This window comes from Pseudomonas caspiana, assembly GCF_002158995.1.
Lineage (GTDB): Bacteria > Pseudomonadota > Gammaproteobacteria > Pseudomonadales > Pseudomonadaceae > Aquipseudomonas > Aquipseudomonas caspiana.
In genome coordinates, this window is record NZ_LOHF01000006.1 from 126,063 (window position 1) to 223,040 (window position 96,978).

Consider the following 96,978-nt stretch of genomic DNA (forward strand, 5'->3'; position numbering starts at 1 on the left):
GAAGGAAAATCCCGGAGCCCGCACCTGTATTTTCAAACCAAATCAATCAACTGCTCACGCTGCGCGCCGGTCAGCATCGGGCCGAACCCGGCGCCAGCATTCTCCAGCATGTATTTCGGGTTACCGGTGCCGGGAATAACGCAGGTCACTGCCGGATGCGCCAGCAGGAACTTCAGAGCCAGTTGTGCCCAACTGGTCACACCCACTTGCGCTGCCCAGCCGGGCAACGGTCTGCCCTGCAGCCGCCCCAGCAAACCACCGCCGCCAAACGGCCGGTTACAGATCACCGCCACACCTTTCTCCCGGCACAACGGCAGGATTCGTTTCTCGACGGAGCGATCATCCAGCGCGTAATTGATCTGCAGAAAGTCCATCTGCTCTGCCTTGAGCACGGCCTCTACATCTTCATACGCCGACGACGTGTAATGGGTGATGCCGACATAACGGATGCGCCCTTCTTCCTTCCATTTGCGCAACGTCGGCAAGTGGGTTTTCCAGTCCAGCAGGTTGTGAATCTGCATCAGATCAATGCGGTCGGTCTGCAACAGTTTGAAAGACTCTTCCATCTGCTGAATGCCTTCCTGACGGCCTCGGGTCCAGACCTTGGTAGCCAGAAATGCGGGTGAACGCGGTTTATGAATCGACAGCAGCTCACCGGTGGTCTGCTCGGCGCGGCCATACATGGGCGAGCTGTCGACCAGCGTGCCGCCTTTTTCAAACAGCGCATCAAGCACCGCAGACAGATTCTTGTACGCCGGACTAGAGGTCGCGACATCAAAACCACGGTAAGTACCCAATCCCACCATGGGTAGTGGCTCGTTGCTCGACGGGATGGCTCGGGTCAGCATGGTGTTTGCTCCTGTGTCCAGGGTCGAAGGTGAAGTGGGCGACGGGATCGTCGGCGGACTGGACTGCGCAGCGGCCGAATCGAACGTGAATACCGCCGAAGCACCGGCGGCCAGGGTGAGTATTTTTCTGCGCGTAAAAACCGCAGGATGCGTCATGGAATTCCCCCTTTATTTGCGGGTGCCTGACTTTGTCGGGACACAGGTTGAACGACCGGTGACGGCGGCACGTCAGACTTGTATCGACTCACTGACAGGTACAAGACAATGGACAAGATGATCACCGTAGATCAACTGGCTACCACAGACCTTAGAACAATCAACGAAATCTGGCTGAGTGGATCCACCGAACTGTGTTTATGGCGCGCCGAACAGGTGTTCACCCACGACATGCTCAGCGAAGGTACTCACGACCAGAACAGCAGTCGCTTGCTGGTGAAAGTGGAGGACATAGAAGACCAGGCAACCGTGGTCGGCATTGAGGGCAAGGTTCGGGAGTTGCTGAAGGGAATGAGCATGGAAGGCGCGTTTTATCCGGCTGAACGCGCGGATACGCATGGGTGAAACTACCGGATTTTCCAATTTAAACGCTATTCCCTGTGGGAGCTGGGCTTGCCCGCGATTGGGTTTGCAGAGTATCGCGGGCAAGCCCAGCTCCCACACAGGATTGCATTTCAGATCAAGTATCTTTGTCGCAACTGAGCTCAAAGGGAATTGAACTCCGAACAAGCTCAACGCCCTTCGACGCCCAACTGTTTCCACATCTTCTTGGTAATCCGCTGCCGATTGGTATAGCCCTTCCACGGATCAGCCTTGAGCTTGCGCAAGCGCTCTTGCACGTTCCCAACGTTCCACTGCTGGGCGGACTTCAGGCCTTCCAGCTCCTCGCGGGACACAGGCACCGACACAGGTAATCCCGGTCTGGCACGTACCGAATACGCGGTTACGGTGCTGGCGCCACGGCTGTTACGCAGATAATCGATGAAGATTTTCCCGACCCGGTTTTTCGGCCCCATGGTTGCGGTGAAACGCTCGGGCAGTTGCTTGGCAATGAACTCGGCGATGGCTTTGGCGAAACCTTTCACTGTTTCCCAGTCCGCCTGACGCTGTAACGGCACGATGATGTGCATCCCCTTGCCGCCACTGGTTTTGATAAACGCCTGCAAACCCAACTCATCCAGCACCGCCAGGGTCATTTGCGTGGCTTCGATCATGCTGCGCCATGGCAGAGCGTCATCCGGGTCAAGATCGAGTACAAAGTGGTCAGGGGTTTCGATGCGATCACTGGTCGCGCCCCAGGTGTGCAATTCGATGGTGCCCATTTGCGCTGCGCCTACCAGCGCTTGCACGGTGTCGATCTCCATCAGGCGTGCATGCCCCGGGTCCAGCTCCGGTTCAAGTTGCTTGATGTTGGGAATGGCAAGCTTTTCCGAGTGTTTCTGAAAGAACTGCTCCCCAGCGACACCCTCCGGACAGCGTAACAAGGACACGGGCCGATCTTTCAGATACGGCAGGATCCAGTCGGCGATCTCTTCATAGTAATGCGCGAGCTCGGCTTTCTGGGTGCCGCTCTCGGTATCGATCACCCGCTCTGGATGGCTGATATTCACGTCGGCAATCACTACTCGACCTCTGCTCGCAACGGCGGGCTTCTCGGGCTTCTCGGGCTTTTCTGACTTGGCTCGAGATGCTTTCTTGAGATTTTTAGCCGCTTGCGGATATTCATGAACGACCTGACTGGCAGGCTTATCACTGCGCAGCGCGATAAAGGCACCCTGCCGAATGATCCCTTCTCGCGTCCATTCAGCGAACTCCGCTTCGCAGACCAGTTCAGGCTCAATCCAGTGAACGCCACGCCCTTGAGCGCTGGTGAGTTTTTTCGCCAGGGGTGAAGAATCACGCTCCAGTTTTTTCAGGCGTTCGCTGATTTGTTTAAGTGTCCGCTCGGAGAAGCCGGTACCGACTCGACCTGCATACACCAGCCCCGAATCCTCATCGTCGCCGTTTACCGCCAGCAACAATGCACCAAACCCGCTACGTGAGCCTTGTGGCTGGGTAAAGCCGACGATGACGAACTCCTGACGTAAGCGGCACTTGAGCTTGATCCAGTCCGGATTGCGTTTGCTCAGATAGAGACTGCCGGCCCGTTTGCCAATTACGCCTTCCAGGCCCATAGCGCTGGCGCTTTCGACAATATCCTTGTGACGGGACATGAACGCATCCGAGAAGCGCAACAGCTTGCTACGGCTTTTGCCAAGCAGCTTTTTCAGCGCAGCGCGGCGCTCCTCCACCGGGGTTTCCCGCAGATCCTGCCCTTCAATGAACGGTGCATCGAAAAGGAAATACACCACGTCTTTACTGCGGCCGACCTCAAAAGCATTTTGCAGAGCCTGAAAATCAGGAAGGCCTTCGTCGTTGAGCATGACCATTTCGCCGTCGAGCCAACTGTCTTTGGGCCCCAAGGATTGCAGCGCCTTGGCCTGTAACGGCAGACGGTCGGTCCAGTCATTGCCGTTGCGGCTGAACAACCGCACCTCACCGTCGAGAATCCGGGTCATGATCCGGTAGCCATCGAATTTGATTTCGTACAGCCACTCCCCGTTGGGGGGCGCATCTACCAATGTGGCGAGTTGCGGGGCGAGCGTTTCAGGGACCACGCTTACGGCCTTGCTGGTTTTTGCAGCTTTTGTCTTTGCGAGTTTGGTATTGGCAGATTTGGCTTTAGGCGCCGCGGTTTTAGCCGGGGCCGCTTTTTTCCCCGTCGCCGGTTTGCCCACCAACTTGCCGCTGATCACGCTTTGCGGCTGATCGGCAACGATGTCGTATTCAGCGCCAGGCCTGGCAATCTCATCTTTCTCCTTGATCAGCAGCCATTGTTCCTTGTCGCCACTGCCTTTCAGCCGGGTGCGCACCAGCGCCCATTCACCGGTGAGTTTTTCCCCAACCAGTGTGAACTTGAGCTTGCCATCTTTATACGTTTGCTGCGGATCGCCATGCGGCTGCCAGATACCGCGATCCCAGACGATGACATCACCCGCGCCATACTGACCTTCGGGAATGCTGCCTTCAAAACTGCCATAACCCAGCGGGTGATCCTCGACATGGACCGCCAGACGCTTATGGGTCGGATCAAGGCTTGGCCCTTTGGGCACTGCCCAGCTTTTCAGAGTGCCATCCAGCTCCAGTCGAAAATCGTAATGCAGGTTGCGCGCATCGTGCTTGTGGATCACGAAACTCAGGGCGTGCGCGGCCTTACCTTTCCTGGCCTTGACCGGTGCCTCCGCAGGCTCACTGGTGATATCAAAATTACGTTTGCGGGCATATTCGCTGGGCTGCTTGGCCATGGTTGATCCTCTGCGACGTCAGGCAATACCCCTCAAGATGCCTTGGTGGTTTTCTTGCGCGGTGGTGTTCGGCGTTTGGCCGGCGCTTTTTCTGCAGGCTCGGCTTTTTTGGCGGTCGGTTTTGCCGGTTTTTTGCTGACCGAACCTTTACCCGCCAGGCTACGTTTAAGCAGCTCAGTGAGGTCGATGACGTCGGCGCTTTTACGATCAGTGTCCTCCGGCTCGGTTTCGACACTTTCGAGCTTGCCTTCCCGGGCCTTGGTTTCCACCAGTCCCATGATTTGATCCTGGAAGGTGTCGCGGTAATCCTCCGGCGTCCAGTCGGCGCTCATGTCTTCCACCAGACGCTTGGCCATGGCCAGTTCGCTTTTATTGAGCTTCACATCGGTGACCGCATCGGTCAGTTCCAGCGTATCCAGGCCACGCACTTCCGACGGCCAGCGCAGCAACACCAGGACCATCGCCGACTCCAGCGGCATTACCGCAGCCAGGTGCTGGCGGGTATGCAGGACGACATTGGCGAGCGCGACTTTCTTGGTTTGCACGAGGGTTTCGCGCAACAAGGCGTACACCTTCTCGCCGCGCTTGTCAGGGGCCAGGTAGTAAGGCGTTTCAATGTTTTGCAGCGGGATCTGATCGCCCGCAACGAAACCGAAAATTTCGATGGTCTGGGTCGACTTGGGGTGAGCGGCGCGGATTTCTTCTTCGCTGAGGACTACATAGCGGCCCTTCTCGTATTGCACACCCTTGACGATGTTTTCCTTGGTCATCTCTTTGCCGGTGACCTTGTTGATGCGCTTGTAACCCACTGGATCCATGCTGCGCTTGTCCAGCCAGTCGAAATCCACCCCCTGCGAAGAGGTCGCCGAAACCAGCGCGACGGGGATATGCACCAGCCCGAAACTGATCGCGCCCTTCCAGATTGCCCTTGCCATCGCCTGATTCCCTTTATGAGGTGTTTAAAAGTGACCGGGGCGATGCGACAAAAGTTTCGAGGGGAGTGACGGGGTGTTGTGGAGTATGAAAAAACCCGCCTTGGCGGGTTTATTCAACGCAGTCAGCAAATGACCTTATGCAATGCGAGGGACAAACGCTCCGGGATCGACGTGGAACCGCGCTGCAAGTCTGGCCACCATCTCGATGGTCAAACGACGCTGCCCGCTGAGAATGCGTGACACCACGCTCTTATCGCCAATTTCCGGAAGGTCTGCACCGGTTAACTGGTTTTGCAGCATCAATGCCTTGAGCAGGTCCACTTCCGTCAACCCGGCTATACGCGCATTGAATGCCGAGAACTGCGGTGCATTGCTTTCGTAACGCTCAACGGTGTCACAGAGAATCTCGAGTAAATTGCTTTCGACAGACGTCAGTTCCTGGCCGTCGGTGAGTTCATCGATGACAGTCAACGCCTGCTGATAGTCCTCTGGCGAGTCGATGTGATGCAGGAAATGCGCCCCTAGACGATCCATGTCCAGACGAAGTGTTTCCATACGCTGCGCCAATTCGCGAATGGCAGTCTTATCTACGGTTCGTTCGGCTACTGCAGGACTCATGGTCGGATCCCCGTTTTGTGCTTTTGGTACCACTTGTTTGCCTTGGTGTATTCGGCGTGGGTGTAGATGTGTTTTACGAAAACCAGTTGCTTGCTGAATTCAATAGCGGCAACCAACCGTAAATTGTTGCCGCCAATGTCGATCACATACCAGCCGTTTCTATGCGTGAAGCGATCCAGCGTGTTGAAAGTGCTTTTGAGCTCATTGGAGGTGTCGGCCGTTGACCGACTCAGCAAGCGATAGGTGGCATCAAGGTTCGCAGCATCATTGGGATACCTCCTTGAAGCGTCATCAAATGCGATCTTCTTGAAAACCCTCATCCATCATCCCTGCTGAATTTTTGGCAACCTTAGAAGCGCGTTGCCAATTTGTCAACCTCATCAATCTTCGACCTGCCTCATCAGACGCAGCTGCCTGCGAATAGACGTCATATTCGATAACGATATAAAAATATGGATATCCGTTCTTTTGAGGAATAAATCCGACCCTTTATAACTAGCCACCTACTGCTGGCTGAGCAACAGCCAACCAACACATCAGCGCCGCTTGCGGCTCAAGGGTTTTGTCATGGATGTTTTCTGGTTCCTTCCGACTCACGGCGACGGCCATTTTCTGGGCACCACCAAAGGTGCTCGCCCAGTCACCTTGAACTACCTCAAACAGGTGGCTCAAGCGGCAGACGATCTGGGCTACCACGGCGTACTGATCCCGACCGGTCGTTCATGTGAAGACTCCTGGGTAATTGCCTCTGCGCTGGTGCCGTTGACCGAAAAACTGAAGTATCTGGTGGCGATTCGTCCGGGCATCATTTCACCTACCGTTTCGGCGCGCATGGCGGCAACTCTGGATCGTCTGTCTGGCGGCCGGTTGTTGATCAACGTGGTAACCGGCGGTGACCCTGATGAAAACCGCGGCGACGGCAGTTTCCTCGATCACAGCGAACGTTACGAAGTCAGCGATGAATTCCTGCAGATCTGGCGTCGTGTTCTGCAAGGCGAAGCCGTGGATTTCGAAGGCAAGCACTTGCGCGTGCAGAACGCCAAAGCGCTGTATCCGCCGATTCAGAAACCTTATCCGCCGCTGTACTTCGGGGGCTCGTCCGAAGCCGCTCATGAACTGGCTGCCGATCAGGTGGACGTCTATTTGACCTGGGGCGAACCTCCGGCTGCCGTCGCAGAAAAACTTGCCGATGTCCGCGAACGCGCAGCACGCAAAGGCCGCACCGTGAAATTCGGTATCCGCCTGCACGTCATTGTCCGCGAAACCAGTGAAGAGGCCTGGAAAGCAGCCAGCACGCTGATCGAGCACATCAGCGACGAAACGATTGCGGCCGCCCAGAAATCCTTCTCGCGCTTTGATTCCGAAGGCCAGCGCCGCATGGCGGCCTTGCACGACGGCCGCCGGGACAATCTGGAAATCGCGCCAAATCTGTGGGCAGGCGTGGGCCTGGTTCGGGGTGGCGCCGGTACCGCATTGGTGGGTAACCCGCAGGAAGTCGCCGCGCGAATCAAGGAATACGCCGATCTGGGGATCGAGAGCTTCATCTTCTCCGGCTATCCGCATCTGGAAGAAGCCTATCGCTTCGCCGAACTGGTCTTCCCGTTGCTGCCTGAGCCGTATCGCAGCCTGGCAGGGCGTGGCATCACCAACCTGACCGGACCGTTCGGGGAAATGATTGCCAACGATTTGCCGCCGCAGAAGTAGGAGTCAGTTTTCGGTAGGCGCCAACGTGTTAGAGGCACGGAGATTCTGAGCAATCAGGCCCGATGCCTCGCCAACAAGTTGGCTCCTGCAGGTAATTGTCGACTCCAATAAAAAAGAAGTGAGCCCCATGCAGCTACTGACCCTACCGCCGAACCCCGCGCTGGCGACTTCAATCCGCGCTACAGCTCAGGTGTTCGAAGACCCAAAATCCAAAGCCTTGCTGGCCCACCTCAAGCAGGTGGCGCCCAGCGACGCCAGCGTATTGATCATTGGCGAAACCGGCACCGGCAAAGAGTTGGTTGCGCGGCATATTCATAACCTCAGCGAACGTCGTAACCAGCCGTTCGTTGCGGTCAATTGCGGTGCATTTGCAGAGTCGCTGGTGGAAGCCGAGCTGTTCGGCCACGAGAAAGGCGCCTTTACCGGAGCCTTGAACGCCAAGGCTGGCTGGTTCGAAGAGGCCAATGGCGGCACGCTGTTCCTCGATGAAATCGGCGATCTGCCCATGCCGATACAGGTCAAGCTGTTGCGTGTGCTGCAAGAACGGGAGGTCGTGCGGCTGGGCTCACGCAAGAGCATTCCCATCAACGTCAGGGTGCTCGCAGCGACTAACGTGCAACTGGAAAAAGCGATCAATGCCGGGCATTTCCGCGAGGATCTGTATTACCGCCTGGATGTGGTCAACCTCGAACTGCAACCGTTGCGCGAACGTCCCGGCGATATTCTTCCACTCGTCAGACACTTTATCGACGTGTACAGCCTGCGTCTGGGATACGGACCAATCCGCATTACCGCCGAAGCGGAGCGGAAACTGCAAAGCTACAGTTGGCCAGGCAATATTCGCGAGCTGGAAAACGTCATTCACCACACGCTGTTGATCTGCCGTGACGGGCTGATTCAACGTGATGACCTGCGATTGTCGAACCTGCGCATCGAGCGCCAGGACGATCAACCTGCAAACGACGAATCTGTCGACGCGTTACTGGAGCGGGCTTTCCATAAGCTGTTCGAAGAACAGGCTGGCGCGTTGCACGAAAAAGTCGAAGATGCGTTGCTGCGGGCGGCTTACCGTTTCAGTCACTGCAACCAGGTCCATACCGCTGCCCTGCTGGGCCTTACACGCAACGTCACTCGTACCCGACTGATCAAGATTGGCGAACTGGCGGTTAACAAACGACGGGCTGGAGAAAATTTGCAGGGCGACCGGGTAATGCAGGTTTCAGTCTGAACAGTGCTCTGCCTCTCAGCCCCTGGCCGGTATGTACCGAGTGACCTGCCAGGTATTGAACGTCACTGCGCTGACATGATGCCGTCGCAGCAGCGCGATGAAATCCTGCTCACTCGATTCGGCATTGAGTAACGCTTCTTCACTGGCTCGCCTTGATTGCCAAAGGGTCTGGCCGAGCACTCTGCAGCCATCATTACTGGCCTGGACCGTGGCGCTGATAAAACCGGGATAAGTGCAGGTGTAGCGCTCCACTTGCTCGGTCAAGGCAACGACCAGACTGGCCTGCTGGGCGGGATTTACGGTGAATTCAATAAGCTGATTAAAGCGAGGATTCTCTTCTGCTAACTGCATGACAGCCTCCCGTTAAAAAATATAACCACCTGATTTTTAGTGATTTTCTATAGGAGCTCACGAGCACCGCGAGGCAGCGATAATGGTGTATCAGGCAAGACGCCATCGCGGCCTCGCGGTGCTCGTGCGCTCCTACAGGTTTCTTGTCTACTGAGCGACAGTGGCCCCTACAGGGTGTTGCCAACCAAGGCCTCGAAGGGTAAAACCTCTACTTAACTAGAGGTCAAGCATCCACTTATGACAATCAGCAAAAAATCCGGACCTGCCAGCAAACAACTGACCGTCGGCCAATTGGCGGCCCGCAGCGGTGTCGCGGTCACTGCCCTGCACTTTTATGAAACCAAGGGGTTGATCAGCAGCCAGCGCAATGCGGGCAATCAGCGTCGTTACCCCAGAGAAATGCTGCGTCGAGTGGCCTTGATCAAAGTCGCACAACGTCTGGGCATCCCGCTGGCGAGCATTCATGCCGCCCTGCAAACTCTGCCGGAAAAGCGTACGCCGACGGCGGCGGACTGGAATAAATTGTCGGCTCAGTGGAAAGACGAACTCGACGACCGCATCGCCCGCCTGACAGACCTGCGCGATCAGCTCACCGGCTGCATCGGCTGCGGCTGCCTCTCGATGCAAGCCTGTCCGCTGCGCAACTGGGGGGATAAATTGGGCGAACAGGGCAATGGGCCGGTTTTGCTGGATCAGGATTGAAGAGTTTCAGCGCCTGTATCGTCCCAGACCTGAGGACGCCCCAACAGGCGTTACTTCGTTGGAGCGAGGCTTGGTCTGGGCCGTATCCGGACGATATAGGCGTAAGGTCTCAAGCCAAATGAGTTCCGACCAACCGCCCCGCCAACGCCTTGGCCTGCAGCGCTACATCAGTCACGGCTGTACTCTCCCACCACAAACCGCGTAATGGCGGGCCCATGGCGAACAGCCGGTCAGAGACCTGCCCTTGCGCATCCAGTACTGCCCCGCCATGGTCTGCGGCAATACCCAGCGCCAGCGGGCCAGGTTGAATCAGACCTCGGGCCAGCAGTTGTCGAGGCAGAGGCCGGTCCACGCGTCGCCAATCGTATTCAATACCCGTGGAATTGATCAGCGCATCCCCCACAACCGTTGATGACTCAACCTGACCACGGTGTCGTACACGAATCTGCAATTGACCCGATGGCAAAACCTCAAACCCTTGCAGTGAAGCGGCCTGAACTGTGACGCGCCCTTCATCTATAAGCTGCGCAAGCAGGGCAGCGCTCAGCGGCGGTGAACGATGGTGATGACTTTCCCACCACGGCCGTACATGACGCACAAACTGACGGCGCTGCACATCCGAGGCCTGACTCCATAACCGGCCGATGTTAGCCCGCACGGTATCCAGCGGTGCCTGCCAGTCGATTCCGCTTTCAATCGCCTGCGCGCATTGCTCACGCACTTTGCGCAGCAACTGCCGTGGACTACGAATAGTGTGATCTTCGGCGAGAAAGTCTGCCCAGACAGGCGGCTGACGACGCACATGAGGCAGCAATCCATGCCGGGAAAAAATATCGATGGGACCGCGATGTCCCGACTGCTGCAACGACACAACAGCATCGACCATGGTCAGTCCGGAACCAATGATCAGCACCCGCGCCTGCGGATCAAGCTGGCGCATCGCGCTTACATCCCACGGATCCACCGCAGCAGCATTGAGTCCATTCGAGTGCCGTTGCGGCGTCCGCGACGCGGCGTACATCCCCGTGGCCAAAACCGCAAAACGCCCTTGCAGGGACTGACCATCGGCCAGGCTAAGCGTCACGCCCTGCCCGCTCGTCTGCAGGTCGATCACTTCGCCACGCACATGCTCGACACTTGAGCCGTAACTCGCGCCAGTCAATCGAGCTTCTGCCAGCCGCTGCTGCACGTACAAACCAAAGATACCCCGCGGCGGAAACAACTCAGCCACCGGCACATCCTGCTCAAAGGATTCAGGCCAGCCACCGTCGGCGATGAATTGCGTCAGCCATTGGGTCAAATCGTCGGCGTTGTCCGGGTCGACACTCATGCGCGCCGCGTTGCCATTAAGCGTATGCCCCAACTCCGTGGCGCTGTAGGCCTCGCCCCGCCCCAGCTCACTGCGCGTTTCAATAATCGAAACACGCCGTTTACCCGGCAAGCGCAGCAGTTGGACCGCAAGCATGCTGCCGCTAAGGCCACCGCCGACGATCAGAACGTCAGCGGGTTGTTTGTCAGTGGAACTCATAGATCAGGGTCGCTCTTCGAAGTCTCAAGCCGGGGTCGATACCCACAACCGTGTCCAATGCACAGCCCGTGCCCGCTGCCGATTGTCCCTGTTCAGGCGAGATCACCCCCGCACTGTTGTTGGAGAAGATGCTGGAGCCGATATAACTGTTGATTCACTGTTTATCAGGCAACACCTCAAAGCACCACGTTACGGACAAATCGTACCCGGACCGGCCCCTCATTGCGGTAGCTGTGGGCTTGATTGCTGGCAAACATGAAAAACTCCCCCGGCCCGACCGCCTGACTGCGCTCGACCAGACTCACCGTAAGCTGCCCTTCGACCACGTAGACCTGTTCACTCCAGCCATCCGGGTCGGCTTCGGACTGATACGCTTCCCCCGGCTCCAGGCAGAACTCCCAGAGTTCGACTTCACGTCTGGCGGTGGCTTTGGCTAAAAGAACGGCACGGCTGCCCGGTATCGAACCTGCCCAGGCCACTTCGTTGATGCGACTGGGGTCACGGTGCTCGGGTGCCTGGATCAGATCGCTGAACGCTACATCCAGTGCTTCGGCAACGCGATCAAGCGTTGCAAGACTGACGTTTTTCTCGCCCGCCTCGATGGCCACCAACATGCGCCGACTGACTCCGGATTTTTCCGCCAGCGCGGTCTGGCTCATATCCTGCCCGTTGCGCAGTCGTCGCACGTTTTGACTGACGTGCTGCAAGACGGGCGCGCGTTGCGAATTGTCGTTGCTCAATATTTTATTCTCTCGAAACCGTTGCGCAGTATACTGCCCAGCTTTAAAGCCCAGGTCTATGTGTCACGCAAGCCCTTCAAAGCAGTGAGAAGCATGAAGTCTACCTCTATAACGCCCCGTATCAGCAAAGCGGAAATCGTACTGATCCTGATCACCCTGCTGTGGGGTGGCACATTTCTGATCGTACAACACGCCATGACCGTCAGCGGTCCGATGTTTTTTGTCGGGCTGCGTTTTGCTGCAGCCGCAATCATCGTCGCGCTGTGCTCATTGAGCGTTTTGCGCGGTATGACCTTGCTGGAAATTAAAGCCGGGGTCGCTATCGGAGCAGCAATCATGCTCGGCTATGGCTTGCAGACCATCGGGCTGCAGACTATTCCCAGCAGCCAGTCGGCATTCATTACCGCGCTTTATGTGCCTTTCGTACCGTTGTTGCAATGGCTGGTGCTGGGACGCCGCCCGGGGTTGATGCCCAGCGTGGGGATCTGTCTGGCCTTTACCGGGTTGATTCTGCTGGCCGGTCCCACGGGCGCGACCCTGCAATTCAGCCCCGGTGAAATAGCGACGATCATCTGTGCAATCGCAGTGGCCGCTGAAATCATCATGATCGGTGCCTACGGTGGCAAGGTCGATGTACGCCGGGTCACCGTGGTGCAACTGGCAACCGCCTCGTTGCTGTCGTTCCTGATGATAGTGCCGACGGGCGAAACCTTACCGGACTTTTCCTGGATGCTGGTCACCAGCGCTGTAGGACTGGGGGCCATGAGCGCGGTGATTCAAGTGGCCATGAACTGGGCACAGAAAACCGTTTCTCCCACCCGTGCCACGGTGATCTATGCCGGTGAGCCGGTTTGGGCTGGAATCTTCGGCCGTCTTGCGGGTGAACGCCTGCCAGGCGTTGCTTTGATTGGTGCAGCCCTGATCGTCGCGGCGGTGATCGTCAGTGAAATGAAGCGCCGTACTAAACCCGCTGAAGAACAACCTGAGACCGATCAAGCGTTTAAAGAAACAGATTGAACACGCGATAAATCCGACTATAAATAAAGCGAACTCAGCTTCTGCCTACAAGGTCTGTAGGATTCTGCGACACCTTGGCGTTTGGTGATACACAGCCCAGCACGTATGATCCTTGACATTTCCCTGCAGATTAGAAGCCTATGTCTCTGATAGTTCTACTGCTTCTGCCTTTCATTGGCAGCTGTCTGGCGGCAATTTTGCCGCACAACGCTCGTAATACTGAATCCATTCTCGCTGGCCTTGTGGCCGTTACCGGTGCGATTCAGGTTGCCTTGTGGTATCCACAAATCGTCGACGGCGGCGTGATCCGCGAAGAATATTTCTGGTTACCCAGCCTGGGGCTGAACTTCGTCCTGCGCATGGACGGTTTCGCCTGGATGTTCTCCATGCTGGTGCTGGGCATCGGCACGCTGGTTTCGTTATACGCCCGTTACTACATGTCTCCGGACGATCCGGTACCGCGCTTTTTCGCTTTTTTCCTGGCGTTCATGGGCGCCATGCTGGGTCTGGTGATTTCCGGCAACCTGATTCAGATCGTATTTTTCTGGGAACTGACCAGCCTTTTCTCGTTCCTGTTGATTGGTTATTGGCACCACCGGGCGGATGCCCGACGCGGCGCTTATATGGCCTTGATGGTCACCGGCGCAGGCGGCCTGGCTTTGCTGGTAGGCGTCATGCTGCTCGGCCATGTCGTGGGCAGTTATGACCTGGACCGAGTGCTGGCGTCCGGCGATGCCATTCGCGCCCATGCGCTGTACCCGGTGCTGCTGACGCTGATCCTGATCGGCGCATTGAGCAAAAGTGCGCAGTTCCCGTTCCACTTCTGGCTACCCCACGCGATGGCCGCCCCGACGCCGGTGTCGGCGTATCTGCACTCGGCAACCATGGTCAAGGCCGGGGTGTTCCTGCTGGCACGTTTCTGGCCTGCATTGTCAGGCAGCGAACAATGGTTCTGGATCGTCAGCGGCGCAGGCGCCTGCACTCTGATCATCGGTGCCTACGCAGCGATTTTTCAGAATGACCTCAAGGGCCTGCTGGCCTATTCGACCATCAGCCATCTGGGTTTGATTACCCTGTTGCTGGGCCTGAACAGCCCATTGGCGGCGGTCGCTGCGGTCTTCCACATTCTTAACCACGCGACCTTCAAGGCCTCGCTCTTCATGGCTGCGGGGATCATCGACCATGAAAGCGGCACGCGGGACATCCGCAAGTTAAGCGGACTGATCACACTGATTCCTTACACGGCGACGCTAGCGATGGTCGCCAGCGCCTCCATGGCGGGCGTTCCGCTGCTGAACGGCTTCCTGTCCAAAGAAATGTTTTTTGCCGAAACGGTTTTCGTCAGCTCTTCAGCCTGGGTGGAGATGGCCTTGCCGGTGATCGCAACTATCGCCGGGGCATTCAGTGTTGCCTATTCGTTGCGCTTCACCGTAGATGTGTTCTTCGGCCCGAAAGCCACAGACCTGCCCCACACGCCTCATGAACCACCGCGCTGGATGCGTGCGCCGGTAGAGTTTCTGGTGATTGCCTGTGTAATCGTCGGAATATTCCCTGCGCAATCCGTCGCGCCCTTGCTGGCCGCCGCCGCGCACCCCGTCGTAGGCGGCACGTTGCCGGAATACAGCCTGGCCATCTGGCATGGCTGGAACGCGCCAATGATCATGAGCCTGATTGCGATGGCTGGCGGCGTTCTGCTCTATCTGCTGCTGCGCAAGTCGTTCAAACAGAACCGCTTCACCGGCCCGCCGCTGGTACAGCGCATGAATGGCAAACGCTTCTTCGAGCGTTCAATGGTGATCATGACCCGCTGGGCGCGGCGTTTCGAAAGCCGTATCAGCACCCGCCGTCTGCAACCGCAGTTGTTCCTGGTGGTATTGGCAGCACTGATCGGCGGTTTCATCCCGATGTACTTCAGCGGTTTGACTTGGGGTGACCGACCGAAAATCCCGGGCTCGGGAGTCTTCGTTACGCTGTGGCTGATCGCGATTGCCTGCGCATTGGGCGCGGCATGGCAGGGTAAATATCACCGTCTCGCTGCCGTCATCATGGTCAGCGTTTGCGGACTGATGACTTGTGTCACCTTCGTCTGGTTCTCTGCGCCGGATCTGGCCCTGACCCAATTGGTGGTCGAGGTGGTTACCTCGGTGCTGATCCTGTTGGGCCTGCGCTGGCTGCCACGACGCAACGAGAACGTCGCACCTTCGGTCAGCAGCCGAATTCGTGCACGCACCCGCCGCATTCGCGACCTGATCCTTTCAGTCCTGGTCGGCGGCGGTATGGCGCTGCTGTCTTACGCGATGCTGACTCGCGCGACCCCCAACACCATTTCTTCGTTCTACCTCAGCCGCGCGATTCCCGAAGGCGGTGGCAGCAACGTAGTGAACGTGATGCTGGTGGATTTCCGGGGCTTCGATACCTTCGGCGAAATCACCGTCCTGGCGGCTGTGGCGCTGACCGTGTTTGCCCTGCTGCGCCGCTTCCGTCCGCCCAAGGAAAGCATTCCGCTACCCGCTCAGCAACGCTTGCTGGCGCCGGATGTGGCAACCGATCTGGTCAACCCGCGCAGCGCCAGCGATACCGCACTGGGCTTCATGATGGTTCCAGCAGTGCTGGTACGTTTGCTTCTGCCGATTGCGGTGCTGGTGTCGATGTACCTGTTCATGCGTGGGCATAACCAGCCCGGCGGTGGTTTTGTTGCCGGACTGGTGATGTCCGTGGCGTTCATCCTGCAATACATGGTTGCCGGCACGCAGTGGGTCGAGGCACAGATGAGCCTGCGGCCTTTGCGCTGGATGGGTACCGGGTTGTTGTTCGCGATTGGCACCGGTCTGGGATCAATGTTCTTCGGTTACCCGTTCATGACCACCCATACCGCGCATCTGGATCTGCCGCTACTGGGCGATTTCCACGTCGCCAGCGCGTTGTTTTTCGATGTCGGGGTCTATGCGGTTGTCGTGGGATCGACACTGCTGATTCTGACGGCACTGGCGCACCAATCGGTCCGTAGCCACCGCCCTACTTCGCTGCCTAAACCGGTACCGAACCCCATCGCAGATATTGTCGCCGCACAACAAGGAGCCTCCTGATGGAAGAAGTTATCGCGATTGCCATTGGCGTACTGGCCGCCTCAGGCGTCTGGCTGATCCTGCGGCCGCGGACCTTTCAGGTGGTCATGGGGCTTTGCCTGCTGTCCTATGGCGTCAATCTGTTCATCTTCAGCATGGGCAGCCTGTTTATCGGCCGTGAGCCGATCATCAAGGACGGCGTTCCCCAAGACCTGCTGCACTACACCGACCCGCTGCCACAGGCGCTGGTCCTCACGGCCATCGTAATCAGCTTTGCCATGACCGCACTGTTTCTGGTGCTGCTGCTGGCATCCAGAGGGTTGACCGGCACCGACCACGTTGACGGCCGGGAGCCCAAAGAATGACGTTGATGAATCAACTGATCGTTGCCCCCATTCTGCTGCCACTGCTGACTGCCGCAATCATGCTCTGGCTCGGCGAGAAGCATCGTCCGCTGAAGGCGCGCATCAATCTGTTTTCGAGCATGCTGGGCCTGGCGATCTCTGTAACCTTGTTCATGTGGGTACAGAAAACCGGAACCACAGGCTCAATCGGCGTGTATCTGCCCGGCAACTGGGAAGTGCCGTTCGGCATTGTTCTGGTAGTCGATCACCTGTCGGCAATGATGCTGGTGCTGACGGGAATCGTCGGGGTTTGCGCCTTGCTCTTCGCCCTGGCGCGCTGGGATCGCGCGGGCGCCAGCTTCCATGCCTTGTTTCAGATTCAACTGATGGGTCTGTATGGCGCGTTCCTGACCGCTGACCTGTTCAACCTGTTCGTTTTCTTCGAAGTCATGCTGGCTGCATCCTACGGCTTGATGCTGCATGGCTCGGGCCGCGCCCGTGTCTCTGCGGGCCTGCATTACATCGCGATCAATCTTTTGGCGTCCTCGCTGTTCCTGATTGGCGCAGCCTTGATCTATGGCGTTACCGGCACGCTGAACATGGCCGATCTGGCCATCAAGATCCCGCAAGTGCCGGAAGCCGATCTGGGTCTGCTGCACGCCGGCGCGGCGATTCTTGCGGTGGCGTTTCTGACCAAGGCTGGCATGTGGCCGCTGAACTTCTGGCTAGTCCCTGCCTACTCTTCCGCCAGCGCGCCAGTAGCGGCCATTTTCGCGATCATGACCAAGGTCGGTATTTACACGCTGTTGCGACTCTGGACCCTGCTGTTTTCGGTCCAGGCTGGCCCGTCGGCGTTTTTTGGCGGCGACTGGCTGATCTATGGCGGTATGGCGACGATCCTGACCGCTGCGGTGGCGATCATCGCCGCACAACGACTGGAGCGCATGGCCGCCCTGAGCATTCTGGTCTCGGCCGGCATCCTGCTGTCGGCCATCGGCTTCGCCCAGCCGAGTCTGACGGCAGGCGCTCTGTTCTACATGGTCAGCTCCACCTTGGCCCTTAGCGCGATGTTCCTGCTCGCAGAGCTCATCGAACGCTCGCGCTCAGCCAACGAGCTACCGTTAGAGGACGATGCCGACCAGTTACCGCGTACCGTGGAGTCGTTAAACCCACCGCCAGGCACCAACCTGGATGACCAGCAAAAAGCGGTGGTCGGCCAGGTGATTCCGATGACCGTGGCCTTCATCGGTTTGAGTTTCATTGCTTGCGCGTTGCTGATCATCGGCATGCCTCCGCTTTCAGGCTTCATCGGCAAACTGACACTGCTCAGTGCGCTACTTAACCCACTCGGCCTGGATGTCGCACAGGACGAAACGATTTCGAGCCAGGGCTGGTTGCTGGTGGGTTTGCTGATTTTCTCTGGCCTTGCTTCGCTGCTGGCTTTTTCGCGGATTGGCATCCAGCGTTTCTGGACCCCACAGGAGCGCCCTTCACCGTTACTGCGCCACTATGAATGCCTGCCCATCGTGATTCTGCTGGGCTTGTGCATCATGCTGACGTTCCAGGCCGAACCGCTGCTGCGCTATACCCGTGACACGGCGGCCGCGCTGCACGAACCCAAACAGTACATCCAATCGGTAATGGCCACCCGGCCGCTGCCCGGGCCAGTTAGCGACACAGCAATATCGGCGGTGCAACCATGAAGCGCTATTTCCCTGCTCCGTGGTTTTCCCTGGCACTGGCCGTACTGTGGCTGGTGTTGAACCTCTCCGTCAGCCCCGGCAATTTGATTCTCGCAGCCGTACTAGGCTTCCTCGCCCCCTTGCTGATGTCTCCACTTCGCCCTTTGCCTGTGAGCATCAAGCGCCCAGGCGTTATCTTCAAGCTGTTCTTTTTGGTGGGTCGCGATGTGATCGTCTCGAATCTCCAGGTGGGCTGGACGGTCTGGAACGCCCGTCGGCGACCACCACGCTCTGCCTTCGTAAAAGTCCCGCTGGACTTGAACGATGCCAATGGCCTGGCGGCGCTGGCAATGATCACCACGGTGGTTCCGGGTACGGTCTGGTCCGAGCTGGCGCTGGATCGTAGCGTGCTGCTCATGCATGTTTTCGACCTGGAAGATGAGGCGCAGTTTATCGAGCACTTCAAAACCACCTATGAGCGCCCGTTGATGGAGATTTTCCAATGAGTGCCTTGCTCGGCAATGCCATTCTGGCAAGCCTGTTCATCTTCGCTTTGGCCATGGTCCTGACCCTGATTCGCCTGTTCAAGGGCCCATCAGCTCAGGATCGGGTACTGGCCCTGGACTACCTGTACATCACCGCCATGCTGATGATGCTGGTACTGGGCATCCGTTATGCCAGTGATACTTATTTTGAAGCGGCGTTGTTGATTGCGCTGTTTGGCTTTGTCGGTTCGTTTGCCCTGGCCAAATTTCTGCTGCGTGGAGAGGTGATCGAATGAACTCGACAGTGGTGTTGCCCTTCTGGGTCGAAATCCTCACGGCGGTGTTACTGGTTGCCAGTAGTTTGTTCGCCCTGACCGGCGCAGTCGGCATGCTGCGCCTGAAAGACTTTTTTCAACGCATGCACCCGCCCGCGCTGGCCTCGACACTGGGTGCGTGGTGCGTTGCGCTAGCCTCGATTGTGTACTTTTCTGCACTCAAATCAGAACCGGTCATCCATGCCTGGCTGATCCCCGTGCTACTGGCGATTACCGTACCAGTCACCACCCTGCTGCTGGCCCGCACGGGGCTGTTTCGCAAACGCATGGCAGGCGACGATGTACCGCCGGAAGTCAGCAGTGGTGGTCGACAAGGTGATTCCAGCGGCAGCTGAATGGCTGCCTGCCGGGCTTACTCGCTGGCCTTGAAGGTCAGCTCGCCTTTGCGCCATTTCGCCGCTTTAGTGGTCGCAGTCTTCAGTGTTTTGGTCAGTCCGCCTTGAAGTTGCTCATGCGCTGCAAAAACCATCATGATGCCCTGACCTTCCTTGAACACGATGCCGTGCCCTTCAGGGATATCGACATAGGCATATTCGCCCAGGCCGTAAACAGTCAGTTTGATTTCGCGAAATTTGATTTCAAACTTGCCGCCTTCACGGCTGGGCAATACCGCTGCGCGAAAATGATCGCCGACCTTTAGCTCAAGCCGAGGCTTGTCGTCGACCACCAGTGCCGTTTCAGTGTCGATTTCAGCAATGTAAATGCCTTCAGCTGACTGCTCACAGACATAAACAAAACGGGACTGGAACTGTTTTACCAACTTCGCCCGCAGATCACCAAGCACGAACAGCGCGTGTGTCTCCAGATTACTTACTGCCAAAGTTAAAACCCCCAACTTGAAAATGATCCCGCCCGAACACGATCGGACGGTCAGAAAAGCTACCGCTACCTTTTTTTGTAGCGCATCAGACGGGCAGTTCCCTTGCGCCCTCATGTGACAATTGCAGCCACATCGCATTGCCAACCCTGAGCCAGGGGTGCTTGTGCGGAGAACGTCGACGATACCGAAAGCGCTGTCAGCGCAGGCATTCGGGTGATTCTACCGGGTGCTGACGCCTGTCGACTATATCCGTTTTGTACATATCAGCAGATGCAGTCCATTCAGACGAGATGAGCAGCATCGTGTATAGCCCTGCAAGCCGGATTCCTACACTCATTTTCGCAATGACTCACAGAACACTCCTCACTCTCGCGACTAAAGGCCGCCGGCGATGGTCAACAACTGCCATACTCGCGCACATCAACAAGTCTGACGGGCTTAGATGTGCTCCGTCAGAAGCGACTCGTCATCCATGGGAAGGTAATAAGTGACTGAATTTGATATCGGCGAGTTTTTCATCTGGGGTGAATCCAGAGAAGTAGAAGGCGAGTTCCAGGCTGTCATCGTGATGCGCTCCAAGCAGGCTGCGAATGTTATCTCCTACCATCAGGTGGAAAAAGACCGCTGGTTCAAAACTGCGGATCTCGCGGCCACTGCTGCCCAGGAGTCAGCCAAAGAGCTGAAAGATGCCGTCGATGCAGGCGCGCTGAACGCTTGACGCTATTGCTTCGAACTCTTGGGTCACAGATGCGCTCAGATGCATGACGCAGCTTCAAGCGTGCAACCGACAGATCGGGTCAAGCCCGCCGAGGAGATGATATGGATTTGGAAACACCGACCCTGGCCACCTTGTTTGAACAACTGGGACTGGATTCAGATCAAGAGAGCATCGACGCATTTATCGATGAACATGGCCCGCTGCCTGATGACGTCAAGGTATCCGAGGCAGAGTTCTGGACACCTCAGCAAGGTAAATACCTCAAAGAGACTTTGCTGCTTGACGACGACTGGGCTCCGGTAGTTGACGAGTTGAATGCGCTGCTTCACGCAGCCAAGTAACCTCCCTCCCAATAAAATGGCTCCGGTTATCCGGAGCCATTTTCTGTTGATACTAAACAACCTTCAGCAGGACTAGCGGCGCATCTCTTGATTCGGCCAACGAATCCGCCCACCGCTTTGAGGTGCATGAACAAACAGGGCGTCGTTGAATTTGTGACGGCTGTCGATCAATGCATCCCAGTGCGCGGATCGATGGATGTACCGATGACGCAGCATTTGCTCCTCTTGTGCGTCGAGTGCATAGTCCGCACCCCGCGCATAAGCAATCAGTTTGTGCGCAACACCTTGCAGCTCCGGCAGGATCAGGAAGTCCAGAGAGACCGGCACGGGATTGAAGGGAACACCTTCATCGCACGCCAGCGCATGCATGACGCGCAAATGAACCCTGGAAAGATGGCCGAACACCTGGCGCTGCAGGCACACAGCGGCCATCACCGCTTTGCCGCCCCCCCTGTTGTAAGCGCTTTTGGTCAGGCGCTCCTTGCTGGTTATTGACAGTGAGGCCTCGGTATCGCGCGGATCAATCAATGCCGCCCGATCCATACCTGTCATTTGCGCAAAGGATTGCTGCCAGGCTTCGGTTGACTCCTTCGGAGTGTCGCTCCCCACGAAACTCCAGACTGGTCGGGTCAACAGCACCTTTTCGATCATTTGTGGATGATAGCCACCGCCAATATCCGAATGCGCACCAGGCAGCACAATCTCCGTGGGCCAATGCGGCAGGACGCTGTTGAGCGCAAAGTTGCGGCGTTCCTCGTCGCGGGCGACGAGGTGCAGAACCTGTTCGGCGCACCCAGGGGGCAGGTAGAGGTTCACTTTGTCATTGTGAGCATCCCCGAGGTTGCCCATATCCCGGAGACTTCCGACGGCGGCGACGGTGTCGAACAAGCCAATCACTTTGATTTTGACGCTACCGTTAGCCCAGGAAAAGCCGGGACTCAAGGGAACGCTACGCCGATTGAGCATGGGTTCCAGCGCACCTTTTTCTTGCTTGAGCACCTCGTTGGTAAAATGCCGGGCTGCAGCAGCACCACGGCTGAAACCGAAAACATCCAGCTCCAGAGCACTGATAAAACAGCCGGGGTTGTGCTGGGAGAACGCCGCCAGGAGCGCGCCAAGCTTTTCGATAGCACGCGAGACCTTGGCGATAACACCGGTTCTGCCACGACCAAAACTTTGTCCCGGCCAAACAGAGTCACGCCCTCCCGATAAAGTGCCTATCCCGCTAACATAAATCGACCAGTAAACCTTGAGGCCATTTCCCTGATTGCTGGCGACCGGGCGATTGCAATAAAGCCCCGCCAACTTGGCGATATTACTTAAATCATTACTGTAGCTACTGTTCGGATCGCTATGCCGTCCACCACATTCAGCAATATGTTTATTTTCGCTGATTTCTGCCATGGCCCGGCAATCAGCTCCAATCTGGCTATTGTTTCGGTTATTCCCTGTGCCATCGAAGAACACGCCAACGCGTACGGTTACACCCAGTGTTGCGGCACCCGACGCCCCCTGCGCAATCAATACATCCTTTGTAAGTTTCATCACATATCCGCCTATTGGCGCAGCTGATAATCAAGCTGCATTTAAATCAATTAAAAATCCTTGATCTAAACAGCTTGCTCAGCAATAGGATTTCGTCAACTAAGACACATCAGTTTCAGAAAACTCCTACAACCTTGAACGGCGAAAAACAACAAAATCTTACAACAATACTGAATTAGAAAGAGTAGACGCGGCTTATAAAAAGCCTGGGGCTTTAAATTATCGCTTTGAGTCATATCAAGTCATGCACCACACATGACTTGATATCCGGGAATCAGGGGCGGTCGCCTTGCGGCTTATACCCCATTCGCAGACCACCCCAATGGCGCCCTCTAACCATGATCGGGACGGACAAATCGTGCATCAGTTCACCGGTGTCACGGGTATAGGTCTGTAACAAGACTGCCTGCTGATGACTGCCACAGCGGATGCCGGTGCGATCATCAAACTTTCGCTTGCTGCGACTTTTCACTGTGTCCACCGAAACATCTCCCGTCAGTGGATGGCTGAAGGCCTTGTTATGAGTAGGTACATAACCCTGAGGCGTGCAGGCGATGACAAATACCAGACCATCATGTCGCGACAGGATGGGCTCTTGAATCGCAGGCAGGACCTGATCCGTATAACGATCAAAGCGCGTCTGAAATTTGGCTGGCAAAGTATTGGGAATGGGCTGGTAACTGCGATCGAACAAATCATCCAGGGTAATTCGATTTTCGCTTATATCCGCCTCGAACCGGGCCGCGATCTGACTTGCACCCTCACGGGCCAGGTCATAAACACGCTGGTGGTAATCATCCAGACCGACCTCTGCCAGCCGCTCACTGATAGTTTCGGCCTGCCCCTCCATTTGCACTGCTGCGTCAGCCAGCTTGCGGGTCTGCTCATCACTGATCGCCAGATCACTGCGCATCTGCTGCACAGCAACAAAAAGTCCGGACAACTGTTCTTGATTGGTTTCAGCCCCCTTGGCGATCTCACCCACTTGGGATTCAACACCGGCAGCGAGTCGAGCGATGTTTTCGAGATGTTGTCCTGTGAGCTCGACTTGATCGACTCCGCTGTCCAGATCCGACGACAACTGACGAATCTGCTCAACCACCTGTGCGGTACGCTGCTGGATGTCGGCCACCATCTGCCCGACCTCCTCTGTCGCGCTGGCAGTACGCCCGGCCAGGCCACGCACCTCATCGGCGACTACTGCGAAGCCTCGTCCATGTTCGCCCGCCCTGGCGGCCTCGATGGCGGCGTTAAGTGCGAGCAAATTGGTCTGACTGGCAATCGACTGGATAACCAGCGTTACACGCTGGATTTCCTCACTACGCTGGCTTAGCGCTTCGATCATTTGACGGCTGCCTACCGCTCGCTCGCTGAGCGAGTGCATGAGCGTGATGGAGTCGCCAAGTACCCCAATCCCTGCGTCGCTACTCTGCCGGGCCTCTATGGAAGCTGTAAGCGCCAATTGGCTAAGCTGGGCAGTTTGCTGCTCGGTCGCAATCATGACATCGGCGCTGGAGACGATTTTCTCGGCGGCACCGAGCTGTGACTGCAACTTGCCGGCCAGTTGTTTCACGGAAAATGCCACGCCGGCAGCCGATAAAGCGTTATGGCTGGTTGAGCGAGACAAGTCGCGAGTCAGGCGATTGATTTCGGTCCCCTCATCCTTTGCAGCAACAGGCTGGGAACGGCTAAAGAAAAGACGTGGGAGCCAGACGAAAAACAGTGCAAGAGTTAACGCGAGGTACAACGGAACCTCGATAAAGCTCATCGCGATAAACAACCCCCCTAACGCGAGGCTTTGCAACGCAGGTATCAGCCAGGCAGTGAACTTACTGCTCCTTGCTTTCCCCGACGGGCTTTCAGGTGTTGTATTGACCACAGCTCCATTTGCGACCATTTGCGTTACCCCGTCATGCTTATCATTATTTTGATTGCATTAGACGCCAGATAACGGCTTTTCGCCATGACTCGTTAGTTGTAATGATTTAACAACACGTAGCCCCACACGCTATCGACAAGCGGCGAATAGCTTTAAGTGGTACCACAGGCGATGGCGCGGATCGATTCATGCGCAGCGAGGCGGGTTGAGGATAGGATGAGGAAGGGTTACAGCTATGGAGGTCGCTGCGGGAAACGATCAGCTAACGACCAACAGGTAGCGAGGTCCCGGAGACCCCGCCCACCCTGCGTAATCAGGCCTGACGCTGATGCTTGTCGATCTGCTCGTGGCGCTCTTGCGCCTCAATGCAGTACTTGGTGGTCGGACTGATCAGCAATCGCTTGAGGCCGATAGGCTCACCGCTGTCGTCACACCAGCCGAAGCTGTCATCGGCAATGCGTGACAAAGCCATTTCCAACTGCGGAAGCATACGTTGATCGCGATCGATCACATTGACCAGCCAGTGACGCTCTTCTTCAACAGAAGCAGCATCGGCAGGATCGGCAGGCGTATCCAGGCTTTCGATAGCAATGCGACTCTGCTCGATGCGCTCGTGGATTTCAACCTTCATACCCTGCAACAGCTCGACGAAGAAAGCATGCTGTTCGGCATTCATGTAGTCATCGGCCGGCATGGCCAGCAACTTTTCCTTTGTCATTGATTTCTCTATAAAAAAAACGTGCATTAAGGCGAATTAAGGAGCGGCTCTGCGTTGCCGTAAAAGCGCCATAGTCTCCAAGCGCCACCTGGCACTCAATTTACGAGGGGCGGCAGTCTAAGGCCGCCTTCGGCCGTCGGCAACTCATTTGCTAAACAAGCGCCGAATAGCCGACAAATAAACGCTCGCCATTTGCGCGCATCATTAAATCCGGCCAAGCAAAAAGGGCCCGAATTGGCCCTTTAGCGTCGATTGGACAACGTCATACCCGGCTCGTGCGAGCGCGGTGTACTAATGAAGACCACCTTCCTGATGATTCTCCGAATATAAGCGCCAATGGCCACTAAGGTAAAGCCATTCGCCATTAAACGGAGGTCAGCCTGCGCTACAACGTCACCACCCGCCCTTCACGGGCGCTTAAGCGGGCAGCATCCAGCACCCGCGCTGAAGCGATCGCATCATGCGGGTCGACCGGGTTCGGCCCATCACCAGCCAGAGTGACCTGCAACCGGCTGTAAAACTCCAGCCAGCAGCCACGCTCGGTAGGCACCGGCTCACGATGCTCACCCTGCACAAGGCTGCCCCATCGCTGCTCATTCTCAACACCCCAACGCTCGCCTTCCGATTTGGGAGTCAAGCCAGCCAACGCAGCCTCTTCCTGACAATCCAGCCCTTCGACGGTGTAACAGCCTCTGGACCCGCTGACCCGGAAGCGTGGCCCCGGGGCATTTTGCAGACAGCTACCCCACAAGTGCGAGACCACCCCGCTTGCATGAGTGAGCGACATGAAAAATTGATGATCGAAAGGCTGCTCGGGATCAGAGAATTCCAGCTCCGCGTAGACCCTCGCCACTGGCCCGAACAATACTAGCGCCTGATCAACCAGATGACTGCCCAGATCACGCAGCATGCCGCCGCCCGCGGCCTTACCCACTGATTTTGGGGAATAGCGTTCAACGCGGGATTCAAAGCGGGAAATTTCACCCAGCACTCCGCCGCCAATCAATTTGCGCACGGTGAGAAAATCCGAATCCCAGCGGCGGTTCTGGTAAACGCTGAGCATCACACCTTTACGCTCTGCCAGTTCAACCAAAGCCTGAGCCTGGGCTGCGTCGGCAGCAAAGGGTTTGTCGCTGACCACGGCGACTCCTGACTCGATGACCTCTCGAATCAGCGCCGGCCTGGAAGCCATGGGCGTGGAGATCGCCACTGCGTCTACGCCCGCCGCGATCAGATCAGCCAGGCTGTCAAACGCTTGCGCACCAGGGTGATCCTTGACAAGTTCTTCCCGACGCTCTGGCGAGCGAGTCACCACGCCCACAAAGGTCGCATCTGGCAGGCTGGCTATCAACGGCGCGTGAAAAAAGCGCCCACCTTTACCGTAGCCGACTAAGCCAATACGCATGAGGTTCTCCTTTTGATCCAGTAAGACCACCTTAATCGAATGAGACTCATGGTCAACCCGGACTAATACCTACACGAAAACCGAACGCGTTGAATTGATGGACTCTACGAACTGCAATTGCAGCAGCAACAACGTCTCACCAAGCAGTTGGCTCCTACAGGAACACACAGCCGCATACCTGAATGCAAAAAGGCCGCTCAGTGAGCGGCCTTTTTTTAGCGCACGATCAAACCATCAGAAGCGTTCGATCTTGGCCTTGCTTTCCAGCTGTGCACGATAAGCAGCGAAATCCTGCTGTCCGGCACGCGACGCCAGGAAGCGACGGTACTGAGACTTCTCGGCATCCGTCGCCGGTGTAGCTTCGTTTACACCATTGAGGCGCACGATCACGAAGCTTCCGTCAGCCAGCGAAAGGCTGGTGAACTCCGGCTTGTCCTTGCCTTCAGGCTTGGGCATACGGAACAGCGCTTGCAGCACGGTCGGATCAACACCTTCCTGACCACGAGTGACTGCTTCCATCACTTTCCAGCTGTGACCATCCTGCTTGGCAGCCACGGGCGTCTTGCCGTCACGCAGGCCAGCCAACAGCGCTTCGCCCTTCGCCTTGACTGCTTCAGCAGCATGATCCCTTACCAGCTTGGCGCGGATCGCTGTCGCAACAGCCTCAAGAGGCAGTTGCTCTGGCATGCGGTGCTCTTTGGAGCGAACCACCAGAACGGTTTCAGGATCCAGTTCCAGCGCGTTGCTGTTGGAGCCCTCTTCCAGCACTTCCGGACTGAACGCGGCTTGAATAACCGCACGGTTCGCCGTCAGCCCCTCGCCGCCTTCACGACCGAATGGCGCAGTCGTCTGCACTTTCAGACCCAGCTCCTGAGCTGGCTGGGCCAGATCGGATGCTTCGAACGCCGAATCTTCGAGTTGTTTGGTAGCCTCGACGAAACGCTGCTCGACCTGCTGCGACTTCAGTTCATTGGTCAACTTATCCTTCAGGCTGGCAAAACTCGGCACCGAGGGTGCTTCTACACCTAGCAGCTTGATCAAGTGCCAACCAAAATCGCTGCGCACCGGTGCCGATACCTGATCTTTGTTGAGCGCATACAGCGCCTCTTCAAAGGCTGGATCGTAAACACCTTTGCCTGCATAACCCAGATCGCCACCCTTGGATGCCGACCCCGGATCCTGAGAGAACTCTTTGGCCAGCGCGGCAAAATCTTCGCCCTTGGCAAGACGCTGTTGAATTTCTTCAATCTTCGCCTTGGCCTGCTCATCGGTCATCTTGTCGTTCACATCGATGAGGATGTGCGCGCCACGACGCTGTTCGGCGAGATTGGCGATTTCCTTCTGGTAAGCCGCCTGCAAATCGGCGTCCTTGACCTGCACCTTGTCGAAGAAGTCAGACTTCTTCAGCTCGATGTAATCAAGTACCACTTGCTCTGGGCTCATGAACTCTTTGGCGTGCTCGTCGTAGTGCGCCTTGACTTCATCGTCGGTCACTTTGACCGCAGAGGTATCAGCAGTCAGCGTCAGCGAAGCAAAATCGCGGGTCTGTTTTTCCAGACGGGCAAATGCATCTACCTGAGCGTCAGTGACAAATGCACTACCGGCCACACCAGCACGCACCTGACCGATCAACATTTCCTGAGCCAGCATCTGGCGGAACTGCATCCGGGTGAAGCCTAATTGACGGATAACCTGATCAAAGCGGTCGGCGTTGAATTTGCCGTCAACCTGGAACTCAGGCGTCTGCAAAATCTGCTGATCCAGCGCAGCTTCCGAGAAGGAGAACTTCGCCTTGTCTGCACCTTGAAGCAACAACTTGCGATCAACCAGACCTTTCAATGCCGAGTCGTGCAGCATTTTTTCGTCCAGCAAGGCAGGATCGAAATCCTTGCCCAGCTGCTGCACCAACTGGCGACGTTGCATGTCGATCGCCTGGCTCAGTTCGGTCTTGGTGATCTCGTCACCATTGACCTTCGCAGCGTCCTGAGCGGTGCTGGTTGCGGTAAAAATCGCATCGAATCCGGTCAACGCCATCAATGCGATGATGATTCCGATGATGGTCTTGGCAATCCAGCCTTGTGAATTGTCCCTGATGTTCTGCAGCATGCGTCCCCCAAAACGGTTGTACTGACTAACCAACCGCGGAGCGTGGGTAGAAAGCGGATAGAAGAAAGGCGCATCCGAGGATGCGCCTTCTCGTAACTGGCGAAGCGGACGGGGCTGAAACCCACGACCCGGGTGTGTCAGGCCGGATTCAGACCAGCCGCACTACCGCTTCGCTGCCGATACAGAGTGAATCCTGATCGGTTGGGCAAAGGCTTTGAGAACTTAGTTGACAGCTTCTTTCAGGGCTTTACCGGCTTTGAAACCTGGTTTTTTAGCAGCAGCGATTTCCAGCGTCTTACCCGTTTGAGGGTTGCGACCGATGCGTGCAGGACGATCGGTAACGGAGAAGGTACCGAAACCAACCAGTACAACGGAGTCGCCGGCCTTCAGAGCGCCAGTGACGGATTCGATTACTGCGTCCAGCGCACGGCCAGCAGCAGCTTTCGGGATATCAGCGGATGCGGCGATAGCATCAATCAGTTCCGACTTGTTCACTCTAAGTCCCCTTATCTCTATTGAGTATGTTTCTAAGTTTTTTTGGTGTAGCAAAAACGAGCGCTGAATGGCCTACAGACGCTTAGAAGAGCCGCTTTATAACAAGGGCTCTAAAAAGCTGTCAAGGAAGGCCGTCCAGACTAATGCGTGCTAATTCTTTCCTTAGAGTCAGACTCGCGCTTTTCATCCTTCGCAACCATCTCGGGAGCCACATCCGGCAAGGGCTCCGGCGCGTATTGCAGCGCAATTTGCAGGACTTCGTCAATCCATTTAACCGGCTTGATCTGCAAGTCTTGCTTGATGTTGTCCGGAATCTCTTTCAGATCACGCACGTTTTCCTCTGGAATGATCACCGTTTTGATACCACCACGGTGCGCAGCCAGCAGTTTTTCTTTCAGACCACCAATCGCCAGAACCTGCCCGCGAAGGGTAATTTCACCGGTCATTGCCACATCAGCACGGACCGGAATCTGTGTCAGGGCTGAAACAAGGGCCGTGCACATCCCTACGCCCGCGCTAGGGCCATCTTTAGGGGTGGCCCCTTCGGGCATGTGGATGTGCGTGTCACGCTTCTCGTGGAAGTCCAGAGGGATTCCCAGGCTTTTCGCACGGCTGCGTACAACCGTCAGCGCAGCGGTGATGGATTCGACCATCACATCGCCCAGCGAACCGGTTTTGATCAACTGCCCTTTACCTGGCACGACCGCCGCTTCGATAGTGAGCAACTCACCACCTACCTGGGTCCACGCCAGACCGGTCACCTGACCAATTTGATCCTGCTGTTCAGCCAGGCCGTAGCGGAATTTGCGCACACCCAGGAAATGCTCAAGCATGTCGGCAGTGACGCGGACTGCAAAACGCTTCTCCTGCGCGTGCTCTTTGACCGCCTTGCGGCAAACCTTGGCGATCTGTCGCTCAAGGCTACGCACGCCCGCTTCACGGGTGTAATAACGCACGATGTCGCGAATCGCTTCCTCGTCGAACTCCACTTCGCCTTTCTTCAAGCCGTTGGCCTGCAGCTGTTTTGGCGAGAGATATTTAACGGCGATGTTGATTTTTTCGTCTTCGGTGTAACCAGGCAGGCGAATGACTTCCATACGGTCCAGCAACGCCGCAGGGATGTTCATCGAGTTGGCGGTACACAGGAACATTACGTCAGAAAGGTCGTAATCGACTTCCAGGTAATGGTCGTTGAAGTTGTGGTTTTGCTCCGGATCCAGCACTTCAAGCAATGCCGACGCCGGATCGCCACGCATATCACTGCCCATCTTGTCGATTTCATCGAGCAAGAACAGCGGATTGCGGACACCCACCTTTGTCATCTTTTGAATCAATCTTCCTGGCATCGAGCCGATGTAAGTCCGGCGGTGACCACGAATTTCAGCTTCATCACGCACACCACCCAAGGCCATGCGGACAAATTTACGGTTCGTCGCGCTGGCGATCGACTCGGCAAGGGAGGTTTTACCCACGCCTGGCGGTCCAACAAGGCAAAGAACCGGGCCGCGAATTTTCTTCACGCGCTTTTGCACGGCGAGATATTCGAGAATGCGTTCTTTAACTTCATCCAGGCCATAGTGGTCGGCATCAAGAATGTCTTCAGCGCGAGCCAGATCCAGACGAACCTTGCTCTGCGCTTTCCACGGCACCTGAACCAGCCAGTCGATGTAGGAACGAACGACGGTCGCTTCAGCAGACATCGGCGACATCTGTTTCAGCTTGTTCAGCTCAGCGGTGGCCTTGGCCAGAGCGTCTTTAGGCAGACCAGCAGCATCGATGCGCTTTTTCAGCTCTTCGATTTCGTTGTGGCCTTCTTCGCTGTCGCCGAGCTCTTTCTGAATAGCCTTCATCTGCTCATTCAGGTAGTACTCGCGCTGACTGCGCTCCATCTGCTTTTTGACGCGACCGCGAATACGCTTCTCAACCTGCAACAGGTCGATTTCTGCATCCAGCAACGCGAGCACATGCTCAACACGGGCTGGAAGATCAATAATTTCGAGGATTTCCTGCTTCTGCTCGATTTTCAGCGCCATGTGCGCGGCCATGGTGTCGACCAGACGACCAGGCTCATCGATGCTGTTGAGAGAAGACAGGACTTCAGCAGGGACTTTCTTGCCCAGCTGGACGTATTGCTCGAACTGAGCCAGAAGGCTGCGAACGAACACTTCAGACTCACGATCAGGCGCATCGACCTCATCGATCAGGGTAACTTCGGCCCGGCAATGGCCATCAACTTCGATAAAGCGATCAACCGAACCGCGCTGCTCGCCTTCGACCAGCACTTTAACGGTGCCATCAGGCAGCTTGAGCAATTGCAATACGGTTGCAATGGTGCCGACGTTATAAAGAGCCTCTTCACCAGGATCATCGTCAGCAGGATTTCTTTGTGCAAGCAGCAGGATCTGCTTGTCGCCTGTCATCGCAGCTTCAAGGGCCTCGATAGACTTCTCGCGCCCCACGAACAGCGGGATAACCATGTGCGGATAAACCACAACATCGCGCAATGGCAAGAGAGGCAATTCAATGGTCGTTTTCATGATTTCGCCTCTACGGCGGCCATGTGGCCGTGGACTGGAATGAGCTTGAGTCCAAGATGGGGGTAGACACCTCAAAAAACAAGCCTTTAGGCATGAAATGCAAAAGGGGCCCGAAGGCCCCTCTCTATTTGTGCAGCATTTTATTCATGCAGCAGTGACACTCACGCATCGGGGGCAGCCTTGGCAGGCGGCTCGCTGTTTTCATAAATCAACAGCGGCTTGGACGTGCCTTCGATTACGCTTTCGTCGATCACCACTTTGCTCACATCAGTCTGCGATGGAATCTCGTACATGGTGTCGAGCAGAACGCCTTCGAGGATGGAGCGTAAGCCACGCGCACCGGTTTTGCGCTCAAGCGCACGACGAGCGACAGACTTCAGAGCGTCGGTACGGAACTCGAGGTCCACACCCTCCATTTCGAACAGCTTGGCGTACTGCTTGGTCAGCGCGTTTTTCGGCTCGGTGAGAATCTGCATCAAAGCAGCCTCATCCAGCTCGTCCAGCGTTGCCAGAACCGGCAGACGACCCACGAATTCGGGGATCAGACCGAACTTGACCAGATCGTCAGGCTCGACTTCACGCAGGGATTCGCCAACCTTCTTGCCTTCTTCCTTGCTGCGCACTTCCGCGTTAAAGCCGATGCCGCCTTTGGTGGAACGGTTTTGAATAACCTTTTCCAGACCGGAGAACGCACCACCGCAGATGAACAGGATGTTACGGGTATCAACCTGAAGGAACTCCTGCTGCGGATGCTTGCGACCACCTTGAGGCGGAACGGAAGCGACCGTGCCTTCGATCAGCTTGAGCAGGGCCTGCTGCACGCCCTCACCGGAAACATCACGGGTGATCGACGGGTTGTCAGACTTGCGCGAAATCTTATCGATTTCATCGATATAGACGATACCCATCTGGGCTTTCTCTACATCGTAGTCGCACTTCTGCAGCAGCTTCTGAATGATGTTCTCGACATCCTCACCCACGTAACCTGCCTCGGTGAGGGTGGTTGCGTCGGCGATGGTGAACGGAACGTTCAGCAAGCGGGCCAGTGTTTCAGCAAGCAGGGTTTTACCCGAGCCTGTCGGGCCGATCAGCAAAATGTTGCTTTTGCCAAGTTCGACGTCGTCATTCTTTTTGTCACGCTGGTTCAGACGTTTGTAGTGGTTGTACACCGCTACGGCCAAAACCTTTTTCGCACGCTCTTGACCAATCACATACTGATCAAGGATGCCGCTGATTTCTTTAGGCGAAGGCAATTTATGCGCGCTGCTTTCGGCCTGTGCTTCCTGCACCTCCTCACGGATGATGTCATTGCACAGGTCGACGCACTCGTCGCAAATAAAGACCGAGGGGCCGGCAATCAACTTACGTACTTCATGCTGGCTTTTGCCACAGAAGGAGCAATAGAGCAGCTTGCCGTTGTCCTCGCCGTTGCGGGTGTCAGTCATTCGTTCGATCCAAATCCGATAGGCTTGCAACACAAGATGAAGGCTATTGCGGGCTTTTTCAAGCCCGCAAGTGATCAGAGCAACCGACCAACCTTATTTGAGCTGCTTATTTAAGCGGGACGCTGACTGATGACTTCGTCGATCAAGCCGTACTCACGCGCGGCTTCTGCGCTCATGAAGTTATCGCGATTGGTGTCACGCTCGATCTCTTCCAGAGTGTGCCCGCTGTGCTTGGCCATCAGCGTGTTGAGACGCTCACGAATGAAAAGGATTTCCTTGGCATGGATTTCGATATCCGAAGCCTGCCCCTGGAAACCGCCCAATGGCTGGTGAATCATCACGCGCGAATTCGGCAGGCAGAAACGCTTGCCCGGAGCACCAGCGGTCAGCAGGAATGCGCCCATGCTGCACGCTTGACCAATACAGGTAGTCGAAACGTTCGGCTTGATGAACTGCATGGTGTCGTAGATCGACATGCCCGCTGTTACCGAACCGCCCGGCGAGTTGATGTAAAGATGGATATCCTTGTCCGGGTTTTCCGCTTCAAGGAACAGCAGTTGCGCGCAGATCAGGTTGGCCATGTAGTCCTCTACCGGACCGACCAGAAAGATCACTCGCTCCTTGAGAAGGCGCGAATAGATGTCATAGGCGCGTTCGCCACGGGCGGACTGCTCGATAACCATCGGGACCAGGCCGCCGGCGGCCTGGATGTCAGAGTGCTGCTGAATATAAGAATTGCGGGACATGTCTCGCATTCACTCCCAAATAGTCATTTCTTGAATACGCACAAGCCAGCGCGAAGGCTGGCTTGTAGGTGTTTTCTAGCGAAAAAACAAATCAGTCGGCTTGTGGAGCTTCCACCGGCTTGACTGCTTCTTCGTAGGAGACCGACTTCTCGGTCACGCTAGCCTTCTGCAAAACAGTATCCACAACTTGCTCTTCAAGCACAACCGAACGCACTTCGTTCATTTGCTGGTCGTTCTTGTAGTACCAGGCAACGACTTGCTCAGGCTCTTGATAAGCAGAAGCCATTTCCTGAATCATCTCGCGAACGCGGGCGTCATCAGGCTTGAGGTCGAACTGCTTGACCACTTCAGCAACGATCAGACCCAGCTCAACGCGACGCTTGGCTTGCTCTTCGAACAGCTCGGCCGGCAGTTGATCAGGCTTGATGTTGCCACCAAACTGCTGAACAGCTTGAACGCGCAGACGATTTACTTCGTTTTCCAGCAAGGCTTTTGGCACTTCGATCGGGTTGGCGGCCAGCAAGCCGTCCATTACCTGATTCTTGACCTTGGACTTGATGGCCTGACGCAGTTCACGCTCCATGTTCTTGCGAACTTCGGTGCGGAAACCTTCGATACCGGTTTCCTTGATACCGAACTGCTTGAAGAACTCTTCGTTCAGCTCAGGCAGCTTAGGCTCCGAAACCGTGTTGACGGTAACGGTGAACTCGGCAGATTTACCCGCCAGTTCGAGGTTCTGATAGTCTTCCGGGAAAGTCAGGTTAAGAACGCGCTCTTCGCCAGCCTTGGCGCCAACCAAGCCGTCTTCGAAGCCAGGGATCATGCGGCCGGAACCCAATACCAGCTGGGTGCCAGTGGCGGAGCCGCCAGCGAATGCTTCGCCGTCAACCTTGCCAACAAAATCAATGTTCAGCTGGTCTTCGTTCTGGGCAGCACGGTCGGCCACTTCGAAACGAACGTTCTGCTTGCGCAGGATTTCCAGCATGTTGTCCAGATCGGCATCAGCCACGTCTGCAGACAGACGCTCAACGGCGATGGACTCGAAACCGGCAACGGTGAATTCCGGGAACACTTCGAAAGTAGCGATGTATTCCAGGTCTTTGCCTTTTTCAAAGGTCTTTGGCTCTACAGCAGGTGCGCCAGCCGGGTTCAGCTTTTGCTCAACCACAGCTTCATAGAAAGTAGCCTGGATCAAATCACCCAGTGCTTCCTGACGCGCGCCGTCTTCATAACGCTGACGGATCACGCTCATAGGCACTTTGCCTGGACGGAAGCCAGGGATCTTGGCTTTACGTGCGGTCTGCTGCAGACGCTTGTTGACTTCAGTCTCGATGCGTTCGGCAGGCACGCCAATGGTCATGCGGCGCTCAAGAGCGGAAGTATTTTCAACAGAAACTTGCATGGATATTCCTCGTTGCACAGACGTTAGCCGGCGTTTCCGACCCCAGAATCAAGGGCATGCATTCTAGTGGGTCAAACTCAAGAAGTCACCCTACTGAAAAAGGGCGCATATAAAGGAAGGAATCAGACGATCAGCGACTGGCAACCGCAGCTACTCTCGACCGATCGAAACGCGTCTGGCACGGCCCTGCACGAGGCATCACGCACCCGGCCTCAGCGTCGACTCCATTCCGCGAAGCACACCCCGCACGACCGACGGCAGCCAGGCTGGCCGATCAGCGAGACGAAAAACAATAATCCTGAAACAAAAAAAGCCGCACTAGGCGGCTTTTTTCAAACGTCATGACCGCATAGCAGCTGTGACGCGTTTAATCTTGGTGCGGACGGAGAGACTCGAACTCTCACACCTTGCGGCGCTGGAACCTAAATCCAGTGTGTCTACCAATTCCACCACATCCGCGTACAAGCTTTTAAAGCAAAGGCGCCAGATTATAAGTCTGGCGCCTTTCTAAATATGGGGTGGACGAAGGGGATCGAACCCTCGACAACGGGAGTCACAATCCCGTGCTCTACCAACTGAGCTACGCCCACCATATTGCGTGTAACCGTGACATCTTACTTGCACTTGCCAAAGCTGCCTTAATGGCGCACCCGGCAGGACTCGAACCTGCGACCATCCGCTTAGAAGGCGGATGCTCTATCCAGCTGAGCTACGGGCACTTATATAATCTGTACTCTTTAACGATTACAAATTAAAAGGCTTTTTAATCACACTGAGCTAAGTAACCGCTCCGCCTGATTCAACACCGAACCTCATCTAAACATCGACTTGATTATCAGTGCCAGCTTAACCAGTGCTGGGTTGTACCCGGCAAGTGCGACGAATCTTATAGACGACCCTAAAGGTCGTCAACTCTTTTTTAGAAAAAAATTCAGTTAGATAAAGGAGTTAGGAGAATATGCAGACCAAGCGCCTTTGCCCCCGCGCGATGACATGCGAGAATGCGCGCTCTTTTCCGATCCCTCTCGATGGTTAATCACGCGTAATGACTGCAAAACTAATCGACGGCAAAGCGATCGCAGCCAGCCTGCGTCAGCAGATCGCCAAACGGGTCGCCGAACGTCGCGAGCAAGGCCTGCGCACACCCGGCCTCGCAGTGATTCTGGTGGGTAGCGATCCCGCCTCCCAGGTCTATGTCTCGCACAAGCGTAAAGACTGTGAAGAAGTCGGCTTTATCTCCCAGGCTTACGACCTGCCTGCGCAGACGTCACAAGCCGAACTGACCGAACTCATCGATCGCCTTAATGACGATGCGAACATCGACGGCGTATTGTTGCAATTGCCATTGCCTGAACATCTGGATGCCTCTCTGTTGCTGGAGCGCATTCGCCCGGACAAAGACGTGGATGGCTTCCATCCTTATAACGTCGGTCGTCTGGCCCAGCGCATTCCGCTGCTGCGCCCCTGCACACCCAAAGGCATCATGACCCTGCTGGAAAGCACCGGTGTCGATCTCTATGGTCTGGATGCAGTCGTGGTGGGCGCGTCCAACATTGTCGGTCGCCCAATGGCCATGGAGCTGTTGCTGGCCGGTTGCACCGTAACCGTGACCCATCGTTTCACCAAGGATCTGGCGGGCCATGTTGGCCGTGCTGATCTAGTGGTAGTTGCGGCTGGCAAACCAGGTCTGGTCAAAGGCGAGTGGATCAAGGAAGGCGCTATCGTGATCGACGTTGGCATCAATCGTCAGGACGACGGCAAGCTGGTGGGTGATGTGGTGTACGAAACCGCCCTGCCCCGCGCTGGCTGGATCACCCCGGTTCCAGGTGGCGTAGGTCCAATGACTCGCGCCTGCCTGCTCGAAAACACCCTGTACGCAGCAGAGACCCTGCACGGCTGATCGTCGTGGCATGCGGTAAATGAAAACGGCACCCCAAAGGGTGCCGTTTTTCATTGCGCAGAGGCCTTACTTCTTGGCCGCTTCCCAGCTTTTCAGCAAATCAGAATAAGCGATGGTTTCGCCCTTCGGCTTTTCATTGGCCAGCTTGCGTTGTGGAGCAAGGAACTTGCCGCCACTTTGCTCGGCTTTGGTGTACCACTCTTCGGCCGAGGTTTCCGGGTTCATCTTAGGCGCGCACTTGCTGGCGTCCTGAACCTTGGAGCGCTCGATACGCGTCATGATCGCATCCTGATCCTTGGCCAGACCGTCCAGTGCCTGCTGCGCGGTTTTCTCTCCGGTTACAGCCTCGGCGACGTGACTCCACCACAGCTGCGCCAGTTTCGGATAATCCGGCACGTTGGTCCCGGTAGGCGACCATTGAACACGGGCCGGGCTTCGGTAGAACTCTACGAGACCACCGAGTTTGGGCGCCAGAGCGGTCATTTCCTTGGAATTGATGTCCGACTCACGAATCGGCGTCAGGCCCACGATGGTTTTCTTCAGGGATACGCTTTTCGACGTCACGAACTGCGCGTAGAGCCAGGCAGCCAGACGTTTTTTCTCGTCGGAAGATTTGAGGAAGGTCCAGGAACCCACGTCCTGATAACCCAGCTTCATGCCTTCTTTCCAGTACGGGCCTTTTGGTGAAGGCGCCATACGCCATTTTGGCGTGCCATCGGCGTTCATGACCGGCAGACCCGCTTTGGTCATGTCAGCGGTGAAAGCGGTGTACCAGAAAATCTGCTGAGCAACGTTACCTTGCGAAGGCACCGGCCCGGACTCGGAGAACGTCATGCCGGCCGCTTCAGGCGGCGCGTAGGCCTTGAGCCAGTCGATATATTTCTGGGTAGCAAACACCGCCGCCGGCCCGTTGGTATCGCCGCCGCGAGTAATGCTGGAACCGACCGGGTGGCAGTCTTCTACGCGAATACCCCACTCATCCACCGGCAGACCGTTTGGCAAGCCCTTGTCGCCGCTGCCCGCCATGGAGAACCAGGCATCGGTGAAGCGCCAGCCCAGGGACGGATCTTTTTTGCCGTAGTCCATGTGGCCGTAGACTTTCTTGCCGTCGATTTCTTTCACGTCTTCGCTGAAGAACTTGGCGATGTCTTCATAAGCCGACCAGTTCACCGGGACGCCCAGCTCGTAGCCGTACTTGGCTTTGAATTTTTCTTTCAGGTCTGCGCGATCGAACCAGTCAGCGCGGAACCAGTACAGGTTGGCAAACTGCTGATCGGGCAGTTGATACAGCTTGCCGTCCGGCGCAGTGGTGAACGAGGTGCCGATGAAGTCTTTGAGGTCCAGCGTCGGCGAAGTGACCTTGCTGCCTTCCGGGCTTGCCATCAGGTCTGTCAGCGACATCGCCTTGCCGTATCGGAAGTGGGTACCGATCAAGTCGGAATCATTCACCCAGCCGTCATAAATGCTTTTGTCGGACTGCATGGCGGTTTGCAGCTTTTCAATCACGTCACCTTCTTGCAGCAAGTCATGGGTGAGCTTGATGCCGGTGATTTCGGTGAAAGCCTTGGCCAGGGTTTTCGATTCGTACTCGTGGGTGGTCAAGGTTTCGGAAACTACCTTGATGTCCATGCCGCGGAACGGCTCGGCAGCTTTGATGAACCACTCCAGCTCTTTCAATTGTTCGGCATCGGAAAGCGTGCTTGGTTTGAACTCGCTAGCCGCCCACTTCTTGGCCGCATCCTGGTACTGATCCGCCCATGCCGAAACGCTCAATCCGCTGAGCATCACCATTGTCGCCAGCGTCACGCTATGTCGTAGCTTGTTTTTCTTATTGAACATAGACACCTCCAGTGTTGTTTCTTATGTAGTCCCGCTTCGAATACTGCCTACCGGATCAGCCTGGTATTTGCGCCCATCCGCTCTCTAACCCCACCGCATTACTATCAGGAGCCACAACAGAGAAATCCCTGAAGCGACCCAGATACTCCAGTCGGTTGCGCCAATCACCAGCAGATGCAGATAAGCGCTACCCAACAGCCCAATGAACAGTCGGTCACCACGGGTGGTGGCAATCGGCAGAAAACCACGACGCTCAATACTGGCCGAGCGCAATTCCCACACCGTCATCCCAGCCAACAGCAATGCAATGCTGCCGAAGAAGATCGCGGTGGGCAGTGTCCATGACATCCACTCCATTTTTCGACTCCTCAGACACGGCCAAGAGCGAAGCCCTTGACCACGTGGTTACGAACGAACCAGATCACCAGCATGCCGGGCAGGATGGTCAACACCCCCGCCGCCGCCAGGACGCCCCAATCAATGCCCGACGCCGAGACCGTGCGCGTCATCACCGCCGCAATCGGCTTGGCGTTGACCGACGTCAAGGTCCGGGCCAGCAGCAGTTCAACCCAGGAAAACATGAAGCAGAAGAAAGCCGTCACACCGATACCCGAGCCAATCAGTGGCACGAAGATTTTCGCGAAGAATTTCGGAAAGCTGTAACCATCGATATAGGCAGTTTCATCGATCTCCTTGGGCACCCCGGACATGAAGCCCTCCAGAATCCACACCGCTAACGGCACGTTGAAAAGGCAATGAGCCAGCGCTACGGCAATGTGGGTATCGAACAGGCCAATGGACGAATACAACTGGAAGAACGGCAGCAGAAAAACCGCAGGCGGTGCCATGCGATTGGTCAGCAGCCAGAAGAACAGGTGCTTGTCGCCCAGAAAACGATAACGGGAAAACGCATACGCGGCGGGCAGTGCGACGCTTAGCGAGATCACGGTATTGAGGCAAACGTAGTACAGAGAATTAATGTAGCCGCTGTACCAGCTTTCGTCGGTGAAAATCACTTTGTAGTTGGCCAGCGTGAAATCCTGTGGCCACAAAGTCAGGCCACCGAGGATTTCGGTGTTGGTCTTGAACGACATGTTCACCAGCCAATAGATCGGCACCAGCAAAAACAGCAGGTAAATCCACAGCGGTATGATTTTGCGCAGATTCATGTCCGCCTCCTCAGTTCTTTTCGCTATGGGTCATGGCGGTGTAGAACACCCACGACACGAGCAGGATGATCAGGAAATACACCAGCGAGAACGCCGCCGCAGGGCCCAGGTCGAATTGGCCCAGCGCCATGGTGGTCAGGGTCTGACTGAGGAAGGTGGTGGAGTTGCCTGGGCCGCCGCCGGTCAGCACGAACGGTTCGGTGTAGATCATGAAGCTGTCCATGAAGCGCAGCATCACGGCGATCAGCAACACACTCTTCATCTTCGGCAGCTGGATATGCCGGAATACAGCCCAACTGGAAGCCCGATCGATACGCGCTGCCTGGTAATAAACGTCCGGGATCGCCCGCAAGCCTGAGTAGCAAAGCAGCGCGACCAGCGACGTCCAGTGCCAGACGTCGATGATCAGCACCGTTACCCAGGCATCCGATGCGTTGGCCGCGTAGTTGTAATTGATGCCCAGTACGTTGTTCAGCGTGTAGCCCAGCAAACCGATATCACCCCGGCCGAAGATCTGCCAGATGGTGCCGACGACGTTAAACGGAATCAGCAACGGAATGGTCATGACGATCAGGCAGACCGTGGACCAGCGCCCCTTGCTCGGCATGCACAACGCGATAGCGATCCCCAACGGAATCTCGATCAACAGCACACACGCGGAATAAATGAACTGGCGGAGCAGCGAGTCATGCAGACGCGGGTCCTGCAAGACCTGCTTGAACCAGTCGGTGCCGACAAAGTAGCGGCTGGACTGGTCGAAGATGTCCTGCACCGAATAGTTGACCACGGTCATCATCGGGATGATGGCGCTGAACGCCACCAACAGGAAAACCGGTAATACCAACCACCACGCCTTGTTGTTCTGAACCTTATTCATGGCCTGACTCCAGCAAGTAATCGTCGGCATAGACCATCAACCACTGACCCGGAAAGCTGATCCAGGCCTGGCCCACGGGCACCGCTTTGTCTTCCTGCAGCCGCACCTTCAAGGCTTGCCCGGCCAGGCGCAGGGTCAGAATCTTATAGGTGCCCAAGTCTTCAACGTGACTGACTTCAGCGCATAGCGCGTCATCCACCGGTCCGTCCCAGACATGCACAAACTCCGGACGTATGCCGACCTTCAGGCTGCTCCACTTTTTCTCGGCGATAAGCTGCTGCATTGATTCGGGCAGCGGTAAATGCACATCGCCAAAGCCCACGCCGCCGGCTTGAGGAGTGACCTCAATGAGATTCATGCCAGGGCTGCCGATGAAGTAACCAACAAAGGTGTGACGTGGTTTCTCGAACAGCTCTCGCGGAGTGCCGAACTGGACAATCGCGCCGCCATACATAACGGCGATCTTGTCGGCGAAGGTCGAAGCTTCCAGTTGATCGTGGGTGACGTAGACCATGGTGATGTTGAACTGCTCGTGAATCTGCTTGAGCTTGCGCCGCAGCTTCCACTTCAGGTGCGGGTCGATCACGGTTAGCGGCTCGTCAAACAGAATGGCCGACACGTCATCCCGCACCAGACCACGGCCCATGGAGACTTTCTGCTTTTCATCAGCGGTGAGGTTGCGGGCCTTTTTCTTCAGTAACGGCTGCAGGTCCAGCACGTCGGCGATTTCATGAACCTTGGTTTGAATCCGTTTCTCGTCCATGCCCTGATTGCGCAGGGGAAAAGCGAGATTGTCGTACACCGTCATGGTGTCGTAGACCACCGGAAACTGAAAAACCTGAGCGATGTTGCGCTGCTCCGGCGACAGGTCGTTGACCACTTTGGAGTCAAACAACACCTGCCCCTCTGAAGGGCTCAACAGCCCGGAGATGACGTTCAGCAATGTCGACTTTCCACACCCGGAAGGCCCCAGCAGCGCATACGCCCCGCCCTGCTCCCAGATATGACTCATCTCGCGAATCGCATAATCCTCTGGCCCGTTCGGATGTTTGCTATAGCTGTGTGCGAGGTTTTGCAGTCGGATCTCGGCCATCAGGCAACCCTCGCCATACGCAAGCCGGGTGCCTGGATCAGGCGACCTTGCTCATCGAACACAAATAATTTGTGGGTCGGGATATACACCCGGATCGAAGCATCGACGTCGTAGGCATGTACCCCTGGAAGGTGCAGAACCAGCGGAAAATGTTCGTTACGCACATGCAGAAAGGTTTCCGAGCCGCTGATTTCCGCCAGTTCCACGGTCACCGCCAGCTCAAGGTCATCGTCGTTTGACGGCACCAGACTCAGATGGCTGGGCCGCACGCCAAAGCGGTAATTGCCGTCGCCGATCTTGCGCAGATCAACGTTGAGGGGGAAATGCACGAAGTTGGCAAAACTGACTTCACTACCCTGAATGCGCCCGGGCATCAAATTGATTGGCGGCTCGGAGAACAACTCGGCCGCCAGCACGGTTTGCGGCTGGTGATAGACCTCAGGCGTACGACCGCTCTGAATCACCCGGCCTTCATGCAACACCGTGGTCGTGCCGCCCAGTGCCAGTGCCTCGTTAGGCTCGGTGGTGGCGTAAATGGCGATGGTGTGACGGGCTTCGAACAGCTCGCGCATTTCCTGGCGCAGCTCTTCGCGCAGCTTGTAGTCGAGGTTGACCAGCGGCTCATCGAACAGAATCAGGTCGGCATCCTTGACCAGCGCGCGGGCCATGGCCGTGCGTTGCTGCTGACCGCCGGACAATTCCAATGGATAACGGGTCAGAAACTTTTCGATGCGCAGCATCTTCGCGGTTTCCAGCACTTTGCTCTGGATCACGTCAGCGGCCACACCGGCCTGCCGCAATGGCGAAGCGATGTTCTCAAAGACGGTCATGCTCGGGTAATTGATGAACTGCTGATACACCATCGACACATTGCGATGGCGAACGGCCGTCTGCGTGACGTCCTTGCCGTTCATCAGGATGCGACCGCGATCAGGCTTGTCGAGCCCGGCCATCAGCCGCATCAAACTGGTCTTGCCAGACAGCGTGCGGCCCAGCAAGACGTTGAAAGAACCGGGTTCGAAACTCAACGAAGCGTCATCGATCCAGGTTTGGCCGTCGACCACACGGCTGACGTGCTCCAGCGTTAAAGACATGGCTTGCCCTTTTTTGTCAGTTCTTATTCAGGGTGTGCGCGAATTCTTGTCAGGAGATAGCGACAATCGTGCCAAACCGGGGATTGCTGCACACAGGCGCGAAATAGAGCCTCGGTTCGATATCACGAGGCTAATCGGCGTTCGGTGCTGAACAAAAGTGAACAGTAAAAACTGAACACTTGAACAACTGAACATTGACTTTGAACAATCCTGAGCGACACTGGATGCACGCACGGGATTGGACGCCCGTGCCAGATCAATAAGAAAAATAAAAATACATGCAGGATCCACCATGGCCATACACCGTGCATCCGTTGCTCATGACGCCATCATCCGAGACTCATGGTCCCGCTGTCGGGACTTTGGTCTGAGTCATCAGTCCACCCCCTCTTTCGGCCAATTACCGAAAGATCAGGTATCGCAGTTACTGGAGCGCCATCAGGCACTGGTGCACACCACCCACCAGGAAGTCCTGCCCTTTTACGAAAACATCCTCAGTAACTCCAACTGCCTGATCATGCTGGCCGATGATCGCGGTCAGTTGCTCAAGTCATGGGGCACGCAGCGTTTTATCGAGCCGTCTCATGCCCATGGCTTCATGGCCGGGGCCAGCTGGATTGAAAGCGCTACGGGCACCAATGCCATTGGCACCGCACTGGTCTGCGAACAGGCGGTACACATCGAGCACAACGAACACTTTCTCAAAGCCAACCGTTTCATGACCGGTTCGGCAGCCCCCATTTATGATGCTGCGCGGCGGATGATTGCGGTACTGGATGTCTCCAGCGACAGCTTCCTGCCGCCCTCCCACACGCTGGGCATGGTGAAAATGATGAGCCAGTCGGTAGAAAACCGACTGATCCTCGATCAGTTTCAGGACAGCCACTTCCAGCTGACCTTCAACACCGGGCTGAACAACCTCGACAGTCAGTGGGCCGGCTTGCTGATATTTGATGAAAACGGGCGGATCATCAGCGCCAACCGTCGCGCCGATAATCTGTTGGGGGGCAGCCCGATGCGGACGAGCATCGAAGCGCTGTTCAATAACCCGACGGCATTTTTGCTCAACCAGCCTGAAGGCTTGCCGTTCTCCCTTCTGGCCTCAGGGAACAACCGCTTTCATGGCGTATTGAGACGGCCTAAACGTAATCCGCTGAGCCTGCATGTTTTCCAGCCCGCGCTTAAACCAGCCGTGCAGGATGGCGTCCCCCTGTCAGCCGTCAGTCTAGGGGACGCCAAAGTAGATAAAGCTGTGCGTCAGGCTGAGCGGCTGCTTGAAAAGAACATCGCCCTGCTGATCCATGGCGAAACCGGTGTGGGTAAAGAGGTGTTCGTCAAAGCCTTGCACAACGCCAGCTCCCGATCCGCCAGGCCACTCATAGCAGTCAACTGCGCAGCGATTCCGGCAGAGCTGGTGGAGTCGGAGTTATTTGGCTATGAAAAAGGCGCGTTCACCGGCGCGCACTATAAAGGCAGCATTGGCCTGATCCGCAAGGCCGACAAGGGGACGCTGTTCCTCGACGAAATTGGCGACATGCCACTGCCGGTTCAGGCGCGTCTGTTACGGGTGCTGCAGGAACGCTGTGTACAGCCACTGGGCAGCAGCGAGTTGCACCCGGTTGACGTGCGGCTGATATCCGCGACCAACCGTAATCTGCGCGATGAGGTATTGGCCGGGCGCTTCCGTCAGGATTTGTATTACCGGATCAGCGGGCTGAATCTCGAACTTCCTCCCCTGCGTGAACGCACCGACAAGGCTGCACTGGTTCAGCAAATCTGGGAGCAGCATCGCGAAGCGAAGCAGACTCGAGGCTTCGAGCCAAAAGTGCTGGCGTTGTTTGATCGTCACCCGTGGCCGGGTAACTTGCGTCAACTCAGCAATGTGATTCAGGTGGCGTTGGCCTTGGCGGATGAGGAGGTCATCGGCACCGAGCATCTTCCGGATGATTTTTTTGCGGATCTGGAGATGAGTTTGCAGGATGTGCCGTCAGTATTCAGTGACAAAGCACAGTTGCATGAGACGGAAGATCTGGATGAGCTATTGCGGGCTGCTGGCGGGAATATTTCCCAGCTGGCCAAGCGCCTGGGGGTGAGCCGCAATACGCTTTACAAGCGGTTGCGGGAAAGACAGGGTTGAGTCACGACCAACAGTTGAACTGGAATGCAATCCCTGTGGGAGCTGAGCTTGCTCGCGATACCGACACCTCGGTTTCAGATCAAACACCGAGGTGCCTGTATCGCGAGCAAGCTCAGCTCCCACAAAGTTTTGCATCTTCTGCGAGACCGCGCTGTATCAGCAACACAGCGCAGATCAAAGTCAGCTAATCAATCCGCCAACCGCCAGGTCGTCCCGCCTTTGCCGTCTTCCAACACCACGCCCATGGCGGTGATCTGGTCGCGGATGCGGTCGGATTCTGCCCAGTCCTTGGCTGCACGGGCAGCCAGACGAGCTTCAATCAGCGCTTCGACTTCTGCCGCATCAACCCGACCTTCAGCGCCAGCGCGCAAGAAGTCATCGGCTTCAAGCTGCAAGACGCCCAACACACTGGCCAGTTGCTTCAAGCGGGCAGCCAGGCCGGCTGCCGCCAACAGATCGGTTTCGCGCAAACGGTTGATCTCACGAACCATCTCGAACAGCACCGCGCAGGCTTCCGGTGTACCGAAGTCGTCGTTCATGGCCGCAGAGAAGCGCTCCACGAACGCCTCGCCACCCACTGGCTCGGAAACCGGCAAGCCACGCAGGGCGTGATAGAAACGCTCAAGCGCGCTCTTGGATTCCCTGAGACTGTCTTCGGAATAGTTAATCGCGCTGCGGTAATGGCTGGAAACCAGCAGATACCGCACCACTTCCGGCGAGTACTTTTCCAGCACGTCGCGAATGGTGAAGAAGTTGTTCAAGGACTTGGACATCTTCTCGCCATTGATGCGAATCATGCCGCAGTGCAACCAGGCGTTGGCGTAGGTTTTACCAGTAGCCGCTTCGCTCTGGGCGATTTCGTTCTCGTGGTGTGGGAACTCAAGGTCGCTGCCGCCACCATGAATATCGAACGTTTCACCCAGGCAGCAGGTGGACATCACCGAGCACTCGATGTGCCAGCCCGGACGCCCGGCGCCCCATGGCGAATCCCAGCTCGGCTCGCCCGGCTTGACGCCTTTCCAGAGCACGAAGTCCAACGGATCATCCTTGGACTCGTCTACTTCGATACGTGCGCCAATACGCAGGTCTTCGATCTTCTTGCGCGACAGCTTGCCATAACCGAGGAACTTGCCGACGCGGTAATACACGTCGCCATTACCTGGCGCGTAGGCATAGCCCTTGTCGATCAGGGTCTGAATCATGGCGTGCATGCCGTCGATGTAGTCGGTCGCACGCGGCTCCATATCCGGTTTGAGGATATTCAGCCGTGCTTCGTCCTCATGCATCGCGTCGATCATGCGCGCCGTCAGCGCATCAAACGACTCACCGTTTTCACGGGCACGATTGATGATCTTGTCGTCAATGTCGGTGATGTTGCGCACATACGTCAGGTCGTAACCGCTGAACCGCAGCCAGCGGGTAACGAGGTCGAACGCCACCATACTGCGGCCGTGGCCAAGGTGGCAGTAGTCGTATACGGTCATCCCGCAGACGTACATGCGCACCTTGTTGCCATCCAGCGGCTTGAAGACTTCTTTGCTCTTGGTGAGCGTGTTGTAGATAGAAAGCACTGAGGCTCCTTAAGACCACGAATCTCGTAGCGTTACAGTCCGGTTGAATACCGGCTGACCTGGTTTCGAGTCCTTGATGTCCGCGCAGAAATAGCCTTCGCGTTCGAACTGGAAACGGTCTTCCGGTTGCGCTTGTCCCAATGAAGGTTCAGCACGACAACCGGTCAGCACTTGCAGGGAATCCGGATTGATGTTGTCCAGGAAGGTCGCACCGTCTTCAGCCTTTTCAGGATTTGGCGAACGGAACAGACGATCGTACAGACGCACTTCGCATTCAACGCTTTCAGCCGCCGGGACCCAATGCACGACGCCTTTGACCTTGCGGCCTTCAGGGTTCTTGCCCAGGGTGTCCGGGTCGTAGGAGCAACGCAACTCGACGATGTTGCCGTCGGCATCCTTGATGGCTTCGTCGGCACGGATCACATAGCTGCCGCGCAGACGCACTTCGCCATTCGGTTCAAGACGCTTGTAGCCTTTTGGCGGCTCTTCCATGTAGTCGTCGCGGTCAATGTAAATCTCGCGGGAGAACGGCAGCTCGCGTACGCCGAGGTCTTCTTTCGGGTGACGCGGCAGCTCAAGCTTCTCGACCTGGCCTTCCGGATAATTAGTGATCACTACTTTCAGCGGACGCAGCACGCACATGGCACGCGGCGCGCTGTGGTCCAGGTCGTCACGGATGCTGAATTCCAGCATGCCGAAATCCACTACGCCGTCGGAACGGTTGGTGCCGATCATTTCGCAGAAGTTACGGATCGACTTCGGCGTGTATCCTCGACGACGGAAGCCCGACAACGTCGACATGCGCGGGTCATCCCAACCGTGAACGTGCTTTTCATCGACCAGTTGCTTCAGCTTGCGCTTGCTGGTGATGGTGTAGTTCAGGTTCAGGCGCGAAAACTCGTACTGACGCGGTTTGCTTGGCACCGACAGGTTGTCGAGGAACCAGTCATACAGCGGACGATGGCTTTCGAATTCCAGGGTGCAGATCGAATGGGTAATACCTTCGATAGCGTCCGATTGGCCGTGGGTAAAGTCGTAGATCGGGTAGATGCACCACTTGTCGCCAGTCTGGTGGTGATGAGCATGGCGAATGCGATACAGGATCGGGTCGCGCAGGTTCATGTTCGGCGAAGCCATGTCGATTTTGGCGCGCAGAACACGGGCACCGTCTTCGAATTCACCGGCTTTCATGCGAGCGAACAGATCCAGGTTTTCCTCGACGCTGCGCTCACGGAACGGGCTGTTCTTGCCCGGTTCGGTCAGGGTCCCGCGGTATTCACGCGCCTGTTCCGGGGTCAGATCGTCCACATAAGCCTTGCCAGCCTTGATCAGCTCGACAGCCCAGTCGTGCAATTGATCGAAATACTGCGAGGCGTAGCGCACTTCGCCATCCCATTCGAAGCCCAGCCACTTCACGTCGCTTTCGATGGCGTCGATGTATTCCTGGTCTTCCTTGGCCGGGTTGGTGTCATCGAAACGCAGGTGCGTGACGCCACCGAATTCCTGAGCCAGACCGAAATTCACGCAGATCGACTTGGCGTGACCGATGTGCAGATAGCCGTTAGGCTCCGGCGGAAAACGGGTCACGATCTTTGTGTGCTTACCCGAATCGAGGTCAGCCTGGACAATCGGGCGCAGGAAATTGGTAGGAATTGCAGGGCCTGCCTTTGAATTCGCAGCGGGGTCTTGAGTGGGCTTGCTCATAGGATCCTTGGACAATACAAGTGCGCGGCCAGGGTAGGCCGACTAAATCAAAGCGCTTATGATAGCCGAAGCTGTCAATAGGCTAACAGCGCCCTGTAAGAAAACCGTCGAGTTAAAAACTCGAAAGAATTATGTAACGACCTCTGTAAACTGCGCGTCTGGGTTATAACGCGTCCATTCACGAATGCCAAAAGAGCGACTTTTGATATGTCCAAAGTAAAATTGACCACCAACCACGGCGACATCGTCCTGGAACTGAACGCTGAAAAAGCGCCGTTGACCGTTGCCAACTTCATCGAATACGTCAAGGCCGGTCACTACGAAAACACCGTATTCCACCGCGTCATCGGCAACTTCATGATCCAGGGCGGCGGTTTCGAGCCAGGCATGAAAGAAAAGAAAGACAAGCGCCCAAGCATCCAGAACGAAGCTGACAACGGCCTGCCGAACAAGAAGTACAGCGTTGCAATGGCCCGTACCATGGAGCCGCATTCTGCCTCCGCACAGTTCTTCATCAACGTGGCTGACAACAGCTTCCTCAACCACAGCGCCAAGACCACTCAAGGCTGGGGTTACGCTGTATTCGGTGAAGTGATCGAAGGCACTGACGTTGTCGACAAGATCAAAGGCGTGGCCACCGGCAGCAAATCCGGCCACCAGGACGTACCGACTGAAGACGTGATCATCGAGAAAGCCGAGATCGTTGAGTGATATTGCTGATCTCCGATCTGCATTTGCAGGAAGAACGCCCGGACATTACCCGGGCGTTTCTGGATCTGATCGCGGGCCGTGCCCGCGATGCTCAGGCCCTGTATATCCTCGGTGATTTTTTCGAGGTCTGGATTGGCGATGATGCAATGTCACCCTTCCAGCGTTCGATTTGCCAGGCGTTGCGAGCGCTGAGCGATAGCGGCACCCAAATATTTCTGATGCACGGCAATCGCGACTTCATGATTGGCCGTGCGTTCTGTAAGGCGGCCGGCTGCACCTTGCTGCCGGACCCGAGCGTTGTTCAGTTGAACGGCGAGCCGGTGCTGCTGATGCATGGCGACAGCCTGTGCACCCGGGACGAAGGCTACATACGCATGCGCCGTTACCTGCGTAACCCGCTGACGTTGTTCGTGCTGCGCAACCTGCCTAAAAGCACCCGGCACAAACTGGCGCGCAAACTGCGCAATGAAAGCCGTTCGCAAACCCGCATGAAAGCCAATGACATTGTCGACGTAACCCCCGAAGAAGTGCCCGAAGTGATGCAGCAATTCGGCGTACGCACCCTGATCCACGGCCATACCCACCGCCCCGCCATCCATAAGCTACAGATCGGCGATCAGGCAGCGCGGCGCATTGTGCTGGGTGACTGGGACAAGCAAGGCTGGGCCGTGCAGGTGGATGAACAAGGGTTTCAGCTGGGGGCGTTTGATTTTGTGCCGGAGCAGCAACCTGCCCTTCCTTCCCCCGAGACACACTGACCCTGTGGGAGCGAGGCTTGCCCGCGATAAGAGCGCCGCAGATATCAGGGCCATCGAATCCAGCCTTATCGCGGGCAAGCCTCGCTCCCACAAGTCATGTGTGAAGCCTCAAAACCGCATCAATGCCCGCCCCCAGCCGCAGGCCCGGCCTTGGCGGTGAATGGCGGTTTGGCCAGCCAGACCAGCAGAATCAAGCCCATGAACACCCAGCCCAGCAGATAAAAGTAATCCACCGTGGACATCATGTACGCCTGACTGCTGAGGGTCTGCTCCAGTTGCGCATAAGCCGAAGGACTCGCACCACCCAGTGCATTCAGCGCATCCCGGGTAGCAGGGTCGTAAGTGCTGATGTTTTCACTCAAGTAAGCATGATGCTGATCGGCGCGGCGGATCCAGATCCAGGTGGTCAGCGATGCAGCGAAGCTACCGCCCAGCGTGCGCAGGAACGTCGCCAAACCAGAACCGTCAGCAATCTGATTGGGCGGCAAGTCCGACAGCAGGATGCTCAGGGTCGGCATGAAGAACAACGCAACGCCCGCCCCCATGAACAACTGCACCAACGCGATGTGTTCAAAGTCCACCTCATTGGTGAACCCCGACCGCATAAAGCAACTGGTACCAATCGCCAGGAACGCCAACCCGGCCAACAAGCGCAGGTCGAACTTGTGTGCGTACTTGCCGACAAAAGGCGACATCAATACCGGCAAGATGCCGATGGGTGCCACGGCCAGCCCTGCCCAAGTGGCGGTGTAGCCCATCTGGGTTTGCAGCCACTGAGGCAGCAGCAGATTGATACCGAAGAAGCCGGCATAGCCACCGACCAGCACCATGGTGCCGATGCGAAAGTTACGGAATGCAAACAGCCGCAGATTGACGATGGGGTGCTTGTCGGTCATTTCCCAGATCACGAAGACCGACAACGCTACAGCTGAGATCAAGGCGCCGATAACGATGAAGTTCGACTCGAACCAATCCAGGTCATTGCCCTTGTCGAGCACGATCTGCAAGGCACCGACACCGATAATCAGGGTAATCAGCCCGACATAATCCATGGGCTGGTAACTGGTCACCACCGGCCGTTTGGCCATTTGCATGCGCACAACGAGCACCGCGAACAGACCGATCGGAATGTTGATGAAGAAGATCCACGGCCAGCTATAACTGTCGGTGATCCAACCGCCGAGAATCGGCCCGGCAATCGGTGCGACCACCGTGACCATCGCCAGCAGTGCCAGTGCCATCCCCCTTTTCGCCGGAGGATAGACCGCAATCAGCAAGGTCTGCGTCATCGGGTACAACGGCCCCGCTACTACGCCTTGCAGCACGCGAAAGCCCACGAGCTCCGGCATCGACTGGGAAATCCCGCACAGGAACGAAGCCAGAACAAACAGAATCGTCGCCCACAGGAACAGCTTCACCTCGCCAAAGCGGCGGCTCAGCCAGCCGGTCAGCGGCAAGGCAATGGCATTACTTACGGCGAATGAAGTAATAACCCAAGTGCCCTGCTCCGAGCTGACGCCCAGATTGCCGGAAATGGTCGGCAAGGCAACGTTGGCAATCGTCGTGTCGAGGACCTGCATGAAGGTCGCCAGGGACAGGCCGATGGTACACAGCAGCAGGCTCGGTGGCGTAAATGATGCGGGGGCGTTGGCGCTCATCGCGAATCCCTGAAAACTTGATGCTGCCCTGACCTTTCACAGGTCAGGGCATGCGGATTGGCGGATCAGCGCTGAGCAGTCTTGCCGGTCAGTGCGCTGTTTTCATGAATCAGGCGATTGATCAAGGCGTCAGCCTCGGCCAGTTGCTGCTCATAGACATTGGTGCTGAATGAGGCCTGCTTCGGCGGCTGCTGCGCCAACACCGGCCCGCTCTGATCGTGCAGATCAACGTTTACTGTCGTGGACAGGCCGATGCGCAATGGATGCTTCGCCAGTTCTTCGGCATTGATGTGGATACGGACAGGAACGCGCTGAACGATCTTGATCCAGTTACCGGTGGCGTTCTGCGCTGGCAGCAAAGCGAATGCGCTGCCAGTACCGGCGCCCAGGCTGTCGATGGTGCCGCTGTACTTCACATCGCTGCCATAAAGGTCGGACTCGATTTCCACCGGCTGACCAATGCGCATGTTGCCCAGTTGGGTTTCCTTGAAGTTGGCATCAATCCACAACTGATCCAACGGGATCACCGCCATCAACGCGGTGCCCGGCTGAACGCGCTGGCCCAGTTGCACGGTGCGCTTGGCGACGTAACCGGTGACGGGTGCGATCAGCGTGCTGCGAGCGTTGGCCAGGTAAGCCTGACGCAACTGGGCCGCTGCGGCTTTCACGTCCGGGTGCGACGACACTTCGGTGTCGTCCACCAACGCGACGCTGCTGGCCAGTTGCTGCTGAACATTGCTCAAGGCGCTCTGCGCACTGATCAAATCATCATGGGCGTGGGAAAGTTCTTCCTGAGAAATCGCCCCGCCAGCGGCCAGACTCTTGCGTCGGGTGTAGTTGTCCTGGGCCTTCTTCACTTCAGCGCGCTGGGCTGCCAATTGAGCTTTCATGCCGTCGACATTGCTGTACAGACCGCGAACCTGTCGCACAGTCTTGGCCAGACTGGCTTCGGCACTTTGCAGACCGACTTCGGCATCCGCAGGGTCGAATTGCAGCAACACCTGACCGGCGCGCACCAAATCACCATCATCCGCGCCAATGCTGGTCACGGTGCCGGTGACCAACGGCGTGATTTCCACCACGTTGCCGTTCACATAAGCGTCGTCAGTGTTTTCATTCCAGCGACCATACAGCTCATGCCAGGCCCAGACGCCCAGCCCTCCGAGAATGACGATCAATGCCAGCCCGAACAGGAGCAGTTTGCGCTTGCGTGGGTTACTGTCTTTTTTACTGTTTTCCGGAGCGTTGCCAGAAGTGTTTTCGCTAGCGGCAGTGGCCATGACGATTACCTTGAGTTAGTCAGCGAAGCAGTTGATGAAGTGGCGTCGGAGGGACTTTCGCCCTCGAAACCACCGCCCAGGGCTTGCATCAACTGGATCGATAAATCGATTCGTTCGGCGTTGAGATCAGCCAGTTGGCGTTGTGACTGGAGCAATTGCTGCTCGGTGGTCAGCACGTCCAGGTAGTTGCCGATCCCCGAGCCATAACGCTGGGTCACGGTATTGAATGATTGCTGGACCACATCCGTGGCGTGCTGACGGGCCTGAATCTGGCCATCAATGGCACGCAGTTGACCGATGTTGTCGCTGACGTCGCCCAAGGCCCGCACCAGGCTCTTGTTGTATTGCGCCACGGCAAGGTCATAATCGGCATCCCGAGCGTCCAGATCTGCGCGCAAGCGGCCGCCATCGAACAGAGGAAGGGAAATGGTCGGCGCGACATTGAAGAAGCGACTGGCCGAGCCAAACATCGCATCGCCCAGCAACGACTCGGCCCCGGCAGCGGCGCTGAGGTTCAGGTTCGGATAGAAATTGGTCTTGCCCGCGACGATGTTCTTGCTCGCAGCCTCTACACGCCAGCGAGCCGCGACGATGTCCGGCCGACGTCCCAGCAGTTCGGCAGGCAACGAAGATGGCAGCGCGACGACCGCAGGCTTGAGCACGTTGGGTCTGGCGATTTCCTGACCGCGATCCGGGCCTTTACCGAGCAACACCGCCAAGGCGATTTTCGCGCTGCGCAGGTTTTTCTCGGCAGCGATAAGCGCCTCTTGTGAGTTGGCCTCCAGGCTTTCGGTCTGCTGATATTGATACTGGCTGTCGATCCCCGATTGCAGGCGCTGGTTGCCCAGATTGAGCAACTGCTGCGTGCGCTTGAGATCCTCGGTCGCCAGATCATGAACAATGTAAGCCTGACCTACATCGCTGTAGGCCCGTGCCACATCGGCGGCCAGCGTCAGGCGTGCGGCTTGCTCATCAACCTCAGCAGCGCGAGCCTGCCCTAAAGCAGCCTCCCAGGCAGCACGTTGGCCGCCCCATAAATCGAAGTTGTAATTGAAGTTCACCGCCAGGCTACGCAACGTGCTGTAGCGCCCGCCCATGCCGCTTGGGTCTTGATCGCGCGCCAAACGCGAGCGGCTGACACTGGCATCGGCATCAACCGTCGGCATGCGGGCCGCATCGGCAGCGTAGGCCGACGCCATGGCTTGATGAGTGCGCGCATTGGCGACTTGCATGTCCGGGCTATCACGCAGGGCTTCGTTGATCAGAGCATCGAGCTGCGGATCGCCGAGATTTTTCCACCAGTCACGTTTCGGCCAGGCTGCAGGTGAAAGGTTGATGCCTTGCAGGCTGCTCTCAGCTTGAAGCTTGTTTGCGTCAAGGCTTTTGCCTTGGGTGGTCAGGCCGCTGTAGTTGGCACAACCGGCAACACTCAGGGCGACCAGCAACAGGCTATAACGCGCCCGCGACAAAGAAAGGCTCATTCTGCACCTCGGTCTTTGAAACTCAGACGGGTGATGGCGATGTGATCGTTAGCGTCAATCAGTACTTTGCTGAGGATTCGCTCCAGACTTGCCACCTCCTCCGCATCCAGCACGCCGAGCAATTCATTCATGGCTTCAGCGCCAATTTGCGGCAATTGGTCGGTGATGATTCGCCCCTGCTCCGTCAGAACGAGCTGAACCTGACGCCGATCCGTGGCCGAGCGAGCGCGCTCAATCAGCTGCTTTTGCTCTAGACGATCCAGCATGCGGGTCATCGAACCGCTGTCCAGGGACAGGTGCCGACACAATTCAGCGGGAGTGTCCGCGCGGAACTGGGCCACGATGATCAGGACCTTGAACTGCGAGAACGTGATGCCATAGGGCACCAATTGCTTGTCGAGGATGCGATCCTTCAGCGAATTGGTACGGCCGATCAGCATGCCCATGATCGTCGACTGCTGATTGTCAGGACTGAAATGTTTCATGAATCCACCAAATTAGCTGCCTAGGCAGAGAATATGGCGATATTACTGCTTAGGCAGCAAATGGCAAAGCTTTTATTAGCTTGCTTACTATTTAGACGAGATGGCGGCGATACCTGTAGGAGCTCACGAGCACCGCGAGGCGATAGCGGCTTATCTGATACACCGCTATCGCTGCCTCGCGGTGCTCGTGAGCTCCTACAAGGAATAACTTTTTAATTCAGGAAATATTGAGTCGTTGATACAGACTCAACCGAACGCGGGCACACCGCTATGAAACCTAAACTCTTCATCCGGACTTTCGATCAGGTCGCGCTCGGCCAGGCGGATCTCTTCGATCTTGGCGTCAACATCAGCCTTGTCACCGTAGGTGTAAGCCAGCTTCAGGTAATCCTGAAAATGCCGCGCTTCGGACTTCAACAGTCCAGCGTAGAACTTGCCCAGCTCTTCATCCAGATGTGGCACCAGACAGGCGAAACGCTCGCAGGATCGGGCCTCGACAATGGCGCCCACAATCAACGCATCCGTCAGGCGATACGGGTTGTGATTGCGCACCAGCTTGCGCAGGGCCCCGGCGTATCGCGCAGAGCTGACGTTGGCCATGGGAATTTCGCGCTTGCGGATAATGCTCAGCACCTGCTCGAAGTGGCGCAGTTCTTCCCGGGCCAGGCGCGACATCTTGCTCAACAGGTCGAACTTGTCGTTGTACTGGAACATGAACTGAAACGCCGCTCCAGCCGCCTTCTTTTCGTTGTTCGCGTGGTCGATCAGCAGAATGTCCAGGTTGCGTAATGCAGCCTGAACCCAACTGTCGGGGGTGCGGCAAAGCAGGAAGGCTTCAATTTCAGGAATCGGGTACATAGGCTCACAAAAGGCCGGACGACAAGGCCGGGCATTATACGAGTGGGATGGGTGTTCGGCGATAGAAATGCGATTTTCCGGGGAGACTCAATGTGTGTGCGCAAGCTGATGTGACGACGTGGGACCGGCTTTAGCCGGGAAGAGGCCGGTACATTCACACATTTTCTTCGTCGGAAATGCCGCCTTCCCGGCTAAAGCCGGTCCCACTTCAGTTTGTGGGTAAATATAAAATCTCCCGCAGGATCACATTTCAATTCATGCTCAGGTAAGAGTAGTCAAACGACTCTCAGCCCTTGCGCTTCCCATCCAGCCGACGCAAATGGCAGGTCACTTCTTCGCGGTCGTGGTACAGCTGCTTGCAGCCGATCTCGACCCTAATACCTCGCACTTCGAAGCCCTCCTCAATGCGCTGCAACAGGCGACTGACTTCGGCGTAGCGCTGCTTCATCGGCAGTTTGAGGTTGACCACGGCTTCGCGACACAAGCCTTCGCCCAACCAGGTTTCCAGCAAAGCAGCGTTACGCGCAGGCTTTTCCACGATGTCACAGACCATCCAGTCCACCGGCTGACGCGGCTTGTAAGTAAAACCGTCCGCCATCAAATGTTGAACCAGCCCGGTGTCCATCAGGCTTTCGGCCATCGGGCCGTTGTCGATAGCCGTCACCAGCATGCCGCGACGTACCAGTTGATAAGTCCAGCCACCCGGAGCAGCGCCGAGATCGACACCGGTCATGTCGCCTGAAAGACGCTCATCCCACTGATCGCGGGGAATGAAGTGGTGCCACGCTTCTTCAAGCTTCAGCGTTGAACGGCTCGGCGCTTCACGGGGAAACTTCAAACGTGGAATACCCATGGGCCACATGGCCGAATTGTCGGCATCCGCCAGACCGAGAAACACTTCACGACCGCTCTTGAACGTCAGCAACAGGCGAGGTTTTCGCGGGTCGTCTACCAGTTTGCCAGCCTGAATCAGGGCCTTGCGCAGCGGGGCCTCGAACTTGCGGCAGAACGTCGACAGCTCCTTGCCGTCGTTGGTGTCCACCACTTCAAGCCACAGGCTGCCGCAGGTGACGAAGGTCGCCATGTGCGCGAGGATCACGCTGATGCGGTCGGTTTCCGGCAGTTCCAGGAACACACCTCGCGCCCATTGCCGGGGGAAGATCAGCTTCGAGAAGCGCTGGCCATTCATCAGGCGCTCGGCACCATCGTCCTCGGTGCAGACAAATTCGGCGAAGGCTGTATTCGGCTTGGCTTTGGCGTAGCCAGACACATTGAGGCGCGCCGCGTGTTCGGCGATTTCAGAACACACTTCGCCTTCAAAGCCCGGACGACAGTGCATAAACAGGGTGTTCATGGGGGTGCTCCTGAACACGTCGACCTATACGAGAAGATTAATCTCAGCGACGCAAAAGGCGAGCATGATAGCTGAATCAGGAACCACTGGAGCGACCAACTGGTCAAGTACTGCATAGCCATAAACCACAAGCGGCGCTATGACGTCAGCCTGCCAAGGATTTCAATCGTCCAGTCCGTACCGTGCGGACGCGTCAAAGGAGTTATTTCATGCCCTCCCTCGATAGCCTGAACAGCCTTAAAACCCTAGAAATCGATAACAAGACCTACCACTATTTCAGCCTTCCGGAAGCCGCCAAGACCTTGGGCGACTTAAGCAAGCTGCCAATGTCCCTCAAGGTTTTGCTGGAAAACCTGCTGCGCTGGGAAGACAACAAAACGGTCACCGGCACCGACCTCAAATCGCTGGCCGCTTGGCTGAGCGAGCGGCGCTCGGACCGGGAAATCCAATACCGCCCTGCTCGCGTACTGATGCAAGACTTCACCGGCGTACCTGCCGTGGTCGATCTGGCTGCCATGCGCGCCGCCGTTGCCAAGGCTGGCGGCGATCCGCAGCGGATCAATCCGTTGTCTCCGGTGGATCTGGTCATCGACCACTCCGTGATGGTCGACAAATTCGGCGCTGCCGACTCATTCGCCCAGAACGTCGACATTGAGATGGAGCGCAATGGCGAGCGTTACGCCTTCCTGCGCTGGGGCCAGAGCGCGTTCGATAACTTCAGCGTGGTGCCGCCGGGCACCGGGATCTGTCACCAGGTCAATCTGGAATACCTGGGCCGCACGGTCTGGACCAAAGACGAGGATGGCCGCACCTATGCCTTCCCCGACACATTAGTGGGCACCGATTCGCACACCACCATGATCAACGGCCTCGGCGTGCTCGGCTGGGGCGTAGGCGGTATCGAAGCGGAAGCGGCAATGCTTGGCCAACCGGTGTCGATGCTGATTCCGGAAGTGATTGGCTTCAAGCTCAACGGCAAGCTCAGGGAGGGCATTACTGCGACCGATCTGGTGCTGACCGTCACGCAAATGCTGCGCAAGAAAGGCGTGGTCGGCAAGTTCGTCGAGTTTTACGGCGACGGTCTGGCTGAACTGCCGCTTGCCGACCGCGCCACGATCGCCAACATGGCGCCGGAATACGGCGCGACGTGCGGTTTCTTCCCGGTCGACGATGTGACGCTGGAGTATCTACGCCTGTCCGGTCGTCCTGATGAAACCGTGAAACTGGTCGAGGCCTATTGCAAGGCGCAAGGCCTATGGCGCCTGCCCGGCCAGGATCCGGTGTTTACCGACAGCCTTGAACTGGACATGAACACGGTCGTAGCCAGTCTGGCCGGCCCTAAACGTCCTCAGGATCGTGTCGCGCTGCCTGATGTTTCCCAAGCCTTTTCTGATTTCCTTGGCCTGCAATTCAAACCCGCTCAGAAAGACGAAGGCCGTCTGGAAAGCGAAGGTGGTGGCGGTGTCGCGGTCGGCAATGCCGATCAGGTGACCGGCGAGGCAGACTATGAATATGAAGGCCGCACCTATCGCCTGAAAAACGGCGCAGTGGTCATCGCTGCCATTACCTCCTGCACCAATACCTCTAATCCCAGCGTGATGATGGCTGCCGGACTGGTCGCAAAGAAAGCTGTAGAAAAAGGCCTGACAACCAAGCCCTGGGTAAAAACCTCTCTGGCTCCGGGTTCCAAGGTGGTGACTGATTACTACAAAGCCGCCGGGCTTACCCAGTACCTCGACGCACTGGGTTTTGATCTGGTGGGCTACGGTTGCACCACGTGTATCGGCAACTCGGGGCCGCTACCTGAACCTATCGAGAAAGCGATTCAACAGTCGGATCTGACCGTGGCTTCAGTGCTGTCCGGCAACCGCAACTTCGAAGGTCGCGTGCATCCGTTGGTCAAAACCAACTGGCTGGCTTCGCCGCCGCTGGTTGTGGCCTATGCATTGGCAGGCAGCGTGCGGGTCGACATCAGCAGCGAATCGTTGGGCGAAGGCAAAGACGGTCAGCCGGTATATCTGCGCGATATCTGGCCGACCCAGAAAGAAATCGCCGATGCGGTTGAGCAGGTCAATACCGGCATGTTCCACAAGGAGTACGCCGAGGTGTTTGCCGGTGACGAACAGTGGCAAGCCATTGAAGTACCGCAAGCTGCAACTTACGTGTGGCAGGACGATTCGACGTATATCCAGCACCCGCCGTTCTTCGAGAACATCGCAGGTCCGCTACCGGTGATCGAAGACATCCACAGCGCTCGCGTGCTGGCAATGCTGGGTGACTCTGTGACCACTGACCACATTTCTCCAGCCGGTAATATCAAAACAGACAGCCCCGCAGGCCGGTATCTGCGCCAACAAGGCGTTGAGCCGCGAGACTTCAACTCTTATGGTTCTCGCCGTGGTAACCATGAAGTGATGATGCGCGGCACCTTTGCCAACATCCGTATTCGCAACGAGATGCTCGGCGGCGAAGAAGGTGGTTTTACCCTGCACGCCCCCACTGACGAGAAGATGCCGATCTACGATGCGGCCATGCGTTATCAGGCTGAAAACACGCCATTGGTGATCATCGCCGGGCAGGAATACGGCACCGGTTCAAGCCGTGACTGGGCTGCAAAAGGGACTAACCTGCTGGGCGTCAAAGCAGTGATTGCGGAGAGTTTTGAACGTATTCACCGCTCCAACCTGGTGGGCATGGGCGTATTGCCGCTGCAGTTCAAGAATGGCCAAAGTCGCAAGACGCTCAACCTCACAGGCAAAGAGACGCTGGACATCAGCGGTCTGACTCATGCTGACCTGCAGCCGGGCATGAGCCTCACGCTGACGATCACCCGCGAAGACGGCACTCGGGAAAACGTTGATGTGCTGTGCCGCATCGATACGCTGAATGAGGTCGAGTACTTCAAGGCGGGCGGGATTCTGCACTATGTGTTGCGACAATTGATTGCATCTTGAATTGACGTAAACCTGTGGGTGCGACAGGGTGGCGCCCCACCTTGCTAGCGATAAGGCTTAACTAGATCCACTTAAGAACGCGGGTGGCCTTATCGCGAGCAAGCTCAGCTCCCACAGGAGCTCATTCCAACTCATGTTCAGTAATAAGGGCGATAACCGAACAGATTTATCGCCTTGCCTTAAGTTTGGCTCTTCCGCAAAATTAACCATCTGGTACATTTTGCTGAAACCGCATCCTTCGATCCCAGAATGCGGCATCTAATAAGAGCCGATCGCCATGACTGTCATTCGTAAACCGTCCATTCTTGCCGGCCTCATTGGTTCGGGCATTCAAGCTTCGCGTACCCCGGCGCTGCATGAGCACGAAGGCGATGCCCAAGGCATGCGCTATTTGTACCGACTGCTCGATCTCGACGCGCTCAAACTCGACATCACCGCCCTGCCAGACCTGCTCAACAGCGCCCAGCACATGGGCTATACCGGGCTGAACATCACCTTTCCCTGCAAACAGGCGGTTATCCCGCTACTGGATCAGCTGTCGTCCGAAGCCCGAGGCATAGGCGCGGTGAACACGGTGCTGTTCAAGGATGGTCAGCGGATCGGCCACAACACCGACTGCCTGGGTTTCGCCGAGGGTTTCCGTCGCGGCCTTGATGACGTAGCGCGCAAGCGCGTGGTGCAGATGGGGGCTGGCGGCGCGGGCGCTGCGGTGGCGCATGCGTTGCTGGCCGAAGGCGTCGAGCAATTGAGTATCTTCGAAGTCGAGCCGGCAAGAGCTCAGGGCCTGGTAGATAACCTCAATAGCCACTTTGGCGCGAATCGGGCGGTGGTGGGTCGTGATTTACCCGCTGCAATGGCCGCTGCCGATGGCCTGGTCAATACCACTCCGGTCGGCATGACCAAACTGCCTGGTACACCACTGCCACCGGAGCTCTTGCACGAAGGCTTATGGGTCGCGGAAATCATCTATTTCCCGCTGGAAACCGAATTGCTCAAACACGCCCGCGCCCTGGGTTGCCGCACGCTGGACGGCGGCACGATGGCGGTGTTTCAGGCGGTGAAGGCCTTTGAACTGTTCAGCGGCCAGACTGCGGACGCCGGGCGCATGCAGGATCATTTTGCGAGAATGGGTGATTGAGGACGCAGATCAATAATTACCTGTAGGAGCTCACGAGCACTGCGAGGCAGCGATGGCGGAGTGTCAGGCAAACCGCAATCGCTGCCTCGCGGTGCTCGTGAGCTCCTACAGTAGAGGGGTCAGTGGACATTAAAATTACGGCCGCAGGTAACGGCTCACTGAATCACACAGCATCGCCTTGTGCCGCTGTTTGATCTCGTCGTTGACCAATTCAATCTGGAAGATCTCGGAAAAGGTGTGGCGGTTCGAGATCCGGTAGAAACAGAACGAACTGATCATCAAATGCAGGTCGATGGCGTTCACGCCTTGGCGAAAAACGCCTTGAGCCTCACCCCGGCGCAAAATCTTGTCGAGAATACTGACAATGTTCTGGCTCAACTGGCGAATGGTCGGTGACTGTTTGACGTTCTCGCCGTTGTGGATGTTCTCGATACAGACGATCCGCACAAAGTCGACGTTGCGGTCGTGGTGGTCGAAGGTGAACTCCACCAGCCGCTCGATGGCCTGCATGGGTTCCAGCGCGTCCAGATTGAGCCCGCTTTCAGTGCGGCGAATGTCGCCATAAAGCTTTTCCAGCACCTCGGCGTACAACTGCTCCTTGCTGTTGAAGTAGTAATAGATCATCCGTTTGGAGGTTTTTGTGCGCTCGGCGATGGCATCCACCCGCGCGCCGGACAATCCCTGGGCGACGAACTCGGCAATGGCTGCCTGGAGGATGTCATCCCGGGTTTTCTCTGGATTGTTCTTGCGCCCTGTCGCCGATGTTCGAACCGGGGCGATCACAGCACCTTCGTCAATAGTTGTCATTTCAGCGGCATACCACGGTCAGATCGGGGCGGTGCTATGTTTCTCATAGTCCGGGGCCGCCCTCGAGGCTCAAAATGACTGCGCTACATGGATCAGAGCCGGGCCTGACGAGCGGCACCGCTGCGTGTCTTGGCCATGGCTGCCAGCCGTACTGCGACGTTGGCGGCGCCGTAACCCACATAGCCATTCTTGCGCTGCAGGATCTCGAAGAAGAAACGATCATCGAACGGCTCGGTGTACACGTGAAACAGCTCGCCACCTTGGGCATCGCGGTCGTAAAGCACGTTGTAATAAGCCAGTTCGCTGAGGAATTCGTCATCGAAATCGAAGCGCGCGGCCAGATCGTCGTAGTAATTGAGCGGGATGTCCAGCAGCTTCAAGCCAGCCTCTTTGGCGCGGCTGACTTCAGCGAAGATATCTTCGCAGGCAAAAGCGATGTGGTGGACGCCGGAGCCTCGATAACTGGACAGCGCGTGAGAAATTGCCGTGTTGCGATTTTCCGAGATATTCAGCGGCAAACGTACAGTGCTGCAACGGCTGCGCAACGCCCGGCTTTTGACCAGACCGTAAGGGTCGGGCAGCACCACTTCGTCGTCGGCTTCGAAATCCAGCAGGCTTTTGTAGAACAGTACCCAGCTGTCCAGACTGTCCGCAGGCAGCGCCATGGCCATGTGGTCGATACGCTGCAGCCCGCCACCCGCTTGGGCGTTCGGGTTAACGACGAAGTCGATGTCGTAGATCGACTCACCCGGCACGGCAGGTTCGACCAGATAGATCAGGCTGCCATCCGGTGCACGTACCGACGGGACTTCCCGTTCGTTAGGCCCAACCAATCCACGGTACGGCTGGCCTTTAAAGGCCTGGGCACGTTCCAGCGCTGCCGAGCCGCTCTCGACTCGTAACGCTGTGGCACAGAGTGATGGACCGTGTGCCTCAAAAAAACTGTGAGCGAACGAATAAGGTTCGGCATTGAGCACGATCTTGATATCGCCCTGCCCCATCAGGCTGACGGCCTTGGAGCGGTGCTGGCCGAGCTTGGCGAAACCGAGATTACCCAACCAGCCAGCAAGGCGCGCGCCCTGAGCGTCGTCCACTGCAAACTCTAGAAACTCGACGCCGTTGTAAGTGCTGGCGGGCGGCGGACTGAACAACAGATCTTTGGCCACAGGTTCATTCTGTGACTCCAGCAACAGCCGGGTTTTCTCTTCCAGGTACAACAGCGAACGCAAGCCATCAGCAGCATTGGCCCGAGGTGGCGCGGCGCGGAAACCATCATTGAAGATTTCCAGCGACAACGGCCCGGTATAGCCCGTTTTCAGAATCGGCGCGAGGAAGCCCGGCAGATCGAATTCACCCTGGCCGGGGAAGCAACGGAAGTGGCGGCTCCACTCCATGACGTCCATGGCCAGAATCGGCGCATCGGCCATCTGCACGAAGAAGATCTTGTCGCCGGGGATCTGCGCAATTGCGCTCGGATCGCCCTTGAGGGACAAAGTGTGAAAGCTGTCGAGCAACACGCCCAAGGCGGGATGATCGACCTGTTTGACCAGATTCCAGACCTGTTGCCAGGTATTCACATGACGGCCCCAGGCGAGCGCTTCGTAGCCCACTCGTAACTGACGGGCACCGGCGCGCTCGGCCAGCATCGCCAGGTCATCGCGCAGAATGTTTTCGTCACCTAGCGAGTCGGCGGCGCTGTTGCTGCAGACCAGTACCAGGTCGGTACCCAGTTCCTGCATCAAATCAAACTTACGCTCGGCGCGGTCAAGGTTGCGTGGCAAGCGGTCACGGCGGCAGCCTTCGAAGTCCCGGAAGGGCTGGAACAGAGTAATCGCAATGCCCAAATCGGCGCAGATCTGCCGTACATGGCGTGGGCTGCCATCGTAGTAAAGGAGGTCATTTTCGAAAATCTCGACACCGTCAAAGCCGGCAGCGGCGATGGCTTCGAGTTTTTCCGGCAGGGTTCCGCTCAAGGAAACGGTGGCAATCGAACGTTGCATGTTTGACTCCTGTGAGATCGCGACTTCTGCGAATCGCATGTCTGGTGCCACCCAATAGACCGCACGGCAGCGCAAGGATTGGGGGTGATTGAATTATTCTCCCGGCCAACGGCCATCGCAATTCATAATGTACCAGACAGTTAGTTTAATGTTCGATAATCGCCCCAAAGCAGATTTGTCTGATTGACGCTTTTGTCGGGCGTGCTCAACATCAGCAGCACATTGTCGAACAAGGCCAATCGCTCCAAGTTGATAACGCTCTTGCAAGCACACCATAACAATTTCAAAAACAGGGTCATGCACATGCCTTCATATACTGTTTCTCCCCGCCTCCGTCGCCGCCCTGTTGGCTACTCAGCCTTGGGTCGAGCACCGATCAATGCTCCTCTATCAGCCGTATTGGTAGAAACGCGTATCGGATCGGCTTCAGCCTGATTAAAATCCAGCGCCCACGTAATCGGCTCCTGCGGCGTAACCGCCGTTGTAGAGCACTGCGGCCTTTTGCCGGCCACGATTCGAGACGCTTTCACAGTTGGCTTTTATAGCCTGATTCAGGGCCACTTGCCTGAATCCTGGAACGGACGGCTTAACCATGATTCACACACACTCTGCTGCCAAGACGGCTAACGTCGCTCATCCGCATGCCAGCATGGGCGAGAAAATCCGCGGCGCCATGGCCGTCGGCAAGGTTCGCTGGGGCATGCTCGCGCTGGTATTTTTTGCGACCACGCTTAACTACATCGACCGCGCTGCCCTTGGCGTGATGCAACCCATTCTGGCCAAGGAAATGGGCTGGACGGCGATGGATTACGCCAATATCAACTTCTGGTTTCAGGTCGGTTACGCCGCAGGTTTCCTTTTGCAGGGCCGCTTCATTGACCGAGTCGGTGTGAAACGTGCGTTCTTCCTCGCCGTGCTGCTGTGGAGCGTCGCCACGGGCGCCCATGGTCTGGCGACTTCAGCCACAGGCTTCATGATCTGCCGATTCATTCTTGGCCTGACCGAAGCGGCCAACTATCCGGCATGCGTCAAGACCACCCGCTTGTGGTTCCCCGCAGGTGAGCGAGCCATTGCCACCGGCATATTCAACGCCGGGACCAACGTCGGCGCGATGCTCACCCCTGCGCTGCTGCCATTCATCCTGACCATCTGGGGCTGGCAAGCCGCGTTCGTCAGCATGGGCCTGCTCGGTCTGTTCTGGGTCGGGACCTGGCGTCTGAAGTACTACAACCCGGAAGATCACCCAAGCGTCAGCCAGACCGAACTGGATTACATCAACCAGAACCCTGAGCCTGAGCCGGTCAAAGTACCTTTCTCGCACATCCTCAAGATGCGCGGCACATGGGCGTTCGCCATTGCTTACTCGCTGACGGCTCCAGTGTTCTGGTTCTATCTGTACTGGTTGCCACCGTTTCTCAATCAGCAATACAACCTCGGTATCAGCGTCACCCAGATGGGCATCCCGTTGATTCTGATCTGGCTGACTGCTGACTTCGGCAGCATCGGCGGCGGCATTCTCTCGTCCTGGCTGATTGGCCGAGGCATGCGCGCCACCACGGCCCGCTTGCTGTCGATGCTGATATTTGCGATCACCATCTGCAGCGTGATATTTGCCGCCAATGCCAGCGGGCTCTGGATCGCGGTACTGGCGATCTCCCTCGCGGTGGGTGCGCATCAGGCCTGGACTGCCAATATCTGGAGTCTGGTCATGGACTACACGCCCAAACACCTGATGAGTACTGTGTTCGGCTTCGGCGGCATGTGCGCGGCGATTGGCGGGATGTTCATGACCCAGATCGTCGGTGCCGTACTGACCGCGACCAACAACAACTACAGCGTGTTGTTCACCATGATCCCGGCGATGTACTTCATTGCGCTGACCTGGATGTACTTCATGGCCCCGCGCAAGGTCGAATCAATCAAGGACTAAACCCCGCGCAATAAAAATCAGGCCGCTTGCTCACAAGCGGCCTTTTTTTGCCTTGTGGAAACATCCGACAAAACTTTCCCTCAGACAAAACTTACAAAAGAGCTGGATATACACCTGCCTGATCAGGGAAGCTTGGCGCCCGCTGATGACGCCGTCTTCGTATCAGTGGCCAGAAGCTATACCCGCGAACGGATTCCAGGAGCAATCAATGCCGGCGATACGCTGGACCAGCCTGACCTTACTGACCCTCGGTTACTGCATTGCCCTGAGCTTTGGCTACCTCAGCCTGCCCGCGGCAGTGACATTCGGCCTGCTGGTCATGGCGGGTATCTGCGTGACGCAGTTCAGTCAACGAGTGGTGATTTGCTTCGGTCATGGGCTGTTTATAATCCTGGCGCTGGCGCTGGCCATCCACTGGCTTCCCGGCTTTTTTAGTGAGCGGGTCATCGCAGCTCAGCGCTTCTCGCCCGAAGCGGCTCCGTTTTCGATGTACTTCAATCTGGACAAACCGCTGACAGGCTTCTGGGTCTTATTGGTCTGCCCATGGTTGTTACCGGCGATCCCTGCGCGGCAGGCATTAAAAACCGCAGTGCTGACCCTGCTCGGCACCAGTGCGGTGTGCATGACATTGGCAGTGCTGCTGGGCGTTACCGGCTGGTCTCCCAAGTGGCCGGCACAAAGTACGCTGTGGTTGCTGAACAACCTGCTGCTGGTCACCCTCACCGAAGAACTGTTCTTTCGTGTTTATCTGCAAGGCGGGCTGCAACGCCTGCTCCAGCGTCTGCCCTACGCCTCTGCGCTGGCGCTCTGTATAGCATCGTTGCTGTTCGGCCTGGCTCATCTGGGTGGCGGATGGCAATGGGCGCTGCTCGCGGGAATCGCTGGCATAGGCTACGGTCTTGCCTACCGCTTTGGCGGTTTGCAGGCAGCAGTGGCGACCCATTTCGGTTTGAATCTGGTGCACTTCAGCCTGTTCGCATACCCGATGTTTGATCGCTGAGTAAACGATTGGCGTCAATGACTAGCCAGTCATTTCGTAAATCAGCTCAACAATTGGGTATTTTTGTCGATAACGTCACAAAGCCCCAGCGGATCGGACAGCTCATGCGTAATAACCAGCCCATCACTCAACGCGAACGGACATTTCCTGCACAACAGCGTTTGATTTCCACTACAGATGCCCGTGGCGTGATCACTTACTGCAACGACGCCTTCGTCGAAATCAGTGGTTTCTCTCGGGAAGAACTGCTCAACGCTCCCCACAATACCGTTCGCCACCCCGACGTGCCGCCAGCGGTTTTCGAGCATATGTGGAGCACGCTCAAGCAAGGCCTGCCGTGGATGGGCATCGTCAAAAACCGCAGTAAAAATGGTGACCATTACTGGGTCAACGCCTACGTAACGCCGATGTTCGAAAACCAGAAAGTTGTAGGGTTCGAATCGGTGCGGGTCAAACCGACTGCGGAACAGATCAAACGCGCCGAGGCGTTGTACAGCCGCCTTAACAATGGCAAATCAGCGATTCCAAACCGCGACAAATGGCTGCCGGTGCTGCAGGACTGGCTGCCGTTCATTCTGGTCAGCCAGCTCAGTTTCCTGATCGGCGTATGGCTTAACACCAGTTGGGGCTTTGCTCTCGCTGCAGGTTTGTCGGTGCCTTTGGGCCTGCTGGGCCTGACTTGGCAACAGCGTGGCATCAAGCGCTTGCTGCGTCTGGCCGAACAGACCACTTCCGATCCGCTGATTGCTCAGATGTACACCGATAGCCGTGGCCCGCAGGCCCGCCTGGAAATGTCGATCCTTAGCCAGGAAGCGCGTTTGAAAACCTGCCTGACGCGCTTGCAGGATACTGCCGAGCAACTGACCGGGCAGGCGCGCCAGTCCAACAGCCTCGCTAACTCTAGCTCCAGCGGCCTGGAACGTCAGCGCGTCGAGACTGAACAAGTCGCCACCGCCATCAATCAGATGGCCAACACGACCCAGGAAGTCGCCAGCCACGTGCAGCGCACCGCTGACGCCACTCAGCAAGCCAACCAGTTGACCCGTCGCGGCCGCGATATCGCCGGGGAAACCCGCGAAGCCATTCAACGGCTGTCGAGGGCTGTTGGCGAAACCGGCCTGACGGTTACCCAACTGGCTCAAGACAGCAATGAAATCGGCGGCGTCGTCGATGTGATCAAGGGCATCGCCGACCAGACCAACCTGCTGGCGCTCAATGCCGCCATCGAAGCGGCGCGTGCCGGGGAAATGGGTCGCGGCTTCGCCGTAGTGGCCGATGAAGTTCGCCAACTGGCGCAGCGCACCACCGAATCCACCGGACAGATCCACGGCCTGATCGCCAAACTGCAGAGCACTGCCAACGCTGCCGTGCAAACCATGAACACCGGCCATCGTCAGGCGGAAGAAGGTGTCGCCAAGGTTCTGGAAGCCGACGAAGCCCTGATCGGCATCAGCGAAGCGGTCGCCAACATCACCGACATGACCACCCAGATCGCCGCCGCCACCGAGGAGCAAAGCTCGGTCGCCGAAGAGATCAGCCGCAACATCGCCACCATCGCAGACCTGGCCGACCAGACCTCCGATGAAGCACAACGCTCGGCCGTCCTGAGCGGCGAACTGACCGATACCGCCAACTCGCAGTACTCGCTGGTGGAACGTTTCAACCGTTGATTAATCTGCTTTATCGAAACCCCGGCAGGCGTGTTCTGGCGGGGTTTTTTATTGGCTATTGCAGCGTAAAGCGATGACTCCGGACTACAAAGTTAATGAAGTAGTTTGTAGGCAACTTCTGAAAGTAAATAGATAAGGTGTATTTGGTAGGATTTTGTGGTGCGCAGCGTTGACAGCCAGAACGGGTTCCGATTAGTTGATTTTTAGAGTTCAAGCTAAACAGATAACTGCTACCCAGTAGTTAATTTTTAGCCATGAATCCTGAAACCTTAACTACTTTTTGGTCACGACCAATACAGGCGTGACTTGGAGAACCGAAAAATGAGTACTTACATTAACAAAAGCGGAATCCCTACACCTTTCGTACCCGCCGCCGACCCGATTGACGGACTGCTACGGGTGAGCGGTTTAAATAGCCCCATTGATGTAGAAATCAGACTCTGGGAAGGAGTACGACCCGGTTACTACATGCAACTGATGCTAAATGGAGAATTGACAGGCCCAATCTGGACCATGACTGACGCCGATAAACCAGGAGATATTGTATCTATGATGCTCTCCCCGGAAAACCTGCTTAACGAAGGTGTTTACAGCTTAGGTTTGAGGGCCACCAATGATAAGAGTCTTGTCAGTAACGACTCTTCAACCACATTGCTAATCGTTGACCGCAAACCAGCGGGAGGTGCACTGCTCGCACCCGCGATGTTCGCAAACGTAAGCTTTGGAGATTACGTGAAAGCGAAAATCCCAGGTTACGCAGGCATGGAGCCCGGCGACTTGATCCAGACCGTCTGCAACGGCACGCAAGGGCCTACCCACCGAGTACTGCCTGAAAACCTGACAACCACGCCTGTCGAAATCTCATTCACTCAGGAATTTCTCGAGGGCTTGTTCAGCGACAGAGTCAATATTACTTACCACGTAACGGACCGGGCAGGTAACCGCTCTATTCTGGCGCAGTCAGTTGAGCTGACAATGCAACATTAATAAAACACGCATCACTCACTTGAATAGGAAAACAAAAATCCTGCACGCATTTGCGTGCGGGATTTTTATTACCAGTTCGCATGAAATTTCCGCACCCAAGAACACACTTCACAAAACACAAATAATTGCCATTACTCCGAACGGTATTAGCTGTTATTCAGAATCGTCCGACTTGACCTTACAAACGCAACACACTCTAATACACCACGAATGCCATGGAGGCCCAGCCGCAAGCAGATAACCATTGAAACCCATCTGTCATTCAGGACGAAACAAGATGAACAAAGAGTTCACAGTTACAGCACCATTAGACCCAACGGTTATCGTAGACCCGTACAGTGTTCAACCCTCTCTAACTGAATCGGGCCACCCCTTGAAATTAAAAATCGTACCCATCAACCCACTTCCTGAAGTTACGGACTCCACTGTGTCAATACAGCATCCCGAGCTGAATATTTCCCGACATTTGAAAGCCCCCAAGCTGTCGCACGTCAAGCCTAATACCGTGACCTACGAACAGGCTCACGCCGGTGTCGATGTCAATATTCCCGGCTCGGACAAAATGCGCCTCGGCGATATTCTGATGTTCTATTGGGGCCAGAACAAATCCTCGACGCAGATTCACTTACGTACTATCACCAAGGACAGCACAGTACGCGTCCTGTGTGTCAGCTACGAACTCATCGCTCATCTGCAGTATGGTCTGGTGGACGTTTACTACGAGGTACATCGCGATCAGTACCTGATTGGCACCTCTCCGGCAGTACGCGTCACGGTCAATCGCGAGCCGGCACCTCTCAAACAAAGAAAACAACGGGGCAGTCCGACAGATGCGGCCTGAGATGCCATAAAAAATAAAACCCCCGACGATTGCTCGCCGGGGGTAATACAGGAACGTGACTCCGCTCCAGCAGAGTCAGGCCATATCAAGCACTCTCAAACACTGCCGATCAAAACGCGAACTTCAAACCCACATTTGCGCCCCATGGCTGCTCGACCCGATTGCCGTTCATGTAATCGAAATCGGCATGCAATTGCAGACGTTCAGACAAGGACACCGAAATCCCCGCCCCCACTTCCGCCCGGGAGCCGGACAACTCGTTGTCGAAACGCGTGGAGTTGACCTTGACCTCGTTATCTCGGGAAAACTCATGAGCAGCCGCCAACCGCAGGTAAGGTCGCACCACACCGCCATCCTTGAGGGGGATGCTGCGCCCTGCCGATGCCCCGACCTTGGCCTGTACCGATTGAGTCTGGTTATTGCGAGCCTGCATACCGTTATCCAGCGCATAGCTGTCACCTTTAACCCACACGCTGGAAAACTGCGCATAGGGTTCGATGAAATAACCCTCGGCAAAGCGAATGTTTCTGCCGAACTCCAGCGATCCTCCGAGACCGGTGCTCTGGTAATTACCCTTGGCCTTGGCGCCATCACTCATCGCCACTTTGGATTCGTTGCGGAACCGGTTGAGCTTGAGCACAGCGTCCAGGTAATAGCCGTCGTCCAGCAACCAGGTACCATACCCGCCGACGTAGTAACTGCCGATCTTGCCACTGGTACCTTGCCCAATCGCCAGATCGTTTTTGCTGTAGCCGACCATCAAGCCCAATGACAACTGCCCGAGGCTCACTGGCAGCGGAGCGTCAGCACCCAAGGTCAAGCCGCTCTGATTGTTCCGATACTCAACCCCATCGCCGGTGCTGGCATTGAATCGGCTGCCATAAGCCCGCATCCATCCACCACCCTGTTCATGACCGCGCACCTCGCCGATACGGCTACGCAACGTGCTCAACTCACTGTTCCAGATGTTCGGAGCCGCGTTGAACAGCGCCAGCACACTTTGAGTCGACGGGCTGATGCCTCGGCCCGAGCCGACGATAAACCAGTCATCGCCCTGCTGCTCCAGTTCATAGGAGTACACCCCCAGATCCGCGCGCCCGCCCAAAAGACTGAACTGCGCATCGCCCCCGTCGGTGTCCACCAGCAGTAACCGCTGCATATCTGGGTCGACCACCTCAACACCCGTGTTTTTCAAGCGCAAACCGTGATTTCCAGTGGCCTGACCCTCGACTCGCAACAAATCACCCTGACGGTCATCCAGATTGACCCGCATATCAAAGGTCCCGCGACCCGAAAGCTCACCCAGGGTAAGCGTCTTGAACGCTCCCTCACCAAAACTCACCCGCCCGCCCCTCATCGCCAGCGACTTCACCTGATTGCTATCCGCCAGCGTCCAGCCAGCACCGGAATTGATCGCCAACGTGTTGCTGTTGATGATATTGCCGGTGAGCTGGGCGTTGCGTTGCAGGGTGACGTTCAGGGTGCTGGTGGTGTCGGCGACGAGGTTGCCGTTGAGGGTGCTGTTGTCGACATTGAAGTTGGTCAACCCGGTACCTTTTACATCCAGCACAACGCCGTTGCCAGAGATGAGTTCAGAACCATTGCGGATAGCAAGATCAGTCGTGCCGCCATCGGCGTCGATAGCAATTGCAGGCCCTTCCAGACCTCTGATAACAGAACCATCAACCGATACCACATTATCGAAATCGAGCAAATCCTGGCGATCATCCTTGATTTTAAGACCTTGATGGAGACCTTCAACGTAGCTGGCCCCGCTTATCGCAAGGGTGCCTCCAGTCACCCTCACTCCTTCGCCGAAAGTATCTCTTTCAGGAATAATTATTTCGCCAATACCTGTGACTTTAGACGCGTGCAAAGTGACGACACCTTCAGGCCCCACCACAACCCCCGTACCAACCCCAGATACGGTACTGCCCATGACGTTGACCGTTGAGCCGCCATCCCAATTGCCCGGACTTTTATTAGCGGTGGCACTTAATCCTGTACCTACTTCGTTGCGGATTATACTGTCTCGAACTGTTGCAGTTCCATTTGAGAGAAACAAGCCATTCATTACAGCACTGGAGCTAATATTCACCCGACCAAATTTGACAGTTATCGACTTCAGTCTAGCCCCAGCGGAAACATTCAAGACGCCTCCTTGTCTCACAAGATAGTCGTCTGACGCCACCCCCCCTACGACGTTCTCAATTCGGTCATCAATCACGATGGCTTTCACCGGCGCTCCGTTGACCGTTATCTCTTCACTTATTGTCGGAACGTTCCTGAACTCATCCACTTGCTCTTTGGAATAACCCGCTGGAATCGCAGCGTAGACTTCTGAGTTCTCACCCACAAAAATTGCCAAAGCGCCAAAAGCACAAATCGGTATGGACCTTTTACCCTGTTGCATAAAACTTCCTTCACATCAGTAAAGGCTCATTCTCAAACATCGCAATCAAACCAGCCCCCAACATCCATTCATGAAAATGTCGGACGTAACTTAAATAGCTGCGCGAAAAGTACTACGGACTACAAAAATTTGTAGGACGTGCATTTCAATTTGTTTCAAGCCGCAAAAGTCAAAAAATAATTCAACAAATATATACTTCACCTATTGACAGCGATTCAGAAACCCGATTAGTTAAAAATGGAGATACGGGCTAACACCCCACCTCAAACCTTCGCAGGAAACGCATCAAACCTGTGACATTACAACCGCCTTAGCGGACTTGAACTTGCGCTCATTTAATTAGCGTGAGCACTGATAACTATTATCTAAAGAGACGTACCATGAATACTTCAAAGAAATTTCCTACAATTAACTTTCCACGTACCTTCCGTGCCGTCTCGCCAGAATTGGCAGCACCGTTTGTACCCGCCGCGTTCCATGATGATGATAATGAAGGCCTGTTACCGATTGACAAGCTGGACCTGCCGATCAAGGTCGAGTTTAAGGCGTGGGATGCTGTAAACCGCGGCGACACCTACCAGCTTTTTTGGAATGGTGCCATAAAGGGTGAACTCAAAACCATTGATGACGAACAACCGGGTGATGATCTTGTACTGGAAATTCCGGTAGACAGTCTGGTTGAAGGCGTCCACTCCCTGAGGTACCAAACGACCAACGTCGAGAATGATGTCGAGGAGCAGTCTCTTCATACTCGGGTCGAAGTCGACCTCACTCCCCCTGGTCGTCCTCAGCTAGGGCCGGTCAAGCTCCCACCTGAGGTTGATGGTGGATTGACCTCCGCAGAGCTCAGCCAATTGGGCGACAAGCTGGATGTCGAAATTGGCAGCTACACCGGAATGGCCAAGCACGACGAGGTGCGAACGTTCTGGGGCGATGTCGAAGGGCCGGGCGCGGTTGTAACCGCCGACGATATGGGCCTGCGACGTGTGATCATTACCTATACCAAGGAGTTTCTGGAAAGCCTGGGCAGCTTCAATGGCATCGTGAGTTACTCGGTCACCGACCGCGCAGGTAACACCTCAGCGCGCTCATTGGGGGTGCTGGTTCGTCTGTTGCTGGAGGAAATCCCGAATGACTTTCCTGCGCCGATTATCGACCCAGCCCTAGGCGGTCTCATCGACTACGCGGAAGCCAAAGCTGGCGTCAATGTGGATATTCCGCGCTACCCAGATGCCGCAGCACTGGACTTGATCGTCCTGCATTGGGGAGATGGAAACTCCTCACCGCCGCTACCCCTGCCTGCTGGCAACGAAGATGAGGATATCGTTCTCTCGATCACGGTCCCTTATGAAACCATCGCGGTCATTCCGGAAGGTCGCCCCAACGTCACGTATGAAGTACTGCGTGCTGGGCAGAGTATTGGCAGTTCGCTGATCAGTAACGTTGATGTATTTCTGACGCTCCCTGTTTCCGAGCAACTGGATGTACCCGTTATTCAGGGCACCAGCATTACCAATCCGAATATGAAGGACAACTTCATTGATGAGGACGACTATGAACTAAATGCTCGAGCCATCGTGAAATGGAAGTCAGACTTCAGGATCAGCGATGACCTGAACTTGAACTGGGGTCAGGAGGTAATTCCTCAGTGGTATCAAATCAAAGACACTGATGTGACGGCTCAACGCGACCTGATTATCCCTATCCCCAACTTGATTGTAAAAACCCAGGGCACTGGGGCAGCGATCCCAGTTCGGTACAGCGTGACTCGCTTTGGCAACCCGAATCCGGCGAACTCACTCGCTCAAGATGTTGTGGTTCGTTCGAAAGAAGAAACACCCGGCGGGATCGATGGTCTTGATGGCCCGACATTTATCACTAATGCCGGCGGTGTGGTAGGCCCTATTGAAAATCCAGATGGAGCGCCTGTAACAATCGTACCTTATGTGAATATTCTGCGACATCAGATCATTCAGTTTACGTTTATTGCTTTTGATAATGACAACAATCCTCTGGAAGCGGCTAATTATCAGGACGAACGAGAGCTTGATGCCAACGATGTGGTCAACGGGTATACGTTTAAAGTGCCCGCGACCAACCTCAAACTCATTTGTCGAGGTTATGGCGAGGCTCACTTTAAAGTTATTCCTCCAGAAGAAAGTAATCAAAGCCCGGCCACCTCTCGCACCACTCGGGTTCGCATCAACATGAGCAAGCCTTCGTCGGCGTGTAGCTGGCGGAGCTGATACACCCTCTGTTTTCACCCACTCTCGCGTTAGCGGGAGTGGCCTCAACAATAAAACATGGACGAAAATAAAATGTATAACGCAAACACTGTATCAACCATCAACATCCTGGCAGGAGACAGCAACCTCGTTCCTCCAACTGTCGATATCAGCCTGAACAGCGACGGCCTCCTGCCTGTTAGTGCACTGGCAACACCTGTCACTGTTACTTTCCCGGCCTGGTCTGCTGTCGTTCCCAATACCAGTTACAGGCTGCTATGGGACAAAACTCCGATTGGTGTAACCAAGTTAATTAACGAGGATGACAGACCGGGCGATATTCTAACGCTGGAAATTCCCGTCTCCGCATTGACCGAAGGTAAACACAGCCTGGCTTACCGCTTAGTCAATCTGGAGAATGGCGTACAGACTGACTCTCCTATGTCGCCTGTCGAAATCGACCGCACCGCCCCCGGCAATCCCCTCCTCGCCCCCATCATCTTCCCGGTCGCAATCCAGAACGGCCTGACCTCAGCCGAACTGGAGGCCTTGGGAAACAAATTGCCCGGAAAGATCGCAAGCTATGGCGACATGAAAGAGGGTGATGTGATCCGCACTTACTGGGGCACTGTCGAAGGGCCTGTGGCAATCGTCGGCCGGGATGACATGGGCCTGCAGCGGGTCATGGTGGATTTCTCTCGGGAGTTTCTGGAGAACATTGGTGATATCGAAGCACCGGTTTTCTATAGCGTGACCGATCTGGCGGGCAATCTTTCGGCGAATGCCCAGGCGGTAAAGGTCAAGCTGCAACTTCGGGTATTGCCTGAGCTGCCGTTGCCGGTGGTGAAGGAAGCCAATGGCGATACGCTTGATCCGGTGAACGCAACGCAGGGCGCGACGGTTGTCGTAAGTACCTTTGCGCAGCTGGCGCGCGGTGATCGGGTTGAAGTGCAGTGGCGCGGCCCCAACGCAAGCGATAGCAAGGAAAAGACGATTACCGATGCCGACGCAGGCAAGGACCTGGAGATGCTGTTCTCGGCCACCTTGGTCGAGGCAAATAAAGGGCAGACAGTGTCGATCTCTTATGACGTTCTGCGCGCCAACGGCAGTGCACAGACTTCGGGAACCCTATTGCTGAAAATCCAGGGAGCCCCCACCCGCCTCCCCGCCCCAACCATGGACACAGTCGGCCCTGACGGCCTGCTCACCCCTTCGCATATCCCCGAGTCCGGTGCCACGGTGCGAGTGAGTTACACAGACATGAGCAGCGGCGACAGTGTGGTGGCCACCTGGGAAGGCGCAACCCGCTACGACACACCTGCGCAGGTGATCGGAGGCAATGCACAGTTGCAGTTCAACATTCCCAAAGCCTTTATTACCCAGAGTATCGGCAGTTCGGCGAGCGTGACCTATACCGTGACGCGGGCCGGGACGGCGGTGGTTTCAGCGCCGCTATGGCTACGGGTTCAACAGGGCATGAACTTCGACACGTCGCCTGTAAGCCTGAGCGGCAAGATTTATCTGATTCCGGGCAGCCCGGATGTGTTGCCGACTTTCCCGGCGGGTACCACGGTGCGGCGCATTGCCAGCGGCGGGCAGGCACCTTATGTCTATCGCTCCAGTGATGCCTTGATCGCTCATGTGGATGAGAACGGGCTGACTTCGGTACGTGGCAACGGCACTGCAAGCATTTCGGTGACCGATGCACTCGGCGAAACCAAAAGCTACCCGGTTACGGTCAGTGGCGTCATTCAATGCATGGGACTGGGCTCTGGCAAATATGCACAGATGACTGCTGCGGCTGCGGGTAAGGGCGCGCGCATCCCGTCGATTGACGAGCTGAACCAGATCTTCAACACCTACGGCAATCGCTGGCCTATGGGTAATGCGCTGTACTGGTCGTCCACGGTGGCGGCGCAGAATCTGGTCGGCATGAAGTGGTACCTGATCAAAAACCTGGTAACTGGCGCGAATTTTAAGGTGCTTGAGCACAGCATCAGCCTGGGCGTGTGCATTCGCTGATACGCGACGCCGACTAGCGCACTCACAGATCAACGCATTCTCAGGGCATCGCACGCCGTGCGATGCCCTTCATCCCCACCCCGCATAGCTGCTCAGCAAGGAGCACGTCCATGAGCGCTTCCGCAATATCTCGTAAACCGCGGATTAACCCGCCAACCTGCGTGGGCAATTTTCAGGCCCTGATCAATCAACAACCTTTGACGGTGTCATCCCTGCTGGCCTGTCTGACCTTGCGCCCCGAGCTGTCGGCGGTGCCCCGGCAATGGATCTGGAAGGTGATCGCCGCTGGCAGGATCGGACGCAAGCAAGCCAGTATTGGTCTGTTTTTTGATCTGGACCTTCCTCTGGGCACCCATGATCTGCTCGCCAATGAGCAGATCAAGGTGGTCTACAACCAGGCGCCGAACAGCCAGAACATCATTTATCACTCGGGGCATATCCAGGCCGGACACCTGACTCTGCTTGAAGTCGATGTCAGCACTAAATGCCTGAAAGGAAAGTTCGGCTTCAGCATCTCGGCCGTCGATTTCGCCGTGACTGACGGTGAATTCGATCTGCACTGCCAACCGGCTTAACTCAACAAATCCACTATACGGCTCGCGGTGTTGGCCAGACACTCGTCATAGCTGATACCTGCCGACTTCAGGGGTTTGAGGTCATGGTTGGCGGCGGGAATCCACAGCATGTCGATTGCGGGGGACAGCGTGTAACCCTCGACGGCCTCCTTGTTACCCAGCGCATCGCGCTCGCCCTGCACGATCAACGTCCGCGCGTGCAAATCAGCGAGGTGCGCAACCCGGGGCTTTTCGGGTTTGCCTGCCGCATAGAACGGATAACCCAGACACACCAATGCGTCCACTTGCAGTTCATCGGCAATCAGGCTGGCCATACGTCCGCCCATGGACTTGCCGCCAATGGCCAGACTTCCCGTGACATGAGGTCGCACAGCGGCATACACCTGACGCCAGCAGTCCAATAGTTGCGCCTGCGGATTAGGCGGTCGACGACGTCCGTCGACCCGGCGCTGCGCCATGTAGGGAAACTCGAAGCGCAACACGTTGACGCCTTTGGCAGCAAGGCGCGCCGCCATATCGCTCATGAATTCGCTGTCCATCGGCGCACCCGCCCCATGGGCCAGGATCAATGTCGCCGCAGCGCCGTGGTGCTTGCCCTGCTGCTCTTTAAGCGCCTGATTCCATAACCAGCCGTGTTCTTTTGCCAGTTGCGCGCATTGATCTTCGTCAATACAGGCATTTTGCCCAGTGCTCATGCTTGCCTCGCTTTTGATGAGTCTGCCAATAACCAGAGCTAAACCTGCGCGTAGCGCCCCGACCTAGCTGGATGGGAATTACAACTAAATGAACACAACTAACAGTACCGCCTACAACTATCAGGTGGTCCGCCAGTTCGTCATTATGACGGTGATCTGGGGGATTGTCGGGATGGGCCTCGGCGTCTTTCTTGCCGCCCAACTGGTCTGGCCTGAACTCAACTTCGATCTTCCCTGGACGAGCTTTGGTCGCTTGCGCCCGCTGCACACCAATGCGGTGATTTTCGCCTTCGGCGGCTGCGCGCTGTTTGCCAGCTCTTATTACTCGGTTCAGCGTACCTGTCAGACTCAACTATTCCTGCCAAAACTGGCGGCGTTCACCTTCTGGGGCTGGCAACTGGTGATTCTGCTGGCGGCAATTACCTTGCCGCTGGGTTACACCAGTTCCAAAGAGTACGCCGAGCTGGAATGGCCCATCGACATTCTGATCACTATTGTCTGGGTGGCCTACGCCATCGTGTTCTTTGGCACCGTGGCCAAACGCAACACCAAGCATATCTATGTCGGCAACTGGTTCTTCGGCGCATTCATCCTCACCGTTGCCGTGCTGCACATCGTCAATAACCTGGAACTGCCGGTCAGCCTGACCAAGTCCTACTCGCTGTATTCCGGCGCAACCGATGCCATGGTGCAGTGGTGGTACGGCCACAACGCGGTGGGTTTCTTCCTGACGGCAGGCTTCCTGGGGATGATGTACTACTTCGTGCCGAAACAGGCCGAGCGTCCGGTGTACTCCTATCGTTTGTCCATCGTGCACTTCTGGGCACTGATCACCCTGTACATCTGGGCCGGGCCACACCATTTGCACTACACCGCGCTGCCGGACTGGGCGCAATCGCTGGGCATGGTCATGTCGCTGATTCTGCTCGCGCCAAGCTGGGGCGGCATGATCAACGGCATGATGACCCTTTCAGGCGCCTGGCATAAGTTGCGCAGCGACCCGGTGCTGCGCTTTCTGGTGGTATCGCTGGCGTTCTACGGCATGTCGACCTTTGAAGGTCCGATGATGGCGATCAAGACCGTCAATGCTCTCTCCCACTACACCGACTGGACCATCGGCCACGTTCACGCCGGTGCTCTGGGCTGGGTCGCGATGATCTCCATCGGTGCGCTGTACCACATGATCCCGAAAGTCTTCGGCCGCCCGCAGATGCACAGCATCGGCCTGATCAATGCGCACTTCTGGCTCGCCACGATTGGCACCGTGCTCTACATCGCCTCGATGTGGGTCAACGGCATTACTCAAGGCCTGATGTGGCGGGCAATCAACGAAGACGGCACCTTGACCTACTCCTTCGTCGAAACACTGGTGGCCAGCCATCCCGGATTCATCGTGCGCCTGGCAGGCGGCGCGATCTTCCTGCTGGGCATGTTGCTGATGGCCTACAACACTTGGCGCACTGTCCGGGCCTCCAACCCCGTCGAAGCTGCCGCCGCCGCGCAGATGGCCTGAGGAGCTTGCTATGAAACACGCCATGACACATGAAACGATCGAGAAAAACGTCGGCCTGTTGATGATTCTGATGGTACTCGCCGTCAGCATCGGCGGACTGACCCAGATCGTCCCGCTGTTCTTTCAAGACGTGACCAACAAGCCGGTTGAGGGCATGAAGCCCTACACCGCGCTGCAACTGGAAGGTCGCGACATTTATATCCGCGAAGGATGCGTGGGTTGCCACTCGCAGATGATCCGCCCGTTCCGCGCTGAAACAGAACGCTACGGCCACTATTCGGTGGCGGGCGAAAGCGTCTGGGATCACCCGTTCCTCTGGGGCTCCAAACGCACCGGACCGGACCTGGCCCGGGTTGGAGCACGCTACTCGGATGACTGGCACCGCGCGCACTTGTACAACCCGCGCAACGTCGTGCCGGAATCAAAAATGCCGGCCTATCCATGGCTGGTCACCCAGAAAGTCGACAGCAGCCACACCGAAGCCAAGATCAAGGCGATGCGTACGTTGGGCGTGCCTTACACCGATGACGATGTCAGCGGCGCAGTTGCTTCCCTCAAAGGCAAGACCGAGATGGACGCTCTGGTTTCCTATCTGCAAGTGCTCGGCACTGCCATCAAGAGCAAGAGGTGAGCCATGGATATTCAGGATCTACGCGGCCTCGGAACGCTGATAGTTGCCATCGCATTCATCGGCCTGTCGCTTTGGGTGTTCAGCAGTAAACGCAACGCCGAATTCGACGAAGCCCGCCTGGCACCCTTTGCTGACGAGCCATTGCCGCCACCTGTTATCGAACAACTTTCAAAAGATCAGCCCGTCGCCCGGAGTAACCAGCCATGACCACCTTCTGGAGCACCTATATTTGCGTGCTGACCATTGGCAGCCTGATCGGCCTGACCTGGCTATTGATCGGCACCCGCAGGGGTGAAACCAAGGGCAGTACCGACCAGACCATGGGCCACAGCTTCGATGGCATCGAGGAGTATGACAATCCGCTGCCCAAGTGGTGGTTCATGCTGTTCGCGGGCACGCTGGTGTTCGCGGTGGGTTACCTGATCCTGTATCCGGGACTGGGCAACTGGAAAGGCATCGCGCCTGGCTATGAAAACGGCTGGACCGGCGTCAACGAGTGGCAGAAGGAAATGGACAAGGCTGACGCGCGATTCGGACCAATCTTCGCCAAATTCGCAGCCATGCCGGTGGAAGAAGTCGCCAAAGATCCGCAAGCGCTGCAAATGGGTGGCCGCCTGTTTGCCTCCAATTGCTCGGTTTGCCATGGCTCGGACGCCAAAGGTGCTTACGGCTTCCCTAACCTCACCGACAACGATTGGCGCTGGGGAGGCAATGCCGAAACCATCAAAGCCACCATCATGGCGGGTCGGGTCGCAGCGATGCCGGCCTGGGGCACGATCATTGGCGAAGACGGCGTGAAAAACGTCGCTGCCTATGTTCGTCACTCACTGGCGGGGCTGCCGCTACCCGCTGACGACAAGGCAGATCTGGCTGCCGGACAGCAAGTGTTCAGCTCCACCTGTGTAGCCTGTCATGGCGCAACGGGTAAAGGCACCGCAGCAATGGGCGCTCCAAACCTCACACAGCCGGGCGGTTTCATCTACGGCACTGGCCTGGCTCAGTTGCAGCAGACCATTCGTCTTGGTCGCCAAGGTCATATGCCTGCTCAGGCCGATTTATTGGGCAATGACAAAGTACAGCTGCTGGCCGCTTATGTTTACAGCCTGTCGAAGGGTCCTGATCAACTCGTCGACAAGAGTAAAGCGGCGCAGTAGCAAAAAGAGCAGCACTGTGGACCCCTTCAACGCCGCACCCTGCAACAGGGTGCGGTGGTCCCTTTTATTTGCTGCCCCCCTGTCACACCGCCATCTCAGCCTTCGGCAGCTCCTGCAATAACTCTGTGATTGCGGTCAGTCAGGAGCACCATCCTTTCCTCCCCAGCCTTTCGGGACTAAGCTTGCTCGTTAGTGGACTGGCGATGGCTGGCCACAGGCCCAGTGAAAGGAACGTGTCCGACATTCGTGCTCCGCAGACGCTCAATAACCTGATGAACCAGGGTTGTTCATCTACTGCCAGGCATGCTGCAAATGTCCGCCACTCACGCCGTCGACTTCACCCGTCCTGTAACCTCCAGTAACTTTCTGTCCACCGGGACAGGTTTTTCCTTTACGCTGCGCGTCGGAATTTGCCTGAAACGGCCGCAGAGCATGCCTGCGTCGGTTTTTCATACTAATAAATAGTCGAACCGTGGAACCTGATAATGAGCACAGCAATCAGTCCGACCGCTTATAACTATAAAGTGGTCCGCCAGTTCGCCGTCATGACGGTGGTCTGGGGCATCCTCGGCATGGGGCTTGGCGTATTCATCGCCGCTCAACTGGTCTGGCCGGAGCTGAACCTGGGTCTGGAATGGACCAGCTTCGGACGCTTGCGACCGCTGCACACCAACCTGGTGATCTTCGCGTTCGGCGGCTGTGCGCTCTTCGGGACGTCTTATTACGTGGTGCAACGCACTTGCCAGACCCGGCTGATTTCCGATGGCATGGCCGCGTTCTCATTCTGGGGCTGGCAAGCGGTCATCGTCAGCGCCATCATCACCTTGCCAATGGGCTACACAACCACCAAGGAATACGCTGAACTGGAATGGCCGATCGCTATTCTGCTGGCGATTGTCTGGGTGACCTACGGCGCGGTGTTCTTCGGCACCATCGTCAAGCGCAAGACCAAACACATCTATGTCGGTAACTGGTTCTACGGTGCGTTCATCGTCGTCACCGCGATGCTGCACATCGTCAATCACATCTCGCTGCCGGTCAGCCTGTTCAAGTCCTACTCCGCCTATGCGGGTGCTACCGACGCGATGATTCAGTGGTGGTACGGCCACAACGCGGTGGGTTTCTTCCTGACCACCGGCTTCCTCGGCATGATGTATTACTTCGTGCCCAAGCAGGCTGAGCGGCCGATCTATTCGTATCGCCTGTCCATCGTGCATTTCTGGGCACTGATCACCCTGTACATCTGGGCCGGTCCGCACCACCTGCATTACACAGCACTGCCCGACTGGGCGCAGTCGTTGGGCATGGTGATGTCGATCATTCTCCTGGCGCCAAGCTGGGGCGGGATGATCAACGGCATGATGACCCTCTCCGGCGCTTGGCATAAGTTGCGTACCGACCCGATTCTGCGTTTTCTGGTGGTATCCCTTGCCTTCTATGGCATGTCGACCTTTGAAGGTCCAATGATGGCCATCAAGACGGTGAACGCCTTGTCGCACTACACCGACTGGACCATCGGCCACGTGCATGCCGGCGCATTGGGTTGGGTGGCGATGATTTCCATCGGCGCGACGTATCACATGATCCCCAAAGTGTTTGGCCGACCGCAGATGCACAGCATCGGCCTGATCAATGCCCACTTCTGGCTGGCGACTATCGGCACCGTGCTGTACATCGCCTCGATGTGGGTCAACGGCATTACCCAAGGCCTGATGTGGCGAGCGATCAATGACGACGGCACGCTGACTTACTCGTTCGTCGAGGCGCTGCAGGCGAGCCATCCCGGTTACATCGTGCGCATGATCGGCGGCGCATTCTTTGCCAGCGGCATGCTGTTCATGGCGTACAACGTCTGGCGCACCGTGCGCGCTTCAGACCCGGCCGAGGCCGAAGCTGCGGCTCAAATCGCCGTCGTGGGGGCCCACTGATGAAGCATGAAGTACTCGAGAAGAACATTGGCCTGCTGGCCTTCTTCATGGTTATCGCCGTCAGCATCGGCGGCCTGACGCAAATCGTTCCGCTGTTTTTTCAGGACGTGACCAACAACCCGGTAGAGGGCATGAAGCCACGCTCCGCGCTGGAAGTCGAAGGCCGCGACGTGTACATCGCCAACGGCTGCGTGGGTTGTCATTCACAGATGATTCGTCCGTTCCGCGCGGAAACCGAACGCTACGGTCACTACTCGGTGGCGGGCGAAAGCGTCTGGGACCATCCGTTCCTGTGGGGCTCCAAACGCACCGGGCCTGACCTGGCGCGAGTCGGCGGTCGTTATTCGGACGACTGGCATCGGGCGCATTTGTATAACCCGCGCAACGTAGTTCCTGAATCGAAAATGCCTGCTTACCCCTGGCTGGTAGAGAAACGCCTGGACGGCAAGGACACCGCCAAAAAAATGGAAGTCCTGCGCACCTTGGGCACGCCTTACACCGACGAAGACATCGCCGGAGCGCAGGCCGCCGTGCAAGGCAAAACTGAAATGGATGCACTCGTGGCCTATCTGCAAGGCCTTGGCACCCTCATCAAAAGCAAACGGTGATCTTGATGGATATCGGGATGATTCGTGGCCTTGGCACACTCGTGGTGATGGTGGCCTTTATCGGACTGGCGCTCTGGGTGTTCAGCCCCCGGCGCAAGTCAGAGTTTGACGACGCAACCTTGCTGCCCTTCGCGGACGACCCCGAGGCCATCAAAAAGGTTGAGCAGGAAAAAGCGTCCAGGAGCAAGCAATGAGCACTTTTTGGAGTCTGTACGTCACGGTTCTGACTTTGGGCACCATTTTCGCCCTGACCTGGCTGCTGCTTTCGACCCGCAAGGGCCAGCGCGACGAAGCCACGGAAGAAACCGTCGGCCACTCCTTCGACGGCATCGAGGAATACGACAACCCATTACCCAAATGGTGGTTCATGCTGTTTATCGGCACGATCATTTTCGCGTTGGGCTATCTGGTGCTTTATCCCGGTCTCGGTAACTGGAAAGGCCTCTGGCCGGGTTACGGCTACGTGAACACCGAGAAGCAAATCGAGTTCTCCGATGGTCAGACGGGCTGGACAGGCGTGCACGAGTGGGAAAAGGAAATGGCGCGCTCCGAGGCGCGTTTCGGGCCGATCTTCGCCAAGTTCGCTTCGATGCCCATCGAAGAAGTCGCCAAGGATCCACAGGCCCTGAAGATGGGCAGCCGCCTGTTCGCGTCAAACTGCTCGGTGTGTCATGGATCGGACGCCAAAGGCGCTTATGGCTTTCCCAACCTGACCGATGCCGACTGGCGTTGGGGCGGCGAGCCCGAAACCATCAAGGCCACCATCATGGGCGGCCGCCACGCGGTCATGCCCGCCTGGGGTGATGCAATCAAGGAACAGGGCGTACGTGACGTTTCGGCGTACATCGTGACCGCGCTCAATGGCCGCAAACTGCCAGAAGACGCCAAGGCTGATCCGGTCGCCGGGCAAAAGATATTCGCCACGACCTGCGTCGCATGCCATGGTCCGGAAGGTAAAGGCATGCAGGTGTTGGGTGCACCGGATCTGACACATCCGGGTGCGTTCATCTATGGATCAAGCTACGCACAACTGCAACAAACCATCCGCTACGGCCGTCAGGGCCAGATGCCTGCTCAGGAAGCGATTCAGGGCAATGACAAAGTGCATATTCTGGCGGCGTATGTTTATAGCTTGTCGCGGGAGGAAAAAGCTGAATAGCGTCAGTTCAATTTGCAGACATGTAACTCTGAATTGAAATGCATTCTCTGTGGGAGCCGGGCTTGCCCGCGATAAGGCAGGACGCGGTTCATTTTAGATCGCACCCAGCCTTATCGCGGGCAAGCCCGGCTCCCACAGAAAAAGCGCAGACCGCAAACACCTGCACATCATCTACACGTCATTTGATCCGAATCAGTACTCTTTACACCTGTTTGCACCAAGATTCGCCGCGCCCCATTAACGAAGACTGCAGGCGTATCATTGCCTTCATAACGCCACGCTCCTGACCACTGAGGCATTTTTCCACTGCCGTGGGACACACCGATGAGCAATAACATTCCTGTCGTCAACGTCACCCCGCCGCCCAAGAATGACAACCAGACGGTTGACCTCTATGCCTCGCGAGAAAAGATCTACACCCGCGCGTTCACTGGTCTGTTCCGCAATCTGCGCATGCTCGGTGGTGCTCTGCTGTTCCTGATTTACTTCGGTACCGTCTGGCTGAACTGGGGTGGGCATCAGGCGGTGTGGTGGAATCTGCCGGAGCGCAAGTTCTACATCTTTGGTGCGACCTTCTGGCCGCAGGATTTCATCCTGCTCTCGGGCATCCTGATCGTCAGCGCGTTCGGTCTGTTTTTCATCACCGTCTACGCCGGCCGCGTGTGGTGCGGTTACACCTGCCCGCAAAGTGTCTGGACCTGGATTTTCATGTGGTGCGAAAAGGTCACCGAGGGCGACCGCAATCAGCGCATAAAACTCGATAAAGCTCCCATGAGCGCCAACAAATTCGTGCGCAAATTCTCCAAACACAGCCTCTGGCTGTTGATTGGCTTCCTCACCGGGCTGACCTTCGTCGGCTACTTCTCCCCCATACGTGACCTGATCACCGAGCTGTTCACCGGTCAGGCCGACAGCTGGGCATATTTCTGGGTCGGCTTTTTTACCCTCGCGACTTACGGCAATGCAGGCTGGCTGCGTGAGCAAGTGTGCATTTACATGTGCCCTTATGCGCGCTTTCAGAGTGTGATGTTCGATAAGGACACTTTGATTGTTTCCTACGACCCACGCCGGGGCGAGAAACGCGGCCCACGTAAAAAGGATCAGGACTACAAGAGGCAAGGTCTGGGCGACTGCATCGATTGCACAATGTGCGTGCAGGTCTGCCCCACCGGCATCGACATCCGCGATGGCCTGCAAGTGGAGTGCATCGGCTGCGCCGCCTGTATCGACGCCTGCGACAGCATCATGGACAAGATGAACTACCCGCGCGGCCTGATCAGCTACACCACCGAGCACAACCTGTCCGGCCAGGTGACGCACAAGTTAAGACCCCGACTGCTCGGTTACGCGGCGGTGTTGCTGGTCATGATCGGCTTGCTGACCTCGGCATTCTTCATGCGCTCACTGGTCGGCTTTGACGTCAGCAAGGATCGCGTGCTTTACCGGGAAAACGCCGAAGGCCGGATCGAGAACGTCTACAGCCTCAAGGTCATGAACAAAGACCAGGTCGATCACACCTATGTACTGGATGCTACAGGCTTGCCGGATCTGAAATTGCAGGGTCGCCGTGAATTCAAAGTGGCCGCCGGGGATATTTTCAGCATGCCGGTGGAGCTGTCCAGCGCTCCCGAAAAACTGCCATCGAGTACCAACGAGGTGATTTTCATCCTCAAGGATATCGACGGCGATACTCATGCTGAAACCAAGAGCCGGTTCATCGGCCCGCAAGTTCGTTAGTCAGAAACGGCGTAAAGAGAATTGTCCATGTCCATGTCCACCGCGACCGCTCAAAGCCCTTGGTACAAACACATCTGGCCGTGGATCCTGATTGGCATCCTGACCTGCTCAGTGACCCTGTCACTGACCATGGTGACCATTGCGGTGAATAACCCTGACAATCTGGTCAATGACAATTATTACGAAGCGGGCAAAGGCATCAATCGCTCGCTGGATCGCGAACTGCTGGCCCAGAACCTATTGCTGCGCGCCAACGTGCATCTGGATGAGCTCACGGGCGAAGCGGACCTGCGTTTGAGTGGCAACAGCAGGCCGCAGACCCTGGAACTGAACCTGATCTCCCCGACGCAACCGCAAAAGGATCGCAAGATTGCCCTGACCCGCAGCAGCTCGGAGCCTGACCGCTACATCGGGCAACTGACTGATAAAGTCGAAGGACGCCGTTTCGTAGAGCTGCTGGGTGTCGAAAACGGCAAGACCTGGCGTCTGTTTGAAGAAGAACAGATCAGCCACGACAAAGACCTTGCGCTGGGGGATGAAGCGATTCAGGGTGCGGAAGATTTGAAGAATTGACGCGTCTTCGCCTCTCATCAAACAAAACTAAGTTGTGGAATTGAAATGCGTTTCCTGTAGGAGCTGCCGAAGGCTGCGAAAGCGCTGATCCTGACACACCGCCATCGCAGCCTTCGGCAGCTCCTACAGATCAATCGGTTACGCTTTGCGGACCCGCTCCCTCCCCACAGGATTTGCTGTACCGCCATGACCACACCCACCCCTTGCTACCACTGCGCCCTGCCCGTCCCGTCGGGCAGTCGCTTTAGCGCCGTCGTGCTCGGGGAAAACCGGGCGATGTGCTGTCCGGGATGTCAGGCAGTGGCCGAGTCAATCGTTGCCGGGGGGCTGGAAAGCTACTACATCCATCGCAGCCAGGCATCGGCCAATCCGGAAACGTTGCCGGTGCAGTTGCTGGACGAACTGGCGCTCTACGACCGCGCCGATGTGCAGGCGCCCTTTGTCCGGCATCAAGGTGAACTGGCAGACACTACGTTACTGATGGAAGGCATCAGTTGCGCCGCGTGTGGCTGGCTCATCGAACGCCACTTACGCACACTGCCCGCCGTGGCCGAAGCACGTTTTAACCTGTCCAACCATCGACTGCAGGTCAGTTGGTCCGACAGCCAGATGCCTCTGAGTCAGTTACTCGCTCAATTACGCAGCATTGGCTATGTCGCCCACCCTTATCAGGCTGATCGAGCCGCCGCACAGCTCGCTGAAGAAAACCGACTGGCGTTGCGCCAGCTTGGCGTGGCCGGTTTGCTGTGGTTTCAGGCGATGATGGCGACCATGGCCACATGGCCGGAATTCAACATCGACCTCAGCCCGCAAATGCACACCATCCTGCGCTGGGTCGCGATGTTTCTGACCACCCCTATTGTGTTCTACAGTTGCGCGCCGTTCTTTCGTGGCGCCATGCGTGATCTGCGCACCCGCCATCTGACCATGGACGTTTCTGTGTCGCTGGCGATTGGGGGGGCTTACATAGCGGGCATCTGGACTGCGATCACCGGCAGCGGTGAGCTGTACTTCGACGCCGTGGGCATGTTCGCCCTGTTCCTGCTGGCCGGCCGCTATCTGGAGAGACGCGCCCGAGAACGCACTGCGGCAGCTACCGCACAACTGGTCAACCTGTTGCCCGCGTCTTGCCTGCGGCTGGATAAGCAGGGTCAGAGCGAGCGGATTCTGCTCAGCGAACTGCGCCTGGGCGATCAGGTGCTGGTGCAGCCCGGCGCAGTGCTGCCCGCCGACGGCAGAATCCTTGAAGGCCAGTCGAGCATCGACGAATCGTTGCTGACCGGTGAATACCTCCCCCACCCGCGAAGCCCCGGCGATGCCGTTACCGCTGGGACCTTGAACGTTGAAAGCGTACTCACGGTCGAGGTTCTGGCGCTGGGCCATGAAACTCGCCTGTCGGCCATCGTCCGCTTGCTGGAGCGCGCTCAGGCAGAAAAACCCCGGCTAGCGGAAATCGCTGATCGAGCGGCGCAGTGGTTCTTGCTGTTTTCGCTGATGGCGGCAGCAGTGATTGGTGTTGTGTGGTGGCAGATCGACTCGTCGCGGGCATTCTGGGTTGTTCTGGCGATGCTGGTCGCGACTTGCCCGTGTGCGCTCTCACTTGCGACCCCCACCGCGCTTACGGCCGCCACCGGCACGCTGCACAAACTCGGTCTGTTGCTGACCCGCGGCCATGTGCTGGAGGGCCTGAATCAGATCGACACGGTAATTTTCGACAAGACCGGCACGCTGACCGAAGGACGGTTAGCGCTGCGCAGCCTCCAGGCGCTGGGCGAACTGAATGCCGACGCATGCCTGAGCCTCGCCGCTGCACTGGAAAACCGCTCGGAGCACCCCATCGCAAAAGCCTTCGGCCGCGCACCGAGCGCCGCTGAGGAGGTAGTCAGTCATCCGGGGCTAGGCCTTGAAGGTGTCGTCAACGGCCAACAATTGCGCATCGGCCAGCCAGCTTTTGTCTGCGCCTTGAGCGCCAGCGACATTCCACCCGCACCAGAACACACCGGGCAGCATCTACTGCTCGGCGACCGCCATGGGCCTTTGGCCTGGTTCATCCTGGATGACCGCCTGCGCGAAGACGCTCATGCACTGTTGCAGGCTTGCAAGGCGCGAGGCTGGAAAACCCTGCTGCTGTCCGGGGACAGCTCACCCATGGTCGCTCATGTTGCGGCTGAACTGGGCATCGACGAAGCCCTTAGCGGTTTGCGCCCCGACGACAAGCTGGCGGTGTTGCAACAGCTGCATCGTCAGGGCCGTAAAGTGTTGATGCTCGGCGATGGCGTCAATGACGTGCCAGTGCTGGCCGCAGCAGACATCAGTGTCGCCATGGGTTCAGCCACTGACCTGGCGAAAACCAGCGCCGACGCCGTCTTGCTGTCCAATCGCCTGCACGCGTTGGTTCAGGCGTTTGCTCTGGCGCGACGCACACGCAGGGTAATCATTGAGAACCTGTTCTGGGCCGGGTTATACAATGGCCTCATGCTGCCCTTTGCAGCATTGGGCTGGATTACCCCCATCTGGGCTGCGGTGGGCATGTCCATCAGCTCGTTGACGGTGGTCCTCAACGCTTTACGCCTGACCCGCATGCCGTCTACCACTGCCCCTCATCGGCAGCCTGCTTCGGAGGCCTTATGCCAGCGCTCTACATCATGATCCCCGCCGCGTTGCTGCTGGTTGGTGTGGCGATCTACATCTTTTTCTGGGCAGTGGACAGCGGTCAGTACGACGACATGGAAGGCCCGGCGCACAGTATTCTTTTTGATGATCAAGACCCAAAGCATCAGGCGGCGGTGGATGAAGTCGCGAGCCAGAAAAAAGGTGAGTCTGATGTTTGAGCCCAATCCCGAGCAAACAGCGGATCCTGTGGGAGCGGCCGGGGTGGCGCTCCACCTTGCCCGCGATAAGGCTGGGCGCGTTAGACCTGATATCCGAGGCGTCTGCATCGCGGGCAAGCACCACTCCTATCAAACAAAAAATAACTACCTGATCTGGAATGCATTTTCTGTAGGAGTGAGCTTGCTCGCGACAGCGCCAGCACAGGCAATACATTCATCAACTGACAGATCGAATCGCGAGCAAGCTCACTCCTACAGGTCCCATGTTTGCTGCGCGACAGCGCAGTGTCAGGGACACTGGGCGACCTCGTACAGGGATTTGCGACTGCATGGCTGACCTTTTACCCCTTCTGATCTCGGCCCTGATCCTCGGCCTGCTCGGCGGTGGCCACTGCCTGGGCATGTGCGGCGGGTTGATGGGCGCACTGACGCTGGCGATTCCCAAGGAACAACGCAGCCGACGTTTTCGATTGCTGCTGGCTTACAACGTTGGGCGAATTTTAAGTTACACCTGCGCCGGTTTGCTGATCGGCCTCGCCGGCTGGGCCGCGGCCAATAGCCCTGGCGCAATGGCCTTGCGAGTCATCGCCGCACTGCTATTGATCACAATGGGCCTGTACCTGGCCGGATGGTGGAGCGGCCTGACCCGTATCGAAAGCCTGGGCCGCGGGTTGTGGCGCTACATCCAGCCGCTGGCAAGTCGCTTGCTGCCAGTGTCGAGTCTGCCACGGGCTTTATTGTTGGGCGCACTGTGGGGCTGGCTGCCTTGCGGGCTGGTTTACAGCACGCTGCTCTGGTCGGCGAGCCAGGGTAATGCCATCGACAGCGCCCTGTTGATGCTGGCTTTTGGTATTGGCACCTGCCCGGTGCTGTTGGCCACGGGCCTTGCGGCGCAGCGCATCAACGCGTTGCTGCGTCAGCGTGGCATGCGCATGGCAGGCGGCCTGCTGGTGATTGCGTTCGGACTCTGGACCCTGCCCGGTCCGCATCAGCACTGGTTGATGGGCCATTGACCCATATCAAAGGATCAAGCGCGTGCTTCTCTAGACTGGCCGACACTGCAAGCTTACCCAGGGAACGCCAACATGCTCGACGCCATCCGTTGGGATTCTGATCTGATTCGCCGCTACGATCTGGCGGGGCCACGCTACACCTCCTACCCCACAGCGGTGCAATTTCACACGCAGGTCGGTGCGTTCGACCTGCTGCATGCGTTGCGCGACAGCCGCAAAGCCGTCCGCCCCGTGTCGCTCTATGTGCATATCCCGTTCTGCGCCAACATTTGCTATTACTGCGCCTGCAACAAAGTCATTACCAAGGATCGCGGGCGCGCCCAAGCTTATCTGCAGCGTCTTGAGCATGAAATCAAGATGATTGCCTGCCATCTGGATCCTGGCCAGGTCGTCGAACAGCTGCATTTTGGCGGTGGTACGCCGACCTTTCTCAGCCACGACGAGCTGCGTCAATTGATGGGCCATTTGCGTCAGCACTTCAATCTGCTGGACGATGACTCTGGCGACTACGGCATCGAAATCGACCCGCGTGAGGCCGATTGGTCGACCATGGGACTGCTGCGCGAACTGGGTTTCAACCGGGTCAGTCTGGGCGTGCAGGATCTGGACCCGCAGGTACAGCGCGCGGTGAATCGCCTGCAAAGCCTGGAAGAAACCCAGGCCATTATTGATGCCGCGCGTACCTTGCAGTTTCGCTCGGTCAATATCGACCTGATCTACGGCCTGCCGAAACAGACGCCGCAAGCGTTTGCCCGCACCGTGGAGGAAATCATCGCCCTGCAGCCAGACCGATTGTCGGTGTTCAACTACGCACACCTGCCTGAACGCTTCATGCCACAACGGCGAATCGATAGCGGCGATCTGCCAACGCCGGAAGCGAAGCTGCAGATGCTGGAACAGACCATTGAGCAACTGACCAATGCCGGCTATCGCTACATCGGCATGGACCATTTCGCCCTGCCCGATGATGAATTGGCGGTCGCTCAGGAAGAACTGACCCTGCAACGCAACTTCCAGGGCTACACCACCCACGGCCACTGCGACCTGATTGGTCTGGGGGTTTCAGCCATCAGTCAAATCGGTGACCTGAACAGCCAGAACAGCAACGATCTGGCTGACTATCAAAGCCTGCTGGGCAGCGATCAACTGGCGACCAAACGCGGCCTGGTCTGCAATGAGGACGACCGCATACGACGAGCGGTGATTCAGCAATTGATCTGTCATTTCAGCCTGAATTTCTCCGATATCGAAACGCAATTCGATATCAACTTTCGCGCTTACTTCAGTGAGTTGTGGCCCCAGCTCGCCAGCATGGCTAGCGACGGCCTGATCAGCTTGAAACCTGAAGGCATTGAAGTACTGCCCGCCGGGCGATTGCTGGTGCGTTCGGTGTGCATGGTGTTTGATGCTTACTTGACCCAACAGAATCGGAAGCGTTTTTCACGGGTGATCTGAGCTGCGATGGCGGCATGTCTGACACACCGCCATCGCTGGCCTCGTAACCTCGGTAAGTTCCTACAGGATGGGCCGCTTGCTTACATCCTGGCCAGCATCAGCATGCTGGCCTTGGTTTTGCCGGCTGAATTGAGTTGTAGCGCGTTCATGACAGAAGAAAGATCACTGGCCGAGGTACTGATCTGACGCTGATAAATCGCCGAAACCGTCTGCAATGCGGCAGCCTTGGCCTGGCGCATATCGGGGCTGAGCGACTTATCGTCTTTGGCCGCTTGCAACTCACTGTTCGACTGCGCCAAGCGTTTCTGGGAGTCACGCACCGAGGTCAGGATTTTCTGCACAGAATCAGGCAAGCCACTTTGCGTGATATCGGTATTGGCCGAGCCGGACAAGGCGGCACGTGCCAGACCGGCAGCCGAAAGCTTCACATCTACGCTCTGTGGAGTCTGAGCGGCGGCGTTGCTCTGCGACGCGGCCTTGTCGGCTGCGCTTTTCTGCGCGGCAGCATTGGCCGTCAGAAAAGCCCGGCTGATGGCGGTAAGGGCGGATGACCACATGAGCAGCGACCTGTTTAAAGATGCGGATATTCAGGGCTATCGACCCATGCGCACTAAGCTTGATAGCCACGCGACGGATCGTCGCTGGTCTGAACAGTCATCGGTGAGTTACCCTTATGACTTATGTGTGATTACCACAAGGAATAAAGTGATGCCCGAGCCAGTCAAAGTACGCGCTCATACCCAGGCCCATTGCAAGGATTGCAGTCTGGCTCCGCTGTGCTTGCCGCTCTCCTTGAACCTCGAAGACATGGATGCGCTGGATCAAATCGTCAAACGCGGTCGACCGCTGAAGAAAGGCGAGTTCCTGTTCCGTCAGGGTGACACGTTCGGGTCGGTATACGCGGTACGTTCCGGCGCGTTGAAGACCTTCAATATCAGCGACGGTGGCGAAGAGCAACTGACCGGTTTCCATTTGCCAAGCGAACTGGTGGGTATGTCGGGCATGGACGCAGAAGCCTATCCGGTTTCCGCTCAAGCGCTGGAAACCACTTCGGTCTGCGAAATCCCGTTCGAGCGGCTGGACGAACTGTCCGTGCAACTGCCACAACTGCGACGTCAGTTGATGCGGGTCATGAGCCGGGAAATTCGCGATGACCAGCAAATGATGTTGCTGCTGTCGAAAAAAACCGCCGACGAGCGCATTGCGACGTTCTTGGTCAACCTGTCGGCACGCTTCCGTGCCCGGGGTTTCTCGGCCAATCAGTTCCGCCTGAGCATGTCACGCAACGAAATTGGTAATCACCTGGGGCTGGCAGTGGAAACCGTGTCCCGCGTCTTCACCCGCTTCCAGCAAAACGAACTGATTGCAGCCGAAGGCAAGGAGATCAGAATCCTTGATCCAATCCAGCTCTGCGCGCTGGCGGGCGGCGCTATCGAAAGCTGAGGGTGCGATTCAGGGCGAGCGGCTTTAGACTAGCGTTTAGACGACCTGCCCTGGATTACCTGATGATTTTCGACGAAGCCAGCTTCAAATCCCTCATTCGCCCGGTAGTGGACTTCCCCAAACCGGGCGTCATTTTTCGCGACATCACCCCGCTGTTCCAGTCTCCCAAAGCCACACGGCTGGTGATGGACAGTTTCGTGCAGCGCTATATCGAAGCTGACTTCAGCCACATCGGCGTGATGGACGCACGGGGTTTTCTGATCGGTTCGATTGTGGCTTATGAACTGAACAAACCACTGATCCTGTTTCGCAAGCAGGGCAAACTGCCTGCTGACGTGCTGTCAGAGGGTTATCAGACTGAATACGGTGAAGCGTTTCTGGAAGTGCACGCCGACAGCCTGTGCGATGGCGACTCGGTGGTGATGTTCGACGACCTGATCGCCACTGGCGGAACGCTGATCGCCGCTGCGAACCTGATCCGCCGCATGGGCGCGAAGATCCACGAGGCCGCGGCGATCATCGACCTGCCGGAACTGGGCGGCTCGAAACGCCTGCAAGACCTGCAGATTCCGACGTTTTGCCTGACGAGCTTTGGGTTGACGGAGTAGATATCTGTGGGGCTGACACTAGGTCTCCCCTGAACAAACAAGCCCCTCTCCACGGCACAACATTGCCTCGCGGCAGATATTGAACCTGTAGGAACTGCCGAAGCTGCGATGGCGGCGTGTCAGGATGAACGCTTCGCAGCCTTCGGCAGCTCCTACAGATTAATGTAGATGCTTACAAAGCGATCGGCTTACGCCCTGCAAACGAGTGCGCCAACGTCCCGCCATCCACCAATTCCAACTCGCCACCCAGCGGCACGCCGTGGGCGATGCGAGAGGTGATCAGGCCTTTGTTGGTCAGCAACTGCGCGATGTAGTGTGCGGTGGCTTCGCCTTCGACCGTAGGATTGGTCGCCAGGATGACTTCGCTGAAAGTGCCCTGCTCGTTGATGCGTGCCAGCAGCTGTGGAATGCCGATAGCCTCAGGACCCAGCCCGTCCAGCGGCGACAGGTGCCCTTTGAGCACGAAGTAACGACCGCGATAGCCGGTCTGCTCCACTGCATAGACATCCATCGGCCCCTCCACGACGCACAGCAGCGTGTCGTCGCGACGATTGTCTGAACATTGTGGGCACAGATCGTCTTCGGTCAGGGTGCGACACTGTCGACAGTGCCCTACCCCTTCCATCGCCTGGCTCAACGCCAGCGCCAGCCGTGAGCCGCCACTGCGATCACGCTCGAGCAATTGCAGCGCCATGCGTTGCGCAGTTTTTTGACCGACGCCCGGCAGGGTGCGCAGAGCATCGATCAGTTGGCGAATCAGTGGGCTGAAGCTCATGGAGAAAGGTCCGACAAAAACACAAGACGCGGTTTATACCCGCGCCCTGCCTACAGCGTCAATCAAGGGTTACGTCAGGCGTCAGAGACGTGAACCACCAACTTGCCAAAGTTACGTCCTTCCAGCAGACCGATAAAGGCTTCTGGCGCATTCTCAAGGCCCTGCACCACGTCTTCACGGAACTTGATCTTGCCCTGAGTGACCAGTGGCGTCATTTCACGGAAGAACTCCTCGTGACGATGACCGTACTCTTCGAACACGATGAAACCCTGCATGCGGGCGCGCTTGGTCAGGATCGTGCGCAGAAGCAGCGGCAGATCGTTCGGGCCTTCCGGTACGCCCTGGGCGTTGTACTGCGCAATCACGCCGCACACGGGAATACGCGCACGAGGGTTCAGCAGCGGCAATACCGCATCGAAGACTTTGCCGCCCACCAATTCGAAGTAGATGTCGATGCCTTTGCCGCAAGCCTGCTTCAGCTCTTCCGCAAAGTTGTCGCTCTTGTGGTCGATACAGGCGTCGAAGCCCAGTTCATCAACCACATAACGGCACTTGTCCGCACCACCTGCCACGCCGACGACACGCAGGCCTTGCAGCTTGGCCACCTGCCCCACCACTGAGCCCACAGCGCCGGACGCGGCCGCCACGACGAGCGTCTCGCCAGCCTGTGGCTTGCCGATGTCCATCAGCCCCATGTAAGCGGTCATGCCAGGCATGCCCAATACGCCTACGGCCATGGAGTCGCTGGGCAGGTCTTTCGGGATCACTTTCAACGCAGCACCGTCATTGATGCTGTGAGTCTGCCAGCCGGTCTGGCCGACTACGCGATCACCGACCTTGAATGCTGGATTACGCGATTGCTCGACGATGCTGACGGCGCCGCCTTCCATCACTGCGTCGATTTCAACCGGGTCGGCGTAAGAAGGTGCATCGCTCATGCGTCCGCGCATGTAGGGGTCCAGCGACAGGTAAAGAGTGCGCAACTGCACTTGCCCTTCCTGAAGGTCCGGCAGCGCTTCGCGCTCCAACCGGAAGTTTTCCGGGGTGGGCGCACCTTGCGGACGAGAGGCCAGGACAATTCGCTGGTTAAGAATCAATTCTTGGGTCATCAAAGCGGCTCCTTGGGAATGAATTCTCTGGGGTATGAAGAACAGACCGCCTGAAGCCGATGGCGTTCGGTTGGATACCAATGGGGGGATTTGTGGGAGATTCCGTGTTTGCCCGCAAGCCGATGTTACGACGTG

General features: G+C 56.8%; 82 protein-coding genes, 3 tRNA genes and 1 pseudogene. 43 read left to right on the top strand and 43 right to left on the bottom strand.

Going from position 1 to position 96,978, the window contains the following annotated elements; genetic code table 11:
- Window positions 1–32: 32 nt before the first annotated feature.
- Window positions 33–1,004, bottom strand: a complete 972-nt coding sequence (locus AUC60_RS09860) for an aldo/keto reductase (protein ID WP_087266237.1) — start codon at window positions 1,002–1,004, stop codon at window positions 33–35.
- 108 nt (window positions 1,005–1,112) lie between these two features.
- Here AUC60_RS09860 and AUC60_RS09865 point away from each other — a divergent pair, with 108 nt between their 5' ends.
- A complete protein-coding gene (locus AUC60_RS09865; RefSeq protein WP_087266239.1) occupies window positions 1,113–1,409 on the top strand; it encodes a hypothetical protein in 297 nt (98 codons plus the stop codon).
- A 167-nt stretch (window positions 1,410–1,576) separates the two neighbouring features.
- Here the strand turns inward: AUC60_RS09865 and ligD are convergent, their stop codons facing one another.
- The 4 genes from ligD to AUC60_RS09885 form a co-directional block, all read right to left on the bottom strand.
- Complete coding sequence (ligD, locus tag AUC60_RS09870; protein WP_087266241.1) at window positions 1,577–4,189, bottom strand: DNA ligase D; 2,613 nt, start codon at window positions 4,187–4,189, stop codon at window positions 1,577–1,579.
- 32 nt (window positions 4,190–4,221) lie between these two features.
- Window positions 4,222–5,124 carry a non-homologous end joining protein Ku gene (gene ku / locus AUC60_RS09875; RefSeq protein WP_087266243.1) on the bottom strand — a complete coding sequence of 301 codons (903 nt, stop codon included), beginning with the start codon at window positions 5,122–5,124 and terminating at the stop codon, window positions 4,222–4,224.
- A 135-nt stretch (window positions 5,125–5,259) separates the two neighbouring features.
- Window positions 5,260–5,742: a helix-turn-helix domain-containing protein gene (locus AUC60_RS09880; RefSeq protein WP_087266245.1), complete on the bottom strand. Its 483-nt coding sequence runs from the start codon at window positions 5,740–5,742 to the stop codon at window positions 5,260–5,262.
- Window positions 5,739–6,062, bottom strand: a complete 324-nt coding sequence (locus AUC60_RS09885; RefSeq protein ID WP_087266247.1) for a type II toxin-antitoxin system HigB family toxin — start codon at window positions 6,060–6,062, stop codon at window positions 5,739–5,741. The genes AUC60_RS09880 and AUC60_RS09885 overlap by 4 nt, the downstream gene beginning before the upstream one ends.
- 247 nt (window positions 6,063–6,309) lie before the next feature.
- Between AUC60_RS09885 and ssuD the strand changes: the two genes are divergently transcribed.
- Window positions 6,310–7,446: an FMNH2-dependent alkanesulfonate monooxygenase gene (gene ssuD / locus AUC60_RS09890; RefSeq protein WP_087266249.1), complete on the top strand. Its 1,137-nt coding sequence runs from the start codon at window positions 6,310–6,312 to the stop codon at window positions 7,444–7,446.
- A gap of 127 nt (window positions 7,447–7,573) precedes the next feature.
- On the top strand, window positions 7,574–8,674 hold the full coding sequence (locus AUC60_RS09895; protein WP_087266251.1) for a sigma-54 interaction domain-containing protein: 1,101 nt from the start codon (window positions 7,574–7,576) through the stop codon (window positions 8,672–8,674).
- A 15-nt stretch (window positions 8,675–8,689) separates the two neighbouring features.
- Here the strand turns inward: AUC60_RS09895 and AUC60_RS09900 are convergent, their stop codons facing one another.
- Window positions 8,690–9,025 carry an antibiotic biosynthesis monooxygenase gene (locus tag AUC60_RS09900; protein ID WP_087266253.1) on the bottom strand — a complete coding sequence of 112 codons (336 nt, stop codon included), beginning with the start codon at window positions 9,023–9,025 and terminating at the stop codon, window positions 8,690–8,692.
- 237 nt (window positions 9,026–9,262) lie between these two features.
- On the opposite strand from AUC60_RS09900, the gene soxR reads away from it, so the two are divergent.
- Window positions 9,263–9,727: a redox-sensitive transcriptional activator SoxR gene (gene soxR / locus AUC60_RS09905; RefSeq protein WP_087266255.1), complete on the top strand. Its 465-nt coding sequence runs from the start codon at window positions 9,263–9,265 to the stop codon at window positions 9,725–9,727.
- A gap of 109 nt (window positions 9,728–9,836) precedes the next feature.
- On the opposite strand, the gene AUC60_RS09910 is transcribed toward soxR, so the two are convergent.
- Both AUC60_RS09910 and AUC60_RS09915 read right to left on the bottom strand, forming a co-directional pair.
- A complete protein-coding gene (locus AUC60_RS09910) occupies window positions 9,837–11,255 on the bottom strand; it encodes an FAD/NAD(P)-binding protein (RefSeq protein ID WP_087266257.1) in 1,419 nt (472 codons plus the stop codon).
- A gap of 176 nt (window positions 11,256–11,431) precedes the next feature.
- Window positions 11,432–11,995 (bottom strand): helix-turn-helix domain-containing protein, encoded by a 564-nt coding sequence (locus tag AUC60_RS09915; RefSeq protein WP_087266259.1) that lies wholly within the window; start codon window positions 11,993–11,995, stop codon window positions 11,432–11,434.
- Between the two features lie 93 nt (window positions 11,996–12,088).
- Here AUC60_RS09915 and AUC60_RS09920 point away from each other — a divergent pair, with 93 nt between their 5' ends.
- The 7 genes from AUC60_RS09920 to AUC60_RS09950 all read left to right on the top strand — a co-directional run bounded on the left by AUC60_RS09920 (window position 12,089) and on the right by AUC60_RS09950 (window position 19,258).
- Window positions 12,089–13,012 carry a DMT family transporter gene (locus tag AUC60_RS09920; RefSeq protein ID WP_087266261.1) on the top strand — a complete coding sequence of 308 codons (924 nt, stop codon included), beginning with the start codon at window positions 12,089–12,091 and terminating at the stop codon, window positions 13,010–13,012.
- Window positions 13,013–13,152: 140 nt separating this feature from the next.
- The gene (locus AUC60_RS09925) at window positions 13,153–16,098 is read left to right on the top strand and encodes a monovalent cation/H+ antiporter subunit A (protein WP_087266263.1); all 2,946 of its coding nucleotides are present in this window, start codon (window positions 13,153–13,155) and stop codon (window positions 16,096–16,098) included.
- A complete protein-coding gene (locus AUC60_RS09930) occupies window positions 16,098–16,442 on the top strand; it encodes a Na+/H+ antiporter subunit C (protein ID WP_032628821.1) in 345 nt (114 codons plus the stop codon). Before AUC60_RS09925 ends, AUC60_RS09930 begins: the two co-directional genes overlap by 1 nt.
- Entirely contained in the window at window positions 16,439–18,124 is a 1,686-nt protein-coding gene (locus AUC60_RS09935; RefSeq protein ID WP_087266265.1) for a monovalent cation/H+ antiporter subunit D, read from the top strand. The genes AUC60_RS09930 and AUC60_RS09935 overlap by 4 nt, the downstream gene beginning before the upstream one ends.
- Window positions 18,121–18,609, top strand: coding sequence for a Na+/H+ antiporter subunit E (locus tag AUC60_RS09940; protein WP_087266267.1), 489 nt, complete (start codon window positions 18,121–18,123; stop codon window positions 18,607–18,609). The genes AUC60_RS09935 and AUC60_RS09940 overlap by 4 nt, the downstream gene beginning before the upstream one ends.
- Window positions 18,606–18,884 carry a K+/H+ antiporter subunit F gene (locus AUC60_RS09945; RefSeq protein ID WP_087266269.1) on the top strand — a complete coding sequence of 93 codons (279 nt, stop codon included), beginning with the start codon at window positions 18,606–18,608 and terminating at the stop codon, window positions 18,882–18,884. The genes AUC60_RS09940 and AUC60_RS09945 overlap by 4 nt, the downstream gene beginning before the upstream one ends.
- On the top strand, window positions 18,881–19,258 hold the full coding sequence (locus AUC60_RS09950; protein ID WP_087266271.1) for a Na+/H+ antiporter subunit G: 378 nt from the start codon (window positions 18,881–18,883) through the stop codon (window positions 19,256–19,258). Before AUC60_RS09945 ends, AUC60_RS09950 begins: the two co-directional genes overlap by 4 nt.
- A 17-nt stretch (window positions 19,259–19,275) precedes the next feature.
- On the opposite strand, the gene AUC60_RS09955 is transcribed toward AUC60_RS09950, so the two are convergent.
- Window positions 19,276–19,743 carry a hypothetical protein gene (locus AUC60_RS09955; protein WP_087266274.1) on the bottom strand — a complete coding sequence of 156 codons (468 nt, stop codon included), beginning with the start codon at window positions 19,741–19,743 and terminating at the stop codon, window positions 19,276–19,278.
- Between the two features lie 487 nt (window positions 19,744–20,230).
- On the opposite strand from AUC60_RS09955, the gene AUC60_RS09960 reads away from it, so the two are divergent.
- Both AUC60_RS09960 and AUC60_RS09965 read left to right on the top strand, forming a co-directional pair.
- Entirely contained in the window at window positions 20,231–20,461 is a 231-nt protein-coding gene (locus tag AUC60_RS09960; protein ID WP_087266276.1) for a hypothetical protein, read from the top strand.
- Window positions 20,462–20,562: 101 nt separating this feature from the next.
- Window positions 20,563–20,802: a DUF2789 family protein gene (locus tag AUC60_RS09965; protein ID WP_087266278.1), complete on the top strand. Its 240-nt coding sequence runs from the start codon at window positions 20,563–20,565 to the stop codon at window positions 20,800–20,802.
- A 72-nt stretch (window positions 20,803–20,874) separates the two neighbouring features.
- Here AUC60_RS09965 and AUC60_RS09970 read toward each other — a convergent pair whose 3' ends face one another.
- The 13 genes and pseudogenes from AUC60_RS09970 to AUC60_RS10035 form a co-directional block, all read right to left on the bottom strand.
- A complete protein-coding gene (locus tag AUC60_RS09970; protein ID WP_087266280.1) occupies window positions 20,875–22,347 on the bottom strand; it encodes a T6SS phospholipase effector Tle1-like catalytic domain-containing protein in 1,473 nt (490 codons plus the stop codon).
- A 274-nt stretch (window positions 22,348–22,621) separates the two neighbouring features.
- Window positions 22,622–23,650 (bottom strand): annotated as a pseudogene (locus tag AUC60_RS28505) (methyl-accepting chemotaxis protein); the annotation flags it as partial.
- Window positions 23,651–24,539: 889 nt separating this feature from the next.
- Entirely contained in the window at window positions 24,540–24,944 is a 405-nt protein-coding gene (locus tag AUC60_RS09980; RefSeq protein ID WP_027897818.1) for a TraR/DksA family transcriptional regulator, read from the bottom strand.
- Between the two features lie 385 nt (window positions 24,945–25,329).
- The gene (locus AUC60_RS09985) at window positions 25,330–26,349 is read right to left on the bottom strand and encodes a Gfo/Idh/MocA family protein (protein WP_087266284.1); all 1,020 of its coding nucleotides are present in this window, start codon (window positions 26,347–26,349) and stop codon (window positions 25,330–25,332) included.
- Window positions 26,350–26,583: 234 nt separating this feature from the next.
- Window positions 26,584–28,455, bottom strand: coding sequence for a SurA N-terminal domain-containing protein (locus tag AUC60_RS09990; protein WP_087266286.1), 1,872 nt, complete (start codon window positions 28,453–28,455; stop codon window positions 26,584–26,586).
- 222 nt (window positions 28,456–28,677) lie between these two features.
- Window positions 28,678–28,950 (bottom strand): HU family DNA-binding protein, encoded by a 273-nt coding sequence (locus AUC60_RS10000; RefSeq protein ID WP_002552737.1) that lies wholly within the window; start codon window positions 28,948–28,950, stop codon window positions 28,678–28,680.
- Between the two features lie 140 nt (window positions 28,951–29,090).
- The gene (gene lon / locus AUC60_RS10005) at window positions 29,091–31,487 is read right to left on the bottom strand and encodes an endopeptidase La (RefSeq protein WP_087266288.1); all 2,397 of its coding nucleotides are present in this window, start codon (window positions 31,485–31,487) and stop codon (window positions 29,091–29,093) included.
- Between the two features lie 161 nt (window positions 31,488–31,648).
- The gene (gene clpX, locus AUC60_RS10010) at window positions 31,649–32,932 is read right to left on the bottom strand and encodes an ATP-dependent Clp protease ATP-binding subunit ClpX (RefSeq protein ID WP_081568662.1); all 1,284 of its coding nucleotides are present in this window, start codon (window positions 32,930–32,932) and stop codon (window positions 31,649–31,651) included.
- 110 nt (window positions 32,933–33,042) lie between these two features.
- Window positions 33,043–33,678 carry an ATP-dependent Clp endopeptidase proteolytic subunit ClpP gene (gene clpP / locus AUC60_RS10015; RefSeq protein WP_027897813.1) on the bottom strand — a complete coding sequence of 212 codons (636 nt, stop codon included), beginning with the start codon at window positions 33,676–33,678 and terminating at the stop codon, window positions 33,043–33,045.
- A gap of 91 nt (window positions 33,679–33,769) precedes the next feature.
- Entirely contained in the window at window positions 33,770–35,080 is a 1,311-nt protein-coding gene (gene tig / locus AUC60_RS10020) for a trigger factor (protein ID WP_087266290.1), read from the bottom strand.
- 374 nt (window positions 35,081–35,454) lie between these two features.
- Window positions 35,455–35,539, bottom strand: a tRNA-Leu gene (locus AUC60_RS10025).
- A 55-nt stretch (window positions 35,540–35,594) separates the two neighbouring features.
- Window positions 35,595–35,670: transfer RNA gene (locus AUC60_RS10030), tRNA-His, on the bottom strand.
- Window positions 35,671–35,722: 52 nt separating this feature from the next.
- A tRNA-Arg gene (locus tag AUC60_RS10035) sits at window positions 35,723–35,799 on the bottom strand.
- Between the two features lie 326 nt (window positions 35,800–36,125).
- Between AUC60_RS10035 and folD the strand changes: the two genes are divergently transcribed.
- Window positions 36,126–36,980: a bifunctional methylenetetrahydrofolate dehydrogenase/methenyltetrahydrofolate cyclohydrolase FolD gene (gene folD, locus AUC60_RS10040; protein ID WP_087266292.1), complete on the top strand. Its 855-nt coding sequence runs from the start codon at window positions 36,126–36,128 to the stop codon at window positions 36,978–36,980.
- Between the two features lie 66 nt (window positions 36,981–37,046).
- Here folD and AUC60_RS10045 read toward each other — a convergent pair whose 3' ends face one another.
- From AUC60_RS10045 to AUC60_RS10070, 6 genes are all read right to left on the bottom strand, one after another.
- Window positions 37,047–38,819 (bottom strand): ABC transporter substrate-binding protein, encoded by a 1,773-nt coding sequence (locus AUC60_RS10045; RefSeq protein WP_087266294.1) that lies wholly within the window; start codon window positions 38,817–38,819, stop codon window positions 37,047–37,049.
- Window positions 38,820–38,903: 84 nt separating this feature from the next.
- The gene (locus tag AUC60_RS10050) at window positions 38,904–39,176 is read right to left on the bottom strand and encodes a DUF2160 domain-containing protein (RefSeq protein WP_087266296.1); all 273 of its coding nucleotides are present in this window, start codon (window positions 39,174–39,176) and stop codon (window positions 38,904–38,906) included.
- 11 nt (window positions 39,177–39,187) lie between these two features.
- The gene (locus AUC60_RS10055) at window positions 39,188–39,988 is read right to left on the bottom strand and encodes a carbohydrate ABC transporter permease (RefSeq protein WP_027898462.1); all 801 of its coding nucleotides are present in this window, start codon (window positions 39,986–39,988) and stop codon (window positions 39,188–39,190) included.
- A 10-nt stretch (window positions 39,989–39,998) separates the two neighbouring features.
- Entirely contained in the window at window positions 39,999–40,865 is an 867-nt protein-coding gene (locus tag AUC60_RS10060; protein ID WP_087266298.1) for a carbohydrate ABC transporter permease, read from the bottom strand.
- Window positions 40,858–41,958 (bottom strand): ABC transporter ATP-binding protein, encoded by a 1,101-nt coding sequence (locus tag AUC60_RS10065; protein ID WP_087266300.1) that lies wholly within the window; start codon window positions 41,956–41,958, stop codon window positions 40,858–40,860. Before AUC60_RS10065 ends, AUC60_RS10060 begins: the two co-directional genes overlap by 8 nt.
- The gene (locus tag AUC60_RS10070; RefSeq protein WP_087266302.1) at window positions 41,958–43,052 is read right to left on the bottom strand and encodes an ABC transporter ATP-binding protein; all 1,095 of its coding nucleotides are present in this window, start codon (window positions 43,050–43,052) and stop codon (window positions 41,958–41,960) included. Before AUC60_RS10070 ends, AUC60_RS10065 begins: the two co-directional genes overlap by 1 nt.
- Window positions 43,053–43,344: 292 nt before the next feature.
- On the opposite strand from AUC60_RS10070, the gene AUC60_RS10075 reads away from it, so the two are divergent.
- The gene (locus AUC60_RS10075; RefSeq protein ID WP_087266304.1) at window positions 43,345–45,189 is read left to right on the top strand and encodes a sigma-54-dependent Fis family transcriptional regulator; all 1,845 of its coding nucleotides are present in this window, start codon (window positions 43,345–43,347) and stop codon (window positions 45,187–45,189) included.
- A gap of 188 nt (window positions 45,190–45,377) precedes the next feature.
- Here the strand turns inward: AUC60_RS10075 and cysS are convergent, their stop codons facing one another.
- A complete protein-coding gene (cysS, locus tag AUC60_RS10080) occupies window positions 45,378–46,760 on the bottom strand; it encodes a cysteine--tRNA ligase (RefSeq protein ID WP_087266306.1) in 1,383 nt (460 codons plus the stop codon).
- A 9-nt stretch (window positions 46,761–46,769) separates the two neighbouring features.
- A complete protein-coding gene (locus AUC60_RS10085; RefSeq protein WP_087266308.1) occupies window positions 46,770–48,464 on the bottom strand; it encodes a glutamine--tRNA ligase/YqeY domain fusion protein in 1,695 nt (564 codons plus the stop codon).
- Window positions 48,465–48,671: 207 nt separating this feature from the next.
- On the opposite strand from AUC60_RS10085, the gene AUC60_RS10090 reads away from it, so the two are divergent.
- Both AUC60_RS10090 and lpxH read left to right on the top strand, forming a co-directional pair.
- Window positions 48,672–49,175, top strand: coding sequence for a peptidylprolyl isomerase (locus tag AUC60_RS10090; RefSeq protein WP_087266310.1), 504 nt, complete (start codon window positions 48,672–48,674; stop codon window positions 49,173–49,175).
- Window positions 49,172–49,933: a UDP-2,3-diacylglucosamine diphosphatase gene (lpxH, locus tag AUC60_RS10095; RefSeq protein ID WP_087266312.1), complete on the top strand. Its 762-nt coding sequence runs from the start codon at window positions 49,172–49,174 to the stop codon at window positions 49,931–49,933. The genes AUC60_RS10090 and lpxH overlap by 4 nt, the downstream gene beginning before the upstream one ends.
- 119 nt (window positions 49,934–50,052) lie before the next feature.
- Here lpxH and AUC60_RS10100 read toward each other — a convergent pair whose 3' ends face one another.
- The 6 genes from AUC60_RS10100 to rlmM all read right to left on the bottom strand — a co-directional run bounded on the left by AUC60_RS10100 (window position 50,053) and on the right by rlmM (window position 57,049).
- A complete protein-coding gene (locus AUC60_RS10100; protein ID WP_087266314.1) occupies window positions 50,053–51,591 on the bottom strand; it encodes a DHA2 family efflux MFS transporter permease subunit in 1,539 nt (512 codons plus the stop codon).
- Between the two features lie 65 nt (window positions 51,592–51,656).
- On the bottom strand, window positions 51,657–52,871 hold the full coding sequence (locus AUC60_RS10105) for an HlyD/EmrA/EmrK family protein (RefSeq protein WP_087266316.1): 1,215 nt from the start codon (window positions 52,869–52,871) through the stop codon (window positions 51,657–51,659).
- Between the two features lie 5 nt (window positions 52,872–52,876).
- Entirely contained in the window at window positions 52,877–54,352 is a 1,476-nt protein-coding gene (locus tag AUC60_RS10110) for an efflux transporter outer membrane subunit (RefSeq protein WP_087266318.1), read from the bottom strand.
- Window positions 54,349–54,837 (bottom strand): MarR family winged helix-turn-helix transcriptional regulator, encoded by a 489-nt coding sequence (locus AUC60_RS10115; protein ID WP_087266320.1) that lies wholly within the window; start codon window positions 54,835–54,837, stop codon window positions 54,349–54,351. The genes AUC60_RS10110 and AUC60_RS10115 overlap by 4 nt, the downstream gene beginning before the upstream one ends.
- 246 nt (window positions 54,838–55,083) lie before the next feature.
- Entirely contained in the window at window positions 55,084–55,695 is a 612-nt protein-coding gene (locus AUC60_RS10120) for a MiaE family protein (RefSeq protein WP_087266322.1), read from the bottom strand.
- A gap of 286 nt (window positions 55,696–55,981) precedes the next feature.
- Window positions 55,982–57,049, bottom strand: coding sequence for a 23S rRNA (cytidine(2498)-2'-O)-methyltransferase RlmM (gene rlmM / locus AUC60_RS10125; protein WP_087266324.1), 1,068 nt, complete (start codon window positions 57,047–57,049; stop codon window positions 55,982–55,984).
- 209 nt (window positions 57,050–57,258) lie between these two features.
- Between rlmM and acnA the strand changes: the two genes are divergently transcribed.
- Both acnA and AUC60_RS10135 read left to right on the top strand, forming a co-directional pair.
- Window positions 57,259–60,003 carry an aconitate hydratase AcnA gene (gene acnA, locus AUC60_RS10130; protein ID WP_087266326.1) on the top strand — a complete coding sequence of 915 codons (2,745 nt, stop codon included), beginning with the start codon at window positions 57,259–57,261 and terminating at the stop codon, window positions 60,001–60,003.
- A 277-nt stretch (window positions 60,004–60,280) separates the two neighbouring features.
- On the top strand, window positions 60,281–61,141 hold the full coding sequence (locus AUC60_RS10135; protein WP_087266328.1) for a shikimate dehydrogenase: 861 nt from the start codon (window positions 60,281–60,283) through the stop codon (window positions 61,139–61,141).
- 135 nt (window positions 61,142–61,276) lie between these two features.
- Here the strand turns inward: AUC60_RS10135 and AUC60_RS10140 are convergent, their stop codons facing one another.
- Both AUC60_RS10140 and quiC read right to left on the bottom strand, forming a co-directional pair.
- The gene (locus AUC60_RS10140) at window positions 61,277–61,948 is read right to left on the bottom strand and encodes a TetR/AcrR family transcriptional regulator (RefSeq protein WP_087266330.1); all 672 of its coding nucleotides are present in this window, start codon (window positions 61,946–61,948) and stop codon (window positions 61,277–61,279) included.
- A 92-nt stretch (window positions 61,949–62,040) separates the two neighbouring features.
- Window positions 62,041–63,948 (bottom strand): 3-dehydroshikimate dehydratase QuiC, encoded by a 1,908-nt coding sequence (gene quiC, locus AUC60_RS10145; protein ID WP_087266332.1) that lies wholly within the window; start codon window positions 63,946–63,948, stop codon window positions 62,041–62,043.
- 592 nt (window positions 63,949–64,540) lie between these two features.
- On the opposite strand from quiC, the gene AUC60_RS10150 reads away from it, so the two are divergent.
- The 5 genes from AUC60_RS10150 (at window position 64,541) to AUC60_RS10170 (ending at window position 70,376) form a co-directional block, all read left to right on the top strand.
- Window positions 64,541–65,878, top strand: a complete 1,338-nt coding sequence (locus AUC60_RS10150; RefSeq protein ID WP_087266334.1) for an MFS transporter — start codon at window positions 64,541–64,543, stop codon at window positions 65,876–65,878.
- A 208-nt stretch (window positions 65,879–66,086) separates the two neighbouring features.
- The gene (locus AUC60_RS10155) at window positions 66,087–66,878 is read left to right on the top strand and encodes a CPBP family intramembrane glutamic endopeptidase (protein ID WP_087266336.1); all 792 of its coding nucleotides are present in this window, start codon (window positions 66,087–66,089) and stop codon (window positions 66,876–66,878) included.
- Between the two features lie 104 nt (window positions 66,879–66,982).
- Entirely contained in the window at window positions 66,983–68,548 is a 1,566-nt protein-coding gene (locus AUC60_RS10160) for a methyl-accepting chemotaxis protein (protein ID WP_087266338.1), read from the top strand.
- Between the two features lie 321 nt (window positions 68,549–68,869).
- Complete coding sequence (locus tag AUC60_RS10165) at window positions 68,870–69,535, top strand: hypothetical protein (RefSeq protein WP_238599549.1); 666 nt, start codon at window positions 68,870–68,872, stop codon at window positions 69,533–69,535.
- 427 nt (window positions 69,536–69,962) lie between these two features.
- Window positions 69,963–70,376, top strand: coding sequence for a hypothetical protein (locus AUC60_RS10170; RefSeq protein WP_238599550.1), 414 nt, complete (start codon window positions 69,963–69,965; stop codon window positions 70,374–70,376).
- A 109-nt stretch (window positions 70,377–70,485) separates the two neighbouring features.
- Here AUC60_RS10170 and AUC60_RS10175 read toward each other — a convergent pair whose 3' ends face one another.
- Window positions 70,486–72,315 carry an autotransporter outer membrane beta-barrel domain-containing protein gene (locus AUC60_RS10175; protein ID WP_238599551.1) on the bottom strand — a complete coding sequence of 610 codons (1,830 nt, stop codon included), beginning with the start codon at window positions 72,313–72,315 and terminating at the stop codon, window positions 70,486–70,488.
- A gap of 854 nt (window positions 72,316–73,169) precedes the next feature.
- Between AUC60_RS10175 and AUC60_RS10180 the strand changes: the two genes are divergently transcribed.
- The 3 genes from AUC60_RS10180 (at window position 73,170) to AUC60_RS10190 (ending at window position 77,611) form a co-directional block, all read left to right on the top strand.
- A complete protein-coding gene (locus AUC60_RS10180; RefSeq protein ID WP_238599552.1) occupies window positions 73,170–75,035 on the top strand; it encodes a hypothetical protein in 1,866 nt (621 codons plus the stop codon).
- A 72-nt stretch (window positions 75,036–75,107) separates the two neighbouring features.
- On the top strand, window positions 75,108–77,036 hold the full coding sequence (locus AUC60_RS10185) for a hypothetical protein (protein WP_087266408.1): 1,929 nt from the start codon (window positions 75,108–75,110) through the stop codon (window positions 77,034–77,036).
- A gap of 110 nt (window positions 77,037–77,146) precedes the next feature.
- Window positions 77,147–77,611 (top strand): hypothetical protein, encoded by a 465-nt coding sequence (locus AUC60_RS10190; RefSeq protein WP_087266343.1) that lies wholly within the window; start codon window positions 77,147–77,149, stop codon window positions 77,609–77,611.
- Here AUC60_RS10190 and AUC60_RS10195 read toward each other — a convergent pair.
- On the bottom strand, window positions 77,608–78,306 hold the full coding sequence (locus tag AUC60_RS10195) for an alpha/beta family hydrolase (protein ID WP_087266345.1): 699 nt from the start codon (window positions 78,304–78,306) through the stop codon (window positions 77,608–77,610). The two genes, AUC60_RS10190 and AUC60_RS10195, sit on opposite strands and share 4 nt — an antisense overlap.
- Window positions 78,307–78,394: 88 nt before the next feature.
- Here AUC60_RS10195 and ccoN (AUC60_RS10200) point away from each other — a divergent pair, with 88 nt between their 5' ends.
- From ccoN (AUC60_RS10200) to hemN, 14 genes are all read left to right on the top strand, one after another.
- Window positions 78,395–79,819 (top strand): cytochrome-c oxidase, cbb3-type subunit I, encoded by a 1,425-nt coding sequence (gene ccoN, locus AUC60_RS10200; protein ID WP_087266347.1) that lies wholly within the window; start codon window positions 78,395–78,397, stop codon window positions 79,817–79,819.
- Between the two features lie 22 nt (window positions 79,820–79,841).
- Window positions 79,842–80,450: a cytochrome-c oxidase, cbb3-type subunit II gene (ccoO, locus tag AUC60_RS10205; protein ID WP_087266410.1), complete on the top strand. Its 609-nt coding sequence runs from the start codon at window positions 79,842–79,844 to the stop codon at window positions 80,448–80,450.
- 3 nt (window positions 80,451–80,453) lie between these two features.
- Window positions 80,454–80,657, top strand: a complete 204-nt coding sequence (locus AUC60_RS10210; protein WP_087266350.1) for a cbb3-type cytochrome oxidase subunit 3 — start codon at window positions 80,454–80,456, stop codon at window positions 80,655–80,657.
- Entirely contained in the window at window positions 80,654–81,604 is a 951-nt protein-coding gene (gene ccoP, locus AUC60_RS10215; protein WP_087266352.1) for a cytochrome-c oxidase, cbb3-type subunit III, read from the top strand. The genes AUC60_RS10210 and ccoP (AUC60_RS10215) overlap by 4 nt, the downstream gene beginning before the upstream one ends.
- Before the next feature lie 485 nt (window positions 81,605–82,089).
- Window positions 82,090–83,532: a cytochrome-c oxidase, cbb3-type subunit I gene (gene ccoN, locus AUC60_RS10220; protein ID WP_087266354.1), complete on the top strand. Its 1,443-nt coding sequence runs from the start codon at window positions 82,090–82,092 to the stop codon at window positions 83,530–83,532.
- Window positions 83,532–84,140, top strand: coding sequence for a cytochrome-c oxidase, cbb3-type subunit II (ccoO, locus tag AUC60_RS10225; RefSeq protein WP_087266356.1), 609 nt, complete (start codon window positions 83,532–83,534; stop codon window positions 84,138–84,140). The genes ccoN (AUC60_RS10220) and ccoO (AUC60_RS10225) overlap by 1 nt, the downstream gene beginning before the upstream one ends.
- 5 nt (window positions 84,141–84,145) lie before the next feature.
- A complete protein-coding gene (locus tag AUC60_RS10230) occupies window positions 84,146–84,334 on the top strand; it encodes a cbb3-type cytochrome oxidase subunit 3 (protein WP_087266359.1) in 189 nt (62 codons plus the stop codon).
- Entirely contained in the window at window positions 84,331–85,299 is a 969-nt protein-coding gene (ccoP, locus tag AUC60_RS10235) for a cytochrome-c oxidase, cbb3-type subunit III (RefSeq protein WP_087266361.1), read from the top strand. Before AUC60_RS10230 ends, ccoP (AUC60_RS10235) begins: the two co-directional genes overlap by 4 nt.
- 324 nt (window positions 85,300–85,623) lie before the next feature.
- Window positions 85,624–87,036, top strand: a complete 1,413-nt coding sequence (gene ccoG / locus AUC60_RS10240) for a cytochrome c oxidase accessory protein CcoG (protein WP_087266363.1) — start codon at window positions 85,624–85,626, stop codon at window positions 87,034–87,036.
- A gap of 33 nt (window positions 87,037–87,069) precedes the next feature.
- On the top strand, window positions 87,070–87,609 hold the full coding sequence (locus AUC60_RS10245) for a FixH family protein (RefSeq protein WP_087266412.1): 540 nt from the start codon (window positions 87,070–87,072) through the stop codon (window positions 87,607–87,609).
- 186 nt (window positions 87,610–87,795) lie between these two features.
- Window positions 87,796–90,258 carry a heavy metal translocating P-type ATPase gene (locus AUC60_RS10250; RefSeq protein ID WP_087266364.1) on the top strand — a complete coding sequence of 821 codons (2,463 nt, stop codon included), beginning with the start codon at window positions 87,796–87,798 and terminating at the stop codon, window positions 90,256–90,258.
- Entirely contained in the window at window positions 90,237–90,440 is a 204-nt protein-coding gene (ccoS, locus tag AUC60_RS10255; protein ID WP_087266366.1) for a cbb3-type cytochrome oxidase assembly protein CcoS, read from the top strand. The genes AUC60_RS10250 and ccoS overlap by 22 nt, the downstream gene beginning before the upstream one ends.
- Window positions 90,441–90,769: 329 nt before the next feature.
- Complete coding sequence (locus tag AUC60_RS10260; RefSeq protein WP_087266368.1) at window positions 90,770–91,453, top strand: sulfite exporter TauE/SafE family protein; 684 nt, start codon at window positions 90,770–90,772, stop codon at window positions 91,451–91,453.
- 72 nt (window positions 91,454–91,525) lie between these two features.
- Window positions 91,526–92,908: an oxygen-independent coproporphyrinogen III oxidase gene (gene hemN / locus AUC60_RS10265; protein ID WP_087266370.1), complete on the top strand. Its 1,383-nt coding sequence runs from the start codon at window positions 91,526–91,528 to the stop codon at window positions 92,906–92,908.
- An 80-nt stretch (window positions 92,909–92,988) separates the two neighbouring features.
- On the opposite strand, the gene AUC60_RS10270 is transcribed toward hemN, so the two are convergent.
- A complete protein-coding gene (locus AUC60_RS10270) occupies window positions 92,989–93,465 on the bottom strand; it encodes a hypothetical protein (protein ID WP_087266372.1) in 477 nt (158 codons plus the stop codon).
- Between the two features lie 151 nt (window positions 93,466–93,616).
- Between AUC60_RS10270 and fnr the strand changes: the two genes are divergently transcribed.
- Together fnr and AUC60_RS10280 are read left to right on the top strand one after the other, a co-directional pair.
- Window positions 93,617–94,351, top strand: coding sequence for a fumarate/nitrate reduction transcriptional regulator Fnr (fnr, locus tag AUC60_RS10275; RefSeq protein WP_087266374.1), 735 nt, complete (start codon window positions 93,617–93,619; stop codon window positions 94,349–94,351).
- A gap of 62 nt (window positions 94,352–94,413) precedes the next feature.
- Window positions 94,414–94,959: an adenine phosphoribosyltransferase gene (locus tag AUC60_RS10280; protein ID WP_027900957.1), complete on the top strand. Its 546-nt coding sequence runs from the start codon at window positions 94,414–94,416 to the stop codon at window positions 94,957–94,959.
- A gap of 172 nt (window positions 94,960–95,131) precedes the next feature.
- Here AUC60_RS10280 and recR read toward each other — a convergent pair whose 3' ends face one another.
- Window positions 95,132–95,734: a recombination mediator RecR gene (gene recR, locus AUC60_RS10285; protein WP_027900956.1), complete on the bottom strand. Its 603-nt coding sequence runs from the start codon at window positions 95,732–95,734 to the stop codon at window positions 95,132–95,134.
- Between the two features lie 74 nt (window positions 95,735–95,808).
- Window positions 95,809–96,843 carry an NADP-dependent oxidoreductase gene (locus tag AUC60_RS10290; protein ID WP_087266376.1) on the bottom strand — a complete coding sequence of 345 codons (1,035 nt, stop codon included), beginning with the start codon at window positions 96,841–96,843 and terminating at the stop codon, window positions 95,809–95,811.
- Window positions 96,844–96,978: the final 135 nt, after the last annotated feature.

Coding starts and splice junctions, on each gene's coding strand:
- ku (WP_087266243.1), bottom strand. CDS start 5,124: ATGGCAAGGGCAATCTGGAAGGGCGCGATCAGTTTCGGGCTGGTGCAT.
- AUC60_RS09920 (WP_087266261.1), top strand. CDS start 12,089: ATGAAGTCTACCTCTATAACGCCCCGTATCAGCAAAGCGGAAATCGTA.
- AUC60_RS10260 (WP_087266368.1), top strand. CDS start 90,770: ATGGCTGACCTTTTACCCCTTCTGATCTCGGCCCTGATCCTCGGCCTG.
- AUC60_RS10070 (WP_087266302.1), bottom strand. CDS start 43,052: ATGTCTTTAACGCTGGAGCACGTCAGCCGTGTGGTCGACGGCCAAACC.
- ccoN (WP_087266347.1), top strand. CDS start 78,395: ATGAACACAACTAACAGTACCGCCTACAACTATCAGGTGGTCCGCCAG.
- AUC60_RS10085 (WP_087266308.1), bottom strand. CDS start 48,464: ATGAGCAAGCCCACTCAAGACCCCGCTGCGAATTCAAAGGCAGGCCCT.
- ccoN (WP_087266354.1), top strand. CDS start 82,090: ATGAGCACAGCAATCAGTCCGACCGCTTATAACTATAAAGTGGTCCGC.
- AUC60_RS10155 (WP_087266336.1), top strand. CDS start 66,087: ATGCCGGCGATACGCTGGACCAGCCTGACCTTACTGACCCTCGGTTAC.
- AUC60_RS10280 (WP_027900957.1), top strand. CDS start 94,414: ATGATTTTCGACGAAGCCAGCTTCAAATCCCTCATTCGCCCGGTAGTG.
- AUC60_RS09910 (WP_087266257.1), bottom strand. CDS start 11,255: ATGAGTTCCACTGACAAACAACCCGCTGACGTTCTGATCGTCGGCGGT.
- lon (WP_087266288.1), bottom strand. CDS start 31,487: ATGAAAACGACCATTGAATTGCCTCTCTTGCCATTGCGCGATGTTGTG.
- AUC60_RS09950 (WP_087266271.1), top strand. CDS start 18,881: ATGAACTCGACAGTGGTGTTGCCCTTCTGGGTCGAAATCCTCACGGCG.
- ssuD (WP_087266249.1), top strand. CDS start 6,310: ATGGATGTTTTCTGGTTCCTTCCGACTCACGGCGACGGCCATTTTCTG.
- AUC60_RS09945 (WP_087266269.1), top strand. CDS start 18,606: ATGAGTGCCTTGCTCGGCAATGCCATTCTGGCAAGCCTGTTCATCTTC.
- ccoP (WP_087266352.1), top strand. CDS start 80,654: ATGACCACCTTCTGGAGCACCTATATTTGCGTGCTGACCATTGGCAGC.
- AUC60_RS10135 (WP_087266328.1), top strand. CDS start 60,281: ATGACTGTCATTCGTAAACCGTCCATTCTTGCCGGCCTCATTGGTTCG.
- ccoG (WP_087266363.1), top strand. CDS start 85,624: ATGAGCAATAACATTCCTGTCGTCAACGTCACCCCGCCGCCCAAGAAT.
- tig (WP_087266290.1), bottom strand. CDS start 35,080: ATGCAAGTTTCTGTTGAAAATACTTCCGCTCTTGAGCGCCGCATGACC.
- clpX (WP_081568662.1), bottom strand. CDS start 32,932: ATGACTGACACCCGCAACGGCGAGGACAACGGCAAGCTGCTCTATTGC.
- AUC60_RS09900 (WP_087266253.1), bottom strand. CDS start 9,025: ATGCAGTTAGCAGAAGAGAATCCTCGCTTTAATCAGCTTATTGAATTC.
- AUC60_RS10250 (WP_087266364.1), top strand. CDS start 87,796: ATGACCACACCCACCCCTTGCTACCACTGCGCCCTGCCCGTCCCGTCG.
- acnA (WP_087266326.1), top strand. CDS start 57,259: ATGCCCTCCCTCGATAGCCTGAACAGCCTTAAAACCCTAGAAATCGAT.
- AUC60_RS10065 (WP_087266300.1), bottom strand. CDS start 41,958: ATGGCCGAGATCCGACTGCAAAACCTCGCACACAGCTATAGCAAACAT.
- AUC60_RS10045 (WP_087266294.1), bottom strand. CDS start 38,819: ATGTTCAATAAGAAAAACAAGCTACGACATAGCGTGACGCTGGCGACA.
- AUC60_RS10290 (WP_087266376.1), bottom strand. CDS start 96,843: ATGACCCAAGAATTGATTCTTAACCAGCGAATTGTCCTGGCCTCTCGT.
- ccoO (WP_087266356.1), top strand. CDS start 83,532: ATGAAGCATGAAGTACTCGAGAAGAACATTGGCCTGCTGGCCTTCTTC.
- AUC60_RS10180 (WP_238599552.1), top strand. CDS start 73,170: ATGAATACTTCAAAGAAATTTCCTACAATTAACTTTCCACGTACCTTC.
- AUC60_RS10090 (WP_087266310.1), top strand. CDS start 48,672: ATGTCCAAAGTAAAATTGACCACCAACCACGGCGACATCGTCCTGGAA.
- AUC60_RS10175 (WP_238599551.1), bottom strand. CDS start 72,315: ATGGGCAGTACCGTATCTGGGGTTGGTACGGGGGTTGTGGTGGGGCCT.
- AUC60_RS10055 (WP_027898462.1), bottom strand. CDS start 39,988: ATGAATCTGCGCAAAATCATACCGCTGTGGATTTACCTGCTGTTTTTG.
- ligD (WP_087266241.1), bottom strand. CDS start 4,189: ATGGCCAAGCAGCCCAGCGAATATGCCCGCAAACGTAATTTTGATATC.
- AUC60_RS10060 (WP_087266298.1), bottom strand. CDS start 40,865: ATGAATAAGGTTCAGAACAACAAGGCGTGGTGGTTGGTATTACCGGTT.
- AUC60_RS10110 (WP_087266318.1), bottom strand. CDS start 54,352: ATGAGCCTTTCTTTGTCGCGGGCGCGTTATAGCCTGTTGCTGGTCGCC.
- AUC60_RS09965 (WP_087266278.1), top strand. CDS start 20,563: ATGGATTTGGAAACACCGACCCTGGCCACCTTGTTTGAACAACTGGGA.
- ccoS (WP_087266366.1), top strand. CDS start 90,237: ATGCCAGCGCTCTACATCATGATCCCCGCCGCGTTGCTGCTGGTTGGT.
- AUC60_RS10100 (WP_087266314.1), bottom strand. CDS start 51,591: ATGAGCGCCAACGCCCCCGCATCATTTACGCCACCGAGCCTGCTGCTG.
- quiC (WP_087266332.1), bottom strand. CDS start 63,948: ATGCAACGTTCGATTGCCACCGTTTCCTTGAGCGGAACCCTGCCGGAA.
- AUC60_RS10120 (WP_087266322.1), bottom strand. CDS start 55,695: ATGTACCCGATTCCTGAAATTGAAGCCTTCCTGCTTTGCCGCACCCCC.
- AUC60_RS10075 (WP_087266304.1), top strand. CDS start 43,345: ATGGCCATACACCGTGCATCCGTTGCTCATGACGCCATCATCCGAGAC.
- AUC60_RS09925 (WP_087266263.1), top strand. CDS start 13,153: ATGTCTCTGATAGTTCTACTGCTTCTGCCTTTCATTGGCAGCTGTCTG.
- AUC60_RS09880 (WP_087266245.1), bottom strand. CDS start 5,742: ATGAGTCCTGCAGTAGCCGAACGAACCGTAGATAAGACTGCCATTCGC.
- AUC60_RS10140 (WP_087266330.1), bottom strand. CDS start 61,948: ATGACAACTATTGACGAAGGTGCTGTGATCGCCCCGGTTCGAACATCG.
- clpP (WP_027897813.1), bottom strand. CDS start 33,678: ATGTCCCGCAATTCTTATATTCAGCAGCACTCTGACATCCAGGCCGCC.
- AUC60_RS10190 (WP_087266343.1), top strand. CDS start 77,147: ATGAGCGCTTCCGCAATATCTCGTAAACCGCGGATTAACCCGCCAACC.
- AUC60_RS09935 (WP_087266265.1), top strand. CDS start 16,439: ATGACGTTGATGAATCAACTGATCGTTGCCCCCATTCTGCTGCCACTG.
- AUC60_RS10270 (WP_087266372.1), bottom strand. CDS start 93,465: ATGTGGTCATCCGCCCTTACCGCCATCAGCCGGGCTTTTCTGACGGCC.
- AUC60_RS09860 (WP_087266237.1), bottom strand. CDS start 1,004: ATGACGCATCCTGCGGTTTTTACGCGCAGAAAAATACTCACCCTGGCC.
- AUC60_RS09895 (WP_087266251.1), top strand. CDS start 7,574: ATGCAGCTACTGACCCTACCGCCGAACCCCGCGCTGGCGACTTCAATC.
- AUC60_RS09940 (WP_087266267.1), top strand. CDS start 18,121: ATGAAGCGCTATTTCCCTGCTCCGTGGTTTTCCCTGGCACTGGCCGTA.
- AUC60_RS09985 (WP_087266284.1), bottom strand. CDS start 26,349: ATGCGTATTGGCTTAGTCGGCTACGGTAAAGGTGGGCGCTTTTTTCAC.
- AUC60_RS10185 (WP_087266408.1), top strand. CDS start 75,108: ATGTATAACGCAAACACTGTATCAACCATCAACATCCTGGCAGGAGAC.
- AUC60_RS09930 (WP_032628821.1), top strand. CDS start 16,098: ATGGAAGAAGTTATCGCGATTGCCATTGGCGTACTGGCCGCCTCAGGC.
- AUC60_RS10115 (WP_087266320.1), bottom strand. CDS start 54,837: ATGAAACATTTCAGTCCTGACAATCAGCAGTCGACGATCATGGGCATG.
- rlmM (WP_087266324.1), bottom strand. CDS start 57,049: ATGAACACCCTGTTTATGCACTGTCGTCCGGGCTTTGAAGGCGAAGTG.
- AUC60_RS10160 (WP_087266338.1), top strand. CDS start 66,983: ATGCGTAATAACCAGCCCATCACTCAACGCGAACGGACATTTCCTGCA.
- AUC60_RS10245 (WP_087266412.1), top strand. CDS start 87,070: ATGTCCACCGCGACCGCTCAAAGCCCTTGGTACAAACACATCTGGCCG.
- ccoO (WP_087266410.1), top strand. CDS start 79,842: ATGACACATGAAACGATCGAGAAAAACGTCGGCCTGTTGATGATTCTG.
- AUC60_RS10195 (WP_087266345.1), bottom strand. CDS start 78,306: ATGAGCACTGGGCAAAATGCCTGTATTGACGAAGATCAATGCGCGCAA.
- hemN (WP_087266370.1), top strand. CDS start 91,526: ATGCTCGACGCCATCCGTTGGGATTCTGATCTGATTCGCCGCTACGAT.
- AUC60_RS10230 (WP_087266359.1), top strand. CDS start 84,146: ATGGATATCGGGATGATTCGTGGCCTTGGCACACTCGTGGTGATGGTG.
- AUC60_RS10165 (WP_238599549.1), top strand. CDS start 68,870: ATGAGTACTTACATTAACAAAAGCGGAATCCCTACACCTTTCGTACCC.
- AUC60_RS10050 (WP_087266296.1), bottom strand. CDS start 39,176: ATGGAGTGGATGTCATGGACACTGCCCACCGCGATCTTCTTCGGCAGC.
- AUC60_RS09970 (WP_087266280.1), bottom strand. CDS start 22,347: ATGAAACTTACAAAGGATGTATTGATTGCGCAGGGGGCGTCGGGTGCC.
- AUC60_RS09885 (WP_087266247.1), bottom strand. CDS start 6,062: ATGAGGGTTTTCAAGAAGATCGCATTTGATGACGCTTCAAGGAGGTAT.
- ccoP (WP_087266361.1), top strand. CDS start 84,331: ATGAGCACTTTTTGGAGTCTGTACGTCACGGTTCTGACTTTGGGCACC.
- AUC60_RS09980 (WP_027897818.1), bottom strand. CDS start 24,944: ATGACAAAGGAAAAGTTGCTGGCCATGCCGGCCGATGACTACATGAAT.
- fnr (WP_087266374.1), top strand. CDS start 93,617: ATGCCCGAGCCAGTCAAAGTACGCGCTCATACCCAGGCCCATTGCAAG.
- folD (WP_087266292.1), top strand. CDS start 36,126: ATGACTGCAAAACTAATCGACGGCAAAGCGATCGCAGCCAGCCTGCGT.
- recR (WP_027900956.1), bottom strand. CDS start 95,734: ATGAGCTTCAGCCCACTGATTCGCCAACTGATCGATGCTCTGCGCACC.
- AUC60_RS09990 (WP_087266286.1), bottom strand. CDS start 28,455: ATGCTGCAGAACATCAGGGACAATTCACAAGGCTGGATTGCCAAGACC.
- soxR (WP_087266255.1), top strand. CDS start 9,263: ATGACAATCAGCAAAAAATCCGGACCTGCCAGCAAACAACTGACCGTC.
- AUC60_RS10210 (WP_087266350.1), top strand. CDS start 80,454: ATGGATATTCAGGATCTACGCGGCCTCGGAACGCTGATAGTTGCCATC.
- AUC60_RS10105 (WP_087266316.1), bottom strand. CDS start 52,871: ATGGCCACTGCCGCTAGCGAAAACACTTCTGGCAACGCTCCGGAAAAC.
- AUC60_RS09865 (WP_087266239.1), top strand. CDS start 1,113: ATGGACAAGATGATCACCGTAGATCAACTGGCTACCACAGACCTTAGA.
- AUC60_RS10150 (WP_087266334.1), top strand. CDS start 64,541: ATGATTCACACACACTCTGCTGCCAAGACGGCTAACGTCGCTCATCCG.